The sequence below is a fragment of the Flavobacterium silvisoli genome, from assembly GCF_004329815.1.
Classification (GTDB): domain Bacteria; phylum Bacteroidota; class Bacteroidia; order Flavobacteriales; family Flavobacteriaceae; genus Flavobacterium; species Flavobacterium silvisoli.
The window spans coordinates 57,672-173,014 of record NZ_SJPE01000001.1 but is presented as its reverse complement, the minus strand read 5'-3'; the positions used below and the strand labels follow the sequence as shown (position 1 = coordinate 173,014).

General features: G+C 38.9%; 102 protein-coding genes and 1 tRNA gene (2 of these 103 cut by a window edge). 59 read left to right on the top strand and 44 right to left on the bottom strand.

Annotated elements, in window-relative coordinates; all coding sequences use genetic code 11:
* The 3 genes in view from EZL74_RS00725 to EZL74_RS00715 are tightly spaced (at most 28 nt apart) and all read left to right on the top strand, a layout consistent with a single transcriptional unit that may run on beyond the window.
* Window positions 1-155: the 3' portion of a choice-of-anchor J domain-containing protein gene (locus EZL74_RS00725; protein WP_131474669.1), read on the top strand. 7,792 nt of this gene lie to the left of the window's left edge; 155 of the gene's 7,947 nt are visible here — the last part of the coding sequence; the start codon falls outside the window, past its left edge; the stop codon is at window positions 153-155.
* Window positions 156-183: 28 nt separating this feature from the next.
* A complete protein-coding gene (locus tag EZL74_RS00720) occupies window positions 184-1,104 on the top strand; it encodes a PorP/SprF family type IX secretion system membrane protein (protein ID WP_131474668.1) in 921 nt (306 codons plus the stop codon).
* Window positions 1,105-1,124: 20 nt separating this feature from the next.
* Window positions 1,125-2,996: an OmpA family protein gene (locus EZL74_RS00715; RefSeq protein ID WP_131474667.1), complete on the top strand. Its 1,872-nt coding sequence runs from the start codon at window positions 1,125-1,127 to the stop codon at window positions 2,994-2,996.
* Window positions 2,997-3,111: 115 nt separating this feature from the next.
* Here EZL74_RS00715 and EZL74_RS13070 read toward each other — a convergent pair whose 3' ends face one another.
* From EZL74_RS13070 to EZL74_RS00705, 3 genes are all read right to left on the bottom strand, one after another.
* Window positions 3,112-3,258 carry a hypothetical protein gene (locus tag EZL74_RS13070; protein ID WP_154669972.1) on the bottom strand — a complete coding sequence of 49 codons (147 nt, stop codon included), beginning with the start codon at window positions 3,256-3,258 and terminating at the stop codon, window positions 3,112-3,114.
* A complete protein-coding gene (locus tag EZL74_RS00710; protein WP_131474666.1) occupies window positions 3,251-3,658 on the bottom strand; it encodes a helix-turn-helix domain-containing protein in 408 nt (135 codons plus the stop codon). Before EZL74_RS00710 ends, EZL74_RS13070 begins: the two co-directional genes overlap by 8 nt.
* A 250-nt stretch (window positions 3,659-3,908) precedes the next feature.
* A complete protein-coding gene (locus tag EZL74_RS00705; RefSeq protein WP_161971674.1) occupies window positions 3,909-7,814 on the bottom strand; it encodes a GEVED domain-containing protein in 3,906 nt (1,301 codons plus the stop codon).
* A 215-nt stretch (window positions 7,815-8,029) separates the two neighbouring features.
* Between EZL74_RS00705 and EZL74_RS00700 the strand changes: the two genes are divergently transcribed.
* From EZL74_RS00700 to EZL74_RS00690, 3 genes are read left to right on the top strand one after another with little or no spacing between them, the layout of a single operon-like run.
* A complete protein-coding gene (locus EZL74_RS00700) occupies window positions 8,030-9,142 on the top strand; it encodes an NAD(P)/FAD-dependent oxidoreductase (RefSeq protein ID WP_131474665.1) in 1,113 nt (370 codons plus the stop codon).
* Window positions 9,139-9,819, top strand: coding sequence for a monofunctional biosynthetic peptidoglycan transglycosylase (mtgA, locus tag EZL74_RS00695; RefSeq protein WP_131474664.1), 681 nt, complete (start codon window positions 9,139-9,141; stop codon window positions 9,817-9,819). Before EZL74_RS00700 ends, mtgA begins: the two co-directional genes overlap by 4 nt.
* Complete coding sequence (locus tag EZL74_RS00690; RefSeq protein ID WP_131474663.1) at window positions 9,819-10,745, top strand: lipid A deacylase LpxR family protein; 927 nt, start codon at window positions 9,819-9,821, stop codon at window positions 10,743-10,745. The genes mtgA and EZL74_RS00690 overlap by 1 nt, the downstream gene beginning before the upstream one ends.
* 42 nt (window positions 10,746-10,787) lie before the next feature.
* Here the strand turns inward: EZL74_RS00690 and EZL74_RS00685 are convergent, their stop codons facing one another.
* Window positions 10,788-11,162 (bottom strand): DoxX family membrane protein, encoded by a 375-nt coding sequence (locus EZL74_RS00685; RefSeq protein ID WP_131474662.1) that lies wholly within the window; start codon window positions 11,160-11,162, stop codon window positions 10,788-10,790.
* Between the two features lie 181 nt (window positions 11,163-11,343).
* Between EZL74_RS00685 and EZL74_RS00680 the strand changes: the two genes are divergently transcribed.
* Window positions 11,344-12,144, top strand: a complete 801-nt coding sequence (locus EZL74_RS00680) for a TIGR00266 family protein (protein WP_131474661.1) — start codon at window positions 11,344-11,346, stop codon at window positions 12,142-12,144.
* A 34-nt stretch (window positions 12,145-12,178) separates the two neighbouring features.
* On the opposite strand, the gene EZL74_RS00675 is transcribed toward EZL74_RS00680, so the two are convergent.
* From EZL74_RS00675 to EZL74_RS00650, 6 genes are all read right to left on the bottom strand, one after another.
* Window positions 12,179-14,386 carry a TonB-dependent receptor gene (locus EZL74_RS00675; protein WP_131474660.1) on the bottom strand — a complete coding sequence of 736 codons (2,208 nt, stop codon included), beginning with the start codon at window positions 14,384-14,386 and terminating at the stop codon, window positions 12,179-12,181.
* Window positions 14,387-14,445: 59 nt separating this feature from the next.
* Complete coding sequence (locus EZL74_RS00670) at window positions 14,446-14,799, bottom strand: hypothetical protein (protein ID WP_131474659.1); 354 nt, start codon at window positions 14,797-14,799, stop codon at window positions 14,446-14,448.
* A 92-nt stretch (window positions 14,800-14,891) separates the two neighbouring features.
* A complete protein-coding gene (locus tag EZL74_RS00665) occupies window positions 14,892-15,881 on the bottom strand; it encodes an aspartate-semialdehyde dehydrogenase (protein WP_131474658.1) in 990 nt (329 codons plus the stop codon).
* A gap of 136 nt (window positions 15,882-16,017) precedes the next feature.
* Window positions 16,018-16,395: a large conductance mechanosensitive channel protein MscL gene (gene mscL, locus EZL74_RS00660; protein ID WP_131474657.1), complete on the bottom strand. Its 378-nt coding sequence runs from the start codon at window positions 16,393-16,395 to the stop codon at window positions 16,018-16,020.
* A gap of 74 nt (window positions 16,396-16,469) precedes the next feature.
* Window positions 16,470-18,914, bottom strand: a complete 2,445-nt coding sequence (locus EZL74_RS00655; protein WP_131474656.1) for a bifunctional UDP-N-acetylmuramoyl-tripeptide:D-alanyl-D-alanine ligase/alanine racemase — start codon at window positions 18,912-18,914, stop codon at window positions 16,470-16,472.
* Between the two features lie 23 nt (window positions 18,915-18,937).
* Window positions 18,938-19,573, bottom strand: coding sequence for a thymidine kinase (locus EZL74_RS00650; protein ID WP_131474655.1), 636 nt, complete (start codon window positions 19,571-19,573; stop codon window positions 18,938-18,940).
* A gap of 199 nt (window positions 19,574-19,772) precedes the next feature.
* On the opposite strand from EZL74_RS00650, the gene EZL74_RS00645 reads away from it, so the two are divergent.
* The gene (locus tag EZL74_RS00645) at window positions 19,773-20,693 is read left to right on the top strand and encodes a hypothetical protein (protein WP_131474654.1); all 921 of its coding nucleotides are present in this window, start codon (window positions 19,773-19,775) and stop codon (window positions 20,691-20,693) included.
* A gap of 22 nt (window positions 20,694-20,715) precedes the next feature.
* Window positions 20,716-21,432, top strand: coding sequence for a 16S rRNA (cytidine(1402)-2'-O)-methyltransferase (gene rsmI / locus EZL74_RS00640; RefSeq protein ID WP_131474653.1), 717 nt, complete (start codon window positions 20,716-20,718; stop codon window positions 21,430-21,432).
* Between the two features lie 34 nt (window positions 21,433-21,466).
* Here rsmI and ade read toward each other — a convergent pair whose 3' ends face one another.
* Complete coding sequence (gene ade, locus EZL74_RS00635; protein ID WP_131474652.1) at window positions 21,467-23,089, bottom strand: adenine deaminase; 1,623 nt, start codon at window positions 23,087-23,089, stop codon at window positions 21,467-21,469.
* 132 nt (window positions 23,090-23,221) lie between these two features.
* On the opposite strand from ade, the gene recJ reads away from it, so the two are divergent.
* Window positions 23,222-24,910 (top strand): single-stranded-DNA-specific exonuclease RecJ, encoded by a 1,689-nt coding sequence (recJ, locus tag EZL74_RS00630; RefSeq protein WP_131474651.1) that lies wholly within the window; start codon window positions 23,222-23,224, stop codon window positions 24,908-24,910.
* On the opposite strand, the gene EZL74_RS00625 is transcribed toward recJ, so the two are convergent.
* Genes EZL74_RS00625 through EZL74_RS13175 form a run of 3 tightly spaced genes read right to left on the bottom strand, consistent with a single transcriptional unit; the run spans window position 24,911 to window position 26,340 of the window.
* A complete protein-coding gene (locus tag EZL74_RS00625) occupies window positions 24,911-25,663 on the bottom strand; it encodes a UDP-2,3-diacylglucosamine diphosphatase (protein ID WP_131474650.1) in 753 nt (250 codons plus the stop codon). It abuts the gene before it with no gap.
* 12 nt (window positions 25,664-25,675) lie between these two features.
* Window positions 25,676-26,128: a 6-pyruvoyl trahydropterin synthase family protein gene (locus EZL74_RS00620; RefSeq protein WP_131474649.1), complete on the bottom strand. Its 453-nt coding sequence runs from the start codon at window positions 26,126-26,128 to the stop codon at window positions 25,676-25,678.
* A gap of 38 nt (window positions 26,129-26,166) precedes the next feature.
* A complete protein-coding gene (locus tag EZL74_RS13175) occupies window positions 26,167-26,340 on the bottom strand; it encodes a hypothetical protein (RefSeq protein WP_193553744.1) in 174 nt (57 codons plus the stop codon).
* A gap of 127 nt (window positions 26,341-26,467) precedes the next feature.
* Here EZL74_RS13175 and EZL74_RS00615 point away from each other — a divergent pair.
* A tRNA-Ala gene (locus EZL74_RS00615) sits at window positions 26,468-26,541 on the top strand.
* A gap of 36 nt (window positions 26,542-26,577) precedes the next feature.
* On the opposite strand, the gene EZL74_RS00610 is transcribed toward EZL74_RS00615, so the two are convergent.
* Entirely contained in the window at window positions 26,578-27,150 is a 573-nt protein-coding gene (locus tag EZL74_RS00610) for a DUF3109 family protein (RefSeq protein ID WP_131474648.1), read from the bottom strand.
* 123 nt (window positions 27,151-27,273) lie between these two features.
* Between EZL74_RS00610 and EZL74_RS00605 the strand changes: the two genes are divergently transcribed.
* The 3 genes from EZL74_RS00605 to EZL74_RS00595 are packed head-to-tail and all read left to right on the top strand — an operon-like array spanning window position 27,274 to window position 28,697.
* Window positions 27,274-27,849 (top strand): MarC family protein, encoded by a 576-nt coding sequence (locus EZL74_RS00605; protein WP_131474647.1) that lies wholly within the window; start codon window positions 27,274-27,276, stop codon window positions 27,847-27,849.
* A gap of 38 nt (window positions 27,850-27,887) precedes the next feature.
* Window positions 27,888-28,085: a hypothetical protein gene (locus EZL74_RS00600; RefSeq protein ID WP_131474646.1), complete on the top strand. Its 198-nt coding sequence runs from the start codon at window positions 27,888-27,890 to the stop codon at window positions 28,083-28,085.
* Between the two features lie 3 nt (window positions 28,086-28,088).
* Window positions 28,089-28,697, top strand: a complete 609-nt coding sequence (locus tag EZL74_RS00595) for an FAD-dependent oxidoreductase (RefSeq protein ID WP_131474645.1) — start codon at window positions 28,089-28,091, stop codon at window positions 28,695-28,697.
* A 2-nt stretch (window positions 28,698-28,699) separates the two neighbouring features.
* Here the strand turns inward: EZL74_RS00595 and EZL74_RS00590 are convergent, their stop codons facing one another.
* From EZL74_RS00590 to EZL74_RS00580, 3 genes are all read right to left on the bottom strand, one after another.
* Entirely contained in the window at window positions 28,700-30,268 is a 1,569-nt protein-coding gene (locus EZL74_RS00590) for a S41 family peptidase (protein WP_131474644.1), read from the bottom strand.
* A gap of 15 nt (window positions 30,269-30,283) precedes the next feature.
* Window positions 30,284-30,718, bottom strand: a complete 435-nt coding sequence (locus EZL74_RS00585) for a deoxycytidylate deaminase (protein WP_131474643.1) — start codon at window positions 30,716-30,718, stop codon at window positions 30,284-30,286.
* 144 nt (window positions 30,719-30,862) lie between these two features.
* Entirely contained in the window at window positions 30,863-31,456 is a 594-nt protein-coding gene (locus EZL74_RS00580; RefSeq protein WP_131474972.1) for a HupE/UreJ family protein, read from the bottom strand.
* A gap of 150 nt (window positions 31,457-31,606) precedes the next feature.
* On the opposite strand from EZL74_RS00580, the gene EZL74_RS00575 reads away from it, so the two are divergent.
* The gene (locus tag EZL74_RS00575; protein ID WP_131474642.1) at window positions 31,607-32,038 is read left to right on the top strand and encodes a tellurite resistance TerB family protein; all 432 of its coding nucleotides are present in this window, start codon (window positions 31,607-31,609) and stop codon (window positions 32,036-32,038) included.
* 32 nt (window positions 32,039-32,070) lie between these two features.
* Here EZL74_RS00575 and fbp read toward each other — a convergent pair whose 3' ends face one another.
* Entirely contained in the window at window positions 32,071-33,078 is a 1,008-nt protein-coding gene (gene fbp / locus EZL74_RS00570; RefSeq protein WP_131474641.1) for a class 1 fructose-bisphosphatase, read from the bottom strand.
* 136 nt (window positions 33,079-33,214) lie between these two features.
* On the opposite strand from fbp, the gene EZL74_RS00565 reads away from it, so the two are divergent.
* From EZL74_RS00565 to EZL74_RS00535, 7 genes are all read left to right on the top strand, one after another.
* On the top strand, window positions 33,215-34,075 hold the full coding sequence (locus tag EZL74_RS00565) for a M48 family metalloprotease (protein WP_131474640.1): 861 nt from the start codon (window positions 33,215-33,217) through the stop codon (window positions 34,073-34,075).
* Window positions 34,076-34,081: 6 nt separating this feature from the next.
* Window positions 34,082-34,555, top strand: coding sequence for a GNAT family N-acetyltransferase (locus tag EZL74_RS00560; RefSeq protein WP_131474639.1), 474 nt, complete (start codon window positions 34,082-34,084; stop codon window positions 34,553-34,555).
* A gap of 3 nt (window positions 34,556-34,558) precedes the next feature.
* Window positions 34,559-35,812, top strand: a complete 1,254-nt coding sequence (locus EZL74_RS00555; protein ID WP_131474638.1) for an aspartate kinase — start codon at window positions 34,559-34,561, stop codon at window positions 35,810-35,812.
* A 51-nt stretch (window positions 35,813-35,863) separates the two neighbouring features.
* A complete protein-coding gene (locus EZL74_RS00550) occupies window positions 35,864-39,262 on the top strand; it encodes a hypothetical protein (protein WP_131474637.1) in 3,399 nt (1,132 codons plus the stop codon).
* A gap of 68 nt (window positions 39,263-39,330) precedes the next feature.
* Window positions 39,331-39,891: a hypothetical protein gene (locus EZL74_RS00545; RefSeq protein ID WP_131474636.1), complete on the top strand. Its 561-nt coding sequence runs from the start codon at window positions 39,331-39,333 to the stop codon at window positions 39,889-39,891.
* Window positions 39,892-40,233: 342 nt separating this feature from the next.
* Window positions 40,234-41,211, top strand: a complete 978-nt coding sequence (locus EZL74_RS00540; protein WP_131474635.1) for a ribonucleotide-diphosphate reductase subunit beta — start codon at window positions 40,234-40,236, stop codon at window positions 41,209-41,211.
* Between the two features lie 127 nt (window positions 41,212-41,338).
* On the top strand, window positions 41,339-43,774 hold the full coding sequence (locus tag EZL74_RS00535) for a ribonucleoside-diphosphate reductase subunit alpha (protein WP_131474634.1): 2,436 nt from the start codon (window positions 41,339-41,341) through the stop codon (window positions 43,772-43,774).
* Between the two features lie 59 nt (window positions 43,775-43,833).
* Here the strand turns inward: EZL74_RS00535 and EZL74_RS00530 are convergent, their stop codons facing one another.
* The gene (locus EZL74_RS00530) at window positions 43,834-45,384 is read right to left on the bottom strand and encodes a glycosyltransferase family 2 protein (protein ID WP_131474633.1); all 1,551 of its coding nucleotides are present in this window, start codon (window positions 45,382-45,384) and stop codon (window positions 43,834-43,836) included.
* A gap of 115 nt (window positions 45,385-45,499) precedes the next feature.
* Between EZL74_RS00530 and EZL74_RS00525 the strand changes: the two genes are divergently transcribed.
* From EZL74_RS00525 to EZL74_RS00510, 4 genes are all read left to right on the top strand, one after another.
* Window positions 45,500-45,721 (top strand): hypothetical protein, encoded by a 222-nt coding sequence (locus EZL74_RS00525; RefSeq protein WP_131474632.1) that lies wholly within the window; start codon window positions 45,500-45,502, stop codon window positions 45,719-45,721.
* Window positions 45,722-45,724: 3 nt separating this feature from the next.
* The gene (locus tag EZL74_RS00520; RefSeq protein WP_131474631.1) at window positions 45,725-46,228 is read left to right on the top strand and encodes an RDD family protein; all 504 of its coding nucleotides are present in this window, start codon (window positions 45,725-45,727) and stop codon (window positions 46,226-46,228) included.
* Between the two features lie 2 nt (window positions 46,229-46,230).
* The gene (locus tag EZL74_RS00515) at window positions 46,231-46,680 is read left to right on the top strand and encodes a GNAT family N-acetyltransferase (protein ID WP_131474630.1); all 450 of its coding nucleotides are present in this window, start codon (window positions 46,231-46,233) and stop codon (window positions 46,678-46,680) included.
* Between the two features lie 66 nt (window positions 46,681-46,746).
* On the top strand, window positions 46,747-48,081 hold the full coding sequence (locus EZL74_RS00510) for a deoxyguanosinetriphosphate triphosphohydrolase (RefSeq protein ID WP_131474629.1): 1,335 nt from the start codon (window positions 46,747-46,749) through the stop codon (window positions 48,079-48,081).
* A gap of 20 nt (window positions 48,082-48,101) precedes the next feature.
* Here the strand turns inward: EZL74_RS00510 and EZL74_RS00505 are convergent, their stop codons facing one another.
* Window positions 48,102-49,901, bottom strand: coding sequence for a 1-deoxy-D-xylulose-5-phosphate synthase (locus EZL74_RS00505; RefSeq protein ID WP_131474628.1), 1,800 nt, complete (start codon window positions 49,899-49,901; stop codon window positions 48,102-48,104).
* Window positions 49,902-49,939: 38 nt separating this feature from the next.
* On the opposite strand from EZL74_RS00505, the gene EZL74_RS00500 reads away from it, so the two are divergent.
* Both EZL74_RS00500 and EZL74_RS00495 read left to right on the top strand, forming a co-directional pair.
* Window positions 49,940-50,383 (top strand): nucleoside deaminase, encoded by a 444-nt coding sequence (locus EZL74_RS00500; RefSeq protein WP_131474627.1) that lies wholly within the window; start codon window positions 49,940-49,942, stop codon window positions 50,381-50,383.
* Between the two features lie 94 nt (window positions 50,384-50,477).
* Complete coding sequence (locus EZL74_RS00495; protein WP_131474626.1) at window positions 50,478-51,230, top strand: SIMPL domain-containing protein; 753 nt, start codon at window positions 50,478-50,480, stop codon at window positions 51,228-51,230.
* An 84-nt stretch (window positions 51,231-51,314) separates the two neighbouring features.
* Here EZL74_RS00495 and EZL74_RS00490 read toward each other — a convergent pair whose 3' ends face one another.
* The 3 genes from EZL74_RS00490 to EZL74_RS00480 form a co-directional block, all read right to left on the bottom strand.
* On the bottom strand, window positions 51,315-53,165 hold the full coding sequence (locus EZL74_RS00490) for a T9SS type A sorting domain-containing protein (protein ID WP_131474625.1): 1,851 nt from the start codon (window positions 53,163-53,165) through the stop codon (window positions 51,315-51,317).
* A 131-nt stretch (window positions 53,166-53,296) separates the two neighbouring features.
* Entirely contained in the window at window positions 53,297-54,841 is a 1,545-nt protein-coding gene (locus tag EZL74_RS00485; protein WP_131474624.1) for an Rne/Rng family ribonuclease, read from the bottom strand.
* A 382-nt stretch (window positions 54,842-55,223) separates the two neighbouring features.
* The gene (locus EZL74_RS00480; protein ID WP_131474623.1) at window positions 55,224-55,517 is read right to left on the bottom strand and encodes an HU family DNA-binding protein; all 294 of its coding nucleotides are present in this window, start codon (window positions 55,515-55,517) and stop codon (window positions 55,224-55,226) included.
* 132 nt (window positions 55,518-55,649) lie between these two features.
* Between EZL74_RS00480 and mutY the strand changes: the two genes are divergently transcribed.
* From mutY to gldD, 4 genes are read left to right on the top strand one after another with little or no spacing between them, the layout of a single operon-like run.
* Window positions 55,650-56,690 (top strand): A/G-specific adenine glycosylase, encoded by a 1,041-nt coding sequence (mutY, locus tag EZL74_RS00475; protein ID WP_131474622.1) that lies wholly within the window; start codon window positions 55,650-55,652, stop codon window positions 56,688-56,690.
* Window positions 56,691-56,735: 45 nt separating this feature from the next.
* Complete coding sequence (locus EZL74_RS00470) at window positions 56,736-57,173, top strand: single-stranded DNA-binding protein (RefSeq protein ID WP_131474621.1); 438 nt, start codon at window positions 56,736-56,738, stop codon at window positions 57,171-57,173.
* 26 nt (window positions 57,174-57,199) lie between these two features.
* Entirely contained in the window at window positions 57,200-58,498 is a 1,299-nt protein-coding gene (locus tag EZL74_RS00465) for a gliding motility-associated protein GldE (RefSeq protein ID WP_131474620.1), read from the top strand.
* 8 nt (window positions 58,499-58,506) lie between these two features.
* Window positions 58,507-59,070, top strand: coding sequence for a gliding motility lipoprotein GldD (gldD, locus tag EZL74_RS00460; RefSeq protein ID WP_131474619.1), 564 nt, complete (start codon window positions 58,507-58,509; stop codon window positions 59,068-59,070).
* 44 nt (window positions 59,071-59,114) lie between these two features.
* Here the strand turns inward: gldD and EZL74_RS00455 are convergent, their stop codons facing one another.
* Window positions 59,115-59,507, bottom strand: coding sequence for a heavy-metal-associated domain-containing protein (locus EZL74_RS00455; RefSeq protein ID WP_131474618.1), 393 nt, complete (start codon window positions 59,505-59,507; stop codon window positions 59,115-59,117).
* Window positions 59,508-59,627: 120 nt separating this feature from the next.
* Here EZL74_RS00455 and EZL74_RS00450 point away from each other — a divergent pair, with 120 nt between their 5' ends.
* Complete coding sequence (locus EZL74_RS00450) at window positions 59,628-60,494, top strand: DMT family transporter (protein ID WP_131474617.1); 867 nt, start codon at window positions 59,628-59,630, stop codon at window positions 60,492-60,494.
* Window positions 60,495-60,546: 52 nt separating this feature from the next.
* On the opposite strand, the gene EZL74_RS00445 is transcribed toward EZL74_RS00450, so the two are convergent.
* Entirely contained in the window at window positions 60,547-62,598 is a 2,052-nt protein-coding gene (locus EZL74_RS00445; RefSeq protein ID WP_240034538.1) for a M16 family metallopeptidase, read from the bottom strand.
* 12 nt (window positions 62,599-62,610) lie between these two features.
* Window positions 62,611-63,939, bottom strand: coding sequence for a M16 family metallopeptidase (locus EZL74_RS00440; protein ID WP_131474616.1), 1,329 nt, complete (start codon window positions 63,937-63,939; stop codon window positions 62,611-62,613).
* A 212-nt stretch (window positions 63,940-64,151) separates the two neighbouring features.
* Between EZL74_RS00440 and rplU the strand changes: the two genes are divergently transcribed.
* The 3 genes from rplU (at window position 64,152) to EZL74_RS00425 (ending at window position 67,334) form a co-directional block, all read left to right on the top strand.
* On the top strand, window positions 64,152-64,511 hold the full coding sequence (gene rplU / locus EZL74_RS00435; RefSeq protein WP_131474615.1) for a 50S ribosomal protein L21: 360 nt from the start codon (window positions 64,152-64,154) through the stop codon (window positions 64,509-64,511).
* A 24-nt stretch (window positions 64,512-64,535) separates the two neighbouring features.
* Window positions 64,536-64,796, top strand: a complete 261-nt coding sequence (rpmA, locus tag EZL74_RS00430) for a 50S ribosomal protein L27 (RefSeq protein ID WP_131474614.1) — start codon at window positions 64,536-64,538, stop codon at window positions 64,794-64,796.
* Window positions 64,797-64,943: 147 nt separating this feature from the next.
* Window positions 64,944-67,334 (top strand): T9SS type B sorting domain-containing protein, encoded by a 2,391-nt coding sequence (locus EZL74_RS00425; RefSeq protein ID WP_131474613.1) that lies wholly within the window; start codon window positions 64,944-64,946, stop codon window positions 67,332-67,334.
* Between the two features lie 180 nt (window positions 67,335-67,514).
* Here the strand turns inward: EZL74_RS00425 and ahcY are convergent, their stop codons facing one another.
* A complete protein-coding gene (gene ahcY / locus EZL74_RS00420) occupies window positions 67,515-68,831 on the bottom strand; it encodes an adenosylhomocysteinase (RefSeq protein WP_131474612.1) in 1,317 nt (438 codons plus the stop codon).
* Between the two features lie 136 nt (window positions 68,832-68,967).
* Between ahcY and EZL74_RS00415 the strand changes: the two genes are divergently transcribed.
* From EZL74_RS00415 to EZL74_RS00390, 6 genes are all read left to right on the top strand, one after another.
* Complete coding sequence (locus EZL74_RS00415) at window positions 68,968-69,597, top strand: 4'-phosphopantetheinyl transferase family protein (RefSeq protein ID WP_131474611.1); 630 nt, start codon at window positions 68,968-68,970, stop codon at window positions 69,595-69,597.
* Window positions 69,597-70,364, top strand: a complete 768-nt coding sequence (locus EZL74_RS00410; RefSeq protein WP_131474610.1) for a geranylgeranylglyceryl/heptaprenylglyceryl phosphate synthase — start codon at window positions 69,597-69,599, stop codon at window positions 70,362-70,364. The genes EZL74_RS00415 and EZL74_RS00410 overlap by 1 nt, the downstream gene beginning before the upstream one ends.
* The gene (gene pnuC / locus EZL74_RS00405) at window positions 70,357-70,974 is read left to right on the top strand and encodes a nicotinamide riboside transporter PnuC (protein ID WP_131474609.1); all 618 of its coding nucleotides are present in this window, start codon (window positions 70,357-70,359) and stop codon (window positions 70,972-70,974) included. Before EZL74_RS00410 ends, pnuC begins: the two co-directional genes overlap by 8 nt.
* Window positions 70,941-72,542 carry a DUF4301 family protein gene (locus EZL74_RS00400; RefSeq protein ID WP_131474608.1) on the top strand — a complete coding sequence of 534 codons (1,602 nt, stop codon included), beginning with the start codon at window positions 70,941-70,943 and terminating at the stop codon, window positions 72,540-72,542. The genes pnuC and EZL74_RS00400 overlap by 34 nt, the downstream gene beginning before the upstream one ends.
* The gene (arfB, locus tag EZL74_RS00395) at window positions 72,532-72,933 is read left to right on the top strand and encodes an alternative ribosome rescue aminoacyl-tRNA hydrolase ArfB (RefSeq protein ID WP_131474607.1); all 402 of its coding nucleotides are present in this window, start codon (window positions 72,532-72,534) and stop codon (window positions 72,931-72,933) included. The genes EZL74_RS00400 and arfB overlap by 11 nt, the downstream gene beginning before the upstream one ends.
* Before the next feature lie 218 nt (window positions 72,934-73,151).
* Window positions 73,152-75,293, top strand: coding sequence for a TonB-dependent receptor (locus EZL74_RS00390; protein WP_131474606.1), 2,142 nt, complete (start codon window positions 73,152-73,154; stop codon window positions 75,291-75,293).
* Between the two features lie 36 nt (window positions 75,294-75,329).
* Here EZL74_RS00390 and EZL74_RS00385 read toward each other — a convergent pair whose 3' ends face one another.
* The gene (locus EZL74_RS00385) at window positions 75,330-75,752 is read right to left on the bottom strand and encodes a Rieske (2Fe-2S) protein (RefSeq protein WP_131474605.1); all 423 of its coding nucleotides are present in this window, start codon (window positions 75,750-75,752) and stop codon (window positions 75,330-75,332) included.
* Between the two features lie 161 nt (window positions 75,753-75,913).
* Between EZL74_RS00385 and greA the strand changes: the two genes are divergently transcribed.
* The 3 genes from greA (at window position 75,914) to EZL74_RS00370 (ending at window position 77,991) form a co-directional block, all read left to right on the top strand.
* Window positions 75,914-76,390 carry a transcription elongation factor GreA gene (greA, locus tag EZL74_RS00380; RefSeq protein ID WP_131474604.1) on the top strand — a complete coding sequence of 159 codons (477 nt, stop codon included), beginning with the start codon at window positions 75,914-75,916 and terminating at the stop codon, window positions 76,388-76,390.
* A 2-nt stretch (window positions 76,391-76,392) separates the two neighbouring features.
* Window positions 76,393-76,782 carry an HIT family protein gene (locus EZL74_RS00375; RefSeq protein ID WP_131474603.1) on the top strand — a complete coding sequence of 130 codons (390 nt, stop codon included), beginning with the start codon at window positions 76,393-76,395 and terminating at the stop codon, window positions 76,780-76,782.
* A 69-nt stretch (window positions 76,783-76,851) separates the two neighbouring features.
* Window positions 76,852-77,991 (top strand): transglutaminase domain-containing protein, encoded by a 1,140-nt coding sequence (locus tag EZL74_RS00370; RefSeq protein ID WP_131474602.1) that lies wholly within the window; start codon window positions 76,852-76,854, stop codon window positions 77,989-77,991.
* 3 nt (window positions 77,992-77,994) lie between these two features.
* Here EZL74_RS00370 and EZL74_RS00365 read toward each other — a convergent pair whose 3' ends face one another.
* Complete coding sequence (locus EZL74_RS00365; protein WP_131474601.1) at window positions 77,995-79,146, bottom strand: sensor histidine kinase; 1,152 nt, start codon at window positions 79,144-79,146, stop codon at window positions 77,995-77,997.
* Window positions 79,147-79,341: 195 nt separating this feature from the next.
* Here EZL74_RS00365 and EZL74_RS00360 point away from each other — a divergent pair, with 195 nt between their 5' ends.
* The 4 genes from EZL74_RS00360 (at window position 79,342) to aat (ending at window position 84,207) form a co-directional block, all read left to right on the top strand.
* Window positions 79,342-82,104, top strand: a complete 2,763-nt coding sequence (locus EZL74_RS00360; RefSeq protein WP_131474600.1) for a T9SS-dependent choice-of-anchor J family protein — start codon at window positions 79,342-79,344, stop codon at window positions 82,102-82,104.
* Between the two features lie 121 nt (window positions 82,105-82,225).
* Window positions 82,226-83,101 (top strand): flavin reductase family protein, encoded by an 876-nt coding sequence (locus tag EZL74_RS00355; RefSeq protein ID WP_131474599.1) that lies wholly within the window; start codon window positions 82,226-82,228, stop codon window positions 83,099-83,101.
* A 2-nt stretch (window positions 83,102-83,103) separates the two neighbouring features.
* Window positions 83,104-83,478: a DUF3127 domain-containing protein gene (locus EZL74_RS00350; protein ID WP_131474598.1), complete on the top strand. Its 375-nt coding sequence runs from the start codon at window positions 83,104-83,106 to the stop codon at window positions 83,476-83,478.
* 87 nt (window positions 83,479-83,565) lie between these two features.
* Window positions 83,566-84,207, top strand: coding sequence for a leucyl/phenylalanyl-tRNA--protein transferase (gene aat / locus EZL74_RS00345; RefSeq protein WP_131474597.1), 642 nt, complete (start codon window positions 83,566-83,568; stop codon window positions 84,205-84,207).
* A gap of 10 nt (window positions 84,208-84,217) precedes the next feature.
* Here the strand turns inward: aat and EZL74_RS00340 are convergent, their stop codons facing one another.
* From EZL74_RS00340 to EZL74_RS00330, 3 genes are all read right to left on the bottom strand, one after another.
* Window positions 84,218-84,778: a DNA-3-methyladenine glycosylase I gene (locus EZL74_RS00340; protein ID WP_131474596.1), complete on the bottom strand. Its 561-nt coding sequence runs from the start codon at window positions 84,776-84,778 to the stop codon at window positions 84,218-84,220.
* The gene (locus tag EZL74_RS00335; protein WP_131474595.1) at window positions 84,768-85,418 is read right to left on the bottom strand and encodes a queuosine precursor transporter; all 651 of its coding nucleotides are present in this window, start codon (window positions 85,416-85,418) and stop codon (window positions 84,768-84,770) included. The genes EZL74_RS00340 and EZL74_RS00335 overlap by 11 nt, the downstream gene beginning before the upstream one ends.
* A gap of 93 nt (window positions 85,419-85,511) precedes the next feature.
* Window positions 85,512-86,873, bottom strand: coding sequence for a fibrobacter succinogenes major paralogous domain-containing protein (locus EZL74_RS00330; RefSeq protein ID WP_161971673.1), 1,362 nt, complete (start codon window positions 86,871-86,873; stop codon window positions 85,512-85,514).
* 166 nt (window positions 86,874-87,039) lie between these two features.
* Between EZL74_RS00330 and EZL74_RS00325 the strand changes: the two genes are divergently transcribed.
* Window positions 87,040-89,157 (top strand): M3 family metallopeptidase, encoded by a 2,118-nt coding sequence (locus EZL74_RS00325; RefSeq protein ID WP_131474593.1) that lies wholly within the window; start codon window positions 87,040-87,042, stop codon window positions 89,155-89,157.
* 103 nt (window positions 89,158-89,260) lie between these two features.
* Here EZL74_RS00325 and EZL74_RS00320 read toward each other — a convergent pair whose 3' ends face one another.
* From EZL74_RS00320 to rplM, 8 genes are all read right to left on the bottom strand, one after another.
* Entirely contained in the window at window positions 89,261-91,702 is a 2,442-nt protein-coding gene (locus tag EZL74_RS00320) for a T9SS type A sorting domain-containing protein (protein WP_131474592.1), read from the bottom strand.
* 249 nt (window positions 91,703-91,951) lie between these two features.
* Window positions 91,952-92,932: a T9SS type A sorting domain-containing protein gene (locus EZL74_RS00315; protein WP_131474591.1), complete on the bottom strand. Its 981-nt coding sequence runs from the start codon at window positions 92,930-92,932 to the stop codon at window positions 91,952-91,954.
* Window positions 92,933-92,971: 39 nt separating this feature from the next.
* Window positions 92,972-97,471 (bottom strand): T9SS type A sorting domain-containing protein, encoded by a 4,500-nt coding sequence (locus EZL74_RS00310; RefSeq protein WP_131474590.1) that lies wholly within the window; start codon window positions 97,469-97,471, stop codon window positions 92,972-92,974.
* A 275-nt stretch (window positions 97,472-97,746) separates the two neighbouring features.
* Window positions 97,747-98,433, bottom strand: coding sequence for a hypothetical protein (locus EZL74_RS00305; RefSeq protein ID WP_131474589.1), 687 nt, complete (start codon window positions 98,431-98,433; stop codon window positions 97,747-97,749).
* 478 nt (window positions 98,434-98,911) lie between these two features.
* The gene (gene tsf / locus EZL74_RS00300) at window positions 98,912-99,739 is read right to left on the bottom strand and encodes a translation elongation factor Ts (protein ID WP_131474588.1); all 828 of its coding nucleotides are present in this window, start codon (window positions 99,737-99,739) and stop codon (window positions 98,912-98,914) included.
* A gap of 109 nt (window positions 99,740-99,848) precedes the next feature.
* A complete protein-coding gene (gene rpsB, locus EZL74_RS00295) occupies window positions 99,849-100,640 on the bottom strand; it encodes a 30S ribosomal protein S2 (RefSeq protein ID WP_131474587.1) in 792 nt (263 codons plus the stop codon).
* A gap of 185 nt (window positions 100,641-100,825) precedes the next feature.
* A complete protein-coding gene (gene rpsI / locus EZL74_RS00290) occupies window positions 100,826-101,212 on the bottom strand; it encodes a 30S ribosomal protein S9 (protein ID WP_131474586.1) in 387 nt (128 codons plus the stop codon).
* On the bottom strand, window positions 101,212-101,667 hold the full coding sequence (rplM, locus tag EZL74_RS00285; RefSeq protein WP_131474585.1) for a 50S ribosomal protein L13: 456 nt from the start codon (window positions 101,665-101,667) through the stop codon (window positions 101,212-101,214). The genes rpsI and rplM overlap by 1 nt, the downstream gene beginning before the upstream one ends.
* Before the next feature lie 271 nt (window positions 101,668-101,938).
* Between rplM and EZL74_RS00280 the strand changes: the two genes are divergently transcribed.
* The 3 genes from EZL74_RS00280 (at window position 101,939) to EZL74_RS00270 (ending at window position 104,354) form a co-directional block, all read left to right on the top strand.
* On the top strand, window positions 101,939-102,961 hold the full coding sequence (locus EZL74_RS00280) for a LacI family DNA-binding transcriptional regulator (RefSeq protein ID WP_131474584.1): 1,023 nt from the start codon (window positions 101,939-101,941) through the stop codon (window positions 102,959-102,961).
* A gap of 107 nt (window positions 102,962-103,068) precedes the next feature.
* On the top strand, window positions 103,069-103,590 hold the full coding sequence (locus tag EZL74_RS00275; protein ID WP_131474583.1) for an ankyrin repeat domain-containing protein: 522 nt from the start codon (window positions 103,069-103,071) through the stop codon (window positions 103,588-103,590).
* 5 nt (window positions 103,591-103,595) lie between these two features.
* Entirely contained in the window at window positions 103,596-104,354 is a 759-nt protein-coding gene (locus tag EZL74_RS00270; protein ID WP_131474582.1) for a T9SS type A sorting domain-containing protein, read from the top strand.
* A 54-nt stretch (window positions 104,355-104,408) separates the two neighbouring features.
* On the opposite strand, the gene polA is transcribed toward EZL74_RS00270, so the two are convergent.
* Complete coding sequence (gene polA / locus EZL74_RS00265) at window positions 104,409-107,267, bottom strand: DNA polymerase I (RefSeq protein ID WP_131474581.1); 2,859 nt, start codon at window positions 107,265-107,267, stop codon at window positions 104,409-104,411.
* A 170-nt stretch (window positions 107,268-107,437) separates the two neighbouring features.
* Between polA and EZL74_RS00260 the strand changes: the two genes are divergently transcribed.
* The 6 genes from EZL74_RS00260 (at window position 107,438) to EZL74_RS00235 (ending at window position 111,971) form a co-directional block, all read left to right on the top strand.
* Window positions 107,438-107,623 carry a hypothetical protein gene (locus EZL74_RS00260; RefSeq protein ID WP_131474580.1) on the top strand — a complete coding sequence of 62 codons (186 nt, stop codon included), beginning with the start codon at window positions 107,438-107,440 and terminating at the stop codon, window positions 107,621-107,623.
* A 268-nt stretch (window positions 107,624-107,891) separates the two neighbouring features.
* On the top strand, window positions 107,892-108,566 hold the full coding sequence (locus EZL74_RS00255) for a response regulator transcription factor (protein WP_131474579.1): 675 nt from the start codon (window positions 107,892-107,894) through the stop codon (window positions 108,564-108,566).
* 1 nt (window position 108,567) lies between these two features.
* Complete coding sequence (locus EZL74_RS00250; RefSeq protein ID WP_131474578.1) at window positions 108,568-109,899, top strand: sensor histidine kinase; 1,332 nt, start codon at window positions 108,568-108,570, stop codon at window positions 109,897-109,899.
* Between the two features lie 102 nt (window positions 109,900-110,001).
* Window positions 110,002-110,211 (top strand): hypothetical protein, encoded by a 210-nt coding sequence (locus tag EZL74_RS00245; RefSeq protein ID WP_131474577.1) that lies wholly within the window; start codon window positions 110,002-110,004, stop codon window positions 110,209-110,211.
* Between the two features lie 155 nt (window positions 110,212-110,366).
* Window positions 110,367-111,599: a metallophosphoesterase gene (locus EZL74_RS00240; RefSeq protein ID WP_131474576.1), complete on the top strand. Its 1,233-nt coding sequence runs from the start codon at window positions 110,367-110,369 to the stop codon at window positions 111,597-111,599.
* Between the two features lie 75 nt (window positions 111,600-111,674).
* Window positions 111,675-111,971: a thioredoxin family protein gene (locus tag EZL74_RS00235; RefSeq protein ID WP_131474575.1), complete on the top strand. Its 297-nt coding sequence runs from the start codon at window positions 111,675-111,677 to the stop codon at window positions 111,969-111,971.
* On the opposite strand, the gene EZL74_RS00230 is transcribed toward EZL74_RS00235, so the two are convergent.
* Together EZL74_RS00230 and EZL74_RS00225 are read right to left on the bottom strand one after the other, a co-directional pair.
* Window positions 111,968-112,630: a polysaccharide deacetylase family protein gene (locus EZL74_RS00230; RefSeq protein ID WP_131474574.1), complete on the bottom strand. Its 663-nt coding sequence runs from the start codon at window positions 112,628-112,630 to the stop codon at window positions 111,968-111,970. The genes EZL74_RS00235 and EZL74_RS00230 overlap by 4 nt on opposite strands.
* Before the next feature lie 69 nt (window positions 112,631-112,699).
* A protein-coding gene (locus EZL74_RS00225; protein WP_131474573.1) for a glycosyltransferase family 117 protein crosses the window boundary here: on the bottom strand, window positions 112,700-115,343 show its 3' portion. Its footprint extends 635 nt past the window's final position; only the last 2,644 of its 3,279 coding nucleotides appear in the window; its start codon lies off the right edge, out of view — the gene reads right to left on this strand; it ends in the stop codon at window positions 112,700-112,702.

The following is a 115,343-nucleotide window of genomic DNA, read 5'->3' as shown; positions in this document are numbered from 1 at the left end:
GGATGAAAGTTTATTCTAAGGCTAACTATACCAAAGAATGGATTGGACAGTCTGATAAAGGTGATGAGCTTCCTGATGGTACTTACTACTATGTAATCGAGCGTACTAGTGGCGAAAATGTTACCGGTTGGATTTACATTAATAGAGCACAATAAATTTGGATTCAAAATAAAATAAAACAAAATGAAGAAAATATATTTCATTGCCATACTAGCTTTATCGGTACTTTCCGAAGTACAAGCTCAGCAAGATCCACACTATACCCAATATATGTACAACATGAGTGTAATGAATCCAGCTTATGCCGGTTCTAAGGAAAGTGTATCGGGAGGATTATTGTACAGAAAACAATGGGTAGAAATCGAAGATGCTCCGTCTACAGGTACATTCTTTATTCATAGTCCTGTTGGAAGAAACGTTGGATTAGGTCTTTCGGTAATTTCGGATAAAATTGGACCAGTTGAAGAAAACAACTTTTATGGGGATTTCTCTTATACACTCAATTTAGGAGGTGAACACAAACTGGCTTTTGGTTTAAAAGCCGGTTTGACCATGCATAAGATTGATTTCAATACCATTTATCCAACACTTCCCGATGTAGGAGATGGAGTATTTGGTAGTGGTAATCCTAATGCAACCTTTTTAAACATTGGTTCGGGTGTATTTTATTATACAAATAAGTATTACTTAGCCTTTTCTGTGCCAAACATGTTAAAATCAAAATACCTTGATTTTGACGGAAGAAAGTACGGTACAGAAGTGTTACACTATTTCTTAACAGGAGGATACGTGTTTGATTTGAATCCAAATTTGAAATTCAAGCCATTTGCTATGATTAAAACAGCTACAAACTCGCCTACATCTTTTGATGTTTCAACCAACTTTTTGCTGTATGACAAGTTAGAGCTGGGAGCAACCTATAGATTAGAAGATTCCTTTGGTGCCATGGTGAACTTTGCCATTACACCAAGCTTGAGAATCGGATATGCTTATGACCATATTGTTTCAGATTTAAAAGTAGTAACGCCGGCTTCACATGAGGTGATGTTGCTGTTTGATTTGAACTTCCCGAAAAAGGTATCACAATCGCCTAGATATTTCTAACCTATAAAGCAATCCATAAAATGAAAAATCTATATATAGCATTAAGTTTTGTAGCCTTCAGTTTTACCATGACGGCGCAAACTAAAGACACTAAAACAGCCGATAAATTATTCAATCAATATGAATATGTAGACGCTGCCAAAGAATATTTAAAGTTGGTTGAAAACGGAAAAGGAACCGATTATGTTTATAAACAGTTAGCCGATAGCTACTACAACGTATTCAATACAGCCGAAGCTGCAAAATGGTATGCCAAAGCTACTGAGACTACTCAGGATGCCGAAACCTATTACCGTTATGCTCAAATGTTGAAAGCCAACGGAAAATATGAAGAGGCCAACAAGCAAATGCAAAAGTTTGCTAACGCTGCTCCTTCTGATACCCGTGCCAAAGCCTTCAGAGAAAATCCGAATTACGTTCCGAAATTGTTGGATAAAGCCAAATTGTACAACGTAAAACCTTCTGATATCAGTAGTGATAAATCAGATTTCAGCGCGGTGTTGTACAACAATACGGTTTATTTCACCAGTGCTCGTAACGCCGCACGCAAAACCTACGGTTGGTCTGAGGAACCCTTCTTAGACATTTACCAAGCAGATTACAATGCTGATGGAACAATTACTAATCCTACTTTGGTTACTTCTCTTAATTCTAAATACCATGATGCAGCTGTAACAATCAGTGCTGATGGGAATACTGCTTATTTTTCAAGTGACAGCTTCAGAGAAGGTAAATTCGAGAAGGATAAAGCCAACAAATTAAAATTGGGAAGAAACAGTATTTTTAAAGCTACAAAGAATGGTGATTCTTGGGGTAACATCACCATGTTGCCTTTCAACAGTAATGAATTTTCAACCAGTAATCCAAGCTTAAGCCGAGATGGTAAAACCTTATATTTCTCTTCTGACAGACCGGGAAGTGTAGGCGGAGTCGATATTTGGAAAGTAAGCATCAATGCTGACGGTACTTATGGAGAGCCTCAAAACTTAGGCAACAAGGTAAACACCGAAGGAAACGAAAGTTTCCCATTCATTGCTGATGATAACAAAACATTGTTCTTCTCTTCAAGCGGAAAACAGGGTTTGGGTGGTTTTGATATCTATCAAATAGATTTATCAAACGGTTCAGAAGCCAGTAACATTGGAAAACCGGTTAATACCGAAAAAGATGATTTTGCTTTCTCTTTTAACGGTGACAAAAATATCGGATTCATCTCCAGTAACCGTAGCGGAAACGACGACATTTTTGTTATAACTCCAGTATGTGCTGTTGATGTAATGATAGTGGTAACCAATGCGAAAACAGGAGAGATTTTACCTAATGCGAGCGTAAGCATACTGGATGATCAGAAAAATGTAATCGCTACTGAAATGTCAAATGCAAAAGGTGAGGTAACGTATAAAGTTGAATGTGACCGTCCTTATGTTGTCCAGGCTTCAAAAGATGGTTTCGAAGGCAACTCGTTTGCGGTTACCAAAAGCAACGGACCGAAATTTAAAGTGGATGCAGCCTTACAACCTATCGATGTTATCGTAACCGAAACGGAAGTAGTGTTGAAACCAATTTATTTTGAGTTCAACAAAAGCAACATCACTCAGGAAGGAGCTTTTGAGTTAGACAAATTAGTTCAGGTGATGAAAAACAATGACAAAATCGTTATTTTGGCTAAATCACACACCGATAACAGAGGAAGTGACCGTTACAACTTAAACTTGTCTGACCGCAGAGCTAAATCAACCGTACAATACATCATTTCAAAAGGAATTCCTGCCAGCAGAATTTCCGGTAAAGGAATGGGTGAGTTAGTGCCTAAAGTTGATTGTGGCAAAGACTGTACAGAAGAACAACACGCTCAAAACAGACGTTCAGAGTTCTTGATTGTTAAGAAATAAGCACTTTTATTCATATAAAAAAACCGAACATATTGTTCGGTTTTTTTTTGACTATTCTTTTCATAGACCTCATAACAGCAGGACGCCAAATGTAAATTTTGCCTTGCGGTATAACTTATCTGTTGTTGGTGCCGGTTAGTTTTTTGTATTCCTTTTCCAGTGTTGTTTTTTCCAGTTGCAACAGTTTTGCTTTTTGTTGCAAGAAGCTTATTTCTTTACGATCATTGTTTTCCAACGATTTTTGTATTCTTTTTTCAATCATCTGCAGCACACTGCTGGTTTGAGAGTTGTTTTGAGCTGAAACGTTCTGTAATCGGCTCACGGATTCGTTCCGCCTTGAGCAGCGATTGTAGTTTTTGGTGTTGATAGTTTAATTTTCGTTCGGTGGCCAGACATTGGTATTCATTTTCTTTTAGTAAGGATTCCAGTTCTTCTTTTGTGAAATTTCCAATCGGTTTATTGATCGATGTTTCATCTGCATCCATTTTGTCGAGGGACTGGTTCAGCGTGAGTATTTCATGGAGTTTCATCAGAGCTTCTTTGGGCAATGATCTTTTGCCTAGTTCAAACATTGACCATTGAGTGCGGTGAACGCCCAATAACATAGCCATTTCCTGTTGTTTTAAACCGAGTAATTCGCAAATGGTTTGATGTGTTTTCATCCTCGCTGTTTTTTGTGGCAATTTTTTCTCCACAAAAATTTTGCCACAAAAGTTGTGGCAAAATTTTATCCGTGTTTTTTTTGCCACAAAATCGAACGGAATGTCTCCACTTTTAAGTTGCATGTAAAGTTTAGTAAATGTTGTTCACGACAAGGTTTTCAAAAGGAACCGTTTGCTTTAGTTTTGTATTTAATCCATAAAAAAACCGCCTTGATTTTTCAAGGCGGTTTAGTATAGTGTTTTGATGGAGTTATTCTTTGATGAATCGTTTTGTGCTGACACCATTTTCGTTTTTAACTTCAACCAAATAGGCTCCGGTTCTGAGTGAACCCACATAGATGGTTTCATTTTCAATGCTGCCTTTTCCTAATTCTTGTCCCATCATGTTGTAAATGGTATATGTTGATGGACTTTGAAGATTGGCTATATTCAACACATTTCCTTTAACAGGATTCGGATACAAGGTAAACGAAAGCTCAGTAGTGCTGCTCATATCTTTAGCAGTAGCGGTAATGTTTACGGTATAGTCTTCTACTTGCCCGTAAGAGAACGTTTCGCACGCGGTAGGAGTAGCGTTGTATTTCATAGAAACTCTCATTCTGGTGGCTCCTAATGAAGCCGTAGACGGAATCGTAATGGTTCCGGTGACAGGAGTTGTGGTTGATTTGGCTTTTGTGAAAACCGTTTCTCCGGCATCGGCAAAATCACCGTCTTGGTTGTAATCAATCCACACGGCATACCCTTCACTGTATTTGGTGCTTGTCCACGATGGTGTAATGGTGATAGTGTAAGCAGTACCTCGGGCAACATTGGTTGAAAGAGCAGTAAAGTTTTCGTATCCTGCGGTTCCTGTTGAAGTATTGCTGATGGTACCGAAAGCCACTTTGCCAATTTTTTCGTCAGCCGTACTGTTTCCTTGAGAGGTACAATAAGTTAATGAAGCAGCAGTAGTAGTTACACTCACGGTATTGCTGGCTGCAGACGCATTGCCGGCCGCATCCTTGGCAATAACATAGAAAGTATAAGTAGTGGAAGCGGTTAATCCGCTAACGGCATAGGTTGTTGCTGTTGTTGAGCCTAATAATGCTCCGTTTTTATAAACATCATATCCGGTAACCCCCACGTTATCTGTAGCACCAGACCACGATAGGGAGGTGGTGGTTGAAGTAGTGCCCGAAGCGGTTAAAGTTGGAGCTGTAGGAGCAGTGGTGTCTGCTACCGGAGCTAAAATGGTAACCGTATAATCTTCTACTTGTCCGTAAGAGAACGTCTCACAAGAGGTTGGAATTCCGTTGTATTTCATAGAAACTCTCATGCGGGTAGCTCCTAAACCAGCCGTAGTAGGAATGGTAAAGGTTCCGCTTACCGGCGTGGTTGTTGATGCGGTATTGGTCCAAACCGTTTCTCCGGCATCTGTAAACACACCATTTTTATTGTAATCAATGAATACCGCATATCCCTCGGCATAAGCAGTACTGGTCCAAGACGGAGTAATGGTAATTGTGTTGGCTGTTCCGGCTGTTACAGTAGTTGAAAGCGCAGTGAAATCTTCATATCCTGCAGTTCCTGTTGAAGTATTGCTAATAGTGCCGAAAACCACTTTGCCGATTTTTTCGTCGGCCGTACTGCTTCCCAATGAAGTACAGTAAGTGAGTGAAGCCACAGAGGTAGTTATACTAACACTGTTGCTGGCTACAGAAGAATTCCCGGCAGCATCTTTGGCAATCACATAAAAAGCGTAAGTTGTAGAAGCACTCAATCCGCTAACGGCATATGTTGTTGACGCAGTAGACCCCAGTAAAATTCCGTCTTTGTAAACGTCATATCCGGTAACACCAACATTGTCAGTAGCTCCTGACCATGATAGAGAGGTCGAAGATGAAGTAGTTCCTGATGCGCTCAGCGTTGGAGCCGTTGGGGCCGTAGTGTCAACAACCGGAGCCAATGTGGTTACACTAACGCCGTTGCTGGCTGCAGAAACATTTCCGGCCGCATCTTTGGCCTTAACCGTGAAAACGTATGTGGTGGATGCCGTCAATCCGGAAACGGTATAGGTTGTTGAAGTTGTTGAACCTAATAAAACAGCGTCTTTGTACACCTCATATCCGGTAACACCTACGTTATCGGTAGCACCCGACCATGATAAATTGGTTGTGGTTTGTGTAGTTCCTGAAGCAGCCAATGTTGGTGCAGTAGGAGCCACAGTATCAGTTGAACCGGCTGTAATAGTAAAATTGGCATTAGAAACATCAAAGAAAATATGATTGGTTCCTTTTACCATGATGCGGTTGGTAGTTCCCGGAGTATTCGGAATCGTTACCGCTTCTGTTCCGTCATTTGGCGTAGCCGCAACTAAAGTTGACCAGGTATTACCTCCGTCGGTGGATAGTAAGATGTCAACATTTGCACAGTTTACTCCGTTAGCGGTTGTGCCGGCTACTGCCCAAGTTATGGTTTGTGAACTTCCGCCAACATAAGAAACGGCCGTGTTAGGGGATGTTACACTGAAAGGACCAGCGGTGGCATTAACCGTAACAATCATGTCATCGCTGTTGTTGGCAGATCCTCCGTTGTGATTGTCGCGAACGGTTACTCTGAAATTTAATGTACGGGCCACCGAAGGCAAGGCTTCTACTGTAATTTCAGCACCGGCAGTAGTGGTAGCTCCGGTTAATACTGAGGCCATTCGTGGGAAATAACGTGTTGGTGAAACAGTAGAATTGTAAGATCTAAAATTTACTCCGCTGGTTTTGGTGGCACTCGGTGCTGTTGCTGTTGTTTGAGAATCCATTTGTTCCCAATTGTAAGTCAGTGCATCTCCGTTTGCATCCGCTCCAACGGCTGTCAGCATAAACGGAGTGCTTTTCGGAACGGTATAATCCAATCCGGCACTGATGGTAGGAACGGCATTTCCGGTAGCGGTATTAACCGAACAGGTTTTAGCCTTTATGTTGTTGGTTACTTGTTGAATGCTTACGGCATGGAAATAAGGGTCAGAATGCGGTTGAACATCTAAAGAAGTGATTCCGGCATATCCCATAATGGTTGAGCCCGATCCCGGTTCTACCTGAACACCAGTTCCTTCGTTGCTGTGGGTAAAAGTATGGTTTGCTCCAAATTGGTGTCCCATTTCATGAGCCACATAATCCACATCAAAATTATCCCCGGCCGGAATTCCATCTGCCGGAGAAGTGATCCCGCTTCCTTTAGAACCGTTCACACAGATACAGCCGATACAACCGGCATTTCCACCGCCACCGGTAGCACCAAATAAGTGTCCGATGTCATAATTGGCTTCCCCAATTACTGAGGTTAATGTAGATTGTAGTTGAGCATTCCATTGCGACATGCTCGAAGCAGCCGAGTAAGGGTCGGTTGAAGCATTAGTGTAAATAACCAAATCGGTATTGGCAATCAAAACCATTCTGGCCGAAAAATCTTTTTCAAAAATTCCGTTTACACGTGTCAGAGAAGCGTTTATAGCTGCTAGTGCCTGAGCTTTGGTTCCTCCAAAATAGGCGGTATATTCACCCGTACAGGACATTGCCAAACGGAAAGTACGCAACAAGCCGTCGTCTGCATTTGGTCGGGCTGTGGCACTTTCAACCTGAGGCGCAGTCACATCGACAACTTTACACTCAAAAGGCGTCATCGAACTCTTTTTGTCAGCTTTGCGATAAACGGTGTAAGTAGTCAGGTCTTTTGAAATGGGCTCAATGAATTCAGCCGAACGATCTGCGCGCAACACCATCGACTTGAATCCCAATGGCGAAACGCTGAAGTAGGCCGTTGCAGTCGGATTGTCAACCCCTATACCGATGTACGATTTGATTTCGGGGTATTTTGCCGCTAATTCCGGATCCATTATCGAGTTTTCGTATACACGAAAGCGTTCTAAAGTTCCATCAGCGTTAGGAATGGATAAGATGTTTTGTGTGGGTGCTAAAGCAGAGGTCCTTTTGGCCGAACCTTGTAGTGAAGTCTTTAAATCGGTCAGATTTAATTGAAATAAATGATTTTCGGGTAAATTCATTCGACTGTCAAGTGCCACAAGGTCACTTTTTTTGGTAGTCGACTTCCAAAGTGCGGTTTTATTTTGCGCCAAACCAACACTTGTTATTGCTAAGAAAGCAATAGAAAGTAATTTAAATTTCATAATGATTGGAATTAATTAAAATGGTGCCTCAAAAGTAAAATTAAATTTGTGATAACTGCTTAATTTTTAATAAAATCGGTTGTAAATAACCAAATTAATGTTATAATCATTGATGTATTAATAAAAAATAAGAATAATTTGCTGTAAAATGATAATTTTATTTTTTTTGAATTAAGATTTCACTTAAAAAAGTATTTTTAGAAAAAAAACAACAGATGAATTTAAGCTATTGGGAACTCAAAAATTGGTTTACAAATGTTGATTATACCATTGTAGGCAGTGGCATAGTGGGTTTGCATTGTGGCCTGCAATTGAGAGAACGTTTTCCCGAGAGTAAAATTCTGATTCTCGAAAAAGGACTGTTGCCTCAGGGAGCCAGCACCAAAAATGCCGGGTTTGCCTGTTTTGGCAGTCTTTCCGAAATAATTGACGATTTAAAGACTCACAGCGAAGAAGAGGTAGTTGCACTAATCCAAAAGCGATGGCAGGGATTGCAATTGCTGCGCAAAAACCTAGGCGATGCGGCTATCGATTTCAAGCCTTTTGGCGGGTATGAGTTGTTTTTAAAAGAAGATGACAGTACCTATGTCGAATGTTTGCAGAAATTGCCGTTTATCAACGAATTGCTGAAGCCTCTTTTCAGGAATGACGTTTTTACCAAAGAGGTCGATCGTTTCGCGTTTCAAGGCATAAATGATTATGTTGTTTTCAATCCGTTTGAAGCCCAGATTGATACCGGTAATATGATGGAAGCCTTGTTGAGAAAAGCTGTTGCTCAAAATATTTTAATTTTGAATCAGGCTACAGTTACGGCTTATCACGAAAACAAGGATGGTGTGCAGGTAACTTTGACGGATTTCAGTTTTGGCACCAAAAAGCTGTTTTTTGCCACCAACGGTTTTGCCGGAAAGCTCACCAATAATCAGGTAAAACCAGCCCGTGCGCAAGTGTTAATTACTGATCCTATCCCTTATTTGGATATCAAAGGAACGTTTCATTTGGACAAAGGCTATTATTATTTCAGAAATATAGATGACCGCATATTGCTCGGCGGCGGCAGAAATTTAGATTTTGAAGGCGAAACTACAACAGAGTTTGGACAAACTGAGCTGATTCAGCAACGGTTAGAGTGGTTATTGCAGCATGTAATCCTCCCCGGAAAGGAGTATACTATTGCCCATCGTTGGAGTGGTATCATGGGATTGGGCGCGAGTAAAAATCCTATAGTTGAACCACTTTCCGAACATGTTTACTGCGGTGTCCGTTTGGGAGGAATGGGAGTGGCCATAGGCAGTTTAATAGGGAAAGAATTAGCAGATTTAGTATGATGAAAAAAATTGTTCGTTGGATTTGGAAAGTCCTGTTGTGGTTTTTTGGACTTTCGATTGTTTCGGTTATTATTTTTAAATGGGTGCCTATTCCGTTTACGCCTTTAATGGTTACCCGAATCATTGAGTTCAAACTCGACGGTGGTGACGCCATATACAGCCATAAATGGGTGCCTCTTGAGGAAATTTCACCCAACTTGCAAAAGGCGGTGATTGCCAGCGAAGACGGTAATTTTTTAGAACACAGCGGCTTTGATTTTAAAGCTATGCAAAAGGCTTATAAAAGCAATCAGAAAGGGCGAAAGCTAAAAGGCGGTAGCACCATATCGCAACAAACGGCCAAAAATGTTTTCCTGTGGCAGGGCAGAAGCTATGTCCGTAAAGGATTGGAGGCTTATTTTACGGTGCTTATTGAACTGATTTGGGGGAAAAAACGCATCATGGAAGTTTACCTGAACAGTATTGAAATGGGTAACGGAGTTTATGGTGCTCAGGAAGCGGCTCGTCATTGGTACAGTACCACAGCAAAAGATTTGACTCCAAGAGAAGCCGCTGGTATAGCGGCCATACTGCCCAATCCGAGAAAGTTTAAAGCATCTAATTCTTCCTCGTATATCAACGGAAGGAAGGATAAAATTCTTAGGGTGATGCGCCACATAGGCAAAATTGAATACTAATGCGCTTCAGAATTCTTTTTCTTTTGTTGGTTGCACTGGGGGTCGAAGCTCAAAATAAAAAACCATTGGAACTCGGAATACAATTGGAAAACGACTCTTTTGTATCAACATATAATGATTTTTATTACACTAACGGAACTTTTCTTTTTGCGAATTATGTTTCCGATAACACTACAGCGGAAAGAAAAATAATTCACGGATTCAAAATCGGTCAGCAAATCTACAACCCCAGATGGGTGAAATCGGATTTTCCTCAAGACCACAACAGGCCTTATGCCGGTAATTTGTTTGCCGAATACAATCATACTAAGTTGTATTCCTCCAATAGCGTGAGAAGGATGTCTTTTCAATTGGGAATTATCGGTCCCGATTCAAAGGCAGAACAGTTTCAGGATTGGATGCACCATTCTTTTGGTTTCGGAAAAATATCCGGTTGGGAGTATCAGATTCAAAATACTCCGGTGTTGCAATTTGGCCTTGGTTATTCAAAGCCCGTTTTTGCCACAATGACTACTGATAAAGTTGATTTTCATCTTTACAGCGAATCGAAAGTAGGCACCGCTTTTACCGGCACCGACTTTGGAATACTTACCCGTTTTAGTGTATTGAATACATTGGTGCCTATGAACAATTCTAATTTTTACCACGGACTGGGAGAAGCACAAAAGGAGTGTTATTTTTTTATACTTCCTAAAATTAATCTGCAGCTCTACGATGCTACCATTCAGGGAAGTTTGTTCGACCACAAAAGTGCTGTGACTTTCGATATAAAACCCATCCGTTTCAAAGGTGAAGCCGGAATCAAATTCAAGTACCACTCTTATAATTGCTCTTTTGTTTTTGTTTATACGACCGATGAAATCAAAAATAATTCGGCTACCGGATATTATTTCGGATCATTGAAGGGTTCATATGTCTTTAAATAAAAAACGCTTTCAGGTGAAAGCGTTTCGTTATGTTTGGTTGGTTTAATAAAACAAGGGTTTGTATTGCTGCCAATGTTTGTATATTAAAATAGTGTTGAAAACCACCACAAGTAAGGCAACCCCCAATCCCGGAATGTCCAGGAACAAGTGAAAAAGTAAAATATTAATAGATATCGGCGCCAGCAAAATCAAGGCAAAAGCAACCCATTTTCTGAATACGAGCAGAACACCAATAATTACTTCAAAAACGCCTACGACCGGAAAAATATAGCCGGTGGCTCCCAGTGAATTCATGAACTCTCCGGCAGCTCCCGTGAGAGGCTCGGCTGGAATAAAATGTAAAAATTTATTGGCTCCGAAAACAATTAGTACTAAACCCAGTACCACTCTAACAATTTTTGTAAACATCGAATTCATAAGCAGGCGATTTTAAATTAGTATTAACGTAAAAATAACATTAAAAAATTAATGATATTCTATGGTATGAATCAAATTATTAACATATTCGCTGTATTTATTAATTTTTATTGAATTTTAATCGATGTTGTAACTTTTTTAAAATCTGCTTACTAATCAAAACAACTAAAAACAGTATACCATGCAAGCACATGAAATAGATTATCATATTTACGGGGAAGAGATGCAATACGTTGAAATTGAACTCGACCCACAGGAGATTGTCATTGCCGAAGCCGGCAGTTTTATGATGATGGATAATGGCATTAAAATGGAAACCATTTTTGGCGACGGATCACAGCAACAGTCCGGTTTGTTTGACAAGTTGCTTTCGGCGGGAAAACGCGTTTTAACCGGTGAAAGCCTTTTCATGACAGCCTATATCAATCAGAATTACGGAAAAAGTAAAGTGTCTTTTGCGGCTCCTTATCCGGGCAAAATCATAGCGATTGACCTGACCCAATACGGAGGAAAATTCATTTGTCAGAAAGACTCATTTCTCTGTGCTGCCAAAGGAGTGGCCATAGGAATTGAGTTTTCCAGAAAACTGGGCAGAGGACTCTTCGGCGGTGAAGGTTTTATCATGCAAAAGATAGAAGGCGATGGTATGGCCTTCGTGCATTCGGGTGGTACTTTAGCCAAAAAAGAATTGGCGGCCGGCGAAATTTTAAAAGTAGACACCGGTTGTATCGTAGGATTCACCAAAGATGTTGATTACGACATTGAATTCATAGGAGGTATTAAAAATTCGTTGTTTGGCGGCGAAGGATTGTTCTATGCGACACTTCGAGGGCCCGGAACAGTTTACATTCAGTCGCTGCCGTTTAGCCGATTGGCTGACCGTATCATAGCCTCGGCTCCCAAAGCAGGAGGTAACAGCAGAGAAGAAGGTAGTTTGCTTGGCGGATTGGGAAGAATGATAGACGGCGACAACAGATTTTAATTGAAAAACGGTCTCACTCAGGAGACCGTTTTCTTTATATCATAAAACTAATTCCGAGTACAAAAGTGCGCCCTATGTTAGGGATGCCATCCGATTTCAATCGGGATAAATGCGAAATATAGGTTTTGTTCGAAAGATTGTTGGCATTCAGATTCAGTTGAAATACCGATTTTCCGAGACTGATTTTTCCTCCCAGTCCCAGGTTGATTAAGGTATAGTCAGGTGTTCGGGTTTCAAAGGCACTGTGATTGTTTTGGGCAAAAGTGCTTTCGATGTTGATTGTGGCAAATCCTTCTTTCCACCAGTTTTTGATGTTAAATTCTCCGCGAAACGTGTTGTTCCATTTATTAGCCGGAATCAACGGCAGGTAATCTCCATTGTCTTTTTGACCTATAACAGTTTCAAAACTGCTGGTAAAATGCAGCCAGTCCAACGGGTGTGGATGGAAATGGATTCCGGCTTCACCCCCATACAATCGGGCATTCTCCTGAACATAATCGTACACATTATTGCCGTCAATCACGTTGCCATTGGGAGAAATGAAAATATAATGATTGATGTGGTTGTAAAAACCGTTGGCAAATACCTCAAAATGGGTACTTTTATATTCCAAGTTCAAATCGGTTTGCAGATTTTGTTCGTTTTGCAAATCGGCATTTCCTATTTCATAGCGGTTGCTGCCTTCGTGTACGCCATTCGAGGTCAATTCGGCCAAATTCGGCGCCCGGAATCCGGAAGCAATGTTCAAACGCAAAGTGAAATCCTGAGCCAAATTGGTTTTGTATCCCAATGAAGCATTAAAGCTGTCAAAGTTTTTATCAATCGCTGCAAAATAGCCTTCATTGCCTTCGATGCCGTGTTCTTCGGTAGTTACTTTTCGGTTGTCAAAACGCAAACCGGCCTGCAGTACATTTTTACCCCATTCGTAATTAGCAGTTCCGAATATGCCAAAATCATTGGTCTGAGCATCCGGAATCAGGTACTCTTCTCCAGAGTTGGTATTGGTTTGGTGCATGCCCTGAATCCCGACAATGGTTTCTATCCTGCCGGTTTTGGGTAAATAGTATTTTAAATCATAATTCAAGGTGCTCAATTTCATGTGCAAATTAGCCACATTACTGTCTTCAAATTCGCTACGGTCATTGTAGAGATATCCCAAATCAACATCGAGTTTAGAGTTTTTGAAATAAAAATTATTGTGCAGACTCAAAATATGATTGTTCACCGCTTGTCGAGGAAACTGTGTGTTGTGACTCGTTGATTGTTGAGCGATACCATTTTCAGGTATGCCTAAATCCAGTTTGTTGAAGTTGTAGCGCAACACACTCGAAAAACTTGAATTGCTGTACCCGATTCCGCTTTTCAAATCGGTTTCATTGTATCGGGTGTTGGTGACGCGGTCGCCATCAGGTATTTGGTAATCTGCATGAGTATTATAACTCCCCCGAACTGAAAATTTCCAGTTTTCAGTCGAGGTTTTCAGTCCCAAAGTAGTGTTGCTGCCCAAAGTATTGGAAAAAAAGCGTTGTCCAAAATCAGCTTTAAATTCTTTGGGATTGGCAAATTTTTCAGGATTGAAATACAATACACCTCCCAAGGCATCAGAACCATAAAGCAGCGAAGCCGGTCCTTTGATGACTTCTACACTTTCGACACCGGCATCATTGAGCCCCAAACCGTGCTCTTCGCCAAATTGTTGATTTTCCAGCCGAACGCCTTGCGAATACACCAAAACCCTGTTGCCACTCAATCCGCGAATCACAGGTTTTCCTATGGCAGTTCCGGTAGAAACCTGAGCAACTCCGGGGATGGTAGCCAAACCGTCAATAAGAGTAGCAGCCCCTTTTTGCTGCAGCGATTTTAAACCGGCGTGTTCTACTTTCATGACGTTTTGCGATTGCAATTTGTTGAAAGCTGTTGACACAATGACTTCATCCATGTGAATGATACTTTCTTCCAGAGCGACATTCCACTGGATTTCTTTACCCGATAGCGTGATGGAACCGGTTTTTGTAGTATAGCCCACCAAGGAAAAAACCACGGTAAAAGTTCCATTGGGCAAGTTAGTTATGCCATATTTTCCCTCTTTATCCGTGATGGTTTCTTTGTGAATTTCGGGTAATGAAACAATGACGTTAGAAAGCGACTGATTGTTTGTGTCGGTAACGGTTCCTGTAATTTTATTTTGAGCCGATGCCCATAGCGAAAACCCTATGAATAGGGTGAGGAATAGTGATTTCATATCCTTTGTTTTAGAGTTAAATGAATGAATGCCAAAAATTATTTTGGCCAAAAAACAATTTAAACTATAAAATAGGGTGGAGCCCGCAGCGCGAAGAGGCTTCCGCGAAAGGATTGAGTAATTTGCTTGGAATAGCAAAAAGTATAAGCAGTGTGGACCGCCTCTTTTTTAAATGTAAAAATGAAAAACTGGGTCGGGGTATAATTGCTCAGGGCAAATTCACAAACGAAACAATGGTCAAAATCATGATGAGCATGACCAATTTCAGGTTGGTTGTGTGCGTATTTGTGATGACAGTGTTGCTCCGAAATGAATTTTTCCAAATGGTGGAAAGAGTGGAAAGATTGCAACAGAATGGCTCCCAATACCATAAAGGTAAATAACAGACTTATTATGGAGCGTTTGTTCTTCATCGATGCAAAGGTAAGGTACGGATAAAGAAAAACCGCCCGATTTTAACAAATTTTAGGATTTGCAAATCAGGCGGTCTGTTAGGTTTGAATAGTTAAACTAAATGGTGAGCTACCAAATATTCGGCAATTTGAACCGTATTGGTTGCGGCGCCTTTTCTAAGGTTGTCGGCAACAATCCACATGTTTAAAGTATTGGGTTGACTTTCATCCCGGCGAATTCTGCCTACAAACACATCGTCTTTTCCTTGTGCATACAACGGCATCGGGTAGGTGTAGGTATCAGTATTGTCCTGAACGGTTACTCCATTGGTGTAATGCAGCATGTTGCGCACTTCGCTTACTTCAAAATCATTTGAGAACTCTACGTTTACGGCCTCGCTGTGTCCACCTACTATGGGCACACGAACCGCAGTAGCTGTTACATGTATATTGTCATCGCCTATGATTTTTTTGGTTTCGCGCACCAATTTCATTTCTTCTTTGGTATAGCCGTTGTCTTCAAAAACGTCGCATTGCGGGATGGCATTGCGGTGGATTTGGTATTTATATGCCATTTCACCCTGAATACCGGCATATTCATTTTCTAATTGTTGTACTGCTTTTACTCCGGTTCCTGTGATGGATTGGTAAGTAGAAACAACCACTCGCTTGATGTTGTATTTTTTGTGTAACGGTGCCAAAACCATGACCATTTGAATAGTCGAACAGTTCGGGTTGGCAATGATTTTATCTTCTTTGGTCAAAGTGTGTGCGTTGATTTCCGGCACAATTAGCTTCTTGGTCGGATCCATTCGCCAAGCCGATGAATTATCGATTACAGTTGTTCCTGCCTCCGCAAATTTGGGTGCCCAGACTAAAGAGGTTTCTCCGCCTGCCGAAAACAAAGCAATGTCGGCTTTCATGTCAACTGCTGTTTGCAATCCCACTACTTTGTAGTTTTTGCCTTTGAACTCAATTTCTTTTCCCACAGATTTTTCGGAAGCTACAGGAATTAATTCGGTTACCGGAAAATTTCTTTCGGCCAATACCTGAAGCATTACCTCGCCAACCATACCGGTGGCTCCTACAACAGCAACTTTCATAGCTAAATGTTTATCGATTTATAAAAAAATGAAGTACAAAAGTATAGAGAAATTCATTTGGTTTGTCAATTTTATCAAAAAAGAAAAACCGCTTCATGATTGAAGCGGTTTAGTTAGAATATATAATGCAGCGGTATTATTTTTTCAATAAATCTCTGATTTGAGTAAGCAATTCTTCCTGCGTAGGACCAGCCGGTGCCGCGGGTGCTGCTGCTTCTTTTTTCTTCATGCTGTTGATGGCTTTTACCATTATAAAAATTACAAAGGCAATTACCAGAAAGCTGATTACGGCCGCTAAAAATTTCCCGTACAGTATTCCTCCGTCTGTCTTCAGTTCAGCCAAGTTCTCAACCTGAGCCGCTTTTAGCGCAGGATTTAATAAGGCAGGCGTAATAACATCGGATACTAATGAATTTACGATAGCACCAAAGGCTGCTCCGATGATAACCCCAACGGCTAAATCCATTGCATTGCCTTTTGCAATAAAGTCTTTAAATTCTGAAATCATTCCCATAATTATTTGGTTTAATTGGTTAATAAGTTACTAAGTTAAGTAAAATTTTAACATTTTGCTCAAAAACGAATCAACTATTCGCGGAAGAAGACCCGTTTGACCCGTTGTGATATGCCGGTCATGATTTCATACGGGATGGTTCCGAGTTGTTGAGCCATGTAATTCACGGTTGGATTTTCGCCAAAAATTATAACGTTGCTGCCTTCTTTACAATCAATATCCGTGATGTCAGCCATGAGCATGTCCATGCAAACGCTGCCTACAATTTTGGCTTGTTTCCCGTTGATGACTACATAGCCTACACCATTGCCCCAGCTTCTGCGGATGCCATCGGCATACCCAATCGGAATGGTGGCTATTCGGGTTGTTTTGTCAGCTACGAATCGTCTGCCGTAACCCACACTTTCGCCTTCGTCTATAGTTCTGATTTGTGAAATTACCGATTTTAAAGTTCCGACGTTTTCCAATTGTTTTTGTTCTTCGGCATCGTTGGAAATACCATACAAACCAATACCCAAACGAACCATGTCGTATTGTGCCTCGGGATAGTTGGTGATGCCTGAAGTGTTCAAAATATGTCGAATCGGTTTGATGTTTAATTCGGTCATCAAACGCGTAGACAATTGCTCGTACAAAGCAATCTGCGATTTGGCAAAAGCATCGTGCTTTACATCATCACTGGTAGCCATGTGCGACAAAATACTTTTGATTTGTACCGTTTCATTGCCTTTCAGAATCTGAATCAAATCCTCAAGGTTTTCTTCCTCAAAGCCCAAGCGGTGCATGCCGGTGTCAATTTTGATGTGAATCGGGAAGTGTTTCAATTTTTTTTGTTCGGCAATTTTTAAAAAGGCTTTCAGTCCTTTAATCGAATAAATTTCGGGTTCCAAATGGTGTTGAATGATAGCCGAAAAACTCGTTGTTTCCGGATTCATAACCATGATGGGAACAGTAATACCGGCGCTTTTAAGTGAAATTCCTTCATCGGCGAAAGCCACACCCAGATAATTTACCTTGTGGTGTTCTAATAATTTGGCAATTTCAAACCCTCCGTTTCCGTAACCAAAAGCCTTTACCATAACCATCATTTTGGTTTTGGGAGCCAACTTTGATTTGAAAAAATTCAGGTTGTGACTGATGGCGTTGAGATTGATTTCAAGGACCGTTTCATGGGTTTTTTCCTCAAGCATCGACACGATTTCTTCAAAATGGAAATCGCGCGCGCCTTTGATTAAAATGGTTTCGTTTTCAAAATTCAGGTTGTCAAAGGCTTTGGTAAATTCAGCCACATTTTTAAACGTAATCCCGTTGATGAATTTGTTTTTGTACTGCGAAATCGTTTCGCCAATTCCGATAACACGGGTAATTTTATTGGAAATAATCAATTGGGAAACTTGTGAATACAATTCTTCATTGTTCAAACCACTTTGAAAAATATCGGATAGAATAAGGGTTTTTTTCTTGTGTTGTTTCTGATGTTCTAAAAAGTCTAAAGCAATTTTAAGCGATTGAAAATCGGAACTGTAGCTGTCGTCTATCAGGGTACAATTGTAAATGCCGTTTTTAACTTTCAAGCGCATTTCTACGGGATAGAGTTGCGCCATTCGGGTTTGAATCACTTCGTGTTTGTAGCCAAAATACAGCATCACCATCATACAGTGAATGGCGTTTTCAACCGAAGCCTGATCCTGAAACGGAATCGTAATCGGGAAAGTGTCTTCCCGGTAAGTGACTTGTAATTCTGTGAGCTCACCTATGTTTTTCTTGGTAATGTATACATCTGCACTCTTGTCGTCAGAACACCAGCTGAAGGTTTTGATTTTTGGGTTGACAAAGGCGCAGATGGTTTTGTTTTTGTTTAAAATCAGTACATTAACCGAAGAGAAGAGTTTTAGTTTTTCTTTGATTTTTTCGCCAACACTCGAAAATCCTTCATCGTGTGCCGAACCGATATTGGATAAAATACCAATGGTGGGGCGAATGATTTTCTGCAGTTTTTCCATTTCATTGGTCATCGAAATTCCGGCTTCAAAGATGCCGAGATTGTGTTTCTCGTTGATGCCTAAAATGGACAGAGGCACGCCCACTTGGGAGTTGTAGCTCTTTGGACTTCGGATGATGTTAAAATCAGGGCTCAACAGGAAATTTAACCATTCTTTGATGATGGTTTTTCCGTTGCTTCCGGTGATGCCTATGATGGGGAATTCGAATAAACTTCTGTAGTAAGCGGCAAATTTCTGCAGGGCTTCTAAGGTGTTTTCAACCACTAAAAAATTTGCTTTTTCGGCTGCATTTTCCGGAATATAATTCACCACAAAGTACTGAACTCCTTTGCGGATAAGTTCTTCAATATAAATATGGCCGTCATGATTGGGCCCGGTCAGAGCAAAGAACAAGGTGTTTTCGCTGTTTTGTAACGAACGGCTGTCGATAGAAATGGTATCAATAACCGCTACATCATTTTGTCCAATCCAATTGGCTTTAATGATGGGGACTATATTTCGAATGGTAAGTGTCAAGATGTTGAGGAATTATTACTGCGTCAGTTCGCTGCGCTCGGGTCTTCTTTGGATAAATGTTCTGGGTCTTTGACCTCCATGTTTTCACGCATAGCTTTGTAGTAGGCGGCACGGCTTAACGGCTCGTACTCTTCGGTTTCACCCAGTAAAACCAGTTTGTCGCTATCGGTTTTTCTGAAACTGTAATGGGCTAAATTTCCGGTTCTCGTACATACGGCATGTACTTTGGTCACGTATTCGGCTGTGGCCATCAGAGCAGGCATTGGTCCAAAAGGATTGCCTTTAAAATCCATGTCGAGCCCCGCTACGATTACCCTGATTCCCGAATTGGCCAAATCATTGCAAACCGCTATGATTTCGTCATCAAAAAACTGGGCTTCGTCTATGCCGATTACGTCACAACCCTGTGCCAAAATACGGATATTGGCAGCGGCAGGAACAGGAGTAGAGCGAATTTCGTTTTTGTTGTGCGAAACCACCATTTCTTCATCATAACGAATGTCGATAGAAGGCTTGAAAATTTCCACTTTTTGTTTGGCAAATTGGGCTCTTTTCAATCGGCGGATGAGTTCTTCGGTTTTGCCCGAAAACATCGAACCGCAGATGACTTCAATCCAACCAAATTGTTCTTTATGATTTACTGTATTTTCGAGAAACATTTTGTAATTTTCAACCTTTAAAATTTGAATACTTTTGTTACTTTGTAACGCAAACAAACCGACCTGAAATTTTTCTATTTTTACGTCGATTCAAATGTAGAAAATTTTAATCAAGGTTCCTTATTCGCTTTGCAAAATAAAATACCGGGAAGGAACTCACTAAAAAAAATAACGCCGAGTTACCATAATTTTAAAACGTATGAAAAAAAGATTAGAAGCCGAATTAATCAGCATTGCCCACCGAATTTTAAAACTGAAAAATAAATCGGAAGTAGATCAATTGTATAAAGAAACTCAAAAACTATACGAAACACTAACGGTTTTAAAATTCTATCAGGACAATTTTGAATCGGTGAATGCAGATGTGGCAGAAGCCGTTTTAGAAGAAAAGTTAACCCATCATTTAGAAGAAACTGTGGTTGAACCCGTTTCAGAAATCCTGTCGGCAGAACCTGAGAAAGAAACTGAAGCAACAGTTGAGGTTGAAATAACAACTGCTTCGGAATCGGCGGTTGAAGAAATTATTCCAGAGGAAGAAGAAGCCCCGGCTCCGGAAGTGGTGTCGGAAACAACACCGGAGCAAGAAACCGCGGAAGAAACCCAACCGGAAACGACTGAGCAGAAAGCTCCCGCTTTAGCGTTCCAACCCATATTTGAGCTGGAAGAAGAAACCCATGAAGAACCGGCACCCGAAGCTGAAGAGGAAACGGTACCAGCTGAAACGGCTTCAGAGGTAACACCGGATACCCCAAAAGTTAAAGTAGAAAATTTCCTGAGTGATGAATTCAAAGACCCGATTTTTGTAAAGCCAAATGACGTGTCTCTGTTTGCAACATCCGCCACTGAAGCAATCAGCGAGCCAAAATCACCGGTTATTCATGAGTCAAATACAAAATCGATTGCCATAGGACTGAATGACCGAATTGGATTTGTGAAACATCTTTTTGATGAAAGCAACGAAGATTTTAATCGTGTGTTGTCGCAGTTGAATACTTTTGATTCGTTTGAAGAAGCCAAAAACTTTATTGATGATATGGTAAAACCGGATTACAATAATTGGCAGGGCAACGAAGATTATGCGGAGCGTTTTATGGAATTAATTGCCAACAAATTCCAATAATACTGAACTAATGCAGTATAAAATGGGGAAGCTTTACATTGTTCCGACACCAATAGGTAACTTAGATGACATGACATTCAGGGCGATTGCCGTTTTGAAAGCAGCCGATTTAATTTTGGCCGAAGACACTCGTACCAGCGGTAAACTGCTCAAGCATTTTGAGATTGCGACCCACATGCACAGCCACCACATGCATAACGAGCATAAAACAGTGGAAAATTTAATCAAACGATTACAGGCCGGAGAAACCATAGCACTCATCAGCGATGCAGGAACGCCGGCCATTTCAGATCCCGGATTTTTGTTGACCCGCGCCTGTGTCGAAAACAATATTGAAGTGGATTGCTTGCCCGGTGCTACCGCTTTTGTACCTGCTTTAGTCAATAGTGGTTTGCCCAATGACCGTTTTGTGTTTGAAGGGTTTTTGCCTGAAAAGAAAGGCAGACAGACTCGTTATTTGGCATTAGCCGAGGAGACAAGAACCATGATTTTTTATGTTTCGCCTCATAAATTAGTAAAGACGTTAGCTGAGTATGTTCAGTATTTTGGTGCTGACCGACCTGTTTCGGTTTCACGAGAATTATCTAAACTACACGAAGAAACCATCCGCGGAACTGCTGAAGAAGTCCTGAAACATTTTGAGGCCAAGCCACCCAAAGGAGAAATAGTGGTAGTGGTTGGCGGAAAGGTTTTAGAAGCAAGAAGCAAGAAACAAGAGGCAAGAGGCACAGAAGATTAAAATTATTTTTCTGTTGCAGCAAAGCGTCTTTCTTCTACTTAACTTCCAAATCTACAAACGAGAAGCTGTTGCCGCTGAATAATCCTTTGTCTGATAATTTCAAATCAGGAATAACCAACAATGCCATGAAGGAAAGTGTCATGAACGGAGCTTTCAACGTACTGCCTAATGATTTAGCCATTGCGTCAATTTCCTGATACAAACGCCCGGCTTCCCAACCGTTTTTATCGCTCATGATACCCGCTACAGGTAGTGCCAGTGATTTTTGAACCTCGCCATTCACTGCACAAATTCCACCGGTGTTTTGGATTAACAGATTCACCGCATGGCAAATTTCTTCATCCGAAGTTCCTACCACAACAATATTATGACAGTCGTGCGCTACTGAACTGGCAATGGCTCCTTTTTTTAAACCAAAATTTTTGATAAAAGCTACTGCCGGCGGGGTATTGGCATAGCGGTTCACGACAGCCATTTTTAAAATGTCATTTTCAACATCGGAAACCAATTTCCCGTTTTGTAGTAATGACGCATGGTGAATTTCATTGGTAATCAATTGGCCTTCCAAAGCTTCAATAACGCGAATTGTTTTGGCGGAACTCGGAACCTCAAAATTGCTCACCTTTTTAGCAGAAGTATTGAAATTGTTAGGCGTTTCAAAAGCGACGTGTTTCACAAACGACTTGCCGTTTTCGGCTACTAATTCTCCGTTGATGTAGGTTTGTTTTACTTTGAAGTTTACCAAATCTTCTACTACTATAAAATCAGCGTCATCGTTTTCTCTGAGTAATCCCACATCCATTTTGTAATGATGCACCGGATTGACACACGCCGATTGCAATACTTTAAAAACATCAATACCTTTAGCAACCGCGCGGGCACAAAGTTGGTTGATGTGACCCAAAATCAAATCATCAGGATGTTTGTCATCCGAGCAAAACATCATATTATTATAATGGTTCGGAAGTAAGTCAATCAGAGCTTCAAAGTTTTTGGCGGCGCTGCCTTCGCGAATGATGACCTTCATGCCAAGTGATAATTTTTCAGCGGCTTCCTCATACGTAAAACATTCGTGATCGGTAGAAATTCCGGCTGAGATGTATTTTTTTACAGGTTCTCCGCGTAATCCCGGAGCGTGACCGTCAACCGGTTTACCGAAATGTTTGGCCCAGGCAATTTTTTTCATCACTTCTTCATCGTCAAACAAAACGCCGGGATAGTTCATCATTTCGGATAAATAATAAATATCAGGCAAAGCCATTAATTCTTTGATTTGTTCTGAATCGATTACAGCTCCGGCCGTTTCAAAAAAGGTAGCCGGCACACAGGACGGAGCGCCAAAATGAAACTTCAGAGGCACTTTTTTACCGTTATCAATCATGTAGTGCACGCCTTCTTTTCCCAAAACGTTGGCAATTTCATGTGGGTCTGAAATAGTTGCTACTGTTCCGTGCAGTACAGCAATCTTGGCAAATTCGGAAGGCACCAGCATCGAGCTTTCAATATGAATGTGGGCGTCAATGAATCCGGGTAGGATGTAGGTTTTTACCTCGTGATGTTTTTCAATAACGGAAACTATCTTGCCATTGACCACGGTAATTTCTCCCGAATAAATTCGTTTATTTTCGATATCTACAATCTGTCCTTGAATTTGCATTTTACAGTACTTTTATACCCCAAAAGTAATAAATATAAAGTCAGTTTTTCAAAAGGAAGGAAAGAGTTGTTTTTAAAATATTTTTCTTACTTTTAGTATTTGTAATTTATAATTCTCAATTCGTAATTAAGTATGCGCTGGACCCAAAAACCCAAACCCGATTCTGAAAAAGTAAAAGCCTTGGCAACCGAGTTAAAGGTAAGTGAACTCATAGCTACACTTTTACTGCAACGCGACATAGCAACGTTTGAACAGGCGCGCCAATTTTTCCGACCGAGTTTGGAGGATTTGCATGATCCTTATCTGATGAAAGACATGGATAAGGCTGTGAGTCGGATTGAAACCGCTATAGAAAACAACGAAAATATATTGGTTTTTGGTGATTATGATGTTGATGGAACCACAGCGGTTTCTTTGGTGTCAAGTTATCTGAGAAGTTTTTACCCTAATGTGGCCACTTATATCCCCGATCGTTATGACGAAGGGTATGGTATCTCCTATAAAGGTATTGATTTTGCCGAAGACAATGAATTCACGTTAATTATTGCGCTGGATTGCGGAATCAAATCGGTTGACCATGTTGCTTATGCCAACGAAAGAAACATCGATTTTATCATTTGTGATCATCACCGACCGGGAGATATGTTGCCCGAAGCAGTTGCGGTACTCGATCCCAAAAGAGAAGACTGCACCTATCCTTACGACGAATTGTGTGGGTGTGGGGTTGGATTTAAATTGGTACAGGCTTTAGCTAAAAATCGAAACCAAACCTTGGCCGATTTGCAAATTTACCTCGATTTAGTGGCTACAGCCATAGCAGCAGACATTGTTCCCATGACCGGAGAAAACCGCATTTTGGCCAAATTTGGGTTAGCAGTAATCAATTCGGCACCGCGTCCCGGTATCAAAGCTTTGATTCAAAATGTAAAGAAAAAAGCACTTACCATTACCGATGTTGTCTTTATTATTGCACCGAGAATCAATGCTGCCGGACGAATTAAACACGGAAACGAGGCTGTTGCGTTGCTGACAGAATACGATTTGGATCAAGCCGAACAATTTGCTTGCGAGATTGAAAAATACAACAGTGACCGCAAAGATTTAGACAAGCAAATTACTACTGAGGCGCTTTCGCAAATTCACGAAAATAAGGAAACCCAAAACTTCACTACGGTTGTTTACAATGAAAATTGGCATAAAGGGGTTATAGGTATCGTAGCCTCCCGACTGACAGAAACCTTTTACCGTCCAACCATAGTTTTTACCAAAAGCGGTGATAAGTTGGCGGCTTCAGCAAGATCGGTGAAAGATTTTGATATTTACAATGCCCTAGAAGCTTGTGCCGAACACCTCGAACAATTTGGCGGACACATGTATGCTGCCGGTATGACGCTTAAAGAGGAGAATTATGCGGCTTTCAAAGAGGCATTTGAAAGAGTGGTTCAGGAGACCATTCATCCCGATTTACTCACACCTGAAGTTTCTGTTGATGCCGAAATAAACCTAACCGATATCAACGAAAAATTGCTTCGCATTCTGAACCAGTTTGAACCTTTCGGACCTCAAAATATGACTCCCGTATTCATGACTAAAGGCATGAAAGATACCGGTTATGCCAAAGGAATTGGGATAGAGGAAGACCATTTAAAATTGTTTGTCAAACAAAATGGCTCGGATGGATTTGGGGCTATAGGTTTCGGATTGGGAAATAAATTAGAACGGGTAAAAAACCAAGCTCCTTTTGATGCGGTTTACTGCATAGATGAAAATGAGTTCAACGGGAATGTCAGCATTCAACTCCGATTGAAAGATTTGAAATAATTAATATTCTTTCAATTCAAATTGTTCTCCGTCAAAAACGCCATAGGTAAAATAACCAATCCAGTCGCCTAAGTTTACGTATTGAGCATTTTCTCCCACTTTGATTATCATAGGAAGGTGCCGATGACCAAAGACCAGATAATCATAGTGTTTGGTTTCGAGTTTTCGTTTTGAGTATTGCACCAGCCATTCGTTGTCTTCGCCTAAGAACTTAACATCAGCCTCGCCCGAAATCAGTTTGTTTTTTACCGATAAGTATTGTGCCAGCTTCATACCAATATCAGGATGCAACCATCGGTACAGCCATTTAGAAAACGGATTGGTAAATACTTTTTTCATCCGTTTATAACCTTTGTCTCCCGGCCCTTTGCCGTCGCCGTGACCAATTAAAAACGCTTTGCCGTTAAATTCGTATTCCTGATTGTCGTGATACACCGGGATGTTCAATTCTTTCTGAAAATAATCGTGCATCCATAAATCGTGATTCCCCACAAAAAAATAAATCGGAATTCCACTGTCACGAATTTCGGCCAATTTGCCCAGCACTCTTATAAAACCTTTTGGAACAACAGTTTTATATTCGAACCAAAAATCAAATAAATCACCCAAAAGAAAAATGCATTCGGCATCTTTTTTCACCTCGTCGAGCCAGGCAACGAACTTTTGTTCACGCGGAAAACTGGCCTCGGGTGTTGGTGCACCAAAGTGCTGGTCGGAAGCAAAGTATATTTTCTTGTGGGGAGTTATAGTCATCAAAAGGGAGAGTTATGCATTATCAGAAGCGTACCATTCGGCAAAAGACGTGTCTGTTTCCTGTAGTTTTAAAGAATGCAACTGAATGTTGTCGGGCAAACGGTTTTTTATTTTTTGGGCAAAATCAGTAACCATATTTTCGCTGGTGGGCTGATAATCAACCAAAATAACGTGATGCCCGCGCGATTTTAATTCGTTGGCTAACTCAACGTGAGGCGTGTTTTTATTAAAAACCGTAGCATGGTCAAACAAGTCAACAATCTCCTCTTTTACAATTTTCTTCAAATCTGAAAAATCGATTACCATCCCGAATTTTACGTTCTCAGTATCCGTTATGGGTTGCCCGATTACCGTTACCGAAAGCTTGTAACTGTGCCCGTGTACATTTTTACACTTGCCGTCATAGCCGTAAAGAGCATGCCCGGTTTCGAAAGAAAATTGCTTGGTGATTCTGATGTTGCTCATAGTAGGTGTTTTTGCCCTGCAAATTTAGTAAAATATAACTACTCTTCGTTTTGTCTTTTTTTGGCGCGTGCATACATCCACCAAGCGGCTCCCACAATAACTGCAAACGGGAGGATGTTTCCAATCCAAACCCCGATGAGGTAGCTGTTATCCGGGGCATGTTTGATTTTTTCGTTAATGTCTACTTGTTGGATGAGGAGGATGAGTTTCATGATATTTATGAATTGAAATCAGTTGTAATCGTGGGACATTGATATAAATTTTTAATAAAAATAAAAAAAGTTGGCTTTAGAATTGTTTTTTGTTTTTATAAAATGATATATTTGCTCACTCAATTTTGGGGATGTAGCTCAGTTGGCTAGAGCGTTTGGCTGGCAGCCAAAAGGTCGTGGGTTCGAGCCCCATCTTCTCCACAAAAAAGCCGTCTCGTTTTTACCGGACGGCTTTTTTTATTTTCCGTTTTTTAAATCTTCGGCTACCTTTTCTAATTCAGTGTACCAATCCTGGCCGAATTTTCGAATCAAAGCTTCTTTTACAAATTTATACACTGGCACTTCCAACTCTTTTCCCAGAGTACATGCCGGATTGCAAATGTCCCAACGGTCATAATTTACCGCCGAAAATTCGCTGAAATCTTTCACGCGAATAGGGTACAAATGGCAAGAAACCGGTTTTTTCCAGTTTATAATCCCTTGGTTGTAGGCTTGTTCAATTCCGCAAAGCGCTGTTTTTCCGTCAAAAATAACATAAGCACAATCCTTATTGTCAATTAGCGGTGTTTCTAAATCCTGGTCGGTTCCAACCACCCAAGTGCCCAGTTTTTCAATGGCTTCAATACCTTCGGGGCGCAGAAACGGTTTTACTTTCGGATAGATTTCTTCCAGTATTTTGGTTTCTTCCTGAGTCAGAGGGGCTCCGGCATCTCCGTCAACACAACAAGCTCCGTGGCAGGCTGAAAGGTTGCACACAAAATCTTTTTCAAGAATATCTTCGGATACTATGGTTTTGCCTAATTGAAACATGAATGATTATAGGGTTTAGGATTTGCGATTTAGGATTTTTATTTTCACCGCAAAGGTAAAAATCAATTTGGGTTAATTGACTTATGACGTTTTAAAAACCTAATTTTGTAAAAAATTTAAGGTATGAGTATAGATTTTAGAGAAATTGCCACGGCTACCATGGTTCTTTTTGCCGTGATAGACATAGTTGGGAGTATTCCGGTGATTATTGATTTGAGAGCCAAGTTTGGCCACATCCAGTCGGAAAAAGCTTCGTTGGTTTCTGCCGGAATCATGATTGCTTTTCTTTTTGTAGGGGAAGAAATCCTCAAGTTAATCGGTATAGACACCAACTCGTTTGCTGTTGCCGGTTCGTTTGTGTTGTTTTTTTTAGCGTTAGAAATGATACTCGGTATACGTTTATACAAAGATGAAAAGGCGTCTTCGGCTTCAATTGTTCCCATTGCATTTCCCCTAATTGCCGGGGCCGGAACCATGACAACCTTACTGTCGTTACGTTCCCAATTTCAAACGGTTAATATTATTGTAGCGATATTTTTAAATATTATTTTGGTTTACATCGTATTGAAATCGTCCTCTAAAATTGAAAAAATGCTTGGAGAAAACGGTCTGAGTATTATCCGAAAGGTATTTGGTATAGTACTTTTGGCAATTGCTGTTAAATTATTTGCCGCTAATGTTAAAGGACTTTTTGCGTAACAGCATATTTTAGTATTTTTGTCACCTAAACGAAGTACATGAAAATTTTTACCAATATTCTTCTTTTTATTGCTGTTGCTCTGATAATAGTCAATATTTTTCTTCTTGATTTCGACAAACCTTTTGAAGGCAACAGTGTGATTGCTCTCATTGGTATTGTTGCCTCTTTTTGTGCCGTTTTGATACTGATGATTTTCAAAATGTCAAAAAAAATCGAAGACAAATTAAAAAACTAAATCATGTTTGATGTCCTTATCATAGGCGGAGGAGTTTCGGGCATGTCTTGTGCCTTGATTTTGGGTTCAGCCCAAAACAAACCTTTTGCTGCAGATAAAAAAATAGGGATTATCACCCACCAAAAAGCATCCTCATTACAGGATGCAGTCTTTTTCAATGCTTACGGAATCACTTCGGGGAAACTCGGTGCCGCATTGCTTGAGGAAAGTAAAGAGCAGTTGGCCGATAATTACGGACATGTTGTACAGATTCCGGAAGAGAAGATGATGAAGATTGAAGGCGAGGCCGGAAATTTTGTGATAACTACCAATAAGAATATCCATCAAGCCAAAATAGTGGTTATGGCCATCGGAGCCGGAAATCCTTTTACCATTGAAGGTCTCGAAAAATTTGTCATACCACATCAAAAAATTATAGCCGAGAAAAACCGTATTCAGCTGCGCAACAACGACCACAAAGTTACAGAAGGAATTTATGTAACCGGAACGTTAGCGGGTTGGAGAAGCCAGTTGGCAATAGCGGCCGGTAGTGGTGCTGCGGTGGCTACAGATATATTGACGCTATGGAATAACGGGGTTCATGTGCAAGTGCACGACAGTGTTCGAAAATAAAATTACTTCAGCACGGCTTTCAGCATAGCATCATCTTTCAAAATCACTTGGTAGTAATTGTTTTCGCCATACAATTGACGGGCAAATTCGGCAGTGATGTATTTTTTAACCAAAACTCTGTTGTTTTCTAATTTTATCTCTAAACCGGCATCTTTCAGATAACTTTCAAACTTTTGAATGTAGCCCGTTTCGTTTTGCATTTTGGTTAGAAAAGTATTGAAATCCATTCCCTGAAAAGCTTTTCGGTTTTTGTCTAATTGTTCGAAAACAAAGTGCCCGACAACACCCGAATTTAAAATATAAGCCAAACTTTCTTCCCCTTTTTTGACTTCAAGCGGCACGAAAATATCAGGAACGATTCCCCCTCCGCCATAAACGATGCGCCCTTTTTTGGTTTTGAACTTCAACGAATCGGCGACTTTTATTTTGTCTTTAGCATAGAGTTCTCCACTTTCAAAACGTTTTTCAAAATCATGACTGTACGCTTCGCTCTCGCCTTTAGTATATGGTTTTTGTATCGAACGTCCGCTTGGGGTGTAATATCGCGAAGTCGTCAACCTTACGGCCGAGCCATCTTCAAAATCCATTTCGCGTTGCACCAATCCTTTTCCGAAAGAACGACGACCCACGATGGTTCCTCTGTCATTATCCTGAATGGCTCCGGCCAAGATTTCGCTGGCTGATGCCGAGTTTTCATCGATTAAAACAAAAACTCTTCCGGTTTCAAAAATGCCTTCATTGGTGGCGTATGTCTTATCGATTTTGCCTTTGCGATTTTTGGTGAAAACAATGAGTTCTTTGTCTTTCAGAAGTTCGTCAGCAATGGCTACTGCCTTCTCCAGATAACCACCACCGTTGTCTCGTAAATCAATGACTAAAGTGTTCATTCCTTGTTTTTTCAAGGCTTCCAATCCGGTATAAAACTCGTCATAAGTATTTTCGGCAAATCGATTGATGCGGATGTACCCCGTTTTTTTATTGAGCATCAGATAAGTGTCGACACTTTTAATCGGAACCACTTCGCGCTCAACGGTAAGGGTTAGTTTTTTGTTGGAGCTTTTTCTGAAAATGGTCAGTGTTACTGTTGAACCTTCTTCGCCTTTGAGTTTGTTGTACAAACTGTCGGTTGGCAATTTTCGGCCAAATAGTTTAGATTTGTCGGCATATAAAATACGGTCTCCGGCCTGAACGCCCGCTTTTTCTGCGGGGCCACCTTTCAGTGGATTGACCACGGTAACCGTGTCATTGTACATGTAAAAATTTACGCCAATCCCCACAAAGTCACCTTTCATAATTTCGGCTTCTGAAGATTGTTCGCTTGGCGGAATGTAAACTGAATGAGGGTCGAGGTTAGCCAATATGCTGCTCACTGTCAAATCGACTATCGAATCGGAATTGATGTTGTCAACATATTCGTCGTTGATGAAATCTATCAACCGTTCTATTTTGGCTTTACTGGCGCTTTTTTTAGAAAGGGTTCGGGTTGGGAAATTCAACATGCCGCCAATGATGATTCCCAAAGCAACGCAGGAGAACAATAACAGGGGCAGGTATTTTTCTTTTGATTTCATAGAGACAGGCTCCGTCTATAGTGATTCTAAATTCTCGATTTGGTGTACTACAACTCCGGCTTTTTCTAAAAAGTCTACACCCGAAGTGTCGCGGTAACCGTGTTGGTATACTACCCGTTTGATGCCCGACTGGTGGATGAGTTTGCTGCATTCTTTACAAGGCGATAGCGTGATGTATAGTGTGGCGTGTTCGCAGGTTTGGGTGGAACGGGCTACTTTGGAAATGGCATTAGCCTCGGCATGAAGCACGTACCACTTGGTTAGGCCTTCGTCGTCTTCGCAGCAGTTTTCAAACCCGGAAGGGGTTCCGTTGTACCCATCGGAGATGATCATGCGGTCGCGTACGATGATGGCGCCTACCTGTTTGCGTTTGCAATAGGATAGTTTGCTCCACTCGGCAGCGATTCTTAAATAAGCTACGTCGTATTTTTTTTGTTTTCCTTCTTTCATTTTGTATTGAACGGGTTTCAGTATCGCAAGGATAACAGGTATTCAAATGGTTGTTTATCTAGCCCTGATGGGAGCGGCACCGAAGTAGAGCGGACAGCAGGAACATGGATAGCAAATATACCCAAACGTTTCGCTTCTGAACAATTATTTTTGCCAAATTTCGTTCTGTAAAATCATAGGAATGACTACTCCTACAATAAAGGCGGAAATGGTTAGGGTCCAATCGCGTTTGGAGAATTTGAACAAGGTTTGCGTCATGTAGGCCAACAGTAATGCGGCAAGAACAACAATAATTTGGGCCGCTTCAATTCCGATTGCGAATTCAAACAGTGGTAAAAGCTTGTCGGTAGGTTTGCCGGAGAGGATGCTGTTGAAATAATTTGAAAAGCCAAGGCCGTGTATGATTCCGAAGAAGACCGTTATTATGCCTACGAATGAAATGCTGTCTTTTTTACTCGATTTACCCGAAACGATAATGTTGTACAAAGCCGTTATGAGTATGGTTATGGGAATTAAAAATTCGACGATATTGGCTTTTACGGTGACGATGTTGAATACCGAAAGCATGAGCGCCATGGTGTGTCCCAGAGTAAACAGTGAAATCAGAATCAGGATGCGTTTCCAGGATTTGAACTCGTAAGGAACTGTGAGTGCTAATAAAAATAAAACGTGATCGTAGGCAAAAAGGTTGAGCACGTGTTTCAACCCGATGTTAAAGTATATCCAGAAATCAGACATGGTAATTTGGTGGTTTTGGAACGTAAACTTACAATTTATTTTGAATGCCGAATCAAAATTGAGGTCTAAATCGACGAAAAACATTTTTTAAATTGGTTTCCCAAAAATGGGAAATTGCCTTATATTTGCAGTATTAAAACCGATACAATTATGTCAATTTCAGATTTATTTGATAGCGAATTCAAAGCCCGTAATAAAGGACATTTCTCTGCTATAGTGCGCGTTGCCACGGCTGATGGAGATATGAGTCAGGAAGAAAGAGAGTTTTTAGACAAATTAGCTGTTCGTTTGGAGATTTCAAAAGAGGAGTACGAAGAGATTTTGGAAAATCCGTTAAAATACCCAATCAATCCTCCTTATTTGTATACTCAGCGTTTAGAACGTTTGTACGATTTGTCGAGAATGGTTTATGCCGATCATGTATTGGGACCAAAACAAAAACAAATCCTTACTAAATTTGCTTTAGCACTGGGATTTACTCCTAGTAACGTGCCATTCATCATTGATAAAGCTTTGTCATTGTTGGTATTGAATGTTGATGCCGACACCTTCGTTTACGAAATGACTCACATGAATAAGTAATAAAAAAAGCCCCGAATTTCGGGGCTTTTTTGTTAACTGTATTTGGCCATAAATTCTTCCGCCTTCTCAACCATATTGTAACTGCCGCAAAAAAACGGAACGCGTTGGTGTAATTCAGTAGGTTGAATTTCCATAATTCTTCCGAAACCGTCCGAGGCTTTACCACCAGCTTGTTCAGTGATGAAAGCCATAGGATTGCATTCGTATAACAGGCGCAGTTTGCCTTTTGGCGATTTGGAACTGGTCGGATAAATATAAATGCCTCCTTTAATCATGTTTCTGTGAATGTCGGAAACCAAACTTCCTATATATCTTGAGGTGTAAGGGCGATCGCCCTCTTCAGACTGGCAATATTTAATATAATCTTTTACGCCTTGAGGGAAATGCACATAATTTCCTTCGTTGATGGAGTAGATGTTGCCGTCTTTGGAAAACTGCATGTCCGGATGCGACAAGTAAAATGTTCCGATTGCCGGATTGAGCGTGAATCCGTTTACGCCGTGCCCGGTTGTGTAAACCAACATGGTTGAGGTGCCATAGGTCACATAGCCAGCCGCTACTTGTTTGGTCCCGGGTTGAAGAAAATCTTCAATACTAACCGGCGTTCCCACAGGAGTAACTCTTCTGTACACCGAAAAAATAGTTCCCACAGAAACATTGACATCAATATTAGAAGAACCATCCAAGGGATCCATTAATACTACATATTTGTTATTGTGACTGTTGTCAGATCCGGCAACGGTTATAAAATCGTCGTTTTCTTCCGAAGCGATTCCGCACACAATTTCTCTGTTGATAAGGGTTTGGATGAAAACCTCATTGGCGTAAACATCCAATTTTTGTTGGTCTTCACCCTGAATGTTTTGGTCGCCTGCGGCCCCAATGATATCTACTAAGCCGGCTTTGTTAACTTTGTAATTTACGACTTTGGCCGCCAGTCGGATAGAGTTGATGATTCTAGATAATTCTCCCGATGAGTATTTAAAATCGGATTGTTTTTCGATGATGAATTCACCGAGGGTTTTATTGCGTTCTTCCATTGCAAATGAGTTGTAGTTGTGGTTACAAATATCGTTTTTTTTATTAAAGAATAACTGAAATTTAAAAAAATGTAAAGCCAAATCTCAGCAAAACTTGTTTTATATTTGTTACTTATAATTTGTAAAAATAAAAACCATGAAAGCGAGATTATTAGTTGCCGCTATTGTTGTTTCAACATTGAGTTGTACCAAAATAAATGCCCAGATTAATTTGGGAGACAAAGCTATGGGAGCACTCCAGTCAGGGGTTGCCAGTTTTACGTTTAGTGACGAAGATGCCGCTGCCATTTCAAAAGAAGCTGTGCGCAAAATGGATTCTACCAACACAGTAGCAGGCCCAAAAGACGGATACACCCTGCGGTTAAACCGAATCTTCGGAAAACATGCCAATGAAAACGGACTGCAGTTGAACTACAAAGTATACTTGACCAAAGATGTCAATGCATTTGCTACCGCAGATGGCAGTGTAAGGGTTTTTTCGGGCTTGATGGATATTATGGATGACAATCAACTGTTGGCGGTAATTGGTCACGAAATTGGTCACGTTGCCAATCACGACTCCCGTGATGCCATGAAAGCAGCGTTGCGAAAAGCAGCATTGGTGGGCGCTGTTTCTTCTCAATCGGATAAAATAGCCAAGCTAACTGACAGCCAATACGGGCAAATAGCAAGCGTCATTATCGACAATAAATACAGCCGTAAGCAGGAGTCGGAGGCTGACCTTTTTTCCTATGAATTTCTAAAGCGCAACAAGTACGATGTCAATGCTGAAGAATCTGCTTTTGCAATTTTGGCTAATATGAGTGGCGGTGGTAATGCTGATTTTTTGAGTAAAATGATGAGTTCTCACCCCGATCCGCAAGACAGGGCTGATAAAGCCAGAGCCAGAGCTACTGCTGATGGTTTATACAAACCCTACGTGCAACAAAAATTTTCTAACAAAGCGCCGGCGGCAACTACTACCAAAAAAACAACCACTAAAAAGAAGAAAAAATAATTCTGCATGATCATTCGAAAAGGCGAAAAAAAAGACATGAAAGCCGTTCTTGAATTGATTCAGGAATTGGCCACTTTTGAAAAAGAACCCGATGCCGTTGTGTTGACTGTGCCCGATTTAGAGCGCGATGGGTTTGGCGAAAATCCACTTTTTTACACGTTTGTCGCAGAAGTTGACAATCAAATCGTTGGCATGGTATTATATTACTACCGTTACTCAACTTGGAAAGGCAGAACCATTCACCTAGAGGATTTAATCGTTAAAGAAAATATGCGAGGATCCGGTTTGGGCTTTGCGTTGTATTCAGAGATTATCGCTCAGGGCAAAAAAGATAACGTTAGAAGAATAGAGTGGAATGTGCTAGACTGGAACACTCCTGCCATTGATTTTTATGTCAAATCAGGAGCCAAAGTTTTAGACGATTGGCGCGTGGCACAGATGGATGAAACAGGAATCAATCAATTTTTAAGCAAACTGTAACTCATGAGAATATTCAAATTTGGCGGCGCTTCCGTGAAAGATGCCGATGGGATAAAAAACGTATTCAGCGTTTTGGAAAAAGTGGGGCACGAAGACACTTTGCTAGTTATTTCCGCCATGGGAAAAACCACAAATGCTCTGGAAGTTGTCATCAAAAATTATTTTGATAAGTCGAATGAATTACACGCCTCATTACAAGAAGTTAAAAAATACCACAACCAAATTCTGTTGGATTTGTTTGACGACGAAGAACACGAAGTTTTTTATGCGGTCAACAGCCATTTTGCTGATTTGGAATATTTCATAAGAAGCAATAAGTCTCCGAATTACAACTTTGTATATGACCAAATTGTGAGTTACGGAGAAATTGTATCTACTACAATTGTAAGCCACTATTTCAACCATGCCGGTTTGAAAAATAATTGGGTTGATGTTCGCAATTTCATCAAAACCGACAATACCTACCGCGATGCTAATGTTGATTGGGAAAAAACACAGCAGTTTATTTCAAAAGGAATCAAAAAGAAAGCGCTCAACATTACGCAGGGATTTTTAGGCTCTGATGAAAACAATTTCACCACAACCTTGGGCAGAGAGGGTTCAGATTACACCGCAGCCATTTTTGCCTATTGTTTAAATGCCGAAAGCGTGACCATTTGGAAAGACGTTCCCGGGGTGATGAATGCTGACCCGCGTTATTTTGAAAATGCCATTTTGCTCAACCAGATTTCCTATCGGGAAGCGATCGAGTTGGCTTTTTACGGAGCCACGGTAATCCACCCGAAAACTCTGCAACCTCTTCAGAAAAAAGAAATTCCGCTGCATGTAAAATCGTTTGTCAATCCGCTGTTGCCGGGTACCAGTGTTTCCAAAGGCAAAGATTTAGAGCCTCAAGTGCCGTGTTACATCGTAAAAAGAAATCAATTGTTGATTTCACTGTCTTCTATCGATTTTTCTTTTATCATGGAAGAAAACATCAGCGAGATTTTTTCGTTATTGCATCAATTCAAGATTAAAGTAAGTTTAATACAAAATTCTGCTATTAGTTTTTCGGTTTGTGTGGAAGATAAGTTTGGGAACTTCAACGAGCTGAAAACCATTTTGTCCAAAAAATTCAAAGTATCTTATAACGAAAATGTATCGCTGTATACCATTCGTCATTTTACCAAAGAATCAGCCGAAATGGTGGAAAAAGATAAAACGGTGTTACTCAAACAAATCTCGCGAGAGACGATGCAGGTGGTGACGAAAGAGTAATCCGTCTGCTTTATTTATACACAAAACAGCTTTTTTGCGTTTATACTATGTATGCTGAAAAAATGGCTTTTATGGTTGGTGTTACTGGGTTTTTCCTCGCTCTCGGCACAGGAAATCAAATCGCTGTATCAAACCAAAAAAATAGCTGTTTCTGTTGATACGATTGCGTTGGAGCAAGTGAGCATCAGCCCGAGTTTTTTTAAATTACAAAATCCGGACGGCACCGTTATAGATACTGCTTTTTATAAGGTTGATTTCAAAAAAGGAAAACTGATTTTTAAAAATGGGTTTACTTCGAATGACAGTATAACGGTTCGTTATTTCAATTATCCGGAACATCTGACCAAGACTTACAGTATTTACGATCAGGATAAAGTAGTTTCCAACGAAGCCGGGAACCTTTATAAAGTGAATCGTTCCGTAAAAAAGTTTGTGCCTTTTGAAGGGTTGAATACTTCGGGAAGTATCACTCGCGGGGTGACCATCGGCAACAATCAAAATGCTTCGGTGACATCAAATTTAGACCTGCAAATCACCGGAAAAATATCCGATAAAGTTTCGCTTCGCGCATCCATTCAGGATTCCAATATTCCGCTGCAGGAAGGAGGCTATTCGCAAAAGTTGGATGAATTTGACCAAATTTTCATTGAGTTGTTTACCGATAAATGGAACATTCGTGCCGGTGATTTATTTCTCGAAAACCGACAATCCCGTTTTTTGAATTTCAACAAAAAAGTACAAGGACTATCCACGCATTTTACTTTTGGAGGAGAAGAAAACAAAACCGATATTTTTGCAGCCGGCGCTCTGGTTCGCGGACAATACGCCAAAAGTTCGTTTACCGGTCAGGAAGGGAATCAAGGGCCTTATAAATTAAAAGGAAATAACGGCGAATTGTATGTGCTGGTGGTTTCAGGATCGGAACGGGTGTACGTTAACGGAATTTTACGCCAGCGCGGCGAAAACAATGACTATGTCATCGATTATAATGCCGGAGAAATTACCTTTACTTCACTTTTTCCCATTACTTCCGAAATGCGAATTGTGGTCGAATACCAATATTCCGACAGAAGCTATACGCGTTTTGTAACCTACGCCGGGGCGAATCACGAAGCCAAAACATGGAGTTTGGGCGGCTATCTGTATTCTGAAAACGATGTCAAAAATCAGCCTTTACAGCAAAACCTGTCACCGGAACAGGTGGCAATTTTGGCAAATGCAGGTGACAATGTCAGTTTGATGAATGCTCCTTCTGCGTATTTAGACACTTATTCTGAAAATAAAGTTTTATACAAAAAAACCATAGTCAATGGTGTAGATGTTTATGAATATTCCAACAATCCCAATGATGAATTGTATAACGTTAAATTTACTTTTGTTGGTCTCAATCAGGGAAGTTATATTTTAACCAACTCCAATGCCAACGGTAAAATTTATCAATATGTAGGTTTGTCCAGCACCGTCCCAAACCGCAATTACGAACCGATTACACGTCTTGTGGCCCCAACCAAAATTCAAATTGCAACGGTTTTGGGCAAATACAATCCGAGCGAGAAAACAAATATTGACTTTGAAATGGGTCTAAGTAATAACGATTTGAATTTATTTTCGCCCATTGACGATAACGACAACAAAGGTATAGCCGGAAAGCTTAATTTTAAGCAAAGACTTTTTACCAAAAAATGGCAGGTTGATGCTTTTGGGAATTACCAGTATGTGCAACAAAACTTCAAAACTATCGAACGGTTGTTCAACATAGAGTTCAATCGCGATTGGAATTTAACCACATTTCAAGGCAATCAGAGTTTGATTGTAAACGGATTGGATTTTGTTTTGCCCGAAAAAGGAAAATTGACTTATCAGTTTGAAAAGCTCGATTTTTCCAAGAGTTTTTCAGGAAATCGTCATTTGGTAACGGCTTTATTCAAACTCAACAATTGGAATATTCAGGAAAACGGTAGCTATTTGAAAAGCGATGGCGATTATGCCGCTTCAACATTCATCCGCAATCAATCGCAGGCGAGATATCATTTTAAAAAGAATTGGATTGGCGGTAGTTTACGCATGGAAAACAACAAAGAAAAATTGGTGACTACCCAACAGTTATCAGCCCTGAGCCAACGTTTTACGGAATACGGGGCTTTTGTCGGAAGGGGTGACAGTACCAAAGTTTTTGTAGAATTGGGGTATTTGCAACGCGTGAATGATAGTTTGCAAAACGGAATTTTGAAGAAAGTCAACACCTCACAATCCTATTATTTGAAATCTAAATTAATTCAAACCGATAAAAGCAATTTGTCGTTATTTGTCAATTACCGCAATCTGAAGTATGTTGACGAAGCCCGGCCCAATGAGCCTTCACTCAATTCGCGTTTGTTGTACAACGACCAGTATTTTAAACAACTGGTACAGGTTACTACGGCTTATGAAACCACCTCGGGTAGGATTGCTCAACAGGAATTTACCTATTTAGAAGTGCAGCCCGGTCAAGGAGTTTATACTTGGAATGACTACAACAACAATGGGATTCAGGAGTTACAGGAATTTGAAGTAGCACCTTTCCCTGACCAAGCCAAGTATGTACGTGTGTTTTTACCGAATCAGGTTTTCGTGAAAACGCACCAAAATAAGTTTTCCCAATCGCTTACACTGAATCCGGCTCAGTGGCAAAATGAAGCGGGGTTTAGGAAAGTACTGTCTCATTTTTACAATCAAACCTCTTATTTGATTGAACGTAAAATTCAGCGTAACGGCGATAATTTTGACTTAAATCCGTTTTCAACTTCCGATACAGATTTGTTGGGATTAAACACCAGTTTCAGGAACAGTTTGTTTTATAATCGCGGAAAACAAAGGCATTCAGTGACTTATACTTTTACCCAAAACAAGGTAAAAAGTTTACTTTCTATCGGTTCTCAGGAAAGTAAAAACAATTCGCATCAATTGCAGTATACACATTTGGTTCAAAAAACGTGGCTGTTCTCGTTAGCTTCCAAAACAGTTTTTACTTCGTTGTATGCGGAAAATTATGCCGGAAAAAATTTTGAAGTCAATGCTTATCAAATCAATCCAAAGATTTCTTATTTATTTAATAAAAATGCCAGTTGGGATATTTTTTATGAATACCAAGACAAGAAAAACGAATTGGGCGATTCGGAAAAATTAAAGCAAAATCGATTCGGAACCTCGTTTTCCTTTGCCAGCGAGAAGAAACTCACCATGAACGGCGAATTTTCCCTTTATCAAAATAAATTCGTCGGCGATGCCCAATCTCCGGTAGCTTTTCAAATGCTCGAAGGGTTGCAGCCCGGAAAAAATATGACTTGGCGTCTGTTGATACAAAAGAATCTGACAGAATTTTTAGATATCAATCTCAATTACCAAGGCAGAAAAACCGAAACCAGTCAGACCATTCATACCGGAAATGTACAGTTGAGAGCATATTTTTAATTGTTTTCAACATCGTTATATTTATTTTTTCCGTACTTTTAATCTACTTAACACTTAAATTGACCACCATGAAAAAACTAATTTTATTGTGTTTCCTTTTTGTTTTTGTAGCCAATACCAACGCTCAGGAAACAAAAGCTGAAAAAGCCAAAGCCAAAACGGAAAAAGCCGCTAAAGAAAAGAAAGAAAAAGTAGCTAAAGAAGCCAAAGAACAAAAAGAAAAAACGGAGAAAAAAGCAAAGAAAGAAACTGTTGAAGCCAAAGAAAAGGCTACCAAACTTAAAAAAGACGGAACCCCTGATAAACGTTTCAAAGATGCCGATGCAAAGGTTCCGATGAAAAAAGACGGTACGCCAGACAAGCGTTTTAAAAATGCAGTCAAAGACAACAATGCCTCAGACAGGGGCGAACTTAAATCAGCTGAAGGAAAAGCCAAAGCAGCTGCCAACAAAACAGAAGCCAAAGCAAAAAAGGAGGCTAAAGAAAGAATTTCCAACGAAAAAGCACCAAGAACTCCGGATAAAGTAACCGGAGAATATAAAGGTAAAAAAGTGTATACTGGGCCAAGAGGAGGAAGGTACTATATTAACTCTAATGGTAATAAAACCTATATTTCGGATGACAAATAAGAAATAAAAGTACACTTTTTCAAAGAGCGGTTTTTTCAATAGAAAACCGCTCTTTTTTTAGCTTCAAAAATTCGATTTTCAGAAGATTGTAAATGTTAAAATTTTGCCGAAAGTAATTTCCTAACTTCCTTTGTTTTAGGGCTTTTTTTGATTTTTGATTTTTGTAAAATACTGATAATCATCAAAATATAAAATATCAAAAACCTTGTTCAAATCTGTTCATTTGTTAAAAACTAGAGCCGATTGTGAATAAGTTTGACTTTCATTTTACGTTTGGTTTGCCAATCTTTGTATCACACAGATTTCAGTAAAAATCGTCTTAAAATTCAAAATAAATTCAACATGGCTACTATCGAACCCATTTTAAAAGAAAACAAAGATCGCTTCGTGATTTTTCCTATCAAACACCAAGATATTTGGGAGTGGTATAAAAAAATGGAAGCCAGTTTCTGGACTGCTGAAGAAATAGATTTACATCAGGATTTATCAGACTGGAATAACAAGTTGAACAACGACGAAAAATACTTCATCAAGCACATTTTGGCTTTCTTCGCAGCTTCAGACGGAATTGTGAATGAAAATTTGGCCGAAAACTTTGTGAATGAAGTACAATATCCGGAAGCTAAATTTTTCTATGGATTCCAAATTATGATGGAAAACATTCACAGTGAAACGTATTCGTTGTTGATTGATACCTACGTTAAAGATGAAGCCGAGAAAAACGAATTATTCCACGCTATAGAAGTGTTTCCGGCCATCAAGAAAAAAGCTGATTGGGCTTTGCGCTGGATTAAATCAGAATCATTTGCAGAACGATTAATTGCCTTTGCTGCCGTAGAAGGAATTTTCTTCTCAGGTGCTTTTTGCTCAATTTACTGGTTGAAAAAACGCGGATTAATGCCGGGTCTGACTTTTTCTAACGAATTGATTTCTAGAGATGAAGGTGTTCACTGCGATTTTGCGGTACACCTGCACAACCATCATTTGGTGCACAAAGTGTCTAAAACTAGAATTACTGAGATTATAACAGATGCGTTAAATATTGAAAGAGAGTTCATCACCGAGTCGCTTCCAGTGAGTTTGATTGGAATGAACGCTACTTTGATGACGCAATATTTAGAATTTGTGGCCGATAGACTATTGGTAGAATTGGGTTGCAAACGCGTGTATAACTCTACCAATCCGTTTGATTTCATGGATATGATTTCGCTACAAGGAAAAACTAATTTCTTCGAAAAGCGCGTAGCCGAATACCAAAAGGCCGGAGTCATGTCAAAAGACACAGAAGATCAGAAAATCAGTTTCGACGCTGATTTTTAGACATACAATTTCAAATTTTTTTTGAATTTCCATTGGGTGAAAATCTCATTGGAGTTAAGGGATTAACAAAACAAAACAAGTAACTCGAATTAGAGAAGGGATTTTCTATTTCACAAAACCAAACAGTATGTACGTAGTAAAAAGAGACGGTCACAAGGAACCGGTAATGTTTGACAAAATCACAGATAGGATTAAAAAACTATGCTATGGTTTGAATGAATTGGTCGATGCGGTAAAAGTAGCCATGAAAGTAATTGAAGGATTGTACGATGGCGTTACCACTTCAGAATTAGACAATTTAGCCGCCGAAACAGCCGCGGCGATGACTGTAACCCATCCTGACTATGCTCAATTAGCGGCACGTATTGCGGTTTCCAACTTGCATAAAAACACCAACAAATCATTCTCTGAAACGATGAATGAAATGTACCATTATGTTAATCCGCGAACCAATCAGGCGGCTCCCCTGATATCGGAAGAAGTACACGAGGTAATCCAGAAAAATGCTGAGTTTTTAAACTCACATATCATATACAACCGCGATTTCAATTACGACTATTTCGGTTTTAAAACGCTAGAGCGTTCGTATTTATTGAAAATTAACGGCAAAATTGTTGAGCGTCCGCAACACATGTTAATGCGTGTAGCTGTCGGAATTCATTTAAACGATTTGGATGCTGTGATTGAAACTTATGAATTGATGTCAAAGAAATTCTTCACTCACGCCACGCCAACACTTTTCAATGCCGGAACACCAAAACCGCAAATGTCTTCATGCTTCTTATTGACCATGAAAGACGACAGCATTGACGGGATTTACGATACGTTGAAAAATACCGCCAAAATTTCGCAATCTGCCGGAGGAATTGGATTATCTATCCACAACGTGAGAGCCACCGGTTCATACATCAGAGGCACTAACGGAACTTCAAACGGAATTGTTCCGATGTTGCGCGTATTCAACGATACAGCTCGTTATGTAGACCAAGGCGGGGGAAAACGCAAAGGAAGTTTTGCCATCTATTTGGAACCGTGGCATGCCGATGTTTTTGAATTTTTAGATTTGAAAAAGAACACCGGAAAAGAAGAAATGCGTGCCCGTGATTTGTTCTTTGCTATGTGGATTTCCGATTTATTCATGAAACGCGTGGAAGAAGACGGTAATTGGACATTAATGTGTCCGAATGAATGTCCGGGCTTGTGTGATGTATACGGAGACGAATTTGAAACATTGTATACGACATATGAAGCGCAAGGGAAAGGAAGAAAAACGGTAAGAGCCCGTGAGCTTTGGGAGAAAATCCTGGAGTCGCAAATCGAAACCGGAACACCATACATGTTGTACAAAGACGCGGCAAACCGAAAATCGAACCAAAAGAATTTAGGAACCATTCGCTCATCTAACCTGTGTACCGAAATCATGGAATACACTTCAGAGGATGAAATCGCGGTATGTAACCTGGCTTCTATTTCGTTGCCGATGTTTGTAGAAAACGGAAAATTCAACCACGAACTGTTATTCAATGTAACCAAGCGAGTAACCCGAAACCTGAATAAGGTAATCGACAGAAATTACTATCCGGTAAAAGAAGCTGAAAATTCCAATATGCGTCACCGTCCGGTAGGACTGGGCGTACAAGGATTGGCAGATGCGTTCATTTTGTTGAGAATGCCGTTTACCAGTGATGAAGCCAAACAATTGAATCAGGAAATATTTGAAACCTTATACTTTGCAGCCGTAACCGCTTCTATGGAAATGGCAAAAGAAGAAGGTCCATACTCTACTTTCAAAGGTTCTCCAATATCAGAAGGTTTATTCCAACATAACCTTTGGAATATTAAAGATGAAGAATTATCCGGAAGATGGGATTGGGCTTCATTACGAAAAGAGGTAGTCAAACACGGGGTTAGAAACTCATTGCTGGTAGCGCCAATGCCTACGGCTTCTACTTCGCAAATCTTAGGAAATAACGAAGCTTTTGAACCGTATACTTCCAATATTTACACGCGTCGTGTGTTATCGGGTGAATTTATTGTGGTTAACAAGCATTTGTTAAATGATTTGGTAGAAAGAGGTCTTTGGAACGAAGACCTGAAGCAGGAAATCATGCGTCACAACGGTTCGGTACAAAATATTGAAAGAATCCCGGCTGATTTAAAAGAACTATACAAAACAGTATGGGAAATGTCTATGAAAGACATCATCGATATGTCGCGTCACAGAGGATATTTTATTGACCAGTCGCAATCGTTGAACTTGTTCATGCAGGATGCCAATTACGCCAAATTGACTTCAATGCATTTCTATGCTTGGAAGAGCGGTTTGAAAACCGGTATGTACTACCTTAGAACCAAAGCAGCAGTTGACGCTATCAAATTTACATTAAACAACGACAAAAAAGCCGAGCCTGCAATAACTGAAAAGCCGGCTGCCACAGCGGTAGAAGTAGTTGCTCCTGTTGAAAACGGAGAGATGACGGCCGAAGATTTTGCTGCCATGATAGAACGCGCCCGAAACGCTGCCGGAAACGGTGGAGATGATTGCGAAATGTGCGGATCTTAATTCTAAAATGATATTAACTTAAAAGCCATCAATTTGATGGCTTTTTTTATTAACGATTATTAATTCCTCTCTTTTAGCTTTTGAGCCCAAAAAACACTGGTATTCCATTGTTTTTTTAAAGTGGTATAAAAACGAAACGGATTTTTTATGCCTTGTTTTCCAAAGGATTTTAAAAACAGTAAAGTTTTGTAGCCGTTAATTTCTTCCGTGGTTTCGTGTGTCAATTTATACAGCATTACCGTTGGTGATGGCTTGGGTTGGTACTTTTCGTCGCTCCAATCAAATTTAAACTTGGTTCTGAAGCCACCCATAGGAGCTTTAAGGTGCAACAGTTTCGGATTCGAAAAGAACACCACATCTGTTCCGGCATTGCGTATTTTTTTTCCAAAATCACTGTCCTCTCCGTAACCAAATTCAAAGCTTTTGGAAAATCGGATATCTACAAGTACTTCACTGGCCACAAAACTGCTGCAGGTGCCAAAACTAACCCATTGAAACGGTTTTGTTTCGATAAATTTTTCTCCCTTTTGCAAGCAGGAAAGAGTAAGGGCTTTTTTATCGTAGTTTTTACAATTCAACAAGCATTGGTGTAAAAAGTCAGCGTCTATCCGAACATCGTCATCGGCAAAGAAAACCCACTTACTTTTCAACTGTTCTAAAGCAAGATTTCGGGCATTACATGCGCCTAAGGTATGGGTGAAAGTGTGTAGTATAGTAAAAGGCCAGTCTTCAGTTGTGAGATAATCCAACTCAGATGAAGCCGTAACATCTCCGTTTTGTTCGATGATGATGACGTTTTTAGGAAGTATGTTTTGTTTTTTTAAATCGAGCAGTACATCATAAAGGTATTTTTTTCTGCCAATGGTAGGAATCAAAACATCAATGGTGTCTTCTTCGGTAATTCCTGAATGCTTCAGTAGAGAAACTTCAGTCAGATTGTAACTTTCAACCGACTTCTTTTTATAAGACAATGAAAACAGTAAGGGCAACAGCGGGATTTTTTTTTCATAAATTAGAAAGTCCAGCAATAATAGGAAAACCCAACGGGTTCGGTAGTGTTCTTTTACAAATTTAAAAAGAGTGAAGCGAGAAGTTTTACGGGCTTTTATTTCTGAAAACGCAGAAGTGCTTTTCAGCAAACGGGGCTCAGAATAACAAAACAACCCAAGAGGCATGTGTTTTTTGGCTAAAGAATTTAAAAAATAATCAAAATCGTTTGCCGTGCTGACCGCATCGTCGGCATTTAAAAAAACAGAAGCATGTGCATAGCCTGCAGAGCCCGACATTAACCAAGTAGGATAGGTATTGGCTTTGTTGATGTTGATGAAAACACTATTCTCTACATAGCCTATAGCATCCGTTAAATATGGAGTCGGGTAGGGATTAAAAGAAAACAAGGTGTTGTTGTAAGTTTCATTCTTTTGAATAAAATCGACATTCAATTGGGATTCCAATGCGCAATGACACCACACTATTTTTTCTTCCGGAAATGTTGCGGCAAGTATTAACAATTCGGTGGTTATGCTGTTTTTTTCAGAAAATGAAAGTGCACGACCTTCGGTTGAAATAACCTGTGTAACCGATTTGTTATTGTGGTAAAGTATAATCATATGCCTCAAATATAAAGAAAGCAAAAAGAGAGGACAAATTTAATGCTAAAAGATAAAGTACTTCGTTTGGCGACTGTTTGGTTTTAATTACCTTTGAAATCAAAATAAGATAGCAATGGCGAAAGAAAAAGGAATCTATACCGGTATTATTGAAAAGGACGAAAACGGCAATTATTTTTGCGGTAAATATCTGTTGGATTATAAATATACTGAAGCCGGTTTCAAAGTTGGTGACGAAATAAACATCAAATCGGTGATTGCTAATCCGAGCGATAAGAGTTACAACCAGTATCCGGAAAAATCCCGAAACTTCTTTTTAGCCAATAAAAAGGAATAATAAATGGAGTCGAAAAAACCATTCACAGTTACCGAAGAGCTTCTGGCTTCACATGCTCAACGTATTTTTAATTGGTTGATAGACATGCTGATGCAGGTTGTTTTGTTGTTTGTGATATTAGTTTTTGTCATGGCTTTTGCCGAGGCCAATAGTAATAAAGCCATTCAGAATTACATAGTGAATCTCAATACAGTTGGACAGTACACACTGAGTAGTTGCGTAGTTTTGTTGTATTATAATATTTTTGAGATTGCTTTTGCCCGCACTATTGGTAAATTTTTTACCCAAACTATCGTGGTGGATGAAAACGGAAATACGCCCGATTATCAAACCATCATGTTACGCTCTATTTGCCGATTGATTCCTTTATACGGGTTTTCTTTGCTGGGTATGCCGCCAAGAGGCTGGCACGACAGCATTTCAAAAACGTATGTGGTTGATAAAAAAGCTTTAGACCAAAAAAAGAGACTTTTTTATGCTTTGCAACAATCCGGTCAAAATGAATAATCATGACAAAACTTGTAAGAACAACGTCTGATAATCCCGATTTTCAAAGACTTACCCGTTTGTTTGATGATTATTTGGTTGTTATTGACGGTGATGAAAAAGATTTTTTTGCCCAATACAACCAAATTTATCTGGAACATGTGATTGTATGTTATGAGGGGGAAACGGCCTTGGGTTGTGGAGCCTTTAAGCCACTCGAAGGACATACTGCCGAAATTAAAAGAATGTTTGTATTGCCCGAGCATCGCGAAAAAGGAATTGCTACATCTGTTTTACATGAGCTTGAAAACTGGGCCAAACAATCGGGGTTTACCACTTGTATTTTAGAAACGTCCAATCAGTTGAAAAACGCCATAGCTTTATATCAAAAATCGGGCTATGAAACCATTCCCAATTACGGGCAATATGTTGGGGTAGAAAGCAGTATCTGCATGCAGAAAAGTTTAAATTAAAATGTATTTTTGAAACAATAATAATATCACCCTTGGCTAAGTCGAAGGGTTAATTCTATACTGATTATGACCTGGGAACAACTTTTATCTTTAAAACGTCAAGGCGACACCAGCAAAAGACTGCGCATCGAACAAGACGATACACGATTAGGCTTTGAAGTTGATTACGACCGTATTATTTTTTCTTCGGCTTTCAGAAGTTTACAAGATAAAACCCAGGTGATTCCTTTATCTAAAACCGATTTTGTGCATACCCGTCTGACCCACAGTTTGGAAGTGTCGGTGGTGGGCCGTTCTATAGGAAGATTAGTGGGGAAAAAAATCATCGAAAAATACCCGCATTTAAAAGAAGTACACGGCTATCACATGAACGATTTCGGTGCTATAGTGGCTGCGGCCGCTTTGGCTCATGATATTGGGAATCCGCCATTCGGTCACTCGGGTGAAAAAGCCATAGGCGAATATTTTTCTATTGGTAAAGGACAACAATATAAAGATCAACTAACCCCTAAACAATGGCAGGATTTAGTCGATTTTGAAGGAAATGCTAATGGTTTTTCGGTGCTGACTAGTTCCCGACCGGGTATTGAAGGCAGTTTGCGTTTATCGTACGCTACTTTGGGTGCTTTTACCAAATATCCCAAAGAAAGTTTGCCTAAGAAACCCACTAAAAATATCTCAGATAAGAAGTATGGTTTCTTCCAATCTGATAAAGAGTTCTTCAAAGAAGTAGCCGAAGAATTGGGGATGATTGCCAATAAAACAGGCGATGACATAGGATATGAGCGTCATCCGTTGGCCTTTTTAGTCGAAGCCGCCGATGATATTTGCTATACGATTATTGATTTTGAAGATGGGATTAATCTGGGCTTGGTTTCGGAAGATTTTGCTTTAGAATATTTAATCAAATTGGTCAAAGACACTATAGATACGTCAAAATACCAAACCCTCACCACCAAAGAAGACCGCATCAGCTACCTGCGCGCCTTGGCAATAGGTAATTTGATTAATGATGCCGTAAGGGTTTTTATCGAAAATGAAGAAGCTATTTTACAAGGGAAATTCCATTATGCCCTGACCGATAAAAGTAAGTATAAAGCCCAAATGGATGACATCATCAAACTAAGCGTAAAAAGCATTTATCAGAGTCGCGAGGTTATTGAAAAAGAACTTTCGGGGTATCAAATCATCAACAATTTGTTGGATAAATTCATCACCGCTTATAACAACCACCATGAAGGTAAAACTACCAATTACGACAAGTTATTGCTGAAAATTTTACCCGAAAAACACCATTTAGAGAAAGAAAGTCTATACGACAGGCTGCTCCACATCTGCCACTTTATATCGATGTTGACCGACGGAAAAGCTGTGCAACTCAACAAAATTGTCACAGCCTAATTCAGTTTGTTTTTTATATCTTAATCTTCATCATGCCCTTCTTCGCCTAACAAGCCGGAGAACAGCGATTTTAAGCCATCAATGTCGATATTGCAGAATTGTTGTAGCTCGTCAACAGTGCCATGTTCTATAAAGTAATCGGGCACGCCGCAAAGGAAAATTTCGTTCACATAATCATTTTTGGCCGAAAATTCTAATACTGCACTTCCGAAACCTCCGGTAGTTACCCCATCTTCAACGGTTATGATGGTAGCAAATTTGTCGCAGATTTTGTGCAGTTTCTTTTCGTCTAACGGTTTAACAAACCCAAAATGATAATGAGCAAAGGCCCCCGAATCCTCTAATTCGTTGAGTGCCATGGTTACATTATAACCGATAGTTCCGGTTGATAAAACGGCTATTTTTTTGCCTTTTCTGAGTTTTTGAGCTTTCCCGATTTCTATTTTTTGGAAATTGACAGGTAATTTCCAATCCACATTTTTACCTCTCCCTCTCGGGTATCGAATGGCAATAGGTTTTTTTAAGCCCAATGAAGCGGTGTAAAGAATGTTTTGCAGGTCTGTTTCGTCTTTAGGAGCATAGATTATCATATTCGGAATACAACGCAAATACGCCAAATCAAATACGCCATGATGCGTGGCTCCGTCTTCACCAACCAAACCGGCACGGTCTAAGCAAAAAATTACCGGTAGATTTTGCAGGGCTACATCATGTATGACTTGGTCATAGGCTCTTTGTAAAAAAGTTGAATAAATGTTGCAGAAAACAACCATGCCCTGAGTCGCCATTCCGGCCGAAAGCGTTACGGCATGTTGCTCGGCTATCCCCACATCAAAAGCTCTTTCCGGGAAAGCCTCCATCATGAATTTCATCGAACTTCCTGAAGGCATAGCCGGAGTAATACCAATAATTTTTGGATTTTCTTTAGCTAATTCAACCAGTGTTAAACCAAATACATCCTGGAATTTAGGAGCTAGGTCTTCGGTAGATTGCTTGATTATTTCGCCCGTTACGGCATCAAATTTTCCCGGTGCGTGGTACTTTACCTGATCCTCTTCGGCTTTTTGCAGTCCTTTGCCTTTAGTAGTTATGAGGTGTAAAAATTTAGGGCCTTTTACGTTCTTTAGTCGTTCTAATTCTTTGATTAAACCCGGCAAATCATGACCGTCAATAGGTCCTGAATAATTAAAATTCAGCGATTTAATCATATTGTTCTGCTTAGGGTTTTTACCCTCTTTAACCGCAGTTAAATAATTTTTTAAAGCTCCAACACTAGGGTCAATACCAATGGCGTTATCGTTTAAAATAACTAATAAATTAGCATCGGTAACTCCCGCATGGTTGAGTCCTTCAAAGGCCATTCCGCTAGCAATAGAGGCATCACCCACTACGGCTATGTGGTGTTTGTTTTCGCCTTTTAATTGAGAAGCCAGCGCCATACCCAAAGCAGCAGAAATTGCAGTTGAAGAATGGCCAACGCCAAATGTATCGTATACACTTTCGCTTCGTTTTGGAAAACCTGAAATGCCGCCCAACTGACGATTGGTGTGAAATTTAGTTCTTCTTTCGGTTAGAATTTTATGCCCGTAAGCCTGATGGCCCACATCCCAAACCAATAAATCATTAGGCGTGTCAAAAACATAGTGCAAAGCTATAGTCAGTTCAACCACACCCAGGGATGCGCCCAGATGGCCTTCTTTTACCGACACAATATCAATGATGAATTCGCGTAATTCTTGGGCTAATTCGGGCAATTGACTCACGTTTAATTTTCGTAAATCAGTAGGCGTTACTATATGTTCGAGCAATTTTTTTGACATGCCACAAAGGTAACGAATTGAAATCGTATTTTTGTTTTATGGAAAACCCTTTCACCGACGAGTATTTTATGAAAAAGGCTTTGCAGGAAGCCGAAGCGGCTTTTGAAAAAGGCGAAATTCCTGTGGGCGCTGTCATTGTAATAGATAATAAAGTCATTGCCCGCACTCACAATCTGACTGAAATGCTCAATGATGTTACGGCTCATGCCGAAATGCAGGCTATTACTTCGGCGGCTAATTTTATTGGCGGAAAATACCTGAAAGGCTGTACACTTTATGTTACGTTAGAACCCTGCCAAATGTGTGCCGGAGCCTTGTATTGGAGTCAGATTTCCAAAGTGGTTTTTGGTGCTTCAGACGAGCAGCGCGGCTATCAAAATATGGGTACGAAACTGCATCCCAAGACCGAGGTGGTGCGGGGAGTTTTAGCTCAGGAAGCCTCAGACTTGATGTTGCGGTTCTTTGCTTCAAGAAGAAAATAAGAAGTTATACAGGACGTCAAGATATTTTATTTTAGTCATACTAAACCGAAGTTTTTTTCGTTATACCTTTGAAACTAACACTATACCTAAAACAATGGAAAAAATCAAATCATCAGTCATTATCGGTGTGGCCGTAATCATTACCGCCTGGATTCTCGGAAGTGCTTTCCGCAACCGCAACGCCAATCTCGATTCTATCTCTGTCATCGGATTGGGAACCAAAGATTTCGTTTCAGATGAAATCCTCTGGTCCGGAAGTTTTACCACGACCAATATGGATATTAAAGCGGCCTACAACAAAATTGTTTCCGACCAAAAAACAGTAACCGATTTCTTTTTAAAAAAAGGATTCAAAGCCAATGAATTCAGTTTTGGGGCTGTCAATTTTCAAAAGAAATTCCGTGAAATCCGCAGCGAAAGCAACGACAACAGAACCCGTTACGAGCAAGTGTTTGACGGTTACGAAGCCACACAAACCATTACTTTTTCGGCCAAGAAAAACCCCGGTCTGATGAAACGAATCGAGGAAGTGTCGAGTAAAACGTCTGAATTGGTAAACTCCGGTATCGAATTGTCCTCCAATTCCATTCAGTATACCTATTCGGCTTTGCCCAGTTTGAAACAAAGCCTTATCGAAAAAGCAACCCAAGACGCAAACGAACGCGCCACCAAAATCGTTAAGACCGCCAACGGAAAAATCGGAAAGCTGAAAAATGCCAGTATGGGCGTGTTTCAAATCACCGGACAAGGTTCTACCGAGGAAGACAGTTACGGAGGTATCAACGACACCTACAGCAAAAACAAAACCGCCCGCATCACCGTGCGATTGGAATATGAATTAGAATAAAAAAAGCCCCGATTCTTCGGGGCTTTTTTCAGATCTATCGTCAGTTCGAGTATCCCGACTTGTCGGGATGTATCGAGAACCTTTCTACTCCTTGATAAACTTACCCGTGGCACTTCCTTTATCGCTGATTATTTTGATAAAGTAGCTGCCGGTTTTTAAATTGGAAACATCAACGGTTTCTCCCGGATGGGTGTTAACTTGTATCAATTGACCAAATGCATTATAAATACTAACGGAACTCAGATTTACAGTTTCTTTGGCAGTAATGGTAAGTGTGTTTTTTGTTGGAACGGGCGATAAGCTGAAAACAGAGCTAAAATCAAAATCAGCAGTCCCCAGAGCCTGTATAGTGGTAGTATAAGTATTAGTAGTTATAGGCTCGTTATAATCAAAATAGATATAAGCATTGTTGCTGAAAGTATTGCCTACAACCAGCGACGATTTTGTTTTAATTTTAAAAGCTATATATCCGTCATTATTAGCGTCATCAAATGGCAAGTTGATGTTTTCAAAAATAAATTCTACGCTGTTGCTGTTCGAAATTTTAGTAACAAAAGAAGCACTACTGCTAAGCGGCACTAAACTGGCAATATCAAATTTTGAAGCATTAATATAATCCTGAATTACGATGTTTTTGGCATTAGCCGTTCCGGTATTCTCAAAACGAATCACATAATGCACATACTTGCCAATCATGCTTGAGGAAACAGTGCTGCCTTCTGTACAGGTTTTATCATTAGGATCAAAAGAATTTACCACCGTTTGGTTCAATACAGATGAATTATCCACCGGAGTTTCATCAGTAGCTCCGGTTACAGTGGCCGTAAAATACAAAATATCATCACTGTTTACAGCCGGTGTATCTGTAGGAGCATTTACCCCAAGTATCACCAAAATTTCCCTTGTTTCAAATGGAAGCAAATTACTAAAACTCCAACTCAAGCTATTCGTAGCCTCACTGGTAACACTCGGATTGGCATAAGCAAAATGCAGGACAGCATTGTCAAATGCCAAATCAACCATGCCACTCTGCGAATGAGTTCCTTTGTTTTTGTAGATTATTTTATAAACTGCATTGTTTCCGGGTCTTGCAGGAATGTTCGGAAGCAATGTAATTTCCAAATCATTATGAGTACCGTTAGGGGTTACGCAAAAGTTTTGGATAAAAGGACTGGCCGTTGCCGGAAAAGCCACAGTCGACGATACCGGTGAAACCGAAAAATATGCCGGCATTTCTAATATTGGAGTAATTGTAACCGTGCCTGCCTGAACAGGTATTGCATAATTTCCGGCAAGATTAGAGTTAATCTCAAAAAAGGAGCCGTTTGAAACAGCATATTTTAAGTTGGCAATACCATTGTCGCCCGCATCACAGCCATCGTTATTATTATCATAGCGCGCGTTGCCTTGCAGTTTATAAAAAGTTCCTCCAAGCACAAAGTTACAATAGGAATTTACAGTACAATAGCAATCCACTACTTCACCCTCATCAGCACAAATGTAAAGCCCATTAGGATTCCCGGTAGCATTAACGTTTTGGTTAATTCCGTTTTTAATAAACAAAGTTGTCAATTGATTATTTTGGCACCATAAAGTCTGAAGATGCGTCAAAGTATTCAATTCTAAAGTAATAATTTGATTCCCGTCGCAGTACAAACTCTGAAGATTAGTAAAAAAATTTATACCGGTTAAATCTACTATGCTCGAATTGGAAACATTCAAACTGTAAACCAAATTAGCTTCACTTTGCTGAATCTCACCATCATTATTGGTGTCAATTTTTATTTTAACAAAAGAAGCATTGTAAGCAATATTTGCTGTTGGGCCCGCCGCCAATAACTTCGCCTTAAAATTAGCATCAGGAATTATTACTATTTGAGAGTGACTTGTAAGTCCAATAAAAAAAAGAGCTAAAAGAGAATATAGTTTTTGCATGACGAAATGATAAGAGTTTGTTTCTCAAAGATATGAATTTAGGTTTATCATTATCATTTTCAACAACAACCCACAAAAAAACCGCCCCTCTTTCGAAAGGCGGTTTTTGTCATCCCAAATTTAGTTCAGGACTATTCCTTAATCTCATTTCCATCGTTATCGAAGAAATGATACTCTAAATACTTGTAAGCGTCGCGCGGTATGATTTTCACCCATTTCTTATGCTCAAAAAACCATTTCGAGCGTAAGGATGGAAAACCTTTTTTAAGGTATGCTGCCACAAAAGGATGAACATTCAATTTCAAACCACTGTGGTCTTTAACAATCTTTTCCAAAGCAAAAGAAATCTTGTCAATAATCTGTATCGGAGCATCTATATCCCCGGCCAAATTATTCGGATTCTCTTCTCTGGTTTCAATATTTACTTCAGGTCTTACCCTTTGTCGCGTAATTTGAACTAATCCAAATTTACTCGGAGGCAAAATCTTGTGTTTAGCTTTATCGTCGCTCATTTCCTCTCTAAGGAAGTTAAACAACACTTGGCGGTTTTCGGCATTTTGCATATCAATAAAATCAACAACAATAATACCCCCCATATCCCGCAATCGCAATTGTCTGGCAATTTCGGCCGCCGCAATCAAGTTCACTTCCAATGCGGTGTCTTCCTGATTGTTGGCCTTGTTAGAACGGTTTCCACTGTTCACGTCAATAACGTGCAAAGCTTCGGTGTGTTCTATAATCAAATAAGCTCCTTTACTCATCGAGACCGTACGCCCGAAAGAAGTTTTGATTTGTCGCTCAATATGGTATTTCTCAAACAACGGTGTGTCTTTCGACTGATAAAGCTTAACGATTTTTTGTTTGTCAGGGGCTATTTCGGCTAAATAGTCTCTGGTTTGGTGGTACAACTCTTCATCATCTATTTGAATACTGGTAAAAGTATCGTTGAATACGTCTCTCAGGATTGAAGAAGCTTTATTCATCTCACCCAAAATTTTAGACGGATGATGAGCAGTTGGTAATTTTTTACACATTGCAGTCCATCTATTCATTAAGTTCTGCAAATCTTTTTCTAATTCGGCTACATTTTTGCCTTCGGCTACTGTTCTCACAATAACCCCAAACCCCTTTTGTTTGATAGCCTGTACGAGTTTCTTGAGTCGGTCTTTTTCTTCTTTAGATTCTATTTTTTGCGAAATAGAAACCCTATCCGAAAAAGGAACCAAAACCACATAACGCCCGGCAAATGAAAGCTCTGAGCTTATCCTTGGGCCTTTAGTAGAAATAGGTTCTTTGACTACCTGAACCAGTACCGATTGATTGGCGCTCAATATGTCTGAGATAGCACCGTTTTTATCAATCTCTTTTTCAAACTGGAAGTTTTTTAGGGAGAAATCTTTTAGTTTACCTGCGCTTACAAGTTTTATGAATTTCAAATAAGAAGCTAAATTGGGACCTAAATCGTGATAATGTAAAAAGGCATCTTTTTCATAGCCTACATTTACAAAAGCAGCATTAAGTCCGGCAACCGGTTTTCTGATTTTGGCAATAAAAATATCACCCACCTGAAAGTTGCTGGTTTCTTCTTCTTTGTGTAATTCAATTAGTTTTCCATCTTTTAATAAGGCAAAATCTACAGCATTTTCACCACTACGGATGATTAATTCTTTATTCATGTTGTAAATTTTTATCCAAGCTGGTTGTCGGTTATCGGTTGTCAGTTGTTGGAAAAGCCATCAACTATCAACTATCAACCATCAACTCTTCAAGGATGGATTAAACATTTTAAACAGGTAATGTGTTACCCGGTGAATTTTAGAAAGCAGTTTTCAGTCGACAGTATCCAGTTAGTATTTCTGTCTGCTGCGGTCTTGTATCTGCGGTCTGAATTCCTTTTCAATGAACGTTTAAAAAAAGAAAAGTAGTTTAGAACTACTTTTTCTTTTTGTGTCGGTTAGCTCTTGCTCTCTTTTTACGTTTGTGAGTTGCTACCTTATGTCTCTTTCTTTTTTTACCACTTGGCATAAGCGTTTGGTTTTTATGATTAATAAATAAGTTTTATACTGCTACTTCAGTGTTTGTTTTTACTGATTCTACAAATACTTTAGCAGGTTTGAATGCCGGAATATTGTGAGCTGGAATTTTGATAGTAGTGTTTTTAGAAATGTTTCTTCCTGTTTTCTCAGCTCTAGTTTTGATGATGAAGCTACCAAAACCTCTCAAGTAAACATTGTCTCCAGTTTCCAAAGAAGTTTTAACTTCCTCCATAAACGCTTCAACAGTTGCTTGAACATCTCCTTTTTCAAGACCTAATTTTTCTGAAATTTTCGCTACGATATCTGCTTTCGTCATTTTCTTTCGTATTTAATATTATGTGTAAATTTTTGAGGTTGCAAATATATGAATTAAAAAAACAATATTTCAAGCATAATCTATTAAAATTTAATCACATAAAGATTTATTTTTGCGGGCTACATTTTGGCTATGAAATTTTCCAACTCACTTATTCAATGGTACTTACAAAACAAGCGTGATTTGCCTTGGCGAGATACTACCAATCCGTATATTATTTGGCTTTCCGAAATCATGCTTCAACAAACACGCGTTGCACAGGGTTTGCCTTATTTTTTGCGTTTTACCGATGCTTTTCCCACAGTCTTTGATTTGGCGAATGCCCAGGAAGAAGAAGTACTCAAATTATGGCAGGGGTTAGGGTACTATTCTCGTGCTCGAAATTTGCATAAAACCGCCAAACAAGTTGCCTCTGAATTCAACGGAGAATTTCCCAAAACCTATGAGGCATTACTTCGTTTAAAAGGAATAGGAGCCTACACAGCTGCCGCCATTGCTTCGTTTGCCTATAACGAAAATGTGCCGGTGGTAGATGGCAATGTGTTCAGGGTTTTGGCGCGCTATTTTGCTCTCGAAACCGACATAGCTGCTAACAGTGCCAAAAAAGAATTTACCGAGTTAGCTGCTGAACTATTGCCCAAAGGACAGGCAAATCTTTTCAATCAGGCGATAATGGAATTCGGAGCATTGCAATGCGTGCCCAAAAATCCTGATTGTTCCAACTGTATTTTTAATGATAGCTGTGCGGCTTTGCAACTCAAGAAGGTTGGACAACTCCCGGTAAAATCAAAAAAGCTGAAGGTAAGAAATCGATTCTTTAATTATTTGGTCTTTTCAGATGAAGTAAATAATACCCTTCTGCACAAAAGAACTCAAAAAGGTATTTGGCACAATTTATATGAATTCCCGCTATTGGAAACGGATGTTATGGAAGATGACCATGTCGTTTTTGATTTAATTCAGAGTCAGGAATTTGTCAGCAATGACATTCTTCAAATTCAGTTGTATAATCCGGAATTCATAATTCATAAATTATCACACCAACAGCTTCATATCAAGTTCTGGAATGTTAAGGTTAGTGGAGAGATGAAAGAAGGAATCGACTGGGAATCAGCTCAAAAAATGCCATTCCCGATCGTGGTTTTTAATTTTATTGAAAAAGTTTCGTTTTAAATTTCAAAAAAAGTAGTAAATTTGAAAGAAACAAAGTTATAAACGATGAATGGTACTTTAAATAAAGTTATGTTAATTGGTCACCTCGGCGATGATGTCAAAATGCATTATTTCGAAGGAGGAAATTGCATCGGCCGTTTTCCTTTGGCTACCAATGAAGTTTATATCAACAAACAAACCAACGAACGAATCGCTTCTACCGAATGGCACAATTTAGTAGTGAGAAACAAAGCTGCCGAAATCTGTGAAAAGTATTTGTCTAAAGGCGATAAAATCTACGTCGAAGGACGAATCAAATCACGTCAGTGGCAAGCCGAAGACGGAACTACAAAATACACCACTGAAATTCAGGTTACCGAATTCACCTTTTTGACCACCAAAAAAGAGATAGATGGTTTGAAAACACCCCAAAATCTGGAACCCAAAAATACTAATTTAGAAGCGCCAAGTACTGCAAGTCCGGAAAATGATTTGCCGTTTTGATATTGTTTAACTAACCCCCGTACCCTTTGGACCCGGAGCCCAGTCTTACATTTTTTAACAACACTATAGATACCCGCTTGCTTTTCGGGAGTATCGGAATTGCCTTTTTTTTGTTTTCATCAGCCTTGGTTTCGGCTGCAGAAGTAGCCCTTTTTTCGCTTACGCCAAAAGACATCAAAACCTTATTTGATCAAGATGCTGCCAAAGCCAACCTGATTTCACAATTGTTACAACGTCCCAAAAAATTATTGGCAACCATACTAATTGCTAACAATTTCAGTCATATTGGGGTGGTGATTATTTTCTCCTTTGTGGGGAATAACATTTTTGCCGCCATAACATCACCTTTAATGAAGTTTTTGGTCGAAGTGATTTTGATTGCCTTCCTTATTTTATTGTTTGGTGAAGTATTGCCCAAAGTATATGCCAGTCGCAACAACATCAAGTTCTCAAAATTCATAGCCAATCCTATATTGGTTTTAGACAAAATATTGTCTCCCGTGAGTTTGCCGATGAGAGCCGTTACGGTTTTTTTACATGAAAAACTCGGGAAACAAAAATCAAATATTTCAGTAGACCAATTGTCACAAGCCTTAGAACTGACGTCAACAGACGATACCAGTTCCGAAGAACAAAAAATTCTTGAAGGAATAGTTTCATTCGGAAACACGGATACCAAGCAAGTGATGAGCCCAAGGATTGATGTATTTGCCTTGGAAATTGAGGAAACTTTTGCCGAAATTTACCCCAAAATTGTAGAGAAAGGCTATTCCCGAATTCCGGTATATCGCGAAAATATTGATCAGATAGAAGGTGTTTTGTTTGTGAAAGATTTGATTCCGCATATTCATAAAAAAGAATTTGATTGGAACAAACTCATGCGAAAGCCTTTCTTTGTACCCGAAAACAAAAAACTGGATGACTTGCTCAAGGATTTTCAGCGTTTGAAAAGTCATTTGGCTGTGGTGGTTGATGAGTATGGCGGAACGTCAGGATTAGTGTCGTTAGAAGATGTAATCGAAGAAATTGTGGGCGATATTTCAGATGAGTTTGATGATGAAAATATTAACTTCTCGCAAATAGACGACAAGAATTTTCTTTTTGAAGGCAAAATAAATTTAAAAGATTTCTACCGAATAGTAGAGGTAGACGAAGATACGTTTGAAGACCGAAAAGGAGAGGCAGAAACCCTGGCCGGATTCATATTGGAAATTTTGGGAAACTTCCCCAAAAAAGGACAAAAAATCCATTTTTCGAATGTATATTTCACCATTGAAAGTGTAGACAAGAAAAGGATAAAACAACTTAAAGTAACATTAGAATAAATAATAAAATGCATAAAAAAATATCAGCCGGAGTATTGTTAGTCATCCTTGCGGTTTTTGCCGGCAGTTGCAAAAAAGATACACTGCCTAAACCCGCCAGTCAGTTGAGGCTTGATTATCCGGAGGCAAAGTATGCTTCTTTCAGTAATCATTGCCCTTTTGAGTTTGAAATGAATGAAGATGCCATTATAAAAGAAGACAAGAATTGCGGCTTTTCTATTCAGTATCCAAAGATGAAAGCCACAATTTATCTGACTTATAAAACGGTGAACAATAACATCAATGTTTTATTGAGAGATGCTCAAAAATTAACTTACGAACACGTGATTAAAGCTGATGATATTTTGGAACAGCCATTCATAAACTACGACCACAAAGTATATGGTATGTTTTATCAGGTAGATGGAAATGCGGCTACCAATTCTCAGTTTTATGTTACAGACAGTATCAAACATTTTGTGACGGGATCGGTTTATTTTTTCGCCAAACCCAATTTCGACTCAATTATGCCCGCGGCCAGTTACATTAAAAATGATATGCAGCGTTTAATGGAAACCATACGTTGGAAATAAAAAAAGGAACTCAATTGAGTTCCTTTTTTGTACAAATATTATTCTTAAGCCTTGTTGTTAGTCTTTACATTTGATACTTTGTAAGTAGCACCATCACCGGTAGATTCAACCGCTTGAACCAGTTTTTCCGGAGTTAATACCGAAGCATCAAAATCAACGGTAGCTTCTTTTTTGTCGAAATCTACAGTCGCTTTTTGAACGCCGTCCATTTTTGCTAATTTCTTTTCAATGGTTTTGGCACAACCAATGGCGCAAGTCATTCCTTCAATTTTGAAACTTGCTGTTTCAGGTTTTACCGCTACGGCAGGAACTTTCTTTTCAACAGTTGTCGAGGTTTCGTTGCCGTCAGCTGTGGTAGGTTTGCTGGCTGTGTCTTTACAGCTCAACAATAATGTTGAAGCCAGACCGCATATTAATAATGATTTGGTGAAATTCATGAGTCTTATATTTTTTACGTTGTTTGTAATGACAGTCTTCTGATTGTGGACAAAATTAATGAAAAATAAAGACGTTAGTTCTTAAAAAAATTACAAAATTTGACGGGTTAAAAACAAGCTATGAAATCACCACATCTAAAATGGTTTATCTTAATTGTTCTGGCACTCATTTGGGGAAGCTCATTTATACTGATTAAAAAAGGGTTGATTGGCTTAAATCCTTTTCAGTTGGGATCATTACGCATAATCTTTTGTGCTTTGTTTTTGTTGCTAGTCGGTTTCAAAAGTTTGGCTTCAATTCCGTTGCACCAATGGAAGTATGTAGCGTTGACCTCGATGTTCGGAACGTTTATCCCAGCCTATCTTTTTGCTTTGGCCGAAACAAAGGTCAGCAGTTCCATTTGTTCGATTTTGAATTCGTTGACACCGTTGAATACTCTTATTTTGGGTTTTGTCGTCTTTGGGTTGCATTTTAAAAGAAGTCAGTTTATAGGTGTACTAATCGGATTGATAGGAACTACGGTGCTTATTTTTACCGGCAACAATCAGCACGGAAGCGAAAACTATTACTACTCGGTTTTGGTGTTGCTGGCCACGATTTGCTATGCCACGAATGTGAATTTGATCAAAAAATATTTGTCCGATGTAAAACCGCTAAGCATTACGACGGGCAATTTTGTGGTGATGGTAGTGCCGGCGACTGTCATCTTGTTGTTGACCGATTTCAGTGCCAAAGTGAGTCAGCCGATTACCCAACACGCCATGCTTTTTGTGATGATTTTGGGCATTGTTGGCACCGGAGTGGCCAATGTACTTTTTTATAAGCTCATTCAAATATCCTCGCCAGTCTTTGCTTCTTCGGTTACATACCTGATACCAATTGTTGCCTGCATCTGGGGCATGCTCGATAACGAACTGCTGACGCCGTTTCAGTTTTTGGGAGCGTTCATCATTTTGGCAGGCGTTTATTTGGCGAACAAGAAATAAAAAAGTCCCGAATTCTCGGGACTTTTTTGTATATCAACTGTTGTGATTTCAATTATTGAAAGTCAGCATCCGAAACACCTTCGTTGATTTTGGCTTCCGAAATTTTGATGTCCAATTCAATGCCTACATTCATGATGGTGTTGAAAGGTACTTTTACGCCTTTTACATCTCTGTAGTCATTAAAATAGGTCACTCTGCTGGCTTTTTTACCCGATTCATCTTCTTCAGAAGTCGCTTCAGCAGTTTTTAAACCAGATTTTACATCAAAATAATACGTAGTATCTCCGTCAACTACAGCATAGGCATCGCTACCGTTGATAGGCTCAACAGCGGTAACTTTCACGCCGTTTTTTGTAGCCAATAAGGTCTCGTTAAACAATACAGCGCTTTCTTTGGCTTTGGCCAAATCATCGCCTTCTAAGGATTTTTTCTGACCTTGTTGCATCATGTAGGCAGTATTACCGTTCACGACTTGTTTCATAATGCTCATGCCTTGCATTGACAATTCAACCAACATTTTTCCTTTGGCATCTGCTTTAGATTTGTAATCTAACGGCATAGGGGCTTGTGGGATTTTAGTGCTGCCAATCAAAGCAATTGATTTAACGGTTTTGATGGCTTTGGCACCACCGATAGCCGCAACATAGTTGTCAACGATTGATTTAACAGTTACTCCCGCAGGAACCGGTTTTTTCATCGCTGGCTTTTCGGTTGGATTTCCGTATTTGTCAAAGTAAAAAATAGGAATGTTTAATTTTTCCAATCCGGCCAGTACTTCTGAGCCTTTCCCGGTTACTACAATTCTCAAGTTGTCGGCCAAGAAATATTTGTTGGCAACTCTCATGATGTCATCGGCCGTTACGGCATTGATGTTTTTGATGTAGTTTTCATAGAAATTAGCCGGTAAACCTTCGGTTTCAATATTCAAAGCGTAACGAGCGACCGTTGCCGGTTTTTCTACCTGCATCACAAAACGTCCGATGTAACCGGCTTTTACGCTGTTTAACATCTCATCGCTTACTTTTTCAGTTCGGATACGTTTTAATTCTTTCAAAGCTTCTACTACCGCACTGTCGGTAACGGCATTTCTCACTTGCGAATTGGCTTTAAACATGCTGTTTAAATATTTGTCGAAACCAACACTAGAGCGTGCACCATACGTCCAGCCGTGTTTTTCTCTCAAATTCATGTTCAAATAACTGTTGAAGTCTCCCCCAAATACTTGGTTGGCCAAGATAACCGGGAAGAAATCAGGGTCTGCCATTTTCAAACTTACGGTATTGATCAATGAAATTTCCGATTGAACCGCATTTGGCATATCCACAAAATTAATTTGGGTGTATTGCACGTTGCTTGGATTAGAATATTCAATTCTTGGCGCCGTGGCTTTTACCCATGAGCCGAATAGTTTTTCCACCATTTTCTTCACGTCTTTGGTTTTCACGTCTCCAACCACTACCAAATAAGCGTGCTCAGGCACAAAATAAGTGCGGTAGTTGTCTTTTACGTCTGCCAAAGAAACATTGTTGATGGTTTCTTCTGACAAATACTCCCCTTTAGGATTGTTTTTGCCAAAAGCCAGTACGTTTTCTACTCTTCCGGCTACTACAGAAACATTTTTTTCCTGCGTTTTTAAGCCTTCGATTAGCTTGTCTTTCTCTTTGTCGAATTCTTCCTGAGTAAAGTTAGGCGTCAAAGCTCCTTCTGCCATTAACTCCAGGATTCTTCCCGAGTATTTTGACAATCCGCTGGCAGAAGCGCCCGAAGCATAAAAGTTTATGTTGGCTCCAAGAAAATCAATCTCTTCATTGAAAGCGTCTTTAGGGGTTTTAAGCGAGCCGTTTCCGATCAAGCTGCTGGTTAAATCGTCAACCCCTTTTTTGTTGCCTTCGGCATAAGGCGCGTTGTCAATAGTTAAGCTGAAAGAAACTCTCGGTAATTTATGGTTTTCAACCACCAAAACTTTTAATCCGTTCGGTAACGAAAAGGTTTCCGGTTTTTTGATGTTGATGCTTGGCGATGGCCCTGGTTTTGGCTGTGTTCTGTCTTGTGCTTGCATGATAAAAGTTAAAAACAAGCTTGATAATATGATAATTTTTTTCATTTTCGAGTAAGTTTATTTGTTTTCAGCTTTGTCTTTGGCAGGAACATAATCCAAAATCAAACGTTGGTTTGGATTCAAATATTTTTTGGCAACGGCTCTAATTTCTTCACGGGTAATCGAGCGGTACATATCGATTTCGGTATTGATAAGGTTTACATCGCCATACAACAAATAGTAAGTCGCTAAGTTTTCGGCAACTCCTTCAATGTTTGAATTGCTGTCTACATAGTTGTTCTCGTTAATGTTTTGTAATTTTTGGAAATCTTTTTCAGAAATTAAGTCGGTTTGCAATTTCACGATTTCTTCGTCAATTTCTTTGATTAAATCGGTTGAAGTAAAGGTCCCTTGTGGCATTCCGTACAGGATGTATTGACCGTAATCTTCCTGGCTGTAGTTGAAAGCCCCGACTTGCAAAGCCATTTTTTTGTCATCTACGATTTTTTTGTACAATTTAGAGCTTTTACCATCGCTCAAATATGTAGAAATCATGTCTAAGACACGGGCATCGCGGGTTTTCATCGACGGGGTTCTGTAAGCGGCTACGACCATTGGTTTTTGGATGTTCGGATCTTCGTAAGTAGCATGAATCGTTTCGGTGATGGGTGCTTCTACGAATGTTTGTTTTTTCAATTCCACTCCTCTTGGGATAGGGCCGAAATATTTCTCAATCCAAGCCTTGGTTTGCGGAATGTCGATTTGACCGGCTACCACCAAAACCGCATTGTTTGGCGAATAAAACTTCTTATTGAAATCCTGAAATTCCTTTAAAGTCGCTGCGTCCAAATGCGCCATAGAGCCGATGGTGGCCCAACGGTACGGGTGGACTTTAAACATATTTTTCTTTACTTCGGCAATCAACTGACCATACGGCTGGTTGTCTACACGTAGTCTTTTTTCTTCTTTTACCACTTCGTTTTGCGTATCTACCCCAATTTGGTTGATAACCGGGTGCATCAAGCGCTCAGATTCCATCCATAATCCCAATTCGGTATTGTTGGAAGGGAATACTTCAAAGTAATAGGTGCGGTCTTCCGAAGTATTGGCGTTGTTGGTTCCTCCGTTAGACGTTACGGTTTTCATCCATTCGCCTCTTTTGATGTTTTCGGTCCCTTCGAACAATAAGTGTTCAAAAAAGTGAGCAAAACCGGTTCTTTCCGGATTTTCGTCTTTGGAACCTACGTGATACATCACCGAGGTGATGACCACCGGAGCCGATGGGTCGTTGTGCAAGATAACGTGAAGTCCGTTTGGCAAATCGTACTCCTCAAAAGCTACCTTTTGGGCATGAGCTATTCCTCCAAGCATAAGCATTGAACTTAAAGCGATTAAAGATTTTTTCATAAAAAATTGAAATTTTTTCGTTGATTGTTCAGTTAGTTAACTAACTTTTACTTTTGTTACACCAAAGGTATCTTTTTTTATTCATTTACATAAAATTATTTATCTCGTCTAAGGGCTTGATTTTAAAGATAAAACTTTTTTGTCTCAGGACTTGTGAGTATGATAAATAGTCGTATATTTGCGCACTTAAAAATTAATTAAACATTATTGTTATGTACGCAATCGTAGAGATAGCAGGGCAACAATTTAAAGTAAGCAAAGACCAAAAAGTTTTTGTTCACCGTTTGGCTACCGAAGAAGGGTCAAAAGTTTCTTTTGACAGAGTTCTTTTGTTAGACGACAATGGGAACATCACTTTAGGCGCCCCAGCTATAGAAGGTGCTTCAGTTGAAGCCAAAGTGTTACAACACTTAAAAGGAGACAAAGTAATCGTTTTCAAAAAGAAAAGAAGAAAAGGTTACAAAAAAAGAAACGGACACAGACAATCATTGACTCAAATCGTAATTGAGGGAATCAACGGAAGTGCTCCAAAAAAGAAAGCAGCAAAAAAAGCTGAAGCTACAGAAGAATAATTAACATTTAAAAACTAAAACGTCATGGCTCACAAGAAAGGTGTCGGTAGTTCTAAGAATGGTAGAGAATCAGAATCGAAACGTTTAGGCGTTAAGATTTATGGTGGTCAAGCTGCAATTGCTGGTAATATCATCGTTAGACAAAGAGGTTCTAAACACAACCCGGGAGAAAACGTTTACATGGGTAAAGATCACACTTTACATGCAAAAGTTGATGGGATTGTAAAATTCCAGAAAAAAGGAGACAACAAGTCATTTGTGTCTATCCTTCCGTTCGAAGCATAAGAACAACTCTTATCAGAATATAAAAACCCGCTCAGTACTGAGCGGGTTTTTTGTTTGGAGTATAATTTACAATGCTCCATTTAGGGTTTTCATAATATATTCCTAGTGTTTTGTCTTTTGTACAGAAATACAGTAAATTTGGGTTCTATGAAAAACGTACTCCTATTTATTCTTCTGTTGCTTAGTGTTACACTTAACGCTCAGAATGATTGTACAGATGCTTTAGTGGTATGCGGTAATACAAACTTTAATGATATTGATGTAACCGGACCGGGAGCACTGCAAGAGGTAAACAGCTGTGGTGGTCATGAACATAACAGCATTTGGATGAAAATTAAAATTGCTACTTCCGGTACGCTTGAATTTACAATTATTCCTCAAAGCAGTAGCCTAAGTGAGGATTTTGATTTCTATCTTTATTATTTTGATTCTTGTATTCAAAATAATATAATTCGCTGTTCAACGACAAACCCGGTTATGGCCGGATTGTCATATAACATAACTGGTTTGCGCAGTTCTGAAACAGATACCAGTGAGGGACCTGCGACAGACGGTAATGGATTCGTTTCAGTTGTTGATGTGGTGGAAGGAGAAACGTATATGCTTGTAATTGACCGCGCTATTGGAAACAGTAATTTTTCGTTAATATGGAGCGGAACAGCCACATTTAATGAACCCCCGAAGTTTGATTTACCCCCTGAAGTGACTTCGTTAGATTTAACAGAATGCGACGTTGATGGTGTCCCGAATGCGTCAACTGCTTTCAACTTAACACAAAATACCCCGCTCATTATTGGAAGCCAAACCGATGTTGAGGTTACTTATTACATCAACGAGAGCGATGCTTTTTTGGGCGTGAATCCGATTGCGAACCCTAACTCATTTGTGAACACCTCAAATCCGCAGACAATTTATGTGAGAATTGAAAATACCATAACGGAATGTTATAATAATGGTTCGTTTACAATTAGTATTTCCGGAGAAATAGGTTTGTCGGCAAATGAATTTTCTATTTGCGATGACACAACTGATGGTAGCCAGTTCAATGGTCAGACAACGTTCAATATGCAAGAAGTTACCTCAATCGTATATCCTGATTTCGGTCCCGGAATCACTTTAAATTACTATTTATCAAAAGCAGATGCGGAAAATGATATTAATCCGCTTCCTCAATTTTTTTATAATACAGTTCCCGAACTCCAAACTATTTTTATAAAAATTGATGACGGCAACTGCTTTTTAATAAGTCCTATCGACTTAATTGTGCACTCATTTCCTGCTGTAGCAGGGGCAAACCTTGTTCAGTGTGATTATGGTATCAACCCGGATGGCTTGACTACATTTAATCTCAAAGAAGCCGATGGGTTTTTTACAAATGGAGATCCAAGTGTCAGTGTGACCTATTATTTGGATAACGCGAGTCTTGCCGCTGATCTTCCGTTATCGGCTAATTACACCAATGTGGCTAACCCTCAGGTTATTATAGCGAAATTGATAAATGGCAATGGTTGCAGTGCATTTTATCCCTTAACTCTTATTGTAAATGTAACAGCAGGGCAGACTATTGCCGCATTGGAAACCTGTGATTTACAACAAACCGGTTTCGCTACATTTAACCTTAGTCAGGCTAATGTGGTATTATCGCCTTCACAAACTGCTGCATATTATGCTACGCTTCAGAATGCATTACTGAAACAAAATCAGCTTACTAATCTTATGTATACCAATACTTCTCCCTACAATTCAAGCGTCTTTGTGAGGGTTGAAGACGGAATGAACGGTTGTTCGGGTATTAGCGAAATTCCCCTGAAGGTTAACAGGCTTCCGCAAATTGAAGCTAATGATGAAGCTTATATATGTGCAAACATATCTGGATTCCAAACAACAATTGATGCCGGGATATTGGATGGACAGCCTTATAATTTTGTTTGGAGTTATGGTGGTTCGGTTCTTCCGTATACTACTTATGCTATTAATGTTGATCAACCCGGTACTTATAAAGTTGACATTATCAATTCTCATGGTTGTATCAATACACGTTCTGTAGAGGTAAGTCCTTCTTATGGAGCCAGTATCACATCGGTAATTAGTCAGGGTACTGCCGTTGAAAATAATTCGGTAATCATAAATCCTGCTTTACCAAATTACAGTTACAGTATTGATCATCCGGAAGGCCCTTTTCAGTCGAGTAATCAATTTTATGATATATCCTGTGGTATCCACACCGCCTATGTTATTGATAATGATGGTTGTGGTGTAGGGTCAAAATCCTTTGAAATTATTGGAATTCCGGTTTATTTTACTCCTAATGATGATGGTCATAATGATACTTGGAATCTGCGTTGTACTACTACGCAACCTGATACCATAATTCAGATTTTTGATCGGTTCGGGAAATTTATCAAGCAAATTAAAGCAGGTGGTGAAGGTTGGGACGGAAATTTCAATGGAAAGAAACTTCCTTCTGACGATTATTGGTACTTTATAAAATTTTCGGATGGCAGAACACAAAAAGGACATTTTGCCTTAAAAAGATAGATGGTTCAGATGTATTTATATCTTTTATTAGAATTTCAACAGTTCCTGTTATTCCAGTTTTATTGAATGTCTTCAAGCGAAGTTGCTAAAGAAGGAATCAGGGTTAATGTGCATTCATATATTGCAATAAAAAACCCTCACATCACTGCAAGGGTTTTTTATCTGTAAGATTGTAAAATTTTAATATCTGTAATATTCCGGTTTGAATGGTCCTTTTACGTCAACACCAATGTAAGCTGCTTGCTCGTCATTTAAAGTCTCCAATTCAACACCCAATTTAGCTAAGTGTAAAGCAGCCACTTTTTCATCTAAGTGTTTTGGCAACATGTACACTTCGTTTTTGTAGTTGGCCGAGTTGTTCCATAATTCGATTTGTGCCAATGTTTGGTTGGTAAACGAGTTACTCATCACAAATGATGGGTGGCCGGTAGCACAACCCAAGTTCACCAAACGACCTTCGGCCAAAATGATGATGTCTTTACCGTTTACGTTGTATTTGTCTACTTGCGGTTTGATTTCAATTTTTGAAGCACCGTGGTTTTTGTTCAACCAAGCCATGTCAATCTCGTTGTCAAAGTGACCGATGTTACATACGATAGTTTTATCTTTCATTGCTTCAAAGTGCTTGCCAACAACAATATCTTTGTTTCCTGTAGTTGTGATGATGATATCAGCATTACCCACTACAGTGTCTAATTTTTTCACTTCAAAACCGTCCATAGCCGCTTGTAAAGCACAGATTGGATCGATTTCAGTAACGGTTACGATTGAGCCTGCCCCACGGAAAGAAGCAGCCGTTCCTTTACCAACATCGCCATATCCACAAACCACAACTCTTTTCCCGGCCAACATCACGTCAGTAGCACGGCGAATAGCATCAACTGCCGATTCTTTACAACCGTATTTGTTGTCAAATTTCGATTTGGTCACCGAATCGTTTACGTTAATAGCCGGCATAAATAAAGTACCGTTTTTCATTCTTTCGTATAAACGGTGAACTCCTGTAGTCGTTTCTTCTGATAAACCTTTAATTCCTGGTATTAATTCAGGGTAACGGTCAAATACCATATTGGTCAAATCACCACCATCATCCAATATCATGTTCAATGGTTTTCTTTCTTCACCAAAGAATAAGGTTTGCTCAATACACCAGTCAAATTCTTCTTCATTCAAACCTTTCCAGGCATAAACCTGAATCCCCGCAGCAGCAATCGCAGCAGCAGCCTGATCCTGAGTAGAGAATATATTACAAGAAGACCAAGTAACTTCAGCTCCCAAAGCAATCAAGGTTTCAATCAAAACAGCTGTTTGTATAGTCATGTGAAGACAACCGGCAATACGGGCTCCTTTTAACGGTTGGCTGGCACCATACTCAGCACGAAGAGCCATTAATCCGGGCATTTCGGCTTCTGCCAATTCAATTTCTTTTCTTCCCCAAGCTGCCAAGTTAATGTCTTTAACTTTGTAAGCTACAAAAGGTAATGTTTGTGTACTCATCTATTGTGTATATTTGTTTTATTAAAATGTGGCGCAAAATTAAGCAATAGAATAGAATTAAAAAAACGTTTTTTGTTTTTTTGTGAATTGTTGACCGACTTAATTTTCTGAAATACAAATAGATAATTTAATTCCCATGCCGTTACTAAGAATCACAGCCTTAAACGAATATACCCATCTGCTCGTTTGGAAAATTACTGAAACTTTCGATGAGCTTTTTACCAGTGTTGCGTTACGGGATGTATCGTTGGCCAGACTGGAAAGTATGAAAGCCGAAAGCCATCAAAAAGGGTTTTTGGGAGTGCGGAGATTGCTGATGGAAGTGGGTTACACCGATTATGATTTGTACTATGATAACTTCGGTAAGCCGCATTTGAAAGACGGGAAACATATTTCAATATCTCACTCCAATGATTTTTCGGTAATTGTACTGAGTGAAGAGAATATTGGAGCCGATTTGGAAATCTTAAAAGAAAAAACCCTGAAACTGGCACCGCGATTCATGGATGTTTCCCATTTGCAAAACCTGAATATTGAAGAGCAGTTGAAGAAAGCGACGGTGGTTTGGGGGATTAAAGAATCGGTTTTTAAGATAAAGAATGAAGTTGGCATCAGTTTCAAAGATCATATTTTTGAAAACGATTTTACACTTTCCGATAAAAAATGCAGTGTAGAGCTGCGGTTTAACAACAAGATAGAATGCTTTGATATTCTTTTCGATTTTATCGAAGACTATGTTTTTGTTTGCGCCTTTGAAAAGAAATAATGAAAGAAATCTACAAAACCATACTGGAAGCAAAATCCGGAAATCAAAAGCTATTAGCGATTCTTTTGGATCCGGATAAATTGGATTTGGAATCACTTGAACCGTTGATATCTAAAATCAATCAATCGCCGGCCACTCATCTTTTGGTAGGAGGCAGTTCGTTTTCCGGGACACATCTGGATGAATTGATACTGTTGCTCAAACAAAAAACAACCCTGCCGGTGCTTTTGTTTCCGGGAAATCCGTCGCAAATTTCAGCAGAGGCCGATGGGATTTTGTTTTTGCAACTACTCTCGGGAAGAAACCCAGAGTACCTGATAGAACATCAGATAAACGCTGTTCCTGTATTGGAAAAGACCGAATTGGAAATCATTTCCACGGGCTATCTTTTAATCGAAAGTGGAAGCAAAACGGCAGTTGAAAGAGTCAGTCAAACCAAACCCTTAGCCAGAAATAATCTGAATTATGCGGCTCAAATTGCCAAGGCGGGAGAGTTTATGGGAAACAAATTAATCTATCTCGAAGCGGGAAGCGGGGCACAAAAGTCTGTTCCCTCGGAGATGATTTCAAGGGTAGCTGAACGAATAACGATTCCGTTGATTGTAGGCGGAGGAATTCGCTCTAAAGGAGCAATAGATGATGCTTTCAGAGCCGGAGCAGATATGGTGGTCATCGGAACAGCTTTTGAAAATGACACTGGTTTTTTTGAAAAAAATGTTACAGATTCACAAGTCCTGAACCAAAAATCCCAAATCAAAAATGCTTGAATTTCTTTTTTCACAATACAAAAACTATCCTACTTATGAAATAGTATTGGAAGTCACAGCCATTGTTTTTGGATTGTTAAGCGTTTGGTATGCCAAAAAGGATAATATTTGGGTGTTTCCTACCGGTATCATCAATACGGCAATTTATACCTATTTGCTCTGGAAATGGTCATTGCTCGGAGACATGATGATTAATTTTTATTATGTGATAATGAGTCTCTACGGATGGTATCACTGGACCCGCAAGAAAGATGATGTGGCTGAATTTCCCATTTCCATCATGACCCATTTTGAAAAGAAGATGTCGGCACTGATTTTTACAGGAACAGTGCTTTTTGTAGTTGCGGTTTATACATTTTTCGATAAATTTACCCATTGGACTTCTTATGTCGATACTTTGGTTACGGGTATCTTTTTTGTGGGGATGTGGCTCATGGCCAGAAGGAAGATAGAGAACTGGATTTTATGGATAATAGGTGATGTAATATCAATTCCGATGTATTTTGTCAAAGGATATTCGTTTACGAGTATTCAGTATTTAATTTTTACAATTATTGCCATTTACGGCTATTTAGAATGGAAGAGCATTTTACAACAAAAGAAAAACTAGCAAAAAAATACGGATTCACGCAAGCCGATTTTGACCAGATTGAAGCACACGGAATTGCATTAGATAAGGTAGAAGGAGAGTTGTTGCTTTTTCAATCGGGCATCCCTAAGATTTCATTAGAGCGACCGGCCACAATTGGAGACGGTATCATAAAACTGTCAACGGAAGAGTTCGAGGAACAAGCGCGCTTTTTTGATGATAAGAAAGGCAGTCTAAAACTCAAAAAATTCGTTCCGGCTTCGGGTGCTGCTAGTCGTATGTTTAAATTTCTGAATGAATTTTTAAATGAATTTGACCACGAAAACGAAACCATCAATGCCTACATCAACAGAAAAAAAGATAAAAATCTCTCTATTTTCCTGGCGGGAATTGAAAAATTTCCTTTTTACGACGAAATAAAAGCTAAAATAAAATCACTTCACCCCGAATACTATTCGTTGGAAAGCCACGAAAAAAGTTATCGTTTTATCAAAACAATGCTGGCTCATGAACATTTCGATTTTGCCGGCAAACCCAAAGGAACTTTGGCTTTTCACAAATATGAAACCCATATTGCCACACCCGTAGAAGAGCACCTTAATGAATGTGCTTTTTATGCGAGCTCTAATTCGGTTTCAAACTTGCATTTTACCGTTTCCGAGAATCATGAATCCTTGTTTAATTCTATAATTGCTCAAGTAAAAGACAAGGTAGAGGCGAAATCGGGTACTAAAACCGAAGTGAGTTTTTCCTATCAATACAAAAGTACCGATACCATCGCGGTAGATATGCAGAACCAGCCGTTTCGCAATGAAAAAGGGGAATTGGTTTTCCGTCCCGGTGGTCATGGTGCTTTAATCAACAATCTGAATGCTTTGGACGCCGATGTGATTTTTATTAAAAATATCGACAATGTAATTCAGAATCATATAAAGGAAATTACACTCTACAAAAAAGGATTAGCCGGTATTCTGTTACACTTGCAGGAGCAGGTATTTAAAATATTATCTGATATTGACCAGCATTCAGTAACAGAAAACGACATTGAAACCATAGTGCATTTCATGCAACAAAAACTCAATATTGATATGTTGGATGATTTTCACAAATATACTTTAGACAATAAAATTGATTTCATCAAGAACAAACTTAACCGTCCAATGCGCGTGTGTGGTATGGTTAAAAATGAAGGCGAACCCGGAGGAGGACCGTTTTGGGTAAGAGGAGCAAAAGGCAATATTTCACTCCAAATTGTTGAAAGTTCTCAAGTGGATACCCACAATCCGGAGCAAGCGGCTATTTTGGCGAAAGCCACTCACTTTAATCCTGTCGATTTAGTTTGCGCCACTAAAAATTACAAAGGAGAGAAGTTTGATTTGCAACAATTTGTTGACCCAAGTACCGGTTTTATCGTTCACAAAAACAATAAAGGAAAAGACCTTAAAGGATATGAGCTTCCCGGACTGTGGAATGGCGCCATGGCCAAGTGGATAACAGTTTTTGTTGAAGTTCCCCTAGTAACTTTCAATCCGGTGAAAACGGTTAACGATTTACTGAAACCGGCACACCAACCGCAGTATGAAAACTGATGTGATTTTGACCGAACTTCAATTTAAAGCCGTCAGAAGTTCAGGAGCGGGAGGCCAAAATGTGAACAAAGTGTCTTCTAAGGTAGTTTTGACTTTTGATGTCAATAATTCCAAAGCTTTAAAAACAGAAGAAAAAGAATTGTTACACCATAAACTCGGGGCTAAATTGTCATCTGAAAACCTGCTGATTCTAAATTGCGATGAAGACCGAAGTCAGTTGAAAAATAAAACCATTGTCACCAAGCGCTTTTTGCAGTTGATTCAGCAATCGCTGGTGGTTCAAAAAAAACGAAAAGCAACTAAAATTCCGCGTTCAGCTATCGAAAAAAGAATCAAAGCCAAACGCAATCTGTCTGAAATCAAACAACAACGAAGAAAACCACACTTTTAACTAGGAACTTTAAAAGAAAGAGTTATATCTTTGCCGCGTCTCAAAGGGGTGCTCCAATGTGGGCTGAGATTATACCCAACGAACCTGGAACAGGTAATGCTGTTTAGGGAAAAATGACCAAAACGAAGTGCACGTCGTGGCGTTGTCATAGGAACAAATCAATTTTAATTTTTAATCGAAAGAATAATTACCCCTTTTATTCGTAACCTTTTTTACGAATGAAAACTTTATTTTATTTCAGCAAAAAGCAACAAGAAACAAGAAGCAAGATTATGATTTCTTTGCTCTTTCTTCTTGCCTCTTTCTTCTCTTTTTCACAGGAAAAAGTGCAAGACACTGTCAAAGTCAACCAACTCGATGAAGTATTGGTTTCTGCGGTTCGCGTTACTGCCAAAACCCCGGTTTCGTTCAGCAATTTGAGCAAAGAAGAAATCAAGTTGAGAAATTTGGGACAAGACATTCCTGTTTTGATGAATTATATGCCTTCAGTAGTTACCACTTCTGATGCCGGAAACGGTGTAGGCTATACCGGAATTCGCGTCAGAGGAAGTGATGCGACTCGCGTAAACATTACCATCAACGGAATTCCGTATAATGATGCCGAAAGCAGTGGAACGTATTGGGTCAATATGCCCGATTTTGCTTCGTCGGTTGAAAGCCTGCAATTACAGCGTGGCGTGGGAACTTCTACCAACGGTGCCGGAGCCTTTGGCGCCAGTTTAAACCTGCTTACCGATTCGTATTCCAAACAAAGTTCAGGTGAAATCTCGAATTCAGCCGGTAGTTTTAATACCCGAAAAAGTACCGTTAAATTCAGTACCGGTTTGATGAACGACCATTTTGAATTGGCCGGAAGACTTTCAAATATTAACTCACAAGGCTATATTGACCGTGCTTCTTCTGACTTGAAATCATATTTTTTGCAAGGGACTTACGTGGGCAAAACATCTATAATTAAAGCATTGGTTTTTGGCGGTACCGAAAAAACATACCAGTCCTGGAACGGTATTGATGGCGAAACTCTGTTGGATGACAGAACGTTCAATTCGGCCGGAATATTTACGGATGAATTCGGAGTTACTCGCTTTTACAATAATGAAACCGATAACTATCAGCAAGATCATTTTCAATTGCATTGGAACGAAAAAGTAACGGCAAGCTGGAGCATAAATACGGCTTTACATTATACCAAAGGAAAAGGATATTATGAAAATTACAAGGAAGATGCCGATTTTTCCGATTATGGATTAACGCCGGTTGACGGCCAAACTTCAACCGATTTGATTCGTCAAAAATGGTTAGACAATGATTTTTACGGACTTACTTTTTCGGCCAATTATAAAAAAAATCAACTCGATTTGATTATAGGTGGTGCCGGCAACAAATATGAAGGCGATCACTTCGGGAAAGTAATTTGGGCCCGATTTGCCTCTACCAGTGAGTTGGGGGATCATTACTATGATGATTACGGAGTGAAAACCGACCGCAATATTTTTGCGAAAGCCAATTATCAACTGACTGAAAAATGGAGTCTTTATGGTGATTTACAATACCGTCTGGTAAATTATAAGGCGAATGGTGTTCAGGCTGATTTTGTAAACGATACGTTTCGTTTTTTCAATCCCAAAGCCGGGTTGAACTACAATCTCAATACTAAAAATACCTTCTATTTTTCGTATGCCAAGGCTCACCGCGAACCCAACCGAACCGATTATGAAGGAGGAAATGCCAAACCGGAAAAACTGGATGACTTTGAATTGGGCTGGCGATTTGCTGCCGGAAAAGCTAAAATCAACACCAATATTTACTATATGGCCTATAAAGACCAATTGATTTTAACCGGAAATTTAGACGATGTGGGGAACCCTATTCGTTCCAACAGTGAAAAGAGTTATCGTTTAGGATTGGAAGTCGATGCTACTTACGCCCTTTCCAACAAGTTTATCATTCGACCGAATTTCACCATCAGCCAAAATAAAAATGTGGATTTGAACGTTTCCAATGTGCATGTCGGTACCAAAGATATCGCCTATTCGCCATCGGTTATTGCCGGAAATATTTTGGTGTACAAACCATTTGAAGGGATGCAGGTTTCGTGGCTTTCAAAATTTGTAGGAGAGCAATATATGAACAACATTGAATTGCCAGCCGCTAAACTGCCGGATTATTTTGTAAATGATTTTAATATTACCTACGAAATTAAACCTAACTCAATTTTCAAATCGATTGTTTTAACCGGTTTGGTGAATAATGTTTTAGATAAACAGTATGTTTCCAACGGTTACATGTGGGATGTTTATCCTTACTATTATCCGCAAGCTGGAATCAACTTTTTGGCAGGATTAACGCTGAAATTTTAATAATCGAAAAAGCCAGTCAAATTTGACTGGCTTTTTTTAAAAATTTGTTACATACAAATTATTGCCGCTAACATCTACCCGATATTGTTTCATAGGGTATTGCTGCCCCGAACTTTGACCTGAAAACAAACTATATACGGTGTTGTCACAACTGCAAGTTGCATTAATACCGCTTACGGTCATAGGTGAAGTACAAGAACTGAAGGACTGATTAGGGCAAGCCAAGTCGTAGGCCACATAACTGTTTCCGGCATTAAATACAACTATACCTCTGGCTCCCCATGAAGGGTCAACATAGGAATTACTGGGGTATTTCAGATGTTGAAATTGAGGTAAATCCATATTTATCTGCAGATTGACCGGATAATTCGGAATATTAGGATTGTTGTTATTAATTCGGGCGTTTTCACAACCCAGAACAATTACGGCTAATAGTGATAACATTAAAATCTTTTTCATCTTAAATTTTTTCTAATACTATGGTGAAACAAATTTAATTTAATTAACTTTGACAAACGTTAATAAGCGTGAACAAAATTTGAAATAAATTTAAATAGTATCTTTGCAAAAAGAAATCCCGTTGCGATGGGATTTTTTCTATTTATATAAAACAGGAAAACATGAGTACAGTATCGTATTACACCGCTGAAGGATTAAAAAAATTGAAAGACGAATTAGAACAGCTTAAGAGTGTTGAAAGACCCAAAGCATCTCAAGCTATTGCCGAAGCAAGAGATAAAGGCGACTTGTCTGAAAATGCAGAATATGACGCAGCCAAAGAGGCTCAGGGGCTTTTGGAAATGCGTATTGCCAAAATGGAAGAGTTGTACGCCAATGCACGATTGATTGACGAATCACAATTGGATTTGTCAAAGGCCTTAGTGTTATCCAATGTAAAAATTAAAAACCAAGCCAACGGTATGGAAATGAAGTATACATTGGTAGCCGAAAGCGAAGCCGATCTGAAATCCGGAAAAATCTCGGTAACTTCTCCTATAGGGAAAGGGTTGCTTGGAAAAAAAGTAGGAGAGATTGCTGAAATAAGCGTTCCTAACGGAAAATTAAATTTTGAAATTTTAGAAATCACCCGAGACTAATCATGGCCAGTCTTTTTACTAAAATAATAAACGGAGAAATTCCCTGCTACAAAGTAGCGGAAGACGAAAATTACCTCGCCTTCTTAGATATAAACCCAAATGCCAAAGGGCATACACTCTGCATTCCGAAACAGGAAATCGATAAGATTTTTGATATGGATGAAGCTCTTTATTTAGGGTTGATGAAGTTCTCCAGAAAAGTGGCTCATGCTATAGAAAAAACAGTTCCGTGCAAGCGGGTGGGAGTGGCGGTTATTGGGTTGGAAGTGCCCCATACCCACGTGCATTTAATTCCGTTGCACGATATGGACGATATGCGCTTTCAACGTAAAGTTGCTCTGACTCCGGAAGCCTTTGAGGAATTGGCAACTGCCATAGCTCAAAATATATAGTTTATGTCTAACAAAACAGAAGTTCCATTAGTTTAATTTAAATTAGTGGAACTTTTTTATTTGAGGTTTATGAAAAAAATACTGCAATTACTAGTATTATTGTCTTCCCATTTTATGTTTAGTCAATATGAAATAATTGATCAAAAAACAGATGAAATTCCGAAACAATATCAAAATAGCATTCCCGCAATTGCCAATTATATAAATCAAAATTTTACTTCGGAAGAAGACAAAGTAAGAGCCGCTTTTTACTGGACAGCCAACAACATCAGCTATGATGTGCCGGCTATGTATAAACCCAAAATTCAAACGGTTAAAGAGAAAATAGATGCTACGTTAAAAACCCGAAAAGGCGTTTGCATGCATTATGCCGAAGTGTTTAATGCAATAGTAAATCAATTGGGTGTGAAATCATACGTAGTTGATGGGTATACTAAACAGTTCGGTAAAATTGCAAACCTGTCTCATTCCTGGAACGCATGTAAAATAAACGGAAAATGGTATTTGTTTGATCCTACTTGGGGAGCCGGCTATGTTAAAGATGAGGTTTTTTATAAGAAACTGAACAATGCTTATTATAAGACAGACGCTGCCGATTTTCTGAAAACCCACATGCCCTTTGATTATATATGGCAACTGAACGAAAAACCCATCACCAATGATGATTTTTATCAAGATGTGACAGAGTCGGATTTGATTGCCAATCCGTTTGATTTTAATAGAGCTATTGCCGAGTTTGAAGGCTTGTCGGAACCCGACAGAATGGCGAAACAAATAGAACGCCTCGAAAAAACAGGCCTGAAAAATGATTTTATCAAGGAGAAATACAATGCTTTGAAAATGAATTTAGAAGGGTATAAAAACAACCAGAGTATTCCTAAATTAGAGCTGATAGTTTCTGAGTTCAATTTGGCCAATAAACTGCTGAATGATTTTATTGCTTACCGAAACAAAAGGTTTATGCCTTTGGTTTCTGACGAAAAAATTAGAGAAAAAGTGCAGGTTCCGTATAATAAATGGTTGTTTTGTCAACAGGAATTGGATAAGATTGTAGATGTCAGCAAAGAAAACCTCTACAATTTCAACTCTTTAAAAAAGACGGTGGCCTCGGCACAAAAAAGATTTGAAGAACAACTCAATTTTGTAAACAACTATCTCTCTAAAAGCACATCCGAAAGAGCTGCTTTTTTTACAGCAAGACGAAAGTAATCCTCAGACCGATTTTTTGAAAGAAACCTGTATGGTGGTTCCTTTCCCCAGCTCAGAATGAAGAACTTTGATTTTTCCTTTGTGATACTCTTCGACTATTCTTTTGGTTAAAGACAGTCCGAGTCCCCAACCTCTTTTTTTAGTGGTAAAACCGGGTTCGAAAACGCGTTTAAACTGGTTTTTAGGAATACCTTTTCCGGTATCGCTCACTAAAATTTTAACCAAATGATGATCCTCTTCAATCACTATTGATATTTTTCCTCTTCCTTTCATAGCATCAATAGCGTTTTTGACCAAATTTTCAACCGTCCAACTGTGCAAAATGGGATTCAGTAAAACCATGACAGGTTTTTGGGGAGCTTTAAAAGAAAATTCTACTTGCTTAGAGAATCTGGATTGTAAATAATCAAACGATTGTTCGGTTTCTTCAATGATGTTTTTAAGTTCAAGTGCCGGCTCAGAACCGATTTTCGAAAAACGGTCGGTTATGGTTTGCAGTCGGTTGATATCTTTTTCAATTTCGTTTACGGTAGTTTCATCAACATTGTCGGCTTTCATGATTTCGAGCCAACCGATTAAGGAGGATAAAGGAGTCCCGATTTGATGTGCCGTTTCTTTTGCCATCCCGGCCCAAAGCTTGTTTTGGGTGGCCATTTTGGTGCTTCTGTAAAAATTGTAAACCACAGCTGCAAACAAAAAGATAATCAATAGCAGCGCAATAGGATAGTATTTGAGCTTGGTTAACAAGGAGGAGTCACCATAGTATAAATTATGCGTTCTGCCTTCAGAAATTTGCATAATGATGGGTTCGTTCTGACTTTTCAGTTTTTGTAAAAAAGCATTTAGTTTAGCCTTGTCTTTTAGTATATCATTATCAATATTAATGGTGTTAATAATCGAATCCTTTTCGGTTACAATAATCGGAATGCTGGCTTCCTGAATGATTTGAAACGGAAGTTCAATATCAACATCCGCATTAGGGTCGGCACTGTTGATTTTCTTTTGTGCCAAAGCCCAATTCTGCATCTTGACCCGCTCTTCCTTTTTAAAAATCTGAAAAAAAGAATAGGTGTTCCACAAAATCAAACTCACGATGATGAATGAGGCCAAAATGATAACCCAGCGGGTAATGTTTCGTTTTTCCGAAAACTGCATGCGATTTACTTTTGGTTAAAAGTAATGAAAAAATGAAAAAGGCGGAAGTTTGTTTTACTAAACCAAAAATTAGAAGGGTGTTTCATTCTATTCAACTTAAAAACTTTTGATAATGTTGTGTTTATGAAAAAAAGATGAACGATTAAATAGTAATTTTATTATATTTACGAATCAAATAAATTAAAACCAGAATTTATGAAAAAAATTACTCTTTTGTTTTTTGTTCTTTTGGCGTTTGCTTCAAAAGGATATGCTCAATTTCCGCAAGGATTTGAGGGGGCTACTTTTCCACCGGCAGGTTGGACAAGTTTCAGAGGAACCAACGGGCTTGGAACCTTACAGGATTGGAAATTAACAACCGTTTCCGGTTATGTTTCGTCGGGTGCACAGGCTGCATTTGTCAGATACGAAAACGTAAGTGGAGGACTGGCAGAAGATTGGCTGGTTACCCCACAGTTTACAGTAACGGCCCCCAATGTTTTACTTGCTTTTTACGAAGCCCAAACCTATGATAGTGATTATGGAACAGAATATACCATAAGAGTATCAACCACTTCGCCTACAAATATTTCTTCATTTGTCACCATTGATACCAAAACCGAAGCAGATATACCTTTGACCATGACTCAACGCTCAGTGGATTTGTCGGCTTATTTAGGACAAACAATTTATGTGGCTTTTGTCATGACTCAGGACGACGGAGATAACTGGGCTATTGATGACGTTTCTTTAGAAGCGGATGTTGATGCGCCAACGTGTGCTGCGTTGACGGCGCCTGCAGACAATGCTACAGATGTAGCGGTAGGCCCACTGCTTAACTTGACATGGGACGCACCAACCACCGGAGATGCTCCGGCCAGCTATGATGTTTATTTTGGAACAGCCTTGCCATTGACGGTTGATGATTTATTGGGTAGCTTCACCACTACATCTGCTCAGGTAGATGTTTCGTCTTATGCAACTACTTATTATTGGACTGTTATTCCTAGAAATTTAGGCGGTCAGGCTACCGGTTGTGATACCTACAGTTTTACCACTGAATCTCCGTCAGGATCTGCTTGTTTGAGCGCGCCTTTCGGACAATATCCTTCTGATACGTTTTCTTCAACAGTATGTGACGGGGTTACGCCTGATGACATCACCACAGTAGGGTATGCCGGAGAATATTCGTTGATGAATGTAATGAATGGATTAACTTATGATTTCTCCAGTTCGGTTAGTACAGATTATATTACTATTAGTTCAGCTGATGCATCCACAGTATTTGCTTCAGGAGTAACTCCGGTTACTTGGACGGCAACTGCTGATATGGTAGTTCGTTTTTATACTCATGTGGATGACCAGTGTGGTTCTTCTGATTTAGATTTTAGAACTCGTTCAGTAACTTGTAGCGGGTTTACACTTGCAGCTCCTGATTGTGCTGTGATGACTTTCCCTGCTGATGGTGCTGTAGATGTTCCGCAAGGACAAACAGTTACATTTACCTGGGAGGCAGCCACTACAGGTGATGCGGCCAGCAGTTATGATGTTTACGGAGGTACAGCATTACCGTTAACGGCGGCTGATTTTATTGATACCTACACTACAACTTCGGCTGATTTTACTTTAACAGGTTATAACACTACTTTTTACTGGTTAGTGGTTGCTAAAAATTTAGCCGGAGAAGCTGTTGGATGTGTGCCTTTCAGTTTTACGACTGAGGCTGCACCAGGCTATTGTTTAAATGCTCCTTATGGTCAGTATCCTTTTGGAAGTACTTTTACAAATGACATTTGTGACGGAACAACCGCTCAGGAAATTGTAAGTAATGGATGGGCAGGAGAATACTCAAGCGTTAATGTTACAGGCGGATTGACTTATGAATTCATAAGTTCTATACCAACAGATTTTATCACTATCAGTGATGCCGGTGGTACTACCTCTCTTGCAGCAGGAGTTACTCCGCTTACTTGGACAGCCACAGCAGATGCTGTAGTGCGTTTTTACACTCATGCTGATGATCAATGTGCTACAAGTCAAACGTCCAGATCAAGATCGGTAATTTGTAGTGGTGTGACTGTATCAGCTCCTGATTGTGCTACGCTAACATTCCCGACAGACGGTGCAGTTGATGTTCCGGTAAATACTCCTATTACATTTACTTGGGATGCTCCAACAACGGGTGATGCCCCTGACAGCTATGACCTTTACGGAGGTATTGCTTTACCGTTGACGGCAGCTGATCTTATTGATAACTATACAACAACTTCAGCCGATTTATCGGTGCCACTGTATAATACTACATTCTACTGGATGGTGGTTCCTAAAAATTTAGCCGGAGAAGCTACCGGATGTCAAGTATTCAGTTTCACCAGTATGGCTGCTCCTGGATATTGCTTAAATGCTTATGAATATCCGGAAGGTGAAGTGTTTACTTCTACCGTATGTGACGGAGTAACTGAAGAGGAAATTGTTTCTGATGGATGGGCAGGAGAATATTCTTCTGTTAGCGTGGTTGCCGGCTTTACGTATGAGTTTTTAAGTTCTAACCCAACTGATTTTATTACCATCAGTGCGGATGGTGGTCTTACGGCTGCTGCTTACGGAACTACTCCGGTTACTTGGACAGCTACTGCTGATGGCGTGGTAAGATTCTACAACCATGCTGATGATCAATGTGGTGAGGAAGCGGCTGACAGAACTCGTTCTGTGATTTGTTTCGGAGACTTAGCAACACCAACATTTAACGCTAATAATTTCAAAGCGTATCCAAACCCTGTAAAAGATATCTTGAATTTGTCTGCAGAAACTACTATTTCTCAGGTTCAGGTTACCAATCTTTTAGGGCAGGTGGTACTTTCTAAAAACATAAATGCTACCCAAGGTCAAATCGATGTTGCTAACTTAGCATCCGGTACTTACTTGGTTAAAGTGTCTTCAGATGATTTGGTAAAAACCATTAAGGTTATCAAACAATAATCATTTTGTGATATTATAAACCGAAAGCCCCGCATAAGCGGGGCTTTTTTTGATAAATTAGTTTGAAATTTGAATATAAAACAAAACAGTTTATTGGTTATTTTTACCAAAAAAACAAATCATGCTTAGTTTCGAACCCCATACGCTGTCTCCGGCACAATTACAAGGTTACCTGCAAAGTGCCGTAGCACCCAGACCTATTGCGTTTGCCAGTACGGTTGACCAAAATGGCAAGCCCAATTTATCTCCGTTTAGTTTCTTTAATGTGTTCAGTTCTAATCCGCCTATATTGGTTTTTTCTCCGGCCAGACGCGTTAGGAATAACACGACCAAACACACATTGGAGAATTGTCAGGCTACCAAACAAGTTGTCATCAATGTGGTGAATTATGATATAGTACAACAAGCTTCATTGTCAAGTACCGAATACCCTGAGGGAGTCAACGAGTTTGAAAAATCAGGCCTGACCATGTTGCCTTCGGATATGGTAAAGCCATATCGTGTAGCCGAAAGTCCGGTACAAATGGAGTGTAAAGTCAATGAAATTATTGCTCTCGGAAACCAGGGAGGAGCCGGTAATTTGATTATTTGCGAAGTAGTAAAAATTCATATCAATGAAGCAGTGTTAGACGAAAAAGGAGCCATAGACCAAAATAAAATCGATTTGGTTTCCCGTTTGGGAGGCAATTGGTATTCCCGTTCCAATCAAGGGCTGTTTGAAGTCGAAAAACCCCTGACTACATTAGGAATAGGAGTAGACAAAATCCCCGATTTCATTAAGAAAAGTCCTGTTTTTGACGGAAATGATTTGGGTAAATTAGGAAATGTGGAGGCGTTGCCAACACAAGAAGAAATTACTATATTTGTACAACAAAATTTTGCTGTAAAAGCTGTTTTAAGTTCGGATGATGAACAAAAAATACACCGCAAAGCAAAAGAATATCTGAATAATAATGAAGTCCTTTCCGCTTGGAAAATACTTTTAGCAAATCAATAATTATGGAAGTTACCGGAAAAATTAAAGTGATTAATCCTGAGCAACAGGTGAGTGCCAGTTTTAGAAAAAGAGAATTAGTTGTGGCTACTGAAGAGCAATATCCGCAGTTTATCAGCATCAATTTTGTGCAGGATAAATGCGACTTGCTAAACAACTATCATGTAGGGGAAGCGGTAAAAGTTTCTATTAACTTAAGAGGTAGAGAATGGGTAAATCCGCAAGGAGAAACCAAATATTTCAACGACATTCAAGGTTGGAGAATTGAAAAATTACAAGCTGAAGCACCTGCTGCAGGAATGGCTCCTATGCCTCCGGCAGAAGCATTTGCACCGGCCACTAATTTTAACGAAGAAGAGCACGACGATTTGCCGTTCTAATAGCTAAAAACAATCAACTTAAAAAAGTCAGAAGTTAGAATCAGGTTCTAGTTTCTGGCTTTTTTACTAAATGAATAAACGCTTTCCATGTACTTTTTAACCAAAGACCTGTACTTTCCTCCTGTTGAAGAGGCTTCCTTTGAAGGAGTGTTGGCAGTAGGAGGGGATTTATCTGTTGAACGATTATTATTGGCTTACCGCAATGGTATTTTTCCGTGGTTTAATGAAGATGAACCTATACTTTGGTGGGCACCGCCGGAGCGTATGGTTGTAGTTCCTGCCTTGTATAAAGTTCCTAAAAGCATCCGCAATCTGATCAACCGCAATCTGTTTCAGGTTACATTCAATCAGAATTTTAAAGAAGTAATAACCAATTGCCGTGAAATTGAACGTCCCGGTCAGGAGGGAACCTGGATTTCCGATGACATTATTGCATCTTACACCCAACTGCACGAATTGGGTTTTGCCCGATCAGTTGAGGTGTGGCAAAACGGCGAATTGGTTGGCGGGTTATACGGCGTTGACTTGGGACATGTTTTTTGCGGAGAGAGTATGTTTTCTAAAGTGTCCAATGCCAGTAAGATTGCGTTTGTGGCTTTAATAAAAGAGCTCAAAGAACGAAACTATAAACTCTTGGACTGTCAGTTGCACAACGATTATTTAGAGCAGCTGGGGGCTTTTGAAATATCTCGCGATACTTTTATGAAGGTTCTGAAATATGTCGACTGAAATCTGTGGCCTACTTTCGTTTCCAACAATCCTCTACGTGATCATTTACCATGCCGGTAGCTTGCATGTGCGCATATACTACGGTTGAACCCACAAACTTAAATCCGCGTTTTTTCAAATCTTTACTGATGGCATCCGAAAGCGGTGTGGTTGCTTTTATATCACTCAGTTTTTTAATGTTGTTTTCAATGGGTTTTCCTCCGGTAAAATTCCAAATGTATTTAGAGAAACTTCCAAATTCTTCCTGAACATTCATAAACGCTATAGCATTGGCAACCGTTCCTTTTATTTTCAGGCTGTTTCTGATGATGCCGGCATCTTGCATTAGTTCGGCTATTTTTTCCTCGTTGTATTGGGCAATTTTTTTGTAGTCAAACTGGTCAAAGGCCTCTCGGAAGTTCTCTCTTTTTTTCAAAATGGTATACCAGCTCAACCCGGCCTGAAAAGTTTCAAGTACTAAGAACTCAAACAGCTTGTCGTCGTCATACACCGGATTTCCCCATTCGTTGTCGTGGTAATCGCGGTACAAATCATCTTTTTCACACCAGGCGCAGCGTATTTTATTTTCCATCTTTGGCAATGTATTTATCAATTAAGTTATGACCTAAATATATCATAGGAGTCATCAAAACAGCTATGGCAAGTTTTACCGAATAGCCCGTCATGGCCGAAAGGAAAAACGTCTGCGTATCCATGATTCCCGGAACCCAAAATGCTATGCCCAGCACTATAAAACTGTCAAACAATTGGGAAATAACAGTTGATCCGGTGCTTCGCAGCCATATCATTTTATGCCCGGTCTTTCGTTTAAAAAAATGAAAAATGCTCACATCAATCAACTGCGAAATTAAAAAGGCCGTGATGCTTCCCACTATGATTAATTGGCTTTGGCCAAAAACCGCATTAAACTGTGCACTCGTAACAGTGCTGATTCCCGTTGACGGAATTTTCATAGCAAAAAATAAAACAATAAATGTATAGGCAATCAAACAGGCTGTGATGATTGAAAGTTTCCGTACACCTTTTTCACCAAAATATTCATTGATTAAATCGGTGCTGACAAAAACCACCGGCCAGGGCAAAATGCCTATGCTCATTACAGCCGGACCTACATCTATCAGTTTTCCGCCAATCAATTCGGCCACTACGGCATTGGTAATGAATATTCCTGCCAACACCACATATACGGTGTCTTTTCTCGAATGAAACATAAGCAATTCGTTTTACTGTTCTTCCAAAGATAAATTATTTTACAAAAAAACCCCGTTAAATAACGAGGTTTAAATTGTAGGGTATATTTTCAATTAGTCTTTTACTAATCTTACCGAAAAACCATAATTTTTATTAATTGGGGCATTTGATATAGTAGTGTTGTCACTGTACAATCCGGCACACCATGAACTGCTCAGATTGTATTCGTTTGAAGACCACCAATAACCAATAGTGCCAAGGTTTCCGAATGTTCCGTTCGGTAAAACATTACCGCCCGGCAAGGCTGTGAAACCGCTTGAGTTTACAGCACCGGTATTTGGACTTTGCCAGTGTAAAGGCCCTGTCTCTTTCAGTAAACCTCCGGCTGTTTGTGCTCCGCCAAGATAAGTCGTAACCGAATTCCAGTCACTGTTTGTTGGTACGTGCCATCCGGTAGGGGCTAGTTTTTTGCGTTGAGCAGGGTCAGTTTTCGAAGCAGTGTTCCATATTCCCGCAACGGCATACCAGTTGTATAATTTAGCGTAAACCACCCCATTGCTGGTCTGGAAAGCATAGTAACACCAAGCTCCGGTTGTTAAATTAGCCCAGTCTGAGGCATTTTGTACCTGTGGGATAGGAGTTCCGTCGGTGTATTGGGTAACATTCAGGTTAGAAGTCGTCCATTCTTTACCACTCAAAATAACCGAATTGTAATGATTGCCGTCTATATCATTCACGCCGTTACCTACTGTGTATAACAACGGGCTGGTGGTAAATGAAAACTCATTTCCATAAGCTGTTCCTTGTGAGTTGGTAGCGTAAGCTTTTACATAATAAGTGGTATTAGGACTTAAGTTAACAGCATTGCTGGTGAAAGCACCTAAACCAATTCCGTTAGAAGACATTCCGATGTTGATAAGAATAGTCGGATCCGGATTTAAACCCCAAACGATACCGCGACTCGTAACCGGAGAGACTCCTGAACTGGTTACGTTACCACCTGAAACAGCCGAATTGGTCGTAACATCAGTAACCGAAGTAGTAGTCAGTACCGGAAGATCAGCCGGATTGATCAATGTTTTAAAACTGATTTCATTCCCATAAGCCGTACCGTAGGCATTAACGGCATAAGCACGAATGTAGTAGGTTGTATTCGAATCTAAATTCAACACGGCACTGCTGAAAGCTCCTGCTCCCGAACCGTCCAATGTTTTGGTTGTCAATTGAGTCGTCGGATTCGGTAATTTGCTCCAAACCACACCTCTCAAAGTTACCGGTGAACCTCCGTCAGTAGTGATGTTTCCACCGCTTGCCGCCGTATTCATAGTGATGGCTGTAACGGTATTGGTTACCACCGTCGGAGCTGTAGGATGTATCGAAATATCCGGAACCGGGTTGGCAAATTCACTGTCGGTAGAACAGTTGGTAAAGGTAACTATGGTTAGTAACGCTAGTAATTGTTTGATGTATTTCATAAACAGTAGTAATTTAATTCGCGATAATTCATCGTTAGGAACGGTCCTCACAAGAAGAATTCGCAAACAAAAATAGAAAAATAAATCATTATTCATGAGTTTGTTTCAATAAAAGACAAATGACATACAAGCTTTTTAATTACTTTTGATGAAATACATGTAACTAATGAAAAAAATAATTTTAACCTTGCTTATGAGTGCCCCCTTTTTAGCACTAGATGCACAAAACAATCCCAATCCGTTCCTCAAAAACTGGAGCGGCCCCTATGGTGGTGTTCCTGCTTTTGCAGAATACAAACTCAAAGATTTAAAACCGGCTATCGAAGCGGCCATCGCCGAAAAACTTGCCGAAATCAATGCGATTGCCAATAATCCTAAGCCTGCCACGTTTGACAATACCATAGTCGCGTTAGAAAAAGCAGGGAAAAAACTGAGTCAAATCAGAGCGGTGTTTGATATTTACGGGTCTAATTTAAGCACTCCCGAGTTTGCTCCGATAGAGTCTGAAATGACGCCTAAATTCTCCGAACTATCCAGCAAAATGTATCAAAACAGCAAACTGTTTGACCGCATTGCGGCTGTTTATAATGCGCCTGAAAAAAGTAAATTAAACTCAGAACAACAGCGTTTGGTTTGGTACTACTATTCCAACTTTGTGCGCGAAGGCGCCAAAGCCAGTGCCAAGAACAAAGAGCGTATTGCCGTGATTAATCAGGAATTGGCAAGCTTGTTTACCAAATTCGGTCAGAACCAATTGGCCGATGAAAGTAATTATTATTTAGAATTAACAACAGATGCCGATTTTGACGGATTGCCCGAAGAGTTAAAAAATGCCGCCATCTCTGATGCCAGAGAACGAAAATTAAACGTCATGGGTTGCATTGCCAACACCCGTTCTTCCATCGAACCGTTTTTGACGTTCTCTAACCGCAGAGACCTGCGCGAAAAAGCCTTTCTGATATTCGTAAACCGCGGGGATAATGACAATGCCAATAACAACAATGCCACTTTAGTACAAATCCTGAAACTGCGTGCCGAGAAAGCAAAATTACTGGGCTTTAAAACCTTTGCCGATTGGAGTTTGTCTAACACCATGGCGCAATCGCCTCAAAAGACCTTAGATTTAATGATGTCGGTTTGGAATCCTGCCATAGAAAAAGTACACCGCGATGTAGCCGAAATGCAACAAATTGTAGATGCCGAAGGTGGTAATTTCAAGATTGAGCCTTGGGATTACCGCTATTATGCCGAAAAAGTGCGCAAAGCCAAATACGATTTAGACCAAAACGATGTAAAGCCATACCTGCAATTAGAAAAATTGCGCGAAGGCATGTTTTGGGTAGCAGGTGAGTTGTTTCATTTGAATTTCAAACAAGTCAAAAATGTACCGGTGTACCATCCTGATGTGCGCGTGTTTGAGGTATCTAACAAAGATACCGGTAAAGTAGTAGGCGTATGGTATTTTGATCCGTATGCCCGTGCAGGCAAACGTTCCGGAGCCTGGATGACCGCTTACCGCGAGCAAAGTAAAGTCGACGGCAATGTGATTACCATAGTCTCCAACAACTGTAACTTCATCAAAGGTAAAGAAGGCGAGCCTATCCTCATTTCGTGGGAAGATGCCAGCACCCTGTTCCATGAGTTCGGACATGCCCTTCATGGGTTGTGTTCCAATGTTACCTATCCGAGTTTATCGGGCACCAATACCCCAAGAGATTATGTTGAGTTCCCGTCCCAAATTTTAGAGCGTTGGTTGGCCACTCCCGAAGTCTTGAACCGATTTGCCCTGCATTACCAAACCGGTAATCCTATGCCAATAGCTTTGGTAGAGCGCATCGAAAAAGCAGCCAGTTTCAACGAAGGGTTTTCTACCGTAGAAACCATTTCCAGTGCTTTGGTTGATATGAAACTCCACTTATTGGAAAACGCCGATATCGACCCGAAAGAATTTGAAAAAACCACTTTGGCCGAACTACACATGCCGCGCGAAATTGTAATGCGCCACCGCATTCCTCAGTTCGGACACATATTTTCCAGCGATGAATATGCTGCGGGCTACTATGGTTATTTGTGGGCCGATGTCATCAGTGCAGATGCTACCGAGGCTTTCACCGAAGCCAAAGACGGCATGTACGACAAAACAGTCGCCAAGAGTTTATACGATAACGTATTCAGCATCGGCAACACCATCGATCCCGAAATAGCCTATAAAAAATTCAGAGGCAGAAGCGCCAATTCAGATGCCCTGATGCGTGCTCGTAATTTTCCGATTACCAAGAAGTAATAGGTAACCCCTAATATGCAAAAACCTCAAACGATAGTTTGAGGTTTTTTTATGATGATAAGTAATAGTCAAGCTATTGCTTGAAGCTGCTGTTGGCAAGGCGTTATTCTTTTACAATTTTTGTATTGATTATCCCTTTTTCTGTATAAAGTTTAAGAATATAATTTCCAGTTTTTAGTTCCCTTAAGTCAATTTTGTTTTCAGAAATAGAATTTGAACTTAATTTTCTACCCGAAATATCATAAATTTCAATTTTGAAAATATTATGTTGCGTTTTAAAGTTTAAAATATCTTTTACTGGATTTGGATAAGTGGCGATATCATTGATAAATTCATTTTCTTGTGAACCTAATGAATTTTGAATAGTTGTTGTATAATTATTTGTAACTATCGGGGAATTATAGTCAAAATAGATGTTAGCTGAATTACTAAACGTATTTCCAACAACTAAATTGAGTTTGGTTTTAATTTTAAATGAAACATATCCATCATTGTTAGCATCATCAAATGGAAGATTTATATTTTTAAAAATAAATTCTACTTTATTAGTGTTCGAAATTCTTGTTTCAAAGTTGTGACTACCTTTAATTGGTAATAATGTATTGATGTCAAATTTATCCGTGTCAATTATGTCTTTTACAACAATATTTTGTGCATTTGCAGTTCCATTATTTTCAAATCGTATTAAGTAATGAGCATAATCACCAACCATACTTGGCGTAATCGTTGTTCCTTCTAAACAAGATTTATCATTTGGGTCGTATGAATTTACAACCATTTGATTTAAGATAAAACTATTATTACTAGGAGTTTCGTCAGTTAGTCCATTTATTGAAGCGGAATAACTTAAAACATCGCCACTATTTAAAGCAGGTATTTCAGTTGGTGAATTTAAGTTTAAAACAATATCAATTTCTCTACTTTCAAATGGAACTAGGTTTGTAAAATCCCAAGTTAAATTTCCGGTTGATTGACTTGTGAAATTAGTATTACTTGAAACAAAATCTAAAACAGAATCTTCGAATATAAAATTAATTGTACCCGATTGTGTTGTTGTCCCCTTGTTTTTATATGTAATTTTATAATAAGCATTAAATCCTGGTCTGGCAGCAATAACAGGTAAAACAACAATTTCTAAATCATTATGAATGCCATTAGCTGATATACAAAAATCTTGATTGTAAGGACTTGTTGACGATGGAAAACTTACAGTAAAAGTATTTGGAATTATATTGAAATAAGTTGGGTTTTCAATAATTGGAGTAATAGAATGTGTTCCTGCTTGAACCGGAATATTATATGAGCCTGAATTATTCGCAATTAAAGTTCCTGTGTTAGTTCCGTTTGTAATGGTACATTTTAAATTTGGATAAATGATGTCATTGCTATCACAGCCATTATTATTGCTATCTAACTTTTCATTTCCTTGTATTGTATAGAAGGTTCCTGATGGAGTAAATGAGCAGTAAGAATTAACATGGCAGTTATTCGTATTGGTATTATAACTTAAAATATCTTCTATTAATGACACATCTTCTTCATCTGCGCATATATACTCTAAATTTGGATTATTATCAAAGTATAACGATAACCCAAAGTTGTCCCAATATTCATTATTATTTTTAAGGTTTGCACTTATTAAATTGATATTGTTTTGAAATGATAATGAAACTAATAGCGGAAGATGAGAAAAATCTAAATGAGTATATAAATTTGAATTACAACGAATTGACCTTAAATTGGTATTATTTAATGTATTTAAATCGGTCAATAGATTATTGCCACAATCGAGGGTTCGTAATAAGGTGTTAGAACTTATATCTAAATTGGTTAATTGGTTAGAACTACATGCTAGAGACTCTAAAAGTGTTAAATTAGATAGGTCTATAGTAGAAATTTGATTATTATAGAAACCCAATGATTTTAAAAGAGTATTGTTATTTAAATTTAAATTTATAAGTTGATTTGAGCTACAATCCAAATGAAGAAGATTTAAATTTTGTGTAACATCTAAACTCGACAATGGATTATTCCTGCAAATCAGCATATTCAATAAAAGGTTTTGAGATAAATTTAAATTTGATAGCTGATTATCTCTGCAAAAGTTTCTTAAAAGATTTGTGTTTTGTGAAATATCTAAGCTAGTTAGTAGATTATTACTGCAATCCAAATATTTAAGATTTATGTTTTGAGTAAGATTTAGGCTTGTAATTACATTATTGTCACATTCTAAATTTACCAAATTAATAAAAGCTTCAATACCAGCCAGATTAGAAATGTTTTTATTATTTATTTCTAATGAGAGAATATTTTGAGCTTCAGAAACTTGAATTTCGCCATCATTATTTACATCTATTTTGTTATAACCACTTATAATCATTGAGCCTAAAACACCATATGTAGATGGCATATTTATAGCCGCAATGTGATTAGTTGAACTTGCACTTAATAAAGCTGCTTTAAAATTAGCATCAGGAATATTTACAATTTGTGCGTTACAAATTGTAGAAAAAACTACAATAAATAATAATTTTATTTTCACCATTATAATGTTTTAAATTTTTTTAGTCCTGTTTGTCAAAATATCTGCCTACTCGAAAATACACACATTTATATCCTTTTTCAGCTATTAATGTCATATACTGCTAAATCAAACTTACAATTTATTTCTTACAAATCAAAAAACAATAAAGGTAAGCCACGTTCTTTGTTACCCCTCGTACCTTTCTTTTAGTCAGTAGGTAAGGCAGCATCCTCATAAATAAAACCCCGACTCATTATGAGTCGGGGTTTTTTATTCTTTCATGACTTTGGCATTTTTTCTGATGCCAATACCTTCGAGCAGTAAAAAGTAAACCCCTTTGGGCAAATCACTCAAATCAACACTGTTGTCACCCTGAACACAGTTGAAAGGGCTGATAACCAGTTGGCCAAGCTGATTAACCACCGAAACCGTAGTAAACATTCCTTTTTGATTGCTAAAGAAAATCTTCCCATCAGTTGGGTTAGGCGCTATGGCAAGAGTGTTAATCTCCGGTTCATTATTTTTTAACGAACAATCCGTAACGATACTGACAGGTTGTGTTACCCCGCAATTCGTTAAAAAATTCTGTGCCGCTACCACTTCATTGTCATCTACACAAATCGAGGTAAGGTTAGGATTGTTCCAGCAACCGTTATAAGTGGTCTGTGTAAAGGTTTGCGAGTGGTTATTTCTAATGTTAATCCAACTCAGGTTGGGATTTTCGTAACACCTCAATTGCTCAAACAAATGATTGTTACTAAAATCCAAATTTGTTACCTCAGTATTGTCTATTAGAATTATTTTTAAAGCAGATAAGGTTGAAAAATTAACAGAGGTAAGAGGATTGCCACCAATATTCATAAACCATAAATTACTCAATCCGTTCAGGTTTATGCTCGTTAACTGATTAGCACCAAGGTCAAGTGTTTTAAGATTAGACAAACTACTTAAATCAGCTGTTTGGAGCATATTGCTTAACAACTGAAAGTTCTGAATGTTTATAAAATAGCCAATACCCATTATGTCGGTTATATTCTCTGAAGTTTGAATAGAAATAAAATATACCGCCAAAGCTTCAGTTTGTGTTATTTCCCCATCTCCATTAGCATCAATTTTTACACCACCGGCAATAAAATTGTTAGTGTCAGATTGGAGCAATTTGGCTTTAAATGCCGGGTCAGGAAAATTAATGACCTGCGCATTTAGGCTATCCACTAGTAAAACTATCAGGATTACTATTATTTTTTTCATTGCTTTTGATAATTGTTTCAATGTAAAAGTAATTGTTTTCTATTGAATCACGACTCGTTTCACTATTTCCTGTTTACCATCATGAATTCTCAACAGATAGGTTCCTGTTGGGGCGTTATTGAGGTCTAATAGATGTTCTGTCGTATTTTGCAGTGAAGCTTGTTTTATTTTTTGCCCTAGTATATTATATACTTCAATTGTTCCGGCATTTATTTTTTCATCAAAGACTAAGGTAAACATGCCATTAGAGGAAGGGTTTGGATAAATCACGAGTTTGTTTTCTTTACTTTTATGTTCCATTTCCCTGCCATAGTAATAATAAAATACGACCCTGCCATCATAACAAAAATCATAGGGAGTGGTATTGTTAATACACATGGTGTAAGTTAAACCGTAGGCTTGTTCAGGTAAAATAGGAGCAGGCGGCAAATTATTGCTACAATAGCCATCTTTAAACTGAACAGAACCAGTAAGTTCATCTATTTTATAATAAGGGTTTGGTGGGTTGGTTGTTTCCGTAATAGTAACGGTGTTCGATTGATTCGGTTGCCCTAGAACCGCATTAATCAGCCCACAATCCCCGTCTATGTTTGGGTTTATAGTGCTATTGGTTAAAACATTCACGCTGTTATTTATATATGCCCCTGTAGGAGCGCTTCCCGCGTGCAAAAAAATATAGCAATCAGCGGGATAAACTCTTTGTTGAATCCTATAGTTTACAATCATAGGAGCTGAAGTTACAGATGGATTGTTTACTGACCGCAATCGATAAAGAGATACGCCTTCAAAAGGCATGGTGCCTGCCGCTATAGTTATGGTGCCATCAGGATTAAATGTACATCCTGGCTTAAGTGGTGTTATCATTTCAATTGTTACATTACTACTATTACAAGGTAAATTACCAATCATAGCAAAATCGCAAGTATTGTTCATAAAACCATTGTTAGCATTATTGAAAACGGTTAATGTTGTTGTTTGTGATTGTGAAGCATTATAGCATAAATCATCTAGGTATATTTTCTCACAGTTGGTGATTGAAGGGGCTACAGACACCGTTACTGTAGCGTTATCAGAATAATTTGAACACACGCTATCAGTTAATTTATATTCAATGGTATAGATTCCAACTGGAGTTCCAAAAGGGATAGTTATTATGCCATTACTATCTATCGTTGGCATAGGATTCATTGAAGGTGTTGTTGAAATAATAGATGCTGACACTAATGCACTGGTTAAAGGATTACCGTTTAATGTATCATTGTCAAATACCGATATTGTTGTAGCATTTACTAATGTGTTAATAGGTGTTGCACTAAAATCATCATCTACAGCATCTACTACGTTATTATTAATAATTACATTAATTGATAGAGGACCGGAACATTGTTCAGGGTCTGGTGTAAAAGTATAGGTGTAGTTACTATCACTGTCAATAGTTGGAGGATCCCAAGTTCCTGTTATACCGTTGTTAGATACCGTTGGCAAAACAGGAGGTGTGCTATTGTCACAAAGGACAAGATTGGTTGAAAAATCAAACTCAGCTACTATGCCACTGGTTACTACAGTAACGTCATCTGAGATAGTTACAGGAGGACAACCTGAGAGTGGATTATAGGAATAACTAATGGTATGTGTTCCAACGCCAGCAATAGTATAGTCAAAAAAGTAACTACCTGTATTTTCAATAACACCGGGACCAGTAAATATTCCATTGGCAGGTCCGTTTGATAGTAATGGAAATAAGGTTGGAGTATTTGGACTGACACAAATAGTCTCAGGTAAATCAAATATAGCATTGTTTAGAGGTACTAAACGAACATTATCAAGATAATAATAAGAAGGTTCACTATCCAAAACAATGGAAGAGCTAGGGATATAATTACAAGTCGGGTCACTCGCTAATGGATTTGCTTGAGATATAACATTTTGAAAACATCCCAAATAAATTAATCGTTCACCTCCATTAGCTGTAAAATTAAATGTAAGTGTTTCCCAGCCATCGGTAACTGTAGAAGTAACATTTTTACTAAATAACATTTCTGGATAGGCAATTTGAAAGGAGCTGTCATTTATATTACTAGCCACTTGTGTAGGAGAAAGATAGGCTTGAATAGTTTTGCTAAAAAATGAGATTCCTTCTGCTAAAGAAACATCAAAGCTTAATTGATACTGTTCGCCTGATATAAGAGGGGAAGCCAATTTTGAAAATATTCGTTCACTATTTGTCTGAATAACGCCTATTCCAACATAAGTATTTCCCTGATTATTATTACAGTTTTGTACTCCAAACATGTTGCATGGTATTGAATTAATAGATGTATTATAATAGTCCGGAGTACCGGTGCATTCCAACCAGCCGCATGCATTTCTAATATCACTTGGATAAGTTGAAATATCACTAGGCTCTTCAAAATCACCATTAACGACTAAATTACAAGCATCAACTTGACAAGTTACTTGATTGAAATTTATTTCTGGAATTTCAATCGGAACGTTATTCATTATTTCGTAAAAAGGATTTAAATTGAGACTAAATGTGTTCGAATTAGATGAACTTAATCCTGTTGCATTAGCTGTTAATACAATGCCTGAACCAATACCTGAAAACTTAACATTGTTAAATGTAGCTATACCTGCAATAGGAGTAGCTGTTTGCGGACTTGTAAGAGTCGAACCTGAAGAGGTTAACGAAACGACTCCGGTATAATCCAAGTCTATGTTTTCATTTTGATCTAGTGTTGACACTATAGGAGCAGGATGTATAATGAAGTCGGTAAAAAAAGTGCTTGGCGGTTGCTGCACAAAAGCCAATCTATTGGCAGTAACCTCTATCCTATTAATGTCACCAACTGTAGATGAACTTGCGCCACCGCCATTGGTCATTGCAAATTGTGAACCGATTGGATTAGCTGTTACCGATGATATCGTAAACTTTATTTGGTCATTATCGGTCACAGTAGTGTTAAAAGTAACCCTTAAATTAATAGCCAATTGGCTGTTATCTGCAGCAATTACATCAGTTAACCCTGTAAATGTGATAACATTATTAACCACAGGCACCGAAATTCCTTTCGGGGAATTACCAACAAAAAGACGTGCCGAACGAATGTTAGCACTATTCGTAACATTAAAACTAATAGCTTTTAATTCAGTAGCATAAGTATCCGCATCATTATGTCCTGCTCCACCATCTCGCAAATAAAATCCCATTACCCCAATACTGTTTGCTGTACTTGTTATTACATCAGCCTGATAGTTTTGATAGTTTATGTTTGTATTGCTGCTGGCTGAAGAGCTTGAGTTGAAAATAATATCACTTGAAGAACTTGGTGTAGCTAATGTTGTTCCTTGAGCAGCTGCTCCGGCTAAAGTACTAATACCGAAACCATTTTTGGCAATAACCTGAAAGCTATAGGTTGTATTAGGTGATAATCCTGATATTATTTTGTTTCCCCAATTGGCAGTTGTTTGAAAAACAGTAGAAGCGTTTAAAGTTCCATCTGATTGTACATAAGAATTGGTAGTTGATTCAAAAATGGCAAATGTAGTATTGTTGGAGTTAGCATCTGAGCCAATAGCTACAGTTAATGAATTTTGTGTAGCATTACTAATGATTGGAGCAGATGGGATGTCGGCTAGTGTATAAAAGGTAGCAACAGTTCCATATCCTGTAGCTCCGCCATTTTTAATGGCATAGACATTATAGGAATATTGAACATTTGATAATAAAGTCCCGGAATTGTTTGAAAAAGAACCGGTGCCGATATTTGGATTAGCAGTGTTTACCAAGGTTACTCCTGTTCCTCCTATAGTGGGATTGTTGTTTAGGGTAGTGATTGAATAAACAGTTCCTGTAGCAATTATATCAGCACCTCCTGTTGTGGTTACTTCTCCGTTATATATTGCGGAATTTTTTGTGATGTTTGCTACGCCTGTGTTTAGTACTGTAGGGGGTGTTTGTTCTATTCCCGACAATACAATGTCATCAATACGGATAGCCGCAGTTCCTGTTTTTACAAATCGTATTTTTAAACCATTAATTTGAGCTGCTGCGGGCAGGGTTAATACTTTAGATAAATACCATTTTGCAGTAGCATTGCTCGCTTCGTTAAAAAGTGAAGTTTCTTTATCAGCTATCATTACCCACGAACTGCCATTCCAATAATCAACAGAAAATGAGGCATGCATAGAGGCGGCTTCTTTTCTGTAGCCAAATTGTAGTGTTAATGAGGTGTAATTTGAAGCATTAATACTTTCAATTGAAAAACCGTATGCTCCTGACGTTGCAGAAAAGAAAATATTGCCTCCACTTGAAGCTCCGTTATATCCTGTTGATGCATTTGTTATTCTTACATCAGCAGAATTGTTTTGACCCCCGTTAGAATAACTCAGTGAGTTATTGTTTTCAAAAATGTTATTGGTTATTGATGTGGTATTGTTCGGGTTGCCTATATTTTCAGAAAACACAGTTTGCGACCATGAGGAATGAAAATAAATAAAAAGTAAACAGATTTGATAGAATGTGTTTTTTGTCATCATAAAATATGGTTTATAGTTAGTAATGGAAGAAACAATCTAAATAAACTCATTACAACATTAAATATCAAACAGCTGTATTTTATATAGTTCGAAAATACGAATTTATTTATAAAATATGAATTTTTGTCATAATATTATTAAATTACTTTCTTGTTTAATGCTTGCTCAAATATCAAACAGTCCATAATAGTGATATGTACCTGGCATTTCTCGATAAAGGAAAAACAAAAACCCGATTCATAATGAGTCGGGTTTTTTAATTTAAAAGATTATTGTTAGTATTTCTCCTTTTGAAAGCCCCAGGCACGGAGCTCGGCTTTGTAGGTATCTGGATAGTTTGACTTGATGCTTAGAATTAAAGCATTCATGGTTTTGGTAAGTGCCGTCTTCAGCATGTTTTTATTGCTTACATGGTTCGATACAGTGCCGTCTGTGGTAGTGGCTTCATTTAATAAATTGTCGTATTGGGTCTTTATATCGGTCCAAAATATTTCACCATAGTCTTTATCCTGTAATCCATTGGCAACTAGGGAGTCTATCATTTGTTGTAAGGCAGCCGAACGCTTGTTTCGGTCTATTGGGAAAGTATATTTATTTTTTTTATGCTCAATACCAAATGCAGGGTAGTAGCTTGGTGCCGATTCTTTTTTATACTTATCTATAAGATATCCTTTTACATAAGCCAAAGATTCATCGATGGTAGTATCTAAGGCTTTTAATTTATTGGTAATCTGAGGTCGGTTTCCACCCGATTGATTTCTTTTTGAAAGGGCAGTGTTATACTCTGAAACCTGAGTCGAAAATTCCGAAGCGGTAGTCCAGGCCAGACTAATGCTTGGTGTTGTAGTCCATTTTGCAGCTACATTTACAGCTACATTACCAAAATCAATATCAGCAACAGGAATGGTGTTGGTGCTGTTTGATTTTCCTTTTCCATTTGGGGTGGTGATGGGATTTTCCATGATTACATAGTTTTAAATTGTTTGTATATTATTCTTATTCACTACAAATAAGTAAATATCTTCATACAATTCTTATGCCAGTTTTTAGCTACTAATTTTGTTTATGCTAGTTTTGCTTTTTTTTAAGTAGCTTTAAATCAGTATAAAAACAGATTGCTGACGTGGTCAGGACTGTTTAAAAATAATGCTGCCCTGTTGCGGCAGTAACCTGCACTGTTTTGAAAAATTATGCATAGGTGACAGCAGTAACCTATACTGTTTTAAAAAAATATGCATAGGTGACAGCAGCAACCTACACTGTTTTAAAAAATTATGGGCAGGTTACTGCAGTAATGTGTCTTGTTTTAAAAAATTTAGTGCTGGTTGCGGTAGTAACTTGCCCTTTTTTTTGGAAGTAGTGGGAATTAGGAGGAAGTATTGTAAACAAAAAACCCCGTCTCAGTAAAGAAACGGGGTTTTTGATGCAATTGAATAATAATTATCCTAAAGCAACTCTGGCAAAACCGGTTACAGTCAAACTCGGATCAACCGTTTTGATGTAAGCCGCAACGCTCATAGAGCTGTCTTTGATGTAATCTTGGTTTACCAAGGTATTGTCTTTGAAGAAACGGTTTAATTTTCCTTTAGCAATGTTGTCTAACATAGCCTCAGCTTTTCCTTCCTGACGCAATTGGTCTTTTGCAATTTCGATTTCTTTTTCAATAGTAGCCGCATCAACACCTGCTTCATCCAAAGCAATTGGGTTCATAGCTGCTGCTTGCATTGCTACGTTTTTAGCAGCCTCTTCAGCGCCGGCAACGTTAGCAGAAAGAGCTACCAAAACAGCAATTTTACCCGAGTGTACGTAAGAACCCACGAAAGCACCGTTCAATTTCTCAAACGATCCGATTTCGATTTTCTCCCCGATAACTCCGGTTTGCTCAATTAGTTTCTCGGCTACAGTGATTCCGTTGAAATCAGAAGCCAAAAACTCTTCTTTAGTAGCATAGTTCAATGCTTGGTTAGCAAAATCATTAGCTAATTTTACGAAACCTTCGTTTTTACCTACGAAGTCAGTTTCACAGTTCAATGTGATAACAACACCTGATGTTTTATCAGCATTAACAGCCGCAATCGCAGCTCCTTCAGTAGATTCTCTGTCAGAACGGTTAGCCGCTACTTTTTGTCCTTTTTTTCTAAGGATTTCAATAGCTTTATCAAAATCGCCCTCAGCTTCTACCAAAGCTTTTTTACAGTCCATCATTCCTGCACCGGTAATCGTTCTTAGTTTGTTTACGTCTGCAGCAGTAATTGAGATTGTTGACATAATATTTTTATTTAAAAGTTTTTAAAAGTAAATTACGAATTACGAATTTTAAATTACGAGTCAAAATAATCCGTAATTCTTAATTCATAATTCGTAATTATTTTTTGTTTTATTCTTCAGTACTGTTTTCAGTAGCTTCAACAGCCGGTGCCTCAACAGCAGCTACTACTTCTACAGTTTCTTCAGCTTCTACTTCAGGAGCAGCATCAGAAGTTCTGTTAGCTAATCCGTCTTTTACAGCGTCAGTTACTAAAGATAAAATTTTATCAATTGATTTTGAAGCATCATCATTGGCCGGGATAACGTAATCTACTTCACGCGGATCAGAGTTAGTATCAACCATTGCGAAAACTGGAATGTTTAATTTTTGTGCTTCTTTTATTGCGATGTGTTCAGCTTTGATATCTACTACAAATAAAGCAGCAGGTAATCTAGACATATCCGCGATAGAACCTAAGTTCTTTTCTAATTTAGCACGTAGACGATCTACTTGCAATCTTTCTTTTTTAGACAAAGTCATGAAAGTACCGTCTTTCTTCATTTTATCAATAGAAGCCATTTTTTTAACAGCTTTACGGATAGTAACGAAGTTAGTCAACATACCACCTGGCCATCTTTCAGTGATGTAAGGCATGTTGCATGCTTGTGCTTTTTCAGATACGATATCTTTTGCTTGTTTTTTGGTAGCTACGAAAAGTATTTTTCTACCGGAAGCTGCAATTTTTTTCAAAGCTTCGTTAGCTTCTTCAATTTTAGCAGCAGTTTTATATAGGTTAATGATGTGAATACCATTACGCTCCATATAAATGTAAGGAGCCATGTTCGGATCCCATTTACGAGTCATGTGTCCAAAGTGAACACCGGCTTCTAATAATTCTTTTACTTCAATTTTGTTTGCCATTGTGTAATAGTTTACGTTCCGTGATTAGCAATGTTCCAATTAGCGTCAGCTGTCAGCTCTTAGCTTTTAGCCGGCTGTTGGCTTCATTTAGATGCTAAACTAATTCCTTTTTCATCAAAAAGAATATCGGCAACTTGTTTTTTAATTTCAATACTAAATGAACGAATAAAATCTCGAATCGTCGATTAACGTTTAGAGAATTGGAATCTCTTACGTGCTTTCTTCTGACCGAATTTTTTACGTTCTACCATTCTAGGATCTCTGGTTAGTAATCCTTCTGGTTTTAGGATGCCTCTGTTGTCATCCCCAACTTCACACATTGCTCTTGCAATAGCCATTCTCACAGCTTCTGCCTGCCCTGTTGAACCACCGCCGTATACATTTACTTTTACGTCAAAGTTCTCAGCGTTGTTGGTCATGGCCATTGGCTGTAATACTTTGTACTGTAAAGTAGCTGTTGGGAAGTAGTTGTTGAATTCTCTTTTGTTTACAGTGATTTTTCCTGTACCTTCAGTAACGTACACACGTGCTACAGCACATTTTCTTCTACCGATTTTGTGAATAACTCCCATTACTTTAAGTCGTTAAGGTTTACGGTTTTTGGTTGTTGAGCGGCATGCTTGTGCTCAGAACCAACATTTACATTCAAATTGCGGAATAATTCAGCACCTAATTTGTTTTTAGGTAACATTCCTTTTACAGCTTTTTCTACTAATAATGCAGGGTTTTTTTGTTGCATTACTTTAGCAGTCAAGCTTCTTTGTCCTCCTGGGTAACCTGTGTGTCTGATGTACGTTTTGTCATCCAACTTGTTACCAGTTAGGTTGATTTTTTCTGCGTTGATAACAATTACGTTATCTCCACAATCAACGTGCGGGGTATAACTTGGCTTGTATTTACCTCTCAAAAGCATCGCTACTTTTGAAGCTAAACGACCTAAGTTATGACCTTCTGCATCTACAACAATCCACTGCTTATCCGCATTGGCTTTGTTAATAGAAACTGTCTTGTAGCTTAATGTGTTCACAATAATTTATTTTAATTAAACATTCCATTCCCAATAAAGGGAGTGCAAAAGTACAATTATTTATTATAAATGCAAATACCCTTTTTTAAATATTTTGCTACTAGTCAAACATTTACCTAAAATCCTATGAATGAAAGGGCTTAACGAAGTAAAAGAATCTGTTTTCAGAACCAAAACCACCTTTTATATACTTGTTTCAGCACGAACTTTGATAAGAGGGTAGTCTTTGACAGCACAAATTTTATTATTTTTACCCATTAACTAAGATAAAATGAAATCGAAAGCTACCTTAAAACAAATTGCCAAAGAGCTGGGTGTATCTGTTTCTACCGTTTCCAAAGCCTTAAACGGAAGTCCGGAAATCAGCGAACCCACCAAGCAACGCGTACAGGAATATGCCAAGTTAAAAAATTACAAACCCAACGTGATTGGTCTGAACCTCAAAAACAGAAGAACCAAAACCATAGGGGTCATCGTTCCGAACATCCTGAATTCTTTTTTTGCCAAAGTCTTCAGCGGAATCGAAAAAGTAGCCGACGAAAAAGGATATAAGGTAATCACCTGCATTTCGAACGAATCACTGGAAAAAGAAATCAACGTGATGGAAATGCTCAGCAACGGAACCATTGATGGCTTCATCATCTCTATAGCCGAAGAGTCTCAAAAGCTCAAAAAGTTTGACCATTTTAATACCATACTCAACGAAGGCACACCTATAGTAATGTTTGACCGCATAGTAGACGAGGTGAATTGCGATAAAGTAATAGTAGACGATTTAGATTCGGCAGTTCACGCCACCGAACACTTAATTAAAACCGGCTGCAAAAAAATAGCCTTCTTATCGGCCATAGACAATTTAAGTATCGGTAAGTTACGGGCAGAAGGTTTTTACAAGGCCATGCACGAAAACGGAATTCCCGTAGACGAGAACTTGGTCATCCTGACCAATAATAATGAAGAGTTCAATGCTAAAATGGATGGCTTTTTTACCAAAAATAAACCCGATGGCATTTTTGCCATAGACGAACACACTTCGGTAACCGCTATGAAAATGGGAATACAAAACGGATACAAAATTCCGGATGACTTGTCTATCATAGGTTTTGCCGATGGGGTTTGGTCAAGAAGAATGACGCCCAGCTTGTCAACGGTTAGTCAACACGGCCCCGAAATAGGAGAAGTAGCCACCAAACTTTTGATTGATAAATTAGAAAGCAACCAGGAAACCTTCACCTTTACCACTACCACGGTTAAAACCGAACTACGACAGCGGGATTCTACCAAAAGACTGTAAAACAACTCAGTAGCGATTCTAAAAACAGGTTGTTTACCAAATGTTTACCTCGTTTTTTTAGAGTTGAATCAAAATTTCGAGTATTTTTATACAATAAAATATTCGCTATGAAGAAACTGCTGTTTATCTGCTTTTCATTTTTGTTATTTCAACACACCTTCAGTCAGGAAGCGGCTGATGCTTTTGATATTGCCAGAAAAGGAACCCTCGAACAAGCCAAAACTCTTGTAAAAAACAATCCTCGAGCTTTTCAAACCGTAAATCAGGAAGGGTTTTCACCTTTAACATTAGCTTGTTACCGGGGAAATAACGAAGTAGCAAAATTCCTTACCGATTCAGGTTGCGATATCAATCAAAACAGCAGCATGGGTACGCCTTTGATGGCAGCCATAGTAAAAGGCAATAATGAAATGGCTCGTTATTTAATACAAAAAAATGCCAGTGTCAATCTTACAGATGCCAACGGAACCACAGCGTTGATGTATGCCGTTATGTTTAAAAATAAAGAAATAGTCGCGCTGTTGCTTCAAAAAAAAGCCGACAAATCAGTAGCCGACAATAAAGGGAAAACAGCCTTTGAATACGCCGTCTTTTCCGGAAATGAAGAGATTATTAACCTATTAAAATAAAACAGATGAAAAAAATTACTTTAGTACTGTTGTTGCCATTATTGGGAATAGCGCAATCAAAAATTACCAATACGATTTCGGTGACCGGAGCAAGTGCTAACATTTTGTTGAATAACGATACGCAAACGGCAACCTTAACATTGGTAGGGCCTTCTGACCGATGGATGGCTTGTCAGTTTGGTACTTTTTCGGGCGGAATGGAAGCCGGTTCCGATGTGGTTTATTACAACGGAACAACCTTAGTAGATGCTACCCACAACGGAATAGGAGTAGCTCCTTCTCCGGATGCCCAGAATAATTGGACGGTAACCTCAAATACAGTTTCTTCTGGGGTGAGAACTTTGGTAGCGACCCGCGTGTTTAATTCTCCGGATGCATCTGATTTTGATTTCGATTATTTTGCCAATACCATTGGTATAGCCGTGGCTCACGGAAATAGTGCCTCGTTCAGTTTGGCTTACCACGGTTCTGGAAACAGAATAGTAGATACGAGTGTTCCGTTTAATAATTTAGGTGTAGAAGATTTTACTTTGCAAGGTGCTACAATATATCCAAATCCTTCAAATGGAAATTTTTCCATTCATTCTAAAACTACCTTAAAACAGATTTCGGTGTACACATTGACGGGTGGTTTCATCAAGACAATTAAGGCTGATACTGAAAATGCATCTCAGATTAAAGTAGATGGATTGTCAACCGGTGTCTATTTACTCGAATTGCTAAACGATTCCCAAAAAGTCTGGAAAAAGGTGATTGTCGAATAACACAATTGAATCCTATAACTAAAAAAGGCAACAGTTACTGTTGCCTTTTATTTTTTAATGAGCTTCGAGCCAGTTTGTTCCTGTACCCATTTCAACTTCGAGCGGAACGGCCAATTTAAAAGCGTTCTCCATTTCGTGTTTAATCATCGGCTTTATTTTGTCAAGCTCTGAAAGGTGTACATCAAAAACAAGTTCGTCATGCACTTGTAACAGCATTTTAGACTGCCAGTGTTCCGAAGTCAGTTTTTTATGGATGTTAATCATGGCTATCTTGATGATATCTGCAGCGCTTCCTTGTATTGGGGCATTAACCGCATTGCGTTCTGCGGCTCCCCGAACTACTGCATTAGCCGAATTGATGTCTTTCAAATAACGGCGTCTGCCTAAGACCGTTTGTACATACCCGTGATGACGGGCAAAATCAACTTGGTCACTCATATACGATTTGAGTTTTGGATAGGTCTTGTAGTAAGCATCAATCAGTGCCGTACTTTCACTACGGGATAGAGAGGTTTGATTGCTCAAGCCAAAAGCAGAAACCCCGTAAATGATGCCAAAATTTACCGTCTTGGCATTACTGCGTTGTTCTTTGGTAACTTCTTCCAATGGTACATTGAATACCTTGGCTGCCGTACTCCTGTGAATATCCTCATGGTTTTGGAAAGCTTTAATCATGTTTTCTTCTCCCGATAAAGCGGCAATAATGCGCAATTCAATTTGAGAGTAATCAGCAGAAAGTAAGGTGTAATTTTCGTCGCGGGCTACAAAAGCTTTTCGAATCAGACGTCCTCGTTCAGTACGAATAGGGATGTTCTGCAAATTCGGGTTGTTGGAACTCAAACGACCGGTGGCTGCCACGGTTTGCATGTAATCGGTATGCACCCGCTGTGTTTTTGGGTCAACCTGATTGGGTAGAGCATCTATATAAGTGCTTTGCAGTTTAACCATTTGACGCCAATCGAGTATATCTTTTACGATTTGATGTTCATTGGCCAAATAACTCAATACTTCTTCGCCGGTAGCGTATTGTCCGGTTTTGGTTTTCTTTTGTTTGGTACCGCCTATTTTCAATTTATCAAACAGCACTTCTCCCAATTGTTTCGGAGAAGCAAGGTTGAATTTTTCGCCGGCAGTTTCGTAGATTTTTTGTTCAAACAAACTAATTTCTTTTTGCATCTCACCCGACATGGCTTTTAAAAACTCAACATCCAAGCGTATACCTTCGGTTTCCATTGCGGCTAAAACAGAAATCAATGGGATTTCGATATCCTCAAATAGTTTTTTGGTTTCGACTTTGTCTAAAATAGGACTGAAAACTTCTTTCAGTTGTAATGTAATATCAGCATCTTCTGCAGCGTATTCTTTGATGTCTTCCAAAGGAACATCGCGCATCGAGAGTTGGTTTTTACCTTTTTTACCAATTAAAGTTTCTATGGATTTAGGCGAATATTTTAAATACGTTTCACTCAACACGTCCATATTGTGGCGCATATCAGGATTAATCAGATAATGCGCAATCATGGTGTCAAACAATTTTCCTTTGACCTGAATGTTGTAATTCGATAGGATTTTCAAATCGTATTTGATGTTTTGTCCAATCTTTTCTATGGATTCACTTTCGAAAAACGGTTTGAATTTATCCGCCAAAGCCCGTGCTTCTTCTCTATTTTCGGGAAACGGAACGTAAAAGGCTTTCCCTTTTTCATAAGAAAATGACATGCCGACCAATTCTGCATGCAAGGTGTCAATCCCGGTGGTTTCTGTGTCAAAACACACCGAAGTTTGGTTCATCAGGTTTTGCAAAAACAATTTTACTGCTAAATCACCTTGTACAATTTGATAAAAGTGTTCGGTGGTTTCTAAAGTTGCATAATAGGAGTGCTGTTTCGGAGCATCGCTTTCCTCATCAGTGAAGCCGAATAAGTCAAACTGTTCCTGATTGCTTTTCTTGGCAGGCGTTTTCTTTTTCGTTTCGGTTGCTTCTGTCTCAGTTCCGTTGCCATTGCTGTCAATTTCGTCGTAGTCTTTTCCGGTTCCGAAAAGTTTGTCGAACTGAGCTTTCATCTGACGGAATTCCAGCTCCTGAAATAGAGCATCGGTTTTTTCTACATCAGGTTTGGACAGTTCAAAATCGGTAGCATCGAAAGTAACAGGACAATCCAAAAGTATGGTCGCCAGTTTTTTAGACAGGATTCCCAGTTCTTTATTGTTTTCTATTTTATCTTTCAGCGCACCTTTCAGTTTATCGGTGTTTTCCAAAAGATTTTCCATAGATCCGAATTCTTTCAGTAGTTTTTTGGCAGTCACTTCGCCTACACCCGGAAACCCCGGAATGTTATCGGCAGAATCCCCCATCATTCCCAGGAAGTCGATAACTTGCAGTGGATTTTCGACTTCAAATTTTTCCAATACTTCAGGAATGCCCCAAATTTCTATATCGTTGCCCATACGGGCCGGTTTGTACATGAAAATATTTTCAGAAACCAATTGGGCAAAGTCTTTGTCGGGAGTTACCATGAACACCTGATAACCTTCTTTTTCCGCCTGCTTGGCTAAAGTACCAATCAAATCATCCGCTTCATAACCGGCTTTCTCCATGATGGGAATGTGCATGGCTTTGAGTAATTCCTGTATATAAGGAACGGCAATTTTAATGGCTTCGGGGGTTTCGTCACGATGAGCTTTGTACTCTTGATACATTTCGTAACGGTAATCGCTGCCGCCTTTGTCAAAAGCTACGGCCAAATGGTCGGGTTTTTCACGTTTGATGACATCCATCAGTGAATTCATGAATCCCATGATGGCGGAAGTATCCATACCTTTGGAATTGATGCGTGGATTTTTGATAAAGGCATAATATCCACGAAAAATTAAGGCATAAGCATCGAGTAGAAAAAGACGTTTTTGTGACATGAAACAAATTTTTATAAGATTGTAAAAATAGCAATTTGAAGCTTACCATTTGGTAAAAACCTAAAGGAAAGTTAAACTTTTTAAAACGTGTCTTTCTTCATTTTGACTTCATTTTACAGAGCTAATTTTACTTCACTAAAAGAGATTATTAATTCAAAAATTTAGAAATCATGAAAAGAGTCGTAATGTTATTGGCCGTGCTTTTGGGCACTAGTGTTATGGTAAATGCAAATACCATCACCAAAAAAGCTACCACTAAAGAGGTAAAAACAAATGTTGAGAGAAAACACCGAAAAGCTAAAAAAATGCATCGAAAAGCAGCTGCTGTAAAACCGGCGGCTACAGTTCAAAAATAGTCTTTACGAAAAAGGTTATAGTTAGATTGTTTTGTAAAAGCCGATAGTTTTATCGGCTTTTTTGCTGGGATGCGGGTAGGTTCAAAAATTCGTTAAATTCTCTTTAAAAATTAAAACTTCATTTTGTCTTCATTTTACTGTTTTAATTTTGGGTCTGTTAAAAGAGAGGGATTACAGTTTAGTTTTTATTGATTGTTAATTTTGAAAAGCCGGTGAAGGGATTTGCCGGCTTTTTGCTTATATTTACTTTAGGTTTTTATTACAACTTATGAATGTATTGCTTGTTGAAGATTATCAGGAGTTAGCGAAAGAGATAGTTGATTTTTTAACTAAAAGCGGATATTTGTGTAAATGGGTATCGAACCGGGCACAAGCGCTGGAAGAAATAGGGGTAAACGATTACGACGCGATGTTGTTGGATTTAGGATTACCCGACGGTGACGGATTTGACATTCTAAAAGACATTAGAAAAAAGCAATCCAAAACGGCAGTTATTGTAATAACAGCCCGGGGTGAACTCAATGATAAAATTGACGGACTACAACTGGGCGCTGACGATTATTTGACCAAACCTTTTGCACTGACCGAATTAGGAGCCCGTTTGTTCGCGGTCATCCGAAGAACCCATGGCATCACGACCAACGAAATAGAAATACATAATTTTAAAATTCAGTTGCAGGATTATCGGGTGACTTTTGATGATCAGATTATCAATTTGACCAAGAAAGAATTTGATATTTTTCAGTATTTGGTGCTAAATAAAAATCGTGTCATAACAAGACTGCAGTTGACAGAACACATCTGGGGTGATATTTTGGAATTGAATTCGGATTCTAATTTTATTGATGTTCATGTCAGAAATCTGAGAAAGAAATTAGAGAAATTTGCTGAAATCGATTGGTTTGAAACCGTCAGAAATGTTGGTTATCGCATAAATATGTAACATGAGAATCAAGCACCAACTTACTATTTTCAATGCCTTAACGCGGTTTTTAATTATTTTGGCGATTTGGTTGTCGTTGCCAATTCTTATAGAGAAAGTAGTTTATAAACGTATTGATAAAACGCTGCTTGAAAAAAAAGAAAAATTCATTGAACATCTGGACAAAGAGGAAATCAATGATTTTTTGAGTCGAAATGACGCAACCGAGACTTTTGCCAGTTTTTCCACTCTCCATAATGAGTTTTTACAACTTTATCAGGCCAAAGAAATACCCAAAAACAAAAATTCCTATTTTAAGAATGAAGCACGTATCATAGAAGGGGAACAGAGTGATTACCGGGTTCTGTATTATGATTTTGTATACGAAAACACCAATTATAAACTTGAGATAGGCAGCAGTCTTAGTGAAATAAAAGATCTGACTCTTGCCATTAGGGTGTTTATTTTAATTGTCCTGAGCATTGTAATTGTATTTACTTTTTTGGTGGATGCTGTGTTTATCGAATATTTGTTGAAACCGTTTCATCAAATTATCAATCAAAAAATAAGACACGTTAATGAACCCGAAAAGTTCAATTACACCGTGATAAAATCACACTCAACTGATTTTCGGGAATTGGATGAGGTGTTGAACCAAATGATGAAGCGTATTCAGGAGCTATTCAGTATAGAAAAACAATTTATAGCCAACGTGTCACACGAGTTATTGTCGCCCATCGCTTTGTTAAAAAATCGCTTTGAAAATTTGATTCAAAATGAATCGTTAGATGAAGAAGCGGTCAACAAGATTGTAAGTTCACTAAAGACATTAGATTTGCTCAAAAAGATTATCAACAACCTTTTGCTTATTTCCCGTATAGAAAACAATCAGTACGTTTCGGATGAACGGATTGATTGCAGGAGTGTACTGGAAGACATCAGGGAAGAACTACAAGATCGGATTGATGAAAAAGAAATTGATTTCAGTATCAACCTGAACGAACATTATCATTTCGCCGGGAACAAAACGCTGATTCACATCATGTTTTATAATGTAATTGCCAACGCGGTAAAATTTACCGAACCCAAAGGAACAATTACAATAACTGATGTCAAGACCAATTCACAGTATGCGATTACAGTTCAAGACAATGGTTGTGGCATGACACAGGAGCAAACAGCTGAAATTTTTAACAGGTTTACACGACTCAATATCAACAAAGAAGGCCAGGGACTCGGTTTGGCAATAGTCAAGAGCATTGCCGATTTTCATCAGATTGATGTTGTTGTTACTGCTGCTCCGCAAAAGGGGAGTGCTTTTGAATTTGTCTTCCATATCGGGAAAAAGGTTTAATTAAAAGTTAAAATTTCGGGTATTCCTTAATCTTCATTTTATCTTCATTTAGTGGTTATACTTTTGGTGTGTAAATAATATTTAATTTAAAATTTAAACATCATGAAAAAAGTATTAATGTTAGCCGCTTTGGTTTTAGGAACAACTGTAATGGTAAACGCTCAACAAAAAGAACCTGCTAAAGCTGCTCAAGCTCCTGCAAAAGAAGTGAAAGAAGTAAAAGAGGTAAAAGCTACTAAAAAAGTTATGAAAAAAGCCAAAGAAGAGAAAAAAGCAGAAGCTGCAACTCCGGCAACACCAGCAAAAAAATAACTCTTTTTCATAGAAGAGAAGTCAAGCAAAATGTGATTGAAATGAAAGACCGGTAAATTACTTTACCGGTCTTTTTTATTGGACTAAAGTTAAAATTATCCAAAAGCTAAAATGGAGTTGTGCTTTCTTCGTTAATTTGTTAAAAAATTAAATCGATGATTCGTTGGGTTATTTTTATTGTAATAGTTTCTGTAATAGAATTTTATGCATTTCAGGCATTTAAAACTGTTACCAAAATCAGATGGGTTTTATACCTGTATCAGCTGATTTCTTTAGCCGTAATTGTATTCATTGCCTATCAGTTTACACAGTTTGACCGCAGCGTAGGACAAACCAAAACCACACTCTTTACTCTGGGATTACTTTTATTAGTGTTGATTCCGAAACTCATATTGACTTTTTTCCTATTGTTGGAAGATGTTTTCAGAGTAGTTTCGGGTTCGGTGACATATTTTATGGGCGACAATAACAATGGTGATTTTTTGCCCGAAAGGCGAAAGTTTGTCAGTCAAATTGCTTTAGGAATTGCTTCAATTCCGTTTATGGGATTGGTTTATGGAATGACCAAAGGCAAATACAACTACAAGGTAATACGACAAACACTGTTTTTTCCCGATTTGCCTGATGCTTTTGACGGATTCACCATTACTCAAATTTCAGACGTGCACAGCGGGAGTTTTGACGACCCCGAAAAGATTGAGTATGCCATTGATTTGGTCAACCAACAAAAAACCGACATGATGTTGTTTACCGGAGATATTGTAAACACACACGCCAAAGAAATGCATCCGTGGATTGAGACTTTTAACAAGATAGACAAGCATGAATACGGAAAATTTTCGGTTTTGGGCAATCACGATTACGGTGAATATGTGAGCTGGCCTTCACAACAGGCCAAAGATGATAATTTTCAGGCCATCAAAGATTTGTATGGTCAGATAGGATTTCAGTTATTACTGAATGAAAATGTAAAAATCAAAAAAGGTAACGATGAAATTGTATTGGTTGGGGTTGAAAACTGGGGGCATAATTTCAAACAAGCCGGTGACATCAACAAAGCATCAGAAAATTTAAAGCCCGAAGATTTCAAAATCCTGATGAGCCACGACCCAAGTCATTGGGAATATGAAGTTAAAACACACCCAAAAAATTTCCATTTGACCCTTTCCGGACACACTCACGGTTTTCAGTTTGGTATTGAAATTCCGGGGATTATCAAATGGAGTCCGGTAGAATACGTTTACAAACAATGGGCCGGATTGTATAAAGAATTTGGTCGTTATGTATATGTAAACCGAGGCTTTGGTTTTCATGCTTATCCCGGAAGAGTCGGAATCTGGCCCGAAATCACGGTTTTTGAACTAAAAAAAGGGAATAATGTAGCATAATTAGTTAAAAATGCTACATTTGTGCTTTAATGTTTCTTTTAAGCGATAAAAAGAAAGTAAAAACATTTTGGTTTTATGTCAAAATTTGGAGAATTAATCAATGCTCAAGTACCTGTGTTAATTGATTTTTACACAGAGTGGAATGAATCTTCGGTTTCCATGCATCCTGTCATCAGAGATGTGGCAGCGGCGCTTGGTGATAAAGCAAAAGTGATCAAAATTGATGTAGATAAAAATCAGGAGTTGGCTGATGCACTTCGCATCAAAGGTTTGCCAACGCTGATGATTTACAAAGATGGCCAAATGGTATGGAGACAGTCCGGTGAACTGGATGCCAACACAATTATCAGTTTGGTTCAGGAACAACTTTAGTCAATTTTGGCACAAACAAACCCCTTTTCTTTCAAGTAGGCTAAGGTTTTAGGCAAAACATACCGCAGGTTTTGCTCCGCCTTTATACTGTCGTGGAAAACAATAACGCTTCCCGAGGTAACATTTTTCAGTACATTTTCAAGACATTTTTCTTCAGATATGGTTTGATCAAAATCCATGCTGATGACGTCCCACATAATAATGCGATAACCCATTCGACGCAAAATTCTCGACTGAGAAGATTTGATTTTTCCATAAGGAGGCCTGAACAGTTCAGAATTGTGATTGTCTTTTGTTTTCTGCTGGCTGCCTTCTGAAAATTTATTTATAATCCCCGAACACTTCTTGATGTTTTCAAGATAGGTGTCGTTGTTAGTTTTCCAGCCCTTTAAATGATTGAAGGTGTGATTGCCGATTGCATGGTCTTCGGTAATTATTTTTTGAAAAATGTCGGGGTATTTTTCAATGTTGTTGCCTATGCAGAAGAAGGTAGCTTTGGCGTTGTACAACCTTAATTGTTCCAAAACCCATTCGGTAATTTCGGGTAAAGGACCATCGTCAAAAGTCAGGAAGACTTTGTTTTCCGTGTTGGGAATATCCCAAGTGTAATTCGGAAACAACAATTTGATGAAACGATTTGTTTTGACCCAAAAACTCATAGGTTAAATATAAAAAAAATGTGCCAATAAGAATCTTCAAATTGGCACATCTTTAAATTTTCAAATAAACTATTCTTTATCTCTTCCGAAGCGTTCAAAACGTTGTACAAATGCGTTGAACGTTGGCTTATTTTTGTTGTAAAACTCTAGGTCTCCACGGTCTTTCATTACGATTAATAAGCTTCTGTAACGCTCAATATCTGTAATGATATCCGTAGCAATACCGTTTTGAATTGAAGGCTGTATGCCGGCAAAATAAGTTAGGTTTTGCTTGTATTTTGTCATCAATCGTTCCAATAATTCACGGGCTTTTGCTTTTTCACCTATTTCGTAATAACCGCTGGCAAAAGGCTCCACCATGGTATAATATCCATAGTAGTCCATCGGCATTTTGGTTAAGGCCAACTCTATGATTTTTTTTGCTTTTTCTTTTTTACCTTCATTAATCAGTTTTTCCATTAAACGGGCCATGTTGGTACGGTAGGAAATACTGTTTTTGCGGGTTTCAGGATCGTGATAAATGGTCGTCAAATCGCCGTTGCCCCAACTCCAGTTCATCACCAGATTATACATTTTTTCGCTGTCAATGTCGCCCATGTCGTATGGGTTTTCTTTGTCGATTGGGGTTTTAACCGGTACTAATTTGTACACTAAACCGTCTAATTGCAAATAATCTTTCATCCACAAGTAATCATCGTCTCCGAAACTGCCTCCGGTAAAATAGATAGGACGTTTCCAGTTGTTATTTGCCAAAACATCCAACATCATCAATCGGTTTTTATAAATAGCACTTCCTTTAATCTCCAAATCGATATACGGAACAATGGAGTCGTTGTATTTAGGGTTTACAACTTTGTTCTTGATGACTGCATTTTTGTCTATCGGAATTCTGATTTTGTTTGTCGGATAGAAGTGAATGGTTTGACCATTTTGTGCCTCTATGGTTGATTTCGGATTTTTGATGAAGGCGATGAAATCTTTTAAGTCCCAACGGGCGTCAGTCTTAGGATAGTGCAAGACATAGTCTAATTTGTCTCCCACGTATTCGTTGTGCTTGAATGAAATAGGCAACCCATCGGATTTATAAGTTTTAAATTTCATTTGGTCAATGTACCAATCGGTCATGAACAACTGAGTGTTTACAATTTTAATATCCGTTCTTATCCCCTCTATTTCCTGAGCGTACCAAAGCGGGAAGGTATCATTATCGCCAATGGTAAAGAGTATTGCATTTTGGTCACAGGATTCCAGATAATTTTTGGCCATAGCAATCGACGTGTATTTGTTGGCTCTGCTGTGATCGTCCCAGTTTTGGGAAGCCATAAGTATCGGCGATGCCAAAAGACACGCTCCAATAACCAACGGGCCAACCAGTTTTGATTTTACATAATCGGTGACAATTTCATAAATAGCAAACACTCCAAATCCGACCCAAATGGCAAACACATAGAATGAACCTACTAAAGCATAATCTCTTTCTCTGGGTTCAAAAGGCCTTTCGTTGAGGTAAATTTTTAGGGCTAAACCGGTAAATAAAAACAAAACCAGTAAAACATAGAAACTTTTTAAATCTCTTTGAGCGTGATATAAAAGGCCTATGATTCCGATAATGAATGGTAAGAAGTAATATACGTTGCGACCTTTGTTGGCTTTAACATCATCAGGAAGATTTTCCTGAGTTCCTTTACCGAGGTGGACTTGATCGATGAATGGTATGCCACTAATCCAGTTGCCATCCAGATTGTCGTATTTTCCTTGGATGTCGTTTTGTCTTCCAACGAAATTCCAAAGCAAATACCTGCCGTACATGTATCCGAATTGGTATTCAATCATGAAACTCAGGTTGTCCCAAGTGGATGGTTTTTCAACGATTAAATAATCGCTGTATTTTTTCAGGAATGCAATGTAATCCTCGTTGTCAATTTTTTTCTGATTGTAAGCGTTCAGAAATTCATTGATATTTTTCTGCATTTCTTCTTTTAATTGCCCTACGGCTTGGCCCACTTGTTCTTCGCTTAGGCTATCGATATCAACGCCGTATTGTGCCAAATCATCCTCATAAGGATAGTCTTGGTTTAGTTTAAATTTAGGAACACCGGTAAATTGAACGTAATTGTCAATATGATCCGTACTCCAAAGTCGCGGAAGTATGGCTTTTTGATTGTCATCAGTATTTTGTTCCGCGTTTTTGTAATTGTTTACAATGACATATTTCCCGGTTTTATAATCTCTTTCGTAGTTGGGCGCTTTGTCTAAATACGGTTGGTCTTTGTCTAAGCCGGCAAAAGTATCAGTGTATTGAGGTCCGTAGAACAAAGGATTAACACCATATTGTTCACGGTTGTAATAGGCTAAAACTTCGGCGGCATCAGAAGGCTTGTTTTCGTTGATAACCACATTGGCATTGGCGCGAATCGGTAACATCATCCAAGTCGAAAAACCAATCAAAACAAAAAGAATGCACAACAGTATAGTGTTGAATAAGGGGTGTCCTTTTTCTTTGGTGTATTTTAATCCGTAATAAAAAGTGGCAATCATCAATAAAGCAGAGAAAATGGTTCCCGAATTGAATGGTAAGCCAAAACTGTTTACCATAAAGATTTCCATTTTACCAAAGAAAGCCAAAGTGTAAGGCAACAATAGTTTGAATATGAACAATAAAACGGCAACTATGATTACGTTGGCTAACAAGAAGTTTTTGATGGTGATTTTT

Bases quoted from the DNA above. Each gene is read 5' to 3' on its own strand.
- EZL74_RS00645 (WP_131474654.1), top strand. From the start codon at position 19,773: ATGAAAAAAAGATTAGAAGCCGAATTAATCAGCATTGCCCACCGAATT.
- EZL74_RS00495 (WP_131474626.1), top strand. From the start codon at position 50,478: ATGGAAAAAATCAAATCATCAGTCATTATCGGTGTGGCCGTAATCATT.
- EZL74_RS00250 (WP_131474578.1), top strand. From the start codon at position 108,568: ATGAGAATCAAGCACCAACTTACTATTTTCAATGCCTTAACGCGGTTT.
- EZL74_RS00365 (WP_131474601.1), bottom strand. From the start codon at position 79,146: ATGCAGTTTTCGGAAAAACGAAACATTACCCGCTGGGTTATCATTTTG.
- tsf (WP_131474588.1), bottom strand. From the start codon at position 99,739: ATGTCAACAATCTCAATTACTGCTGCAGACGTAAACAAACTAAGAACG.
- EZL74_RS00585 (WP_131474643.1), bottom strand. From the start codon at position 30,718: ATGAAAGAAGGAAAACAAAAAAAATACGACGTAGCTTATTTAAGAATC.
- EZL74_RS00415 (WP_131474611.1), top strand. From the start codon at position 68,968: ATGCCGTTACTAAGAATCACAGCCTTAAACGAATATACCCATCTGCTC.
- EZL74_RS00330 (WP_161971673.1), bottom strand. From the start codon at position 86,873: ATGAAATACATCAAACAATTACTAGCGTTACTAACCATAGTTACCTTT.
- EZL74_RS00335 (WP_131474595.1), bottom strand. From the start codon at position 85,418: ATGTTTCATTCGAGAAAAGACACCGTATATGTGGTGTTGGCAGGAATA.
- EZL74_RS00310 (WP_131474590.1), bottom strand. From the start codon at position 97,471: ATGATGACAAAAAACACATTCTATCAAATCTGTTTACTTTTTATTTAT.
- EZL74_RS00510 (WP_131474629.1), top strand. From the start codon at position 46,747: ATGACCTGGGAACAACTTTTATCTTTAAAACGTCAAGGCGACACCAGC.
- recJ (WP_131474651.1), top strand. From the start codon at position 23,222: ATGCGCTGGACCCAAAAACCCAAACCCGATTCTGAAAAAGTAAAAGCC.
- EZL74_RS00625 (WP_131474650.1), bottom strand. From the start codon at position 25,663: ATGACTATAACTCCCCACAAGAAAATATACTTTGCTTCCGACCAGCAC.
- EZL74_RS00530 (WP_131474633.1), bottom strand. From the start codon at position 45,384: ATGATTATACTTTACCACAATAACAAATCGGTTACACAGGTTATTTCA.
- EZL74_RS00555 (WP_131474638.1), top strand. From the start codon at position 34,559: ATGAGAATATTCAAATTTGGCGGCGCTTCCGTGAAAGATGCCGATGGG.
- mtgA (WP_131474664.1), top strand. From the start codon at position 9,139: ATGATGAAAAAAATTGTTCGTTGGATTTGGAAAGTCCTGTTGTGGTTT.
- greA (WP_131474604.1), top strand. From the start codon at position 75,914: ATGAGTACAGTATCGTATTACACCGCTGAAGGATTAAAAAAATTGAAA.
- EZL74_RS00600 (WP_131474646.1), top strand. From the start codon at position 27,888: ATGAAAATTTTTACCAATATTCTTCTTTTTATTGCTGTTGCTCTGATA.
- polA (WP_131474581.1), bottom strand. From the start codon at position 107,267: ATGTCACAAAAACGTCTTTTTCTACTCGATGCTTATGCCTTAATTTTT.
- EZL74_RS00385 (WP_131474605.1), bottom strand. From the start codon at position 75,752: ATGAAAAAGATTTTAATGTTATCACTATTAGCCGTAATTGTTCTGGGT.
- gldD (WP_131474619.1), top strand. From the start codon at position 58,507: ATGCATAAAAAAATATCAGCCGGAGTATTGTTAGTCATCCTTGCGGTT.
- EZL74_RS00705 (WP_161971674.1), bottom strand. From the start codon at position 7,814: ATGAAATTTAAATTACTTTCTATTGCTTTCTTAGCAATAACAAGTGTT.
- EZL74_RS00375 (WP_131474603.1), top strand. From the start codon at position 76,393: ATGGCCAGTCTTTTTACTAAAATAATAAACGGAGAAATTCCCTGCTAC.
- EZL74_RS00545 (WP_131474636.1), top strand. From the start codon at position 39,331: ATGAAAAAACTAATTTTATTGTGTTTCCTTTTTGTTTTTGTAGCCAAT.
- EZL74_RS00550 (WP_131474637.1), top strand. From the start codon at position 35,864: ATGCTGAAAAAATGGCTTTTATGGTTGGTGTTACTGGGTTTTTCCTCG.
- EZL74_RS00590 (WP_131474644.1), bottom strand. From the start codon at position 30,268: ATGAAATCAAAAGAAAAATACCTGCCCCTGTTATTGTTCTCCTGCGTT.
- EZL74_RS00505 (WP_131474628.1), bottom strand. From the start codon at position 49,901: ATGTCAAAAAAATTGCTCGAACATATAGTAACGCCTACTGATTTACGA.
- EZL74_RS00485 (WP_131474624.1), bottom strand. From the start codon at position 54,841: ATGAATAAAGAATTAATCATCCGTAGTGGTGAAAATGCTGTAGATTTT.
- mutY (WP_131474622.1), top strand. From the start codon at position 55,650: ATGAAATTTTCCAACTCACTTATTCAATGGTACTTACAAAACAAGCGT.
- EZL74_RS00355 (WP_131474599.1), top strand. From the start codon at position 82,226: ATGCTTAGTTTCGAACCCCATACGCTGTCTCCGGCACAATTACAAGGT.
- EZL74_RS00580 (WP_131474972.1), bottom strand. From the start codon at position 31,456: ATGTCTGATTTCTGGATATACTTTAACATCGGGTTGAAACACGTGCTC.
- aat (WP_131474597.1), top strand. From the start codon at position 83,566: ATGTACTTTTTAACCAAAGACCTGTACTTTCCTCCTGTTGAAGAGGCT.
- EZL74_RS00515 (WP_131474630.1), top strand. From the start codon at position 46,231: ATGACAAAACTTGTAAGAACAACGTCTGATAATCCCGATTTTCAAAGA.
- EZL74_RS00525 (WP_131474632.1), top strand. From the start codon at position 45,500: ATGGCGAAAGAAAAAGGAATCTATACCGGTATTATTGAAAAGGACGAA.
- EZL74_RS00450 (WP_131474617.1), top strand. From the start codon at position 59,628: ATGAAATCACCACATCTAAAATGGTTTATCTTAATTGTTCTGGCACTC.
- EZL74_RS00440 (WP_131474616.1), bottom strand. From the start codon at position 63,939: ATGAAAAAATCTTTAATCGCTTTAAGTTCAATGCTTATGCTTGGAGGA.
- EZL74_RS00280 (WP_131474584.1), top strand. From the start codon at position 101,939: ATGAAATCGAAAGCTACCTTAAAACAAATTGCCAAAGAGCTGGGTGTA.
- rplU (WP_131474615.1), top strand. From the start codon at position 64,152: ATGTACGCAATCGTAGAGATAGCAGGGCAACAATTTAAAGTAAGCAAA.
- EZL74_RS00535 (WP_131474634.1), top strand. From the start codon at position 41,339: ATGTACGTAGTAAAAAGAGACGGTCACAAGGAACCGGTAATGTTTGAC.
- EZL74_RS00595 (WP_131474645.1), top strand. From the start codon at position 28,089: ATGTTTGATGTCCTTATCATAGGCGGAGGAGTTTCGGGCATGTCTTGT.
- EZL74_RS13175 (WP_193553744.1), bottom strand. From the start codon at position 26,340: ATGAAACTCATCCTCCTCATCCAACAAGTAGACATTAACGAAAAAATC.
- EZL74_RS00230 (WP_131474574.1), bottom strand. From the start codon at position 112,630: ATGAGTTTTTGGGTCAAAACAAATCGTTTCATCAAATTGTTGTTTCCG.
- EZL74_RS00665 (WP_131474658.1), bottom strand. From the start codon at position 15,881: ATGAAAGTTGCTGTTGTAGGAGCCACCGGTATGGTTGGCGAGGTAATG.
- rpsI (WP_131474586.1), bottom strand. From the start codon at position 101,212: ATGGGAGTTATTCACAAAATCGGTAGAAGAAAATGTGCTGTAGCACGT.
- EZL74_RS00565 (WP_131474640.1), top strand. From the start codon at position 33,215: ATGAAAGCGAGATTATTAGTTGCCGCTATTGTTGTTTCAACATTGAGT.
- EZL74_RS00620 (WP_131474649.1), bottom strand. From the start codon at position 26,128: ATGAGCAACATCAGAATCACCAAGCAATTTTCTTTCGAAACCGGGCAT.
- EZL74_RS00390 (WP_131474606.1), top strand. From the start codon at position 73,152: ATGAAAACTTTATTTTATTTCAGCAAAAAGCAACAAGAAACAAGAAGC.
- EZL74_RS00575 (WP_131474642.1), top strand. From the start codon at position 31,607: ATGTCAATTTCAGATTTATTTGATAGCGAATTCAAAGCCCGTAATAAA.
- EZL74_RS00500 (WP_131474627.1), top strand. From the start codon at position 49,940: ATGGAAAACCCTTTCACCGACGAGTATTTTATGAAAAAGGCTTTGCAG.
- fbp (WP_131474641.1), bottom strand. From the start codon at position 33,078: ATGGAAGAACGCAATAAAACCCTCGGTGAATTCATCATCGAAAAACAA.
- EZL74_RS00540 (WP_131474635.1), top strand. From the start codon at position 40,234: ATGGCTACTATCGAACCCATTTTAAAAGAAAACAAAGATCGCTTCGTG.
- EZL74_RS00455 (WP_131474618.1), bottom strand. From the start codon at position 59,507: ATGAATTTCACCAAATCATTATTAATATGCGGTCTGGCTTCAACATTA.
- EZL74_RS00680 (WP_131474661.1), top strand. From the start codon at position 11,344: ATGCAAGCACATGAAATAGATTATCATATTTACGGGGAAGAGATGCAA.
- EZL74_RS00245 (WP_131474577.1), top strand. From the start codon at position 110,002: ATGAAAAAAGTATTAATGTTAGCCGCTTTGGTTTTAGGAACAACTGTA.
- ade (WP_131474652.1), bottom strand. From the start codon at position 23,089: ATGCAAATTCAAGGACAGATTGTAGATATCGAAAATAAACGAATTTAT.
- EZL74_RS00490 (WP_131474625.1), bottom strand. From the start codon at position 53,165: ATGCAAAAACTATATTCTCTTTTAGCTCTTTTTTTTATTGGACTTACA.
- EZL74_RS00720 (WP_131474668.1), top strand. From the start codon at position 184: ATGAAGAAAATATATTTCATTGCCATACTAGCTTTATCGGTACTTTCC.
- EZL74_RS00670 (WP_131474659.1), bottom strand. From the start codon at position 14,799: ATGAAGAACAAACGCTCCATAATAAGTCTGTTATTTACCTTTATGGTA.
- rpmA (WP_131474614.1), top strand. From the start codon at position 64,536: ATGGCTCACAAGAAAGGTGTCGGTAGTTCTAAGAATGGTAGAGAATCA.
- EZL74_RS00470 (WP_131474621.1), top strand. From the start codon at position 56,736: ATGAATGGTACTTTAAATAAAGTTATGTTAATTGGTCACCTCGGCGAT.
- EZL74_RS00650 (WP_131474655.1), bottom strand. From the start codon at position 19,573: ATGTTTCTCGAAAATACAGTAAATCATAAAGAACAATTTGGTTGGATT.
- EZL74_RS00520 (WP_131474631.1), top strand. From the start codon at position 45,725: ATGGAGTCGAAAAAACCATTCACAGTTACCGAAGAGCTTCTGGCTTCA.
- EZL74_RS00370 (WP_131474602.1), top strand. From the start codon at position 76,852: ATGAAAAAAATACTGCAATTACTAGTATTATTGTCTTCCCATTTTATG.
- EZL74_RS00710 (WP_131474666.1), bottom strand. From the start codon at position 3,658: ATGAAAACACATCAAACCATTTGCGAATTACTCGGTTTAAAACAACAG.
- EZL74_RS00690 (WP_131474663.1), top strand. From the start codon at position 9,819: ATGCGCTTCAGAATTCTTTTTCTTTTGTTGGTTGCACTGGGGGTCGAA.
- EZL74_RS00240 (WP_131474576.1), top strand. From the start codon at position 110,367: ATGATTCGTTGGGTTATTTTTATTGTAATAGTTTCTGTAATAGAATTT.
- EZL74_RS00400 (WP_131474608.1), top strand. From the start codon at position 70,941: ATGGAAGAGCATTTTACAACAAAAGAAAAACTAGCAAAAAAATACGGA.
- EZL74_RS00360 (WP_131474600.1), top strand. From the start codon at position 79,342: ATGAAAAAAATTACTCTTTTGTTTTTTGTTCTTTTGGCGTTTGCTTCA.
- EZL74_RS00350 (WP_131474598.1), top strand. From the start codon at position 83,104: ATGGAAGTTACCGGAAAAATTAAAGTGATTAATCCTGAGCAACAGGTG.
- EZL74_RS00675 (WP_131474660.1), bottom strand. From the start codon at position 14,386: ATGAAATCACTATTCCTCACCCTATTCATAGGGTTTTCGCTATGGGCA.
- EZL74_RS00270 (WP_131474582.1), top strand. From the start codon at position 103,596: ATGAAAAAAATTACTTTAGTACTGTTGTTGCCATTATTGGGAATAGCG.
- EZL74_RS00425 (WP_131474613.1), top strand. From the start codon at position 64,944: ATGAAAAACGTACTCCTATTTATTCTTCTGTTGCTTAGTGTTACACTT.
- arfB (WP_131474607.1), top strand. From the start codon at position 72,532: ATGAAAACTGATGTGATTTTGACCGAACTTCAATTTAAAGCCGTCAGA.
- EZL74_RS00325 (WP_131474593.1), top strand. From the start codon at position 87,040: ATGAAAAAAATAATTTTAACCTTGCTTATGAGTGCCCCCTTTTTAGCA.
- EZL74_RS13070 (WP_154669972.1), bottom strand. From the start codon at position 3,258: ATGATTGAAAAAAGAATACAAAAATCGTTGGAAAACAATGATCGTAAA.
- EZL74_RS00685 (WP_131474662.1), bottom strand. From the start codon at position 11,162: ATGAATTCGATGTTTACAAAAATTGTTAGAGTGGTACTGGGTTTAGTA.
- EZL74_RS00305 (WP_131474589.1), bottom strand. From the start codon at position 98,433: ATGGAAAATCCCATCACCACCCCAAATGGAAAAGGAAAATCAAACAGC.
- EZL74_RS00480 (WP_131474623.1), bottom strand. From the start codon at position 55,517: ATGACGAAAGCAGATATCGTAGCGAAAATTTCAGAAAAATTAGGTCTT.
- pnuC (WP_131474609.1), top strand. From the start codon at position 70,357: ATGCTTGAATTTCTTTTTTCACAATACAAAAACTATCCTACTTATGAA.
- EZL74_RS00315 (WP_131474591.1), bottom strand. From the start codon at position 92,932: ATGAAAAAAATAATAGTAATCCTGATAGTTTTACTAGTGGATAGCCTA.
- EZL74_RS00605 (WP_131474647.1), top strand. From the start codon at position 27,274: ATGAGTATAGATTTTAGAGAAATTGCCACGGCTACCATGGTTCTTTTT.
- EZL74_RS00235 (WP_131474575.1), top strand. From the start codon at position 111,675: ATGTCAAAATTTGGAGAATTAATCAATGCTCAAGTACCTGTGTTAATT.
- EZL74_RS00340 (WP_131474596.1), bottom strand. From the start codon at position 84,778: ATGGAAAATAAAATACGCTGCGCCTGGTGTGAAAAAGATGATTTGTAC.
- EZL74_RS00410 (WP_131474610.1), top strand. From the start codon at position 69,597: ATGAAAGAAATCTACAAAACCATACTGGAAGCAAAATCCGGAAATCAA.
- EZL74_RS00255 (WP_131474579.1), top strand. From the start codon at position 107,892: ATGAATGTATTGCTTGTTGAAGATTATCAGGAGTTAGCGAAAGAGATA.
- EZL74_RS00320 (WP_131474592.1), bottom strand. From the start codon at position 91,702: ATGGTGAAAATAAAATTATTATTTATTGTAGTTTTTTCTACAATTTGT.
- EZL74_RS00275 (WP_131474583.1), top strand. From the start codon at position 103,069: ATGAAGAAACTGCTGTTTATCTGCTTTTCATTTTTGTTATTTCAACAC.
- EZL74_RS00715 (WP_131474667.1), top strand. From the start codon at position 1,125: ATGAAAAATCTATATATAGCATTAAGTTTTGTAGCCTTCAGTTTTACC.
- EZL74_RS00260 (WP_131474580.1), top strand. From the start codon at position 107,438: ATGAAAAGAGTCGTAATGTTATTGGCCGTGCTTTTGGGCACTAGTGTT.
- EZL74_RS00445 (WP_240034538.1), bottom strand. From the start codon at position 62,598: ATGAAAAAAATTATCATATTATCAAGCTTGTTTTTAACTTTTATCATG.
- mscL (WP_131474657.1), bottom strand. From the start codon at position 16,395: ATGGGAATGATTTCAGAATTTAAAGACTTTATTGCAAAAGGCAATGCA.
- rsmI (WP_131474653.1), top strand. From the start codon at position 20,716: ATGGGGAAGCTTTACATTGTTCCGACACCAATAGGTAACTTAGATGAC.
- EZL74_RS00700 (WP_131474665.1), top strand. From the start codon at position 8,030: ATGAATTTAAGCTATTGGGAACTCAAAAATTGGTTTACAAATGTTGAT.
- ahcY (WP_131474612.1), bottom strand. From the start codon at position 68,831: ATGAGTACACAAACATTACCTTTTGTAGCTTACAAAGTTAAAGACATT.
- EZL74_RS00610 (WP_131474648.1), bottom strand. From the start codon at position 27,150: ATGTTTCAATTAGGCAAAACCATAGTATCCGAAGATATTCTTGAAAAA.
- rpsB (WP_131474587.1), bottom strand. From the start codon at position 100,640: ATGGCAAACAAAATTGAAGTAAAAGAATTATTAGAAGCCGGTGTTCAC.
- EZL74_RS00560 (WP_131474639.1), top strand. From the start codon at position 34,082: ATGATCATTCGAAAAGGCGAAAAAAAAGACATGAAAGCCGTTCTTGAA.